This window comes from Salmonella enterica subsp. arizonae, assembly GCF_008692845.1.
Lineage (GTDB): Bacteria > Pseudomonadota > Gammaproteobacteria > Enterobacterales > Enterobacteriaceae > Salmonella > Salmonella arizonae.
This window is the reverse complement of the sequence record NZ_VXJW01000004.1, coordinates 1-115,343: the sequence shown is the minus strand read 5'-3', so window position 1 is coordinate 115,343 and position 115,343 is coordinate 1. Positions and strand designations below refer to the sequence as shown.

Sequence of the window (115,343 nt, the reverse complement as noted above, 5' to 3'; positions counted from 1 at the left end):
AAAACCGGCCGTTAAAGAGATCGTTAAAAAGCGTAATTTCTGGGCGTTGGCAATCACCCGTTTTCTGGCTGACCCGGCATGGGGGACGTTGAGTTTCTGGATGCCACTGTATCTGATTAACGTGATGCATCTGCCGCTGAAAGAGATCGCCATGTTTGCCTGGCTGCCGTTCCTGGCGGCGGACTTTGGCTGCGTTGCAGGCGGTTTCCTGGCGAAGTTCTTCATGGAAAAGATGCACATGACCACGATCAATGCGCGTCGTTGTAGTTTTACCATCGGGGCTATTTTGATGGTTTCTATCGGTTTTGTCAGCATTACGACTAACCCGTACGTTGCCATTGCATTGATGAGTATTGGAGGTTTTGCGCACCAGACGCTTTCAACAGTCGTTATTACCATGAGCGCTGACCTGTTTAAGAAAAATGAGGTCGCGACGGTTGCGGGTCTGGCAGGATCAGCGGCATGGCTGGGACAGTTAAGCTTCAACCTGTTTATGGGGGCGTTGGTAGCTATTATCGGTTACGGTCCATTCTTCATTGCACTGAGTCTGTTCGACATTATCGGCGCCATCATTCTGTGGGTACTGATTAAAGATCCAGAAAAGCACCACCCGAAAATAACGGAGCAGCCGCTGGCGGCTCACCCCTAAAGTTGTATCGGTTTCACAGGCCTGATAAGCGAAGCGCCATCAGGCTCTAACGGCCACCGTAGGGTGGCCGTCTTCATCTGACCTGAGCATAAAATCTTACTGAATACTCATTTTCACATCCCGGTAATTCAGGCGAGCGCCCAGCGCCGCTATCTGTAATTTTTCCTTTACACGTTTATGCAGGCGAAGGGGTAAATTGGCGCCGATGTGGATAAAGAAATGGCGGCAAGACTACTATTGGCCACCATGGATGGTATTTTGTCGGGTAGCAACTCTGCAAGCTGGTTGTCGGCAAAAATACGCGTTCGTTTTATACAAGCGGGTTATCATTTAGTTTGCCTGATTATTTTCAGATGCTGAAAATAATATTGTGGTAAGGACTATTGTTTTCGGCCTTGATTTTTATTGACCGTCTCACGGACGGTGATCATAAATAAATTACTGCTTATGTAAATAAAGGTTCAATACCTGTACTCTTTACTCCATAAATTTTGCGCAGCCTCACAAAAAGATGGCATAACATCTAAATGCCTGCTCCATAATATCTACCATATACTATACGTTAATTTGAGTTTGATTTTTTATGTTGGGGATATAACGATGACACGTAATTTTACTATTTCAGCCTGTCAGTATATTGTTACTGAAATAAACACTTTTGAAGATTTCATAACGAAAGTAAGAACGCTCCTTAATAAAAGTAAGAGCTCTGATATTGTTATCTTCCCTGAGCTATTTACCATTGAATTATTTACATTGTTGAGAAAATGGCAAGAAAGACCCATTTCACATCTTATTTTAATTGATCAGTTCACGGATGCCTATAAGCAGCTTTTTCAACAGGAAGCGAAAGAAAGAGGACAGTTCATCGTTGCCGGTTCTCATCTGGAGCAGACTGGGGCAGAACGATATGAAAATGTTGCGCATATATGGGGCCCAAATGGCGAACATTATTCCCACAGTAAGACGCATATATTTCCGGCTGAACGTGGATGGTATACTCAGGAAGGCGATAAAATGGCCGTGTTTCAATTGCCGTTTGCAAAGGTGGGGTTTAATATTTGCTATGAAGCAGAAATCCCTGAGTGTGCCGCGTCACTGGCGGAGCAGGGTGTAGAGTTAGTTTTAACGCCTTCCGCCACGTTTACTGAACAGGGATTTTGGCGAGTCAGGCATTGTTGCCATTCACGTTGTATTGAAAATCAAATTTATCTTGTCCACTGTTGCCTGGGCGGAAATCCTGGCGGACCATTGCCAGGGTGCTGGGCCCGAAGTTCAATTTTAAGTCCCTGTGATGTCGTGTGGAAAAATCCAGAAGGTATTATCGCAGAGGCGCACGTCAATAAAGAGGATGTCATTTCAGGAGAGATTAACCTCGATGTCTTATATGAAAATAGACTTGAGGGTGCAGCAACAACGTTCAAGGACAGACGTAGAAAAGCAGGCATATATAATATCTGGCCATCACACATTAAATAACAGAATGTGTTCCTTCTATATATTAACTGGAGGTTGTTATGGGATATTTAAAATTACCAGATGGTAAAAGAATTGCGGTTAATCTTGGTGTCGATGTAGATGCTCAGTCTTTATGGCTTGGCGGATTTAATCGACCATCGCCATCCTTTATGTCACGTGGAGAATTTGGTGCGCAAGTTGGCGTGCCGAGGCTTCTGAAATTGTTCAAAGAAAATAATATTAGAACCACCTTTTTTATTCCCGGACACTCTGTAGACACCTTCCCGGAAATCAGTAAAGCGATTTTTGATGCCGGGCATGAAATCGCTCACCATGGTTACTACCATGAAAACCCGACACTGGTAAATCGTGACACAGAACGCCGACTTATGGATCTGGCATTCGCCTGCTATAAAAGACATTTCGGCATACGTCCTGCGGGCTACCGCTCTCCCTATTGGGATTATAGCGAGAATACGCTGGATCTTCTGGAGGAAGCCGGTTTTATATATGACAGTAGCCTGATGGCGAGAGATTTTGTGCCTTACCATCCTCAACGTTGGCAGGTGAATTGGGAGACGGGAAATATCGCAGGACCAGCCAGCGCGATTCTGGAAATTCCAGTCAGCTGGTATCTGGATGATTTTCCCGCACTGGCGTATACCGGCAACCAGGAGGGAATGAGCGATACTGATGGCGTTCTTCGCCGCTGGAAGGATATTTTTACCTATGCTTATAACCACCAGGAAAACGGTTTATATGCGATGGCTCTTCATCCGCAGATAATCGGTCATGGGCATCATATGATGATGTTGTCACGTCTGATTGAACATATCAAAGGACATGATGGTGTATGGTTTGCGACCTGTGAGGAGATTGCTCGTGTATGGGTGGATGACGAAGAGGATCGTCAAAAAATGCTCCGTCCTGATGTTCGTGGCGTAGCGCCGGTTCCGGATGATTATGGTTGGCCTGGTAAATGATACCACACCATGACAGTGCGAATAATATCAGCCGGGTAACGGATTACCCGGTCAAAAGTTGCCTGTTTGCTCGCTCATTAATTAATATTTTCCATAAGAAAAGGCGGCTATCCAGAGTTGTATAAAACCCTTTTTTATTTCTGTCAAAACGATAGTTAACCAGGATTGTTTGTTTTTTTTGATTTAAATCATTTTTTAGTGTTCGCAGTGAAGTAAATAATATTCATAATGTGAATATTTATAAAAATAAAATTTCAATAGTGATTAAGTTTTATATAACGCGTTGATTTTTAATGTTTGTGTGCGTGTTAATTGATATTGGTCAAATTTGATTTTTTATCGAATAAGTAAAAATTAAGTTGATATTTATTTTGTGATGTGTTTTTTATATATGGCTGGTTGTTATTCTGAAATGTCGATTTTTGAATAACGAACCTGTGATACAGGCGCCAAGGATACTTTGCGATAAAAGGGATTGCATATGGCAGAGAGCGTTAAGTATAACCTCAATTGTATTTGGCCTCTGCGGGTCAAAATCATCTATAACGCTGTAACCGGCGGAGTAACGTTCACCAGACGCGAGTAAATGTTAGCAGAATCTCTGCAAATCTGTCGCCTTTCAGTCTGTGTTTTTTGGTAACTGCGCTTTCAATGAGTGTGACAAGCGTTGGCCACGTTTATTCGCTTGACCGTTGAACTGCTGCCTGATCAACAAGGAGATAAATCATGGACGCGGTTTTTTTAAAGCTCGACAATATCAAAGGCAAAAGCCAGGCTGAAGGCTTTAAAGATCAGATAGAGGCCATGTCTTGTAGCCAAAATGTGGCAACGCAGGTAAGTAATGATGTTAGTGGTGGGGCTGGCGGTAAACCGCTGGAAACGATGTCGCTGAACTTCACGAAAAAATCAGAAGGCGCTCAACGGGACTCCGGCTCGTCAGTATGGGATCTGGAGATAAGCCAGAAAGGGAAATGATGATGACGCCGACCATTCCGGTCTCGCCACTCGACAGGCTCTTGGTTGAGGGGATAAGCCCACACGAATTGGTACGCCGGAAGTTGATGTGTTTATTCAACTCTTGCGCTTCGGCAGGTGGCGAGACGTTACCACCGCTGCTTACCCGGGGTATGCCGGAATGGCACGAGTTAAATGTGGGTGACAAACGGGTTCTCAACTGGTTTTGCCGTGAACTTCGCGCTGCTATTTTGCGTTATGAGCCGAGAATCAACGTCCTGCGAGTCAGTGTAAAAGATGCTTATCATCAGCCGCTGGCGTTGTATCTGGAAGCGATATTACAGGATGAGCCTGAACCGTTAAGACTGGATATAACTTACTATAATGGTAGATGGCGCTAGTTATCGTAGGAAAGAACACCGGGTAGGGCGTTTTACACACCTTGCGATTTACCTTAAAAGCAAAAAAACGCAGCGAGCGAACCCGATAATCAGGCAAATCGCCCAACTTTCGGTATGGCCGATCTGCCTGGATCATTTTTCAGCGCATTATTGACGCGAATAGAACGTCGATTCGCTTAATATTGCTACGAGGACATACAACATTTTCATGATTGTTAATAACGGATCATGACAGATTTAAGTTCGGTATAGTCATCAATAAACGCGCTGCCAAATTCGCGGCCAATACCTGACCCTTTCATCCCTCCAAAAGGTACTGCGGGATCGAGAAATGTATGCATATTTACCCATACCATTCCAGCATCAATATCTTCAGCGTAGCGTAATGCCTTACAAATATTTTCCGACCATACACTTGCAGCAAGCCCGAATGGCGAAGCGTTAATACGTGAAAGCGCCTCTTTTTCATTCTGATAACCGATAAAACTGCAGAGTGGACCGAAGGTTTCCTCGTGCATCAGGGGGCTGTTTTCACTACGCACTTTTACCGCCGTCGGCTGTAAAAAGTACCCTTCGCTGGGTAAAATTTCACCGCCGTAAACAATGGTATCCCCTTCTTCCCGTGCGAGTTGAATCAGACGTAACATTTTTTCAAGCTGAGCCTGATTCGCCAGGGGGCCCATCACCGTTTTTTCATCTAAAGGCGAGCCGGGCACGATCTCCGATAACCGTTGTCTGAGGAGCGTCATGACCGTATCCAGTTTTTCCTGGGGCAGATAAAAACGCTCTGCGGCAGCACAAATCTGTCCTTGATTCAGATAGCCAGCTTCAAGGATACCGTTGACCATGGCTTGTGCCGTGAGATCATTGAGAAACAGCGCCGCATTTTTTCCTCCCAGTTCGAGAGTAACGCGTTTTCCTGCAGATATTGCCGAACGCCGGACTTTCTCTCCTGTCGCAACCGAGCCTGTGAAACTGACTTTGGCGCAATCTGGATGCGCGATCAGCTGTTGCGCTATCTCACCGCCAACACCGTTTACCACGTTAATCACACCATCAGGGAGACCCGCCTCTTTAGCCAGTTCAGCGACTCGTAGCAGTGTCAGCGGGGTATATTCACTTGGTTTGATGACGATGGTGCAGCCACATACCAGCGCTGCTGCCAGCTTCCAGATAGCAATCATAATTGAGAAATTCCACGGCACGATACCGACAACCACGCCAATGGGTTGGCGTTTGGTAAAAGCCGTGTATCTCTCTTCCCCCATTGATGGCAGTGAGACATCCAGTGTTTCACCGGTAATTTTTCCTGCCCAACCGGCAAAATAACGCAGGAATGCCACTGACTGATCGAGTTCAAGACCGCGCGACAGCATAATAGTTTTACCTGAACACACGCTTTCGAGTTGAGCCAGCTCTTCGCGATGAGCAACAAGAGTATCAGCCAGTTTTAGCAGTAATGCGCCGCGTTGTAACGTTGACATCTTACGCCAGACATCAAACGCCAGTCTGGCGCTCTGCATGGCCTGTTCTGCCTGCGCGGGGGTAGCCGACACAACCTCGGCGATGGTTTTGCCGGTGGCTGGGTTAGTGACCGTAAATTTCGCGCCGTTTCCGGCCTGACGTTCTCCTGCAATAAATTGCCCGTGTCGTTGACGTAAAAAAGTGGTTACTTCGGCAAGTAATGTCACGTCGCTCATCAAAGGTGCCTGTAGTTCAGGAATATAAGTTCTTCCATCACAACATACTTTACCGGGCCTGAATATCGTTCCAAAGAACGTCATTCTTCCGGACGATATTCTGTAAAACGCTACCGTGCTGTGATAGCGGCCTTAGTCAAGCGTGATGACAAGGTAACGCGATGAATACAAAAATCGATGCGTTGAATTATTACGGCGCGACGAAAAAATACCCGTTGCATTTTCCTGCTCTGCAAGAGGACATTGATGCCGATGTGGTGATTATTGGTGGTGGCTTTTCAGGCATCAATACTGCGCTGGAACTGGCGGAGCAGGGGATCAACAATGTCGTTGTTCTCGAGGCCCGGCATCTTGGGTACGGCGGCACCGGGCGAAACGGCGGCCAGGTGATGGCCGGTATAGGTCACGACATCGAAGCCGTTAAAAAATATGTAGGCGCAGAGGGAATGGAGACACTGTTTAAAATCGCTAACCTCGGCGCAGGCATTATTCGGGAACGAATTCGTAAATACCATATTGATGCTGATTTTGTCCCCGGATATGGTTATCTGGCCTACAACCAGCGGCAGTTAAAAACGCTGCAACAATGGGAAAAAGAATTCAAAGCCGCTACGCCGGAAGACGATATTGAGCTCTATACCGGTAAAGATGTGCAACAGGTTATCGGTTCCGACGTCTACTGCGGTGTTCTCAAACATATGGGCGGAGGGCATGTCCACTCGCTGAATTTATTGTTGGGCTCCGCTCAAGCGGCGAATTCGCTGGGAGTGAAGATATTCGAATATTCACCAGTGGTTGAGGTCAGTTACGGTAAAACTGTGCAGGTACGTACTGCGATGGGCAGCGTAAAAGCGGCCAAATTGCTGTGGGCCTGCGATAGTTTTCTCAATAATCTGGAACCAGAAATTTATAAAAAAACGCTGGTGACTTATTCTTATCAGGTCTCTACAGAACCTCTCTCCAGTGAGCTTGTTGAGCGGATCAGTCCCTTGCGCGGGGCTTTTAGTGATATCCGCCCGGTGATAAATTACTACCGTCTCACAAAAGAAAATCGCCTGCTGTTTGGCAGCGCCACAAGGTTTCTTGAATATACGCCTCACGATTTTGCGGCCTGGAATCGTGCTCTGTTAACAGAGATTTTTCCTTATTTGAAGGACGTTAAAATCGATTTTGCCTGGGGAGGGCCGATGGCCTGTAGCGCGAATCTGTTTCCGCAGATTGGCACGCTTCGTGAGCACAATAATGTTTTTTATGTCCAGGGATATTCCGGTTTTGGGGTCACGCCCTCCCATATCGTATGCAAAATCCTGGCTGAAGGAATAAATGGCGGTTCCGAACGGTATCGTCTGATGAGTGGCATTCCTCACGCGACAATTTATGGTCGCGACAGGCTACGTCTATTGCTGGTCAGTGCTGGAAAATTAATACATCAAACCGCCGGTTTCTGGAAAGGCCGGAATTAACCAGGAGAACATTAATGCATGCTTTTAAGCTCAATCAACCTGTTCCTGAATTACAGCCAGTCGGAAGTGTCAGCCTGCTGGGGGCGTCGCCAACAGAAGGCGACCCTCAGGTCGCCGTTGCGATGATTTACGGTAAACCTGAGGATGTATTTACCTGTGGATTGTTTTCATCGACCCGCGGCGGTTTCACTATGATTTACCCCTTTACCGAACATGCAACCGTGCTGGAAGGGGAAGTAGAGTTAACGGTCGCAGGACAGGAGCCAATACGTTTTTCACCAGGCGACAGTTGGTTTGTTGAGCAGGGGACCGAAGTGGCTTGGAAAGTTCTGACTCCCCGTTTTGTAAAACATTATCTGGCAAAAGTTGAAAGCAATAAATTGGGCTGAATCCTTTAATTGTTCGTCAGTACCGTTGGTATTCCTGGGGAGAATAACCCGCTCCCCATTTGTTATTACCGCGTGCGGGCGATTGCGTCACAAAGTTGTTTACCGTTATCCATCTTCAGAACGATACCCACTGGATGGGATGCCTGCCATAAATAAACATTATTCCAGAGCGGTAATTTATTATTGTAATAATAGTGAAGAGGTTGACCATGTTTAAAAACAGACTTGCCAGCCATCTTGAACGTGGCGTTATCGGTTTCCCCACGACGCTTGCCAGCTCCGTCGGACTGATTATGGCAAGCCCGGTGATTCTGACCGTGACCAGTGGTTTTGGCTCAGGAGGCGATACCTTTGCTCTCGCGGTATTACTGGCATTTATTATGATGCAAGCGCAGATTACCACCTTTGCCGAAGCGGCAACGCTCATTCCAACTACTGGCTCCGTCTACGACTATATTTCCTGCGGGATGGGGCGTTTTTTCGCTATCACCGGCGCGCTTTGCGCCTACCTGATCGTACACATTTTTGCCGGAACGGCAGAAACGATTCTCGCTGGCGTTATGGCGCTGGTAAATTTCGAGTCTGTTAACGAACAGGTAGCCATGCCCCACAATACCTGGATGGTTGGCGTCGGCATGGTTGTGGTTTTCGGCATACTGAATGCCATTGGTGTTGAAATATTTGGCAAGGTGGAAGTCTTTCTTACGTTCGGTATGTGGACGACCCTGACCATCTTCGGCTTGTGCGGCATTATGTTATCCCCGATAACCCACCATACTGGGTGGTTTGGCGCACCGCTTGATGTCAGGAATCTCTCAGGTCTGTTTGGTTATATTGGCATGGCGATGTTTATGTTCGTCGGTTGTGAACTGGTAACGCCAATGGCGCCGGAAATTAAAAAAGCGCATCGTACTATTCCCAGAGCGATGGCGCTTGGTCTTTTAGCGGTGGCTGGTTGTATGTTTCTCTATGGCGCCGCCATTAACCGTCAGGTAAATAATGTGGTCGTCGATGCGGCAAACAATATCTTTTTACTGGATACGCCGATGGCTATTCCCGCCTTCGCCAATCGTATAATGGGACATGTCGGGCAATACTGGTTGGGCGTGGGTTTATTGCTGGCGGGATGTGCGACGATTAATACTTTGATGGCGGCAGTACCGCGTATTATATACGGCATGGCGCTGGACGGCGCTTTGCCGCGGTTTCTGACCTGGCTGCACCCCCGCTTTAAAACACCGGTAATCGCCATCGCTTTCGGTGTTGCGATTCCCTGTTTACACGCCTGGTATCTGAACGGTGATATCGACCACATCGTTCCGCTGATCCTCGCCGCGGTTTGCGCCTGGGGAGTCGCTTATCTGCTGGTAACGTTGTCGGTAGTTATATTGCGTATTCGACGTCCTGATCTGCCACGCGCTTACCGGGCTCCCTGGTTCCCCTTACCGCAGATTATTTCGAGCGTTGGTATTATTATCGCGATTATTAATATCGCACCGCCAGGAATGAACAGTCGGGATGTACTTATACCATTCGGTATTATGCTTGGATTGACTGCCTCCTATGCTTTGTTCTGGACATTATGTGTTCAACGGGTTAATCCTTTCCTCCCGCTTCCCGTAGAAGAGGTCGTGGAACGGGCAATGGGCAATTATGAAAAGCGAAACAATGAAGAGATGATGCCCGATGTCCTCCGTCCCTTGGTTTAAGAGCGCATTAATGAACATGGTGTTACGTGATTTGAGCGGCTGGCGTTGTGAAAAATTGACCGAGCATAGCGCCGTGCTGCATCTGAATGCTTTTACCCAAATTACCTGTCGTGTTCAGCAAAAACGGTTATTTATGGCCAGTATTCACAGCTGTGAATTTAGGGTGAAAGGCGCAATCGATTATCCTTTGCTAGGCAAAATTCGCGTTCATCAGCCCGGATGGTTAAAACGTTATCCTGTCATTTTTACTGGCAGCAAAAGCGCTGCCGTGCTGATTGACTATCTTAATCGTTTCCCCAATTTACAACAGGCTTTGAGTGAACTGGATTATCGTCGGTTTTCTCTGGTGTTAAATCATAAGGAATGGCATTGCAGCATTGAGCTGTGGGCTGCCAGCGAAGTGGTCTGCAAAATGCCGCCGCTACGCCGTTATCTGCGGCTTGAGCGGCACCAGCGTATTCTTCTGCTGAGTGTGATAAATATGATCAATCAGGTCATGAATCAATGGCTACAACAGGATGCCGACGGCAGATAATATGAACATTATATTGTATTGATGCGCCAGTTCAGAAGCGTTGTTAATCCAGGCATATATGAAACGTAGGGAAAAGCCTCGTCATTGACGCGGGATAAAAGAGAAAGCTTTTACATATTCAGTGAGTGTTGTACCGAGGACATTCTGGTTCGGGAAACCAGTTCCGTGCGATTTATCACTTCCGTTTTAGCAAAAATATTGCGTAAATGCGTTTTCACTGTTGAGAGAGAGATATTCAACTGACGGGCAATCAATTTGTTGCTGGCACCTTCGCAGACCATTCCCACAATTTCACGTTCTTTCGCGGTCAATATTGACGCCAGATCGTTGTCCCCCTGAAGAGAATCATGAATAGCCAGTCCCAGTAATGGTTGTACTGCCTGCGCACGCAAACGCTCTTCACTGGAAAAAGGAATATCGCGCATTAATGAAATGCCCGCGATGATACGATGGCCCCGACGAATAAAGATCTCAATCATGTCGCAAACATGATTAGGTAACATAAATTCATGATAATAAAGGCGATGACGAGCGCAGATGCCGGGCGTCATCGTCGCGACGGTAATAACCTGTTGACCGAACCGGGAAGGCGATAGCGGATCTAACGGCTGAAAATGCTCCAGATATTGTTGGTGTGTGCCATTAGAAATATTATGTAGAACATAGCCTTCCGGCTTTAAGTAATCATTAACACGGTAAAAAACCGCTGACGACAGAGGAATGAGTTGCGCAATACTCTGTAAGCAATGGAGAGTGATCCCGTCATGATGGCCAGTATTTGATAAGGCTGACATGTTATCTCCTTCCATCCGGATGAGCGCGCCGAGACGCAGTAAGATAGTGGTTATTGAAACATACAATTTACATTCGTGTAACACAATCATTCATATGTTAATAATGTGACGTGTGTTGCGATATTTTTAATAACTAATTGAAATTTATTGTTTTTATTTAAGGCCCCATCTAATTTTTAAAAATGTCATTAAAACTTATTAATATAATATCTTTATGTCGTGGTTGAACTCATATAATGAAAAGGTCGACGGTTCTCGTTCCTCAGGACGATATCCTTTTGAGACGACTGTTCTATGATTTTCTGAAACAGCGCAAGTTAACAGAGACTTAATTTCTGACTCAGATGTGATTTGCTCAATAACATTTCACTAGCGTCATGCGCTATGCAGAGAACCGGCGTATCAAAAGATACAGCTTGCCCCTGCATTCTGACAGCAGCATCAATAGACGCTATTTCGAAATGCTAGTGATGTCTTTGCATCATAAATGATAATTACAGGACAGAATAATGTTGAATCTCAACATATTACGGCAACAACAAATCCCCGTAATGACGGAAAGCCGGGCGCAGATCCCTTTTCATATTCTGGCGAAACCCATTGGCCCGGCCTGTAATCTGGCCTGCCGCTATTGTTATTACCCACAGGGCGAAACGCCCGTAGAAAAAATGAATGAATCAACCCTGGAGGTTTTTATTTGTCGCTATATTGCGGCGCAACCTGCCAGTGCGCGTGAAATTAATTTTGTTTGGCAAGGCGGTGAACCGCTTTTAGCCGGAATCGGTTTTTATAAAAAAGTAATAGCGCTTCAACAACGATATGCGCCTGAAGGTGTGACGATCAGTAATAGTCTGCAAACGAATGCGACGTTGTTAAACGATGCCTGGTGCCGCCTTTTTCGCGAAAATAATTTTACTATTGGCATCAGCCTTGAGGGCAGTGAAGAGTTGCAAAATCGCCATCGCCCTGGCAAACGCGGTGAGGCCAGTTATCCGGCTGCGCTGCGGGGCATCGTATTGTTACAACAATATCGAGTCGATTTTAACTTACTGATCGTCGTGCATGATGAAATGGCTCGCCATGCGGCAGCCATCTACGATCATGTCGTTAGCCTTGGCGCACGTTATCTGCAATTTCAGCCGCTGATGAACGAAGGCAATGCCCTACAGCGACGTTACCAATTGAGTGCTGATAACTGGGGGCGTTTCATGATTGGTATCTGGCGTCAATGGTGCAAACGCGGCGATATGGGGCGGGTCTTTGTGATCAATATTGAACAGGCATGGGCACAATATTTTACGCATATTAGCGCCACCTGTGTCCACTCCGCGCGCTGCGGCACGAATCTGGTAATGGAACCGGATGGCAAACTCTATGCCTGCGATCATCTGATTAATAGCCAGCATTACCTTGGGCAGCTTGGTAATAATTCGTTAGCTCCAGCAGTAGATTTCGCAACCCGGCTGCCCTTTGGTATTAAGAAAAGCCAGCGCCGGGAGTGTCAACGTTGCTCTGTGAAAATAGTCTGTCAGGGAGGCTGCCCCGCACATATCAACAGTGCTGGCTACAATCGGCTTTGTAGCGGCTATTACTCTTTTTTCACGGAAATTCTGGCTCCACTACGCGCCTGGCCACGGGATCTGGATGGCCTGAAGGCCTGGCGTGCTAACGTTCTGAGCAGGTTTCCGGGCTGATAGCCGTTCTTGCCGCATTTGCCCGCTACTCTGTACAACCCCCGTAGTCTGAAATGGAGAATAAGCCGTGAAGAAACAAGCGACTCTTGCCACACTCAGCATTATCTTCTCCGCTACGGCGTACAGTACGCAAAACGAGCGCCCTGATATTATTGTGATTATCGCTGATGATATGGGATATTCTGATATCAGTCCTTTCGGCGGGGAAATCCCAACGCCTAATTTGCAGGCGATGGCCGAGAACGGCGTGCGGATGAGTCAATATTACACGTCTCCCATGTCTGCTCCCGCCCGTGCTATGTTATTAACCGGGAATACCAGTCAGCAAGCTGGTATGGGCGGTATGTGGTGGTATGAAAACACCCTGGGTAAGGAAGGCTATGAACTGCGCCTGACGGATCGGGTCACTACCATGGCTGAACGCTTTAAAGATGCCGGTTACAATACGCTGATGGCGGGTAAATGGCATCTCGGCTTTACGCCTGGTTCGACGCCAAAGGACCGGGGCTTTCGTCATTCTTTCGCTTTGATGGGGGGAGGCGCCAGTCACTTTGATGATGCCGTGCCGCTGGGGACCGTTGAGATATTTCATACTTATTACACCCGTGACAACCAGCGCGTTTCACTGCCCTCCAATTTTTACTCCAGCGAAGCTTATGCCAGCCAGCTTAATCGCTGGATCAGCAAGACGCCACGGGAACAACCTATCTTCGCGTGGTTGGCCTTTACCGCGCCGCATGATCCCCTGCAGGCGCCGGATGAATGGGTTAGCCGTTTTAAAAGTCAGTATGAACAGGGCTATGCAGCCGTCTATCGTCAGCGTATTGCTCGTCTGAAGAAACTGGGTTTTCTGCGTGATGACATACCTTTGCCGGGACTGGAACTTGATAAAGAATGGCAGGCGATGACCCCGGAACAGCAGAAATACATGGCAAAGGTGATGCAGGTTTACGCTGCTATGATCGCCAATATGGATGCACAGATCGGTACTGTTATCGATACATTAAAAAAGACCGGGCGCGATAAAAACACGATTCTGGTCTTCTTAAGCGATAATGGTGTGAATCCGGCAGAGGGTTTTCACTATGAATCTGAAGCGGATTTTTGGAAGCAATTTGATAACCGTTACGAAAATATTGGTCGTAAAAATTCATTTATCTCTTATGGCCCGCACTGGGCTGATGTCAGTAATGCGCCTTATGGCCGCTATCACAAAACGACCAGCGGCCAGGGGGGAATTAACACCAGTTTTATGATTTCCGGCCCCGGTATCATACATAATGGCGCCATAGATCACGCTACTATGGCGGCATATGACGTCGCGCCCACGTTATATGAATTTGCAGGTATTGATGCCAGTAAACCTTTATCTAAAAGACCGGCACTGCCAATGACCGGCGTGAGTTTTAAACGCTATCTGACTGGTGAAAGTCTGAATGCGCCTCGCACGCAATATGGTGTTGAACTTCATAATCAGGCGGCTTGGATAGATGGAAAATGGAAATTGCGTCGACTTGTCACGCTATTCCCACGGGCAGGTTATGCGCCATGGGAATTATTCAACCTGCAACGTGACCCTCTGGAAACGCATAATCTTGCAGCAGATTATCCGGATAAAGTGAAAATACTGAGCAGTGCCTATGAGGCATTTGCAAAACAAACAATGGTTCTTTATGCCAAAGGCAAGCTTATCGATTATGTGGGTATCGACAGTAAAACCGGACGTTATCTGGCCGTCGATCCACATACATTGCAGCCAGTTCCTGCTCCGTTAGTTATTCCTTTAAATACAAAATCGGGACAGTAGTTATTGATCACATTGCAAATATCACGTAGCCGCATTCAGCCAGTGACTTTCAGGATGAAGTTTCTTAACGTTGGCGATGTATCGCCGCGCCGGTATGCCAGAGCCAGCTTTGCGACGGGCATCTGGTCAGCAACGGGGCGGTATACTACTCCCTTGACCTTAACCTGTCTCATTGAATCTGGAACCATTGATACCCCCATTTCAGCCGAAACAAGGTTAATGACTGAAGAAATTTGTGGCACAAATTGACTAATTTTCGGTTCAAAACCCGCCTTACCGCAGGCCCCGATCACTGAGTCATAAAGCGACAGGCCGATTTCACGTGGGAAGAGTAAAAAAAACTCATCCTTGAGAGTAGAGAGTGCAATCTGGTCACATGCCGCCGCAGGATGCGTTTCTGCCAGCACAATAACCATCGGCTCTTCAGAAAGTAACCTGAGCTGGAAACGTTCGTTGCCTTTGAAATCGGGTCTCAGAAAGGCAACATCCAGCGATCCTTCATTCAATCCATCAGCCAGTCGGGTTGTATTTCCTTCCTCAAGCTGCAAACGAACGTCAGGATAAGCCCGCTTGAAAGTACGGATTGCACCAGGCACCACACTATTAAATGCCGCAGAGGCAGTAAAACCCACCCTTAACACGCCCGATTCCCCCCGGGCAACTCGCTGCGCCGCCAGCGCGGCTCTTGACGCGGTAACAGGCATCTCTTTAACAACATCATAAAATGCTCTTCCTGCCTCGGTTAATTCCGCTCCATGAGGCATTCTTCGGAACAGTTGCGCTCCCAGCTCTCTTTCCAGATCCTTAATTTGTTGGCTCAGCGGCGGTTGACCTATACCTAATTTTGTCGCAGCCCGCGTGAAATGCCGTTCTTCAGCGACGGCAAGAAAATAGCGAATATGGCGCAGCTCCATCTTCATCTCCAAAAGCAATTAAGAACGTCACTATCATATATTGGACGAATGAGACTGGCGAGCGCATAGTGAGATTTTAGGAGGTGCAATATGTCCAATATTCCTAATACTCAGACACGTAGCTGGCTTTTTACTCCAGCAATTCGACCCGAACGTTTCATTAAAGCAGCTGAAAGCGGGGCGGACATTTCTATTATCGATCTTGAAGATTCAGTCGCCCCGAATGACAAGGCGCAGGCCCGGAAAAACGCGATGCAGTTCCTTTTATCCAGACCAAATTCATCGCGAAAAATAGCATTAAGAATTAATGGAATGAATACTCATGCTGGCATTGAAGACCTGCATATGTTACTGGAATGCCGTCTTTTTCCTGATTACATTATTCTTCCGAAAACAGAGTCAGCAGCACACCTGCAGATACTTGATAGTCTTATCATGATGGCTGGTTCTGATACTCGCCTTATCGGCATTATTGAGTCAGTTGCCGGGCTTAATGCCGTAGAATCTATTGCGGGCGCCACCCCCAGACTCTGCGGGTTGATGTTTGGCGCCGCAGATATGGCGGCCGATATTGGTGCCACACTCGCCTGGGAGCCTCTTGCTCTTGTTCGGGCCAGGATAGTGGCCGCCTGTGCTATGAAGGGGCTTCTTGCAATAGATGCTCCCTTCTTTAAGGTAGGCGATTTTTCAGGTCTGAATGATGAAACTCTGCAGGCGCTCAGCTTCGGTTTTTCTGCAAAATCGGCTATTCATCCCGCTCAGATTAGCGCAATCAACACAGCCTTTACCCCTACAGCAGCAGAAATTAATCATGCTCGTGAAGTACTGACAGAGAATAGCAAAGGCGTCGGGATCGTTAACGGCATGATGATAGATGAAGCCGTAGCCCGTCATGCCCGGCAATTACTCGCCCGGGCAGGAATCTTTTCTTGATTTCATTAATAGAGAAACTGATTATGAAAACGTTATTACCTGCTTATAAAGCCATTAGCGAGGGGCGCTACCGAGAAATTTCGGGTCTTTACTGGGAGGATTTTTATCCCGGTGATGTTTTTGAACATCGTCCCGGTCGTACGGTACTAGACGCCGATAATGTGTGGTTCACCCTGCTTACTCTTAATGTACAGCCGGTCCATTTCGATGCAGCTTACGCCAGTAAAACGGAATGGAAAAAGTTACTGGTTGATTCAACGTTCACTCTGGCGCTTCTAACCGGTATGAGCGTGCGTACCGTCAGTGCCAAAGTCGTGGCTAATCTTGGCTGGGATAAGGTACAAGCCGTCCATCCGGTTTTCGCAGGGGATACTCTTTATGCTGAAAGCACAGTACTCGGCAAACGCCTGTCAAATAGCCGTCCGGGACAAGGCATCGTTACTGTTCGGACGTGTGGTATTAACCAGGATGGCGTAGAGGTCATGCACTTCGAACGAACAATGTTAGTTTATTGCCGTGGATGCTCGCCTGAAGAAGACGCTGCTTATTGAGAAATCGCACTGAGGTTTAGAGTTATGATGAATGTTAATGCAGCGTATGCCGAAAAATGCGTGACGCCTGACGAGGCGGTTACTTTAATTACCTCTGGCAGTCACCTCTCTATGGGAATGTTTGCAGCAGAGCCGCCAGCTTTGCTGAATGCGCTGGCAAAGCGAGCGGAAAGGGGAGAAGTCAACGATCTGCGGGTTTACTGTTACGAAACAGCCAAAATTGCTGGGGATACCATTTTCCGTTATGAGTTAAGTGACTATATTCATCTCTACAGTATGTTTATTACTGGTATCGAGCGGGATTTAATACGTCAGGGGATTGAGAGGGCCGGGCGCAAAATAGTTAACTATGTTCCTTCAAATTTTCATCAGGCACCGCGATTACTGGCAGATGATATTGGTATTGATACTTTTATTCACACCGTGTCCCCCATGGATAAATACGGGTATTTTACTTTCGGAACGGGTAACGACTATTCTACTCGGGTTGCGAGGTCAGCTAAAAAGCTTATTGTCGAAGTTAACCAATATATGCCGCGTGTTTATGGCGAAGGTGCTGTAATCCATATTTCAGAAGTTGACGCCATCGTTGAAAACCATGAGCCTTTAATTGAACTACCAGTACGTACCGCCGTAGCTGAGGATATTGCTATCAGTCAGATTATCGCTTCTCTCGTGCCAGATGGCGCTTGTCTCCAGATGGGGGTCGGCGCATTACCGGAGCTCATCTGTAACGCGCTCAAGGAACATAATGATCTGGGGGTACATACAGAGGCACTGAATCCGGGACTGGTAAGTTTGATTCAACAAGGCGTCGTCACCAACCAGCGTAAAAATATTGACAGGGGAATGTCTGTTTTTACTTTTGCTATGGGCCAAAAGGATATGTATGACTATCTCAATGATAACCCCTCTTTTTTTAGTCGGCCTGTCGATTATGTTAACGATCCGAGGATCATTGCGCAAAATGAGAATGTTGTCTCCATCAATGCCACCTTACAAATCGATCTCACCGGTGCCTGCAACTCTGAACATTTGTTTGGGCATCAGTACAGCGCTTCAGGAGGGCAATTGGATTTTGTCAGAGGCGCATATGCGTCTAAAGGTGGCCGCTCCATTATTACGACACGCTCAACGGCTGCGAATGATACTATTTCTCGTATTGTTCCCCGCCTTGAGGGACCTGTAACAACTCCGCGGACTGATACACACTGGGTAGTTACTGAATTTGGCGCCGTAAACTTGAAGGGGCTCTCTTCAACTGAGCGTGCACTCAGGATCATTGAATTGGCGCATCCCAATTTTCGTCAACAACTTAGAGTAGATGCAAAAAAAATGCATCTGATTTAAAAGTAGGTTAATACTATTTTTTAATGTAGTATCCCAAAATATAAATATCAGGAGTCTATGTAAATGATAATTGATTACCTCGTATTAACTGTATCTGGTATATCAACTACAATAATATTTTACGAAGAGGTACTTGGCTTTTCTTCGGTAACGTTTAAACAAAACAGAAAAGCATTAATATTTTGAACACAAAAAATTAGCCTCCATAAAATGAGGATAGAATTCGATCAAAAAGCGAGAAGACTAACCCTGGGATCTGCCAATTTATATTTTATTAGATCAATACCAATAAATGACGTTGTGTCTGAGATCTTATAGGTAGGTATTCCCATTGTTGAAGGTCCTGTTGATAGAACTGGAGCCACAGGCGAGATAGTATCTATCTACATCAGGAGCCCTGATAGAAATTTAATTGATATATTTAATGTCAAAGCTTACTTCTTACGGAGGCCAGACCCGGTTTTCGTTCTGTCGGGATTGGTTCTACCCATGTGACGTGGACACAGCCCTAAGCGGGGTTCTGGTTTTCAAACTGTTCCGGACTAAGATCACCACAGGCACTCTGGCATCGCCAGCGATTGTAATTACATCCGATATAATTGTTGAATACCGTGACCCGCATTATTTCGCGGCTGGCAAAGTGCTCTCCGTGGAGGCCTTCTACCCTCAGCGAGTGAAAGCACCTTTCTGCGCAGGAGATATCATAGCAGTTGCCTCTGGCACACTTATTCCCGCGCAGATTATGCTGCTTCGTCTGCAGACTTCCCCGACGAGGGGGCCAAGTTTCGGCCTGTTTCAGTACAAACGCTATCGGTTCTTTGGTATAGCCGGTCTTTTTCATAGCGGATATACCTCCCGGTAACGTGGAGAAAAGACTGGGTATTCCCGTTTAGCCTGGCACTGTTTCCCGTGAAGAGCTCACGCCATCAAACATTTGAGCTTCCCTCCTGGATAATCTATCTTACACACGCCTCATTTATATTTTTTACACTAATCATCAAAGTCACTAAAGATAATTAGATTATCATATCAAATAGCAAAAAGATAAATAAAAATAATCATTTATCAATGCTACCGCGATGAAAAAAAAATGATTTTTTTTAAACTTTATTTATTTGCTTTAGGTCTTGTTGCGGTGAATAATTTTTCTTGTCGGAACGCAAATAAAGTTCTTCAAACTGAAAAAAGGAATAATTTTATGTCATGGGAAAACGTTGCAGGCCTTTCTAAAATTCAGATTTGGGCTGAATCATGCTCTTCAAGCGATGGTGATGAGGCATTTCTGTTTGTAAACGATAATCATCAGATACTCATTACTGTTGGTGTATCGTTAGCGCTCTATGAAACATCTAAAGCGGGGCCTACGCTGGAAGAAGTTAAAAGCGCAATATCATTGATAGATAATAGTGATGGGGATGCCCTGAAATTTTTAGTTGAAGGGGATGCAGGCGATTATATTTCTGTTTATGATCCCAGTCATGTTAACGCACAAAAAATTAACAACTCAAATTTCCAATATCAGTTTAAATATTACTTATCTAGCAACAAGACTATCAACCCAAATGTTAGTTCAGAAGAGGTTTCAGCGAAAATTAGCTATAAAAATAGTGATGGTTCCTTTATCTATGATATGTCAAGCCAGGGTGATTATTCAATCAAAGATTATGTAAAAGTTACCATGTTTGCTGAAAAAGAATATGGTTTAAAAGGTTCGGGTAAAACTACAGTAACGCTAGAAAAAGACTCTGTTTCTCCCCACCATGTATTTTCAGATTATAAAGGCTATAAACTGGATGATGCCACGCTTTATCTTTATCATTTAACTATAGCTGACAGCTATTTCCACATTGTGGATTTGAACTACGGCCCCCAGCAGGGTGTCTATGGTAGTATCCAGAATCTTGCCTATGGATACGATCAAAGCCAGGCGCCTATGTGGATGTATACTGCCAGCGTCTTTTGTCCGGCATTTATACACGGTTTAGGTGAAAAGACAATTTCCGATGTATATAAATATGATATAGGCAATGTTGATACTATCTGTGTGCGTTATGATTATAATCAGCGTCCTCATGAGATTGCCTTACTTGCCGCTCAAGTTGATATAAATCGCCACGATGCTATTACTGGTCACTCACCTTTAACAGGGGGACTTACTCTTCACGATCAGTTTGGCAATAAAATTATCATTGATCTTCATTATAAATATGTCGATGATCATAAGCTTATTCCAGTGTTAAACGGCGTAAGTTAATCTCTTTTAATTAAAAGTTAGCCTATCCGGAATCTATTAATAGATTCCGGTTTTATTTAAGGAATAATATGAACAAGCATTACTATACCCAAACGCCTAATTTCACGAGCCATGGAACGGCAGATGTTGATACCCGTACACGCGCATTTGGTTTTAACTTTACCCTTGCTACGTTAAATGGTAATCAAGGCATGGGGCCGGAGCTGGAAATAGCCCTAAATTATAATAACTCAGACATAAGCAACGCTTGGGCAATCGGGAACGGTTTTAGCTATGGCTTTACAGTCTATGATAAACCTAATGGTAGTCTTGTACTAAGTAGCGGAGAAAGTTATAAAGTCAGGGATAATGGCTCTCAGCCGATCTTGCTCCAGCAAAAAATCCCCTCTGTCATTTTTAAAAAAAAGACCATGTATGAATATCAAGTAGTTGATAAAAATGGTAATATTACTTATCTTAAGGACCATTTACAAAATGGTATTTTTTTTCCAGTAAAAATTGTTTCTGCGCTAGGGCACTCTCTCACTCTTCACTGGAAAAATTCAAACTCAGGTTTTGTCCTTTCTTCGATTACTGACGATAGCAATACTACTTTGTGTTCGCTTTTTTACCCAACTGGTAATGGCAGTACGGAAATAACACTCTATCCTGATACTGCAGAGACATTTACAGTTATACTGTATACAACGAATAATTATCTTACAAAAATTACCCATACCCTGCTCGGGCGCCAATTCCCATGGGAATTGTATTATCAGGACGTGGGAATGGGGGACGGCGTTCAAACGCTCGTTAAGGTTAAAACCCCTACGGGGTTGATTAAAAGAGCAATCTATAACTATGGTCAGAAGAAAGGATTAATCCACTTTCCTCAGGCTGCAAATTTATCTCCACTCCCGGCAGTGACACAGCTCATTGTGTCCCCGGGTCTGGGACAGCGAGATATGATTACAAATTATTTTGCTACTGATAGCAACAACGACGCTGCCAGCCCTTTTAAAAATTACCTGGGTTATGATTATAATTTAGGTAGCGGTTGGTCACCTGACAGTGACTTCATGTATGATATTTTCGATCCTAAGTATACTTACCAGACTATCGTTACTCAGCCTGCAACTGATGGTAATAGCGAAATCAGAACTGTTTATACTTATAATAATTTTCATTTGCAGAAGTCAGTTAAGACGACTGAAGGTGATACGACTCACCTGATTGAAGTCAAATACTATGTTGATGACTATCCTTATAAGCCATATAACGATCTCCCTGCACAATTCCAATCACCAAGAATACAAACCGAAACTTGGATTAACCGGGCTAAAGAATCCTTTACTCAACGGACTGGGTTTGAATACGACACCTTTGGAAATTTATGTCGACAAATTTCGCTTTGTGATGAACGTGGTGAAGTCACTAACGAAAGTACTGTTATTTCATCCAGTTATTATCCGGCCCAAGGGGAAGAAGATAGTATAGATGGTCAGAGCGGTTGTCCCGCAGATCCCTGGGGATTTACCCACTGGCTGAAAAGTAAAACGACTACGCCACCTATTCTTCACGATTATGAAGATGTTCCGGTTCGAACGCAGCTTTATCGCTACCAATCTTCTGAGGTCCTGGAAGATATGCCGGTCACCTATGCCATTATTCCCGACATGGAGACGCTAAAAAGCAGTGATATCATCGGTGATAGAATTCATATTCTGATGCAGCAAAAATCAGAGTATTTTACGGATAAGAAGTCAATTCATTTCGGCCGTAAGAGAAAAAATGCAATTAGTGTTTTTGATGTCAATGGAAAAAGTTTTACTAAAACGAATACTTTTGCCTGGTCATATACTAATACTAGCACAACATGCTCGGAAACGCTGACGACATATGATAATTTAAAAGCATCAACAACGGTTATTCGCTCTGCTTATACGGGAAGGATGCAATCCTATACGAACAGAGCGGGTAATCAGGAGAAATTTTTCTATGACTCACTAGGGCGTATCACTAGAATTATATGTAATCCTCAATCGAAATATGAAAACATAAAAGAATTTACTTATAATTTACTCAAAAATGATAATGGCGAGATTACGGAAATATCTACTCAGATAAAGAATTTAAACACCGGTATGATTGAGGTTTATTTTTTTGATGGCGCGGGCAGAATTTATTCTGAGTTTAAAAATGCTGCTGACTTCGATCAACCTGATGCATTTTATGAAGTAAAATCTATTAAGTGGGATGATCGTGGGCGTAAGCATAGCGAAATTAATAAAGATTATTCCAGAGATGTACATAAGGAGTTGAACGAATACTCTGTCACTACACAATATAGCTACGATAATTGGGGGGGGAATTATTTAACAACTTTATCTTATGGCCGTCAGGACATTGATAGCCACGATCCTGTACGTCGTTGTGATATTAGTCAGACAAGATCAGAAAATGGTAAATTAGTGCTGGGGTCAACGAAAACTGAATATGATGTCCAGGGAAATGCTATCAGGCAAATTATTCGCGATAAAAACGATACGGATTATGCTATTACTCGGTCTGAGTACGATGGTTTAGGGCGCCTTCGTAAATTCATCGATACATCTGGATATGTTACGGCGTTAACCTACGATGAGTTTGATCGCATGCTGTCTAAGCGACTGCCTAATAAAGCTCTAATTGAGTGGACCTACGCTTCATACACTCCTGAAAATTATCCAGTCACCATTGCGTTAAATGGTGTACAGGTGGGTAGCCAAACTTATGATGGCTTAGGACGTCTGACGGCAATATCCTCTGGTGGGCGTGTCAGTAGCGCGACCTATACTGGGGCAAATGACACGCCAGATACCACCATGGATGCGATGGGCCAAAGGATTACTCATACGTGGATCCCTGAGCTTCATAGCGTACCTGATACCATTGTGGGCCCCGATTTTATGCAATCCTTCTCCTACGATAATATTACAGGTGCTTTATTGGAAAGTTCTGAAACGGGAAGTCGTTCAACGCAATTCAAATATTATCCCTCTGGCCTGGCTAAATCAGAGAAAATAACAGATAGTGATATACCGATGGTTGAAATGGAGCGATCATGGTCATTAATGGGTATGACTATGACTTACAGGGATATCTCCAATAATATCGTTAATATTGCTTACGATAATTATGGTCGCTATTTAACTAAAACTGACCCAGATGTTACTTCTACCGTGCGCTATGATGATGTTGGTAGACTGTATTACCAAAAATCTACAGGCTATTCAGATGAAATTATTATTGAGCTTGGACTGGATGATTTCAGCCGTGAACATACCCGGAAAATAACTTCATCTTCCGGCGAGGTAATGAAAATCACCCAGAATTATTATCCAAACAATCAGTTAAAAACGCGTGTAACTGCTGTTGGCTTAAATGTAATTCGTACTGAAAATTTTGAATATGACGAATGTAATCGCCTGATACATTATTACTGTGAAGGTTCATCTCCTGTAGTCGATGCGTATAATAATGCTATTGCGCAACAAGATTTCACTTTAGATGATTATAATAATATTACCTGCTGTGTTACGACGCTAGTTGGAGGATTGAAAGATACCGCAATATATGAATTTACGAATCCAGACGATCCTTGCCAACTTATCACGGTAACGCATTCGTTACATAGCCATTATCCAGCCAGCTATAAGCTGGAGTATGACCATAACGGACGAATGACAAAAGATGAAGCGGGTCGGACCCTACATTATGATAGTACTGGACGATTAGTCCAGGTATTGAGTGATGATGAGGAAAGTTATTATGGCTATGATTCAGATAATAAAATTATAAAGCAAATCTCTAATCAGGGTAAAAATACTGCGCTGTATTATCTGGACGATGGAATAATCAGCGAAATGGATACGCATTCAAATAAACATACACGCTTGGTTTCTGGCGCCATGGGAATTATTGGCGTTAATGACGACGCTAAATAATATATTAAACAGAACAGTACTGTTTTGTCAGCGGTACTGTTAAGGGAGAAAAAAAATGGCATTTCAATTAGCTGGTACTGATATGCACGGCAGTCCGTTGCTGTCGCTGCAAAGTAATACCGTAACAATGTTCAGTTGGGGTCCTTATGGTGGTTGTACCCCCCGTACCGGCGCGTCCCGCAGTCTACCCGGTTTTAACGGCGAGCGGCAGGATCCGCTGACCAGCGCTTCTCACCTCGGGAACGGTTATCGCGCATACAGCCCCTTTCTGCGCCGTTTTACCTGTCCTGATAATGAAAGCCCGTTCGGCGAGGGCGGGATTAACGCCTACGCTTACTGTAATGGCGACCCCGTCAACCAGACCGATCCGAGTGGGCATGGCCCCCTGACATGGCTTTTGGGAGCTGGTATGCGTATCGGCCTGCGCATTCTTCTGGATGGTACAATGGCCAAAGGTATGCTCAAGGCATTAAGAATAGCAGGGAAAGTGGAAACACACCTTGAACGCCTGGCTTCTGTTTCTACTGGCTTAAGCGCTGCAATTATGGCAAACAAAGATCCCCAGATGGCGGCCAGGCTGGGCTGGGCTTCGTTTGGTCTTGGTCTGCCGGATGCGCTGACAGGAGCAAAAAAACTCTTCCAGCACCAGTATAAACTTCTGTCAGGCTTACATGAGCTGATTGCCGGCAATAAAAATCAATTAGCCTTACATTCCTACGGTTGTAAGCCAATGTATTATGAATTTTCCAAAAAAATGGATTCGGCTGGCCGCTACAGATTGAAAGGCACCTATGGTTACAGTGATAACTTCAGGGATATAGGTGAAGAAGCCTTGTTACTTCATGGTACGTCAAAAGGGAGCCTGCTTGTCAGTTATGGTGAAGTAGAATTATCGGTTCATCGCTTTTTTGGTACGGAAATAAAATATACTCGGTCTAAAGCAAATCTCAAATATATGCTTCTGACACCTGCAGAATTGGTAGAGGCCATGCGAGATGATTTAGGCATTAATCTCGCGGATCCAGATAAAAGAAACAAGCCTATTCACCTGATTAGCTGCTATGCAAAAAGGGGCGCCGCTCAGGCTCTGGCGGACGCCACAGGCAGAGAAGTTTATGCGTATTCTACCCATATTACACGGTCGCAAGGACTTGAAAGGCTGGAATATGCCAATTATAAAATAAAAGCAGGCTATCGTATGTATGATCCCCGCCGACTATTTTTAGGGGGGCATAAGCCTAATCGACGTTCATTTTTCCCTAAAGTCCCCACTCTTTAAGGAAAGCTATAAATTATGTGTCATACCAATGGGATTAAAATAATAAGGAATGACACATATTTCAATTTTCGATTTGATAAATCACTATATTCGAGTCAGACGTTAATTGGAAAGTATGTACTGGAGGTGAAATTAAGTGGCACACTGAATTTGGCCACCTGAACAGAGGTGATATGCTCACCTCAGAACAACACAGGTGCTCCAATGAAAAAAAGAAATTTCAGCGCAGAGTTTAAACGCAAATCCGCTCAACTGGTTGTTGACCAGAACTACACGGTGGCAGATGCCGCCAAAGCTATGGATGCCGGCCTTTCCACAATGACAAGATGGGTCAAACAACTGCGTGATGCGCGGCAGGGCAAAACACCAAAAGCCTCTCCGATGACACCAGAACAAATCGAAATTCGTGAGCTGAGGAAAAAGCTACAACGCATTGAAATGGAGAATGAAATATTAAAAAACTGTCCATGGGGGAAACCCCGTCCTGAGTCTCAGAAACTCCCCGGAAAAGTTGGCAGGCTAATTTAGCGAAGGAAGCAGCCGTCGGCCTTTTGGTGGTATGACCCCGTAAAAAAACATGGTTCAGGGACTGTGGCGGATCCGACAGTGGTGACTTTGTTCCCGTTCAGGAAGGTGATTTCTCCGTCGTCCCCTACTTCGTTCATCGAAAAATGAGCAAGGAGATTTCCATGAAAAAATCCTCCCGAATGTCTGTTATCCATCCTCATGCTGCTGGCGTTGATATTGGCGCTGAATTCCCCCCAGTTTGGGCCAGAATGTACAGAGCTATGTAACTACTGCCTTGCCCTGACGCAGACCCTGGCAGGGCAGGGATTTTCCTCGGAAACGGAGAAATTCCTTAGCTGGCTGTTGTATGACCTGATCAACTACTTCGCGGCAGAAATGAAAGCCCCGCGCTGGCTGCGTACCGCCGATGGGGTGAAGTTTATTGACGGGGTGACAGCATGATGCAACAGGACTGGCATCCCGCCGACATTATCGCGGCGCTGAAAAGCAGGGAACGTCGTTATCTGCCGTTTCCCGCAACTCAAGGCTGGCGTCCTCCACGCTGGCAAACGCCCTTAATCGCCGCTGGCCCAAAGGCGAAAGATTGATTGCTGAAGCCTTAGATGTTGCGCCTGAAAAAATCTGGCCTTCACACTATCTCTGATGTCCCTACGGCGCAGACCATATACGGAAGCTGCGCCGCATTTTGTTTATCCGATCCGTCATAATCCTTTGAACCGCAAAAACAGTTTTCTATTATCGGCCTTCTTACCACGAACTAAGCTCCCGCCGGCACGAAAGGCTTCATGACCTGAAAGAAGCGCCTGATGTAGCAGGATGGTCGCCGTTTTACCGGCAATGCCGCCTTTGAAAACTGCTGGATCTGTCCTTCGATGGATTAAGGCTTTCTTCACGCATTTTTACGCTAAGGAAATCACTATGGATCTGATGAATAATTGTGCATCGTCTGCTGTGGATGTTATATTAAAATATAATATCCGGAGGTACTCTATGTATACCACTCGCCTGAAAAAGGTTGGCGGATCCGTCATGCTGGCGGTTCCTCCTGCTGTGCTGAAAACGCTGGCGCTGTCGACGGACAGCGAAGTGGGCATGACCATTGATAATGGCTGCCTGATTATTGAACCCCGGAAACGGCCCTGTTATTCGCTTGAGGAACTGCTGGCGCAGTGCGATCCAAACGCCGAAATAAGCGAAGAGGATCGGGAATGGATTGATGCGCCAGCGGTGGGCAGGGAGATCCTGTAAATGGACAGAGGGGAAATCTGGCTTGTTTCGCTGGATCCGATTGCCGGTCACGAGCAAAGCGGAAAACGTCCGGTACTTATCGTATCGAAGGCATCGTTTAACAAGCTGACCCGGCTGCCCGTTGTCGTTCCCGTCACCAGCGGCGGAAACTTCGCCCGCACAGCCGGTTTTGCCGTCTCACTGGACGGCGCGGGAACCAGAACAACGGGCGTTATTCGCTGCGACCAGCCCAGAACCATTGATATGGGTGCCCGGAACGGTAAGCGGCTGGAACGTCTACCCGACGCTGTCGTGAATGAAGTGCTGGCCCGACTGGAAGCTATTCTGAGCTGATGTTTTTTATGTAACCTGAACGAGGGCGCTATCACATACAGCGCCCTCATTTTTTATAACGACAGGTGATTAAAAAATCCTTTTGCGGGTAAAAACAGTTTCTCCTTTCCTCGCCAGCAGTACAGGCATAGTCTCCCCTCTGCAACACACCGTCTGCGGACGGTTCCCACGCTTCACAACCTGAAAGAAGCGCCTGTTATCAGGACGGTTGAGTCGTTTACCGGTACAGACCTCTGCAAACACCGGGTCGCAGATTATCGCGACGGAGGCCCAGGTTTTGACACGATATCTCCTTTTACTGCGCCAGCCTGCTGGCTCACTCTGTACCGCGCCGGAATTCTCCCGGCTAACCTGTATCTGCTGACATCTTCAGCGCCCTTTACCTGACGGCCTGCGGCCTGCATTGCCGACAGGCTTTGTTGCCGCGTGACCGTTAAGCAGCACCAGAAGCGCAATGTTTCAGATACTGCACCAGATCCGTGCGTCACTTTAACCGCGCAAAGCAGGAAAGTGACGCACGCAGCCTTTTCGATCTGCACCAGACAATTCAACTTCGCCAGCTCATGTCTGGATTCTGACACCGTCTTTTCAGGCCATTTGACCCATAAGGAGAACATGAACCGATACCGAGGCGGATCCGGACGATCCGGGGGATAACCCGCGCAAGCGGGCGGCTGCTCAGAGAGCACCACCGACGCCCCGCCGCACCTCAACGGCTGCCGCCCCGGCGCTCAGGTATCGTTCGCAGCCCCGACAAAAAAACAGGGGCTATCGGCCTGCGCGCCGGGGAAGCTGTATCAGTGTTGGTTTTTTGGATGAGTTTGCGGCAATCATGAAAAGGGGAATATATGGGAATACTGGAGCGGGAAATGAAGCGGTTGGCGCAGCAGGCGGGCGGCGCACATAAAACGGTCAGTGACCGCATGGCGCAGGGCATGGATAAACGCACCCTGCAAAATGAAATGGCGATGATAAGGGTTGTTCTGCGGTAGGCCGGACGCGTGAAACTGGCTGACAGCGACCGGATCAGCAACCGGGCAGTGGGTATCAGCGGCGCATCGCGCAACGGTACGCGCCGGGCAATTACGGACGGGAAGTATCAGGCGGTACAGGAAAGCGCCCGCCTGAAAGATCCGGGGCTGGCGGCAGCGCTGGAGCTGGCAAGGCTGATGGGCCTGCGCTCGCAGGAGGCGGTACGGTGTCCACAGTCGTTCAGTAAATGGAAACAGGCGCTGGATAACGCGATCGGCATTGCAGGACAGCGCAACGGCAGGCTGATTGACCGGGCCACGCTGAAAGAGGCGATGCAGTTCTGGCGCAGACAGGCGGAACGACTCGGCTTAACGGGACAGAACTCACCGCATTCGCTGCGTTACGCCTGGGCGCAGATGCTATTCGCTATTATCTGGCGCAGGGATTCAGTGAACAGGAGGCGCTGGCGATGACGGCGATGGATCTGGGCCACGGCGACGGACGGTATCGTGGCGCAGGTTTACGGGCGAAGGGATGAGGCTGGTTGATAGCCTTGAGCTTGCTATATGATGGTTATCCATTGTTATCCACCGAAAAAATTTCTACGTAGAAATTTTTTGTACGGTTTCCTCTTAATAACAGCCTCTAAGGATGGTTTAGCCTGTTAACGGGCTTCTGGTGCAGCACTACGACAATTTTACTGATGATTGCGCCAGTAAAAGGAAAAGGCCGGAAAGGGTAAGGGGCGACTAAGGGTAACAGCGCCGGACCGGAAAAGGCCAGAGGGCTTAAAGGGCTGTGACTGGCGCAGTGCAGTAATGACGAGCCAGTGGACCGGTTTCTGGTGCCGGTTGTCTGGCTGCTACCTGAGACGTTATTATTTGCGGGCAATTTTCGATAGTTATCTATTGATAGTGAGGTATTGACAGGTTTTCACCTGAAATTATTCTACTGGAATAATTTGGGGCACTTTCCGATTAATAGCTGAAAAAATAAAGATACAGCCTTTCAATGCAAAAAGCAGATCCGGATCCAGTCAGGAGCTGCTTTTCCACTATCAACAAATTATGTTGACTCAGGCCGCCTTATGTCGCCGCGCATAAATATACGGCGCAACGTACCCTTCACGGGTCACGTCCAGATAATCCGACCACCACTGCATCATCTCCATACGGGCTTCCAGATGTTCGGCCTTATGTACAACGCCGCCCGCACGCCGTTGCGCTCCTTGTGGCTCATCTGGCGCTCGATGGCGTCCTTTGACCACAGCCCGGACTCATTCAGGGCGCTACAGGCCATCGTGCGGAAGCCATGCCCACAGACTTCGGTCTTGGTGTCATAGCCAATCACCCGCAGCGCCTTGTTGATGGTGTTTTCGATCATCGGTTTGTTCATCGAGTGCGCCCCCGCAAAGACAAATACCGACTCTCCGGTGATGTCCTTAATCTGCTCCAGCAGGGTGACCGCCTGCGCTGATAGTGGCACCAGATGCTCATCCTTCATCTTTGCGCCACGCTCGGAAAAGCGCACGTTCTTCACCGCTTCCCGTTTAGCTGGCACCGTCCAGATACGGGCTTTCAGGTTGAACTCATCCCAGCGGGCGAGGCGTAACTCGCTGGAGCGTAAAAAGACATGCAGATTCAGCTCCAGCGCCAGACGGGTCAACAGGCGACCTTTGTAACCGTCCATCTTCTCCAGCAGCTCCGGCAGGCGTTTCAGGGGCAGGGCGGGGTGGTGTTGGGTCACCGTTGGGGTTACGACACCATCCAGATCGTAAGCGGGATTATATTTAGTCACGCCCTGCTGCGCCGCGTGACGCATAATTTTGGTCAGATGCTGACGCTCCCGCCCGGCAACGTCATGCACGCCCTTATCGTCAATAGCCTTAACAAGCTGCGCCAGATGGCGGGTTTCAATCTTCGCAATGTCCATCGCGCCGATATCGGGAAAGACATAGCGCTTCAGGCAGGTGAGGATTTTATCGGCGTGACCTTCCGACCAGAGCTTAAGGCAACTGGTGTGCCACGCGGTGGCGATAAACTTAAACGTGCGGGATTCATCAACGCTGGCGTCGTTCGTTTTGCGAAGCTGAGAGGGGCAGATACCGGATGCCAGTAGTTTACGCGCCGCATCGCGCTTTTCACGGGCTTCCGCCAGCGTCACCAGCGGGTAAGCGCCAAAGGCAAGACGGTTTTCTTTGCCATCGAAGCGATAGCGGAAATACCACAGCTTTGCGCCGCTGGTGGATACCGTCAGGTACAGACCTTGCGAGTCGGTGAGCTTGTAAGATTTATCGAGAGTTTTTGCAGAGCGGATTTTACTGTCATTCAGGGCCATGTGAGGGTCTCCATCATTCATCGAACTGAATGACCCGCAATCTGACCCACAATTTTCCGGATACGTAGGGATAAATCAAAACGTATCCGGAAAGATTTTTACGCTAACTTATTGAATTTCATACACATAGGAATTCATAGGGAAGCATAAAAAAGGAAAGGTGGTGCCCGGACTCGGAATCGAACCAAGGACACGGGGATTTTCAATCCCCTGCTCTACCGACTGAGCTATCCGGGCAACGGGGCGCATTAAACCGTAATAGCCTCGTTTCGTCAACGAAATTTCTTCAAATCAACGCAGGCTGCACAAACTATCACCACTTTGTTACAATTGCACGCAGAATCAGGCAAAAAGCATTCCCCATGCGGCGGAAATCGGTATCGCCAGCAATAGGGCTGGGAGCATATTCACCACTGGAAACATTTTGATCCCGCATACACGCAAGCCAGTTGCCAGCAGCAACAATCCGCCCACTGCGCTAAAGTCGCCCATCATTGCCGGCGTGGTCAGCGGAAGAATGAGGGTGGCGCAGGCGGCAAGCGCTAACTGGATAATCAGCATCGGCGCGCAAATCGCGGAAACGGCAATGCCAAGCGAACAGGCAAAAATAATGGCGGTGAAAAAATCCAGAAAGGATTTAGCGATTAAAATGTTCGGATCGCCGGTCATTCCTTCATGCATCGCGCCGAAAATACCGGTGCCGCTGGCGCAAAACAGTACAATGATGGCAACATAACTTTGAATAAATGAATCATGTGTCGGCTTATTGCCTGATATCATAAATAATTGTTGGATTTTCGCTACTGCGCCATTAATGCCTTTTTCCAGCAAACAGAATTCGCCGATAAGCGCGCCGACCAGCGTCGCCAGCACCATCACCGGAAGATTAGCGCACTTCATAACCAACAGAGTACCAATTCCTAAAGAGCATAAGCCAAAAATAGACGTCATTGAGACGCGAATCCGTTCTGGCAGACGCTGGCTTAACAGCGCGCCAAAAACGCCGCCGAATAAGATTGCGCCAGCGTTAATAAAAGGTCCAATTACCACACGAGCTCCCGTTATTTATTTTTTAAATTGCCTTATTATCGCGCGATTAAGCTGTTGATGGCTTGATTATCTGTGACGTCTGGAGCGCTGATTTTATCTTGCGCCGTCTGGTGAAAGGTGCCATGATCGCGCGAAATTTCTCCTGCCAGCATGGGGGGCGCGGGATGAACATAACGCTTTTATATTGTCTTCACTGTCGCTTGTTTGCGCGAGGCTCGCCCCTCCTCTTCAACTCCCTTGTGGTTCCCGCCATGCGGTGAAGCAGCGCGCGCTCACTGCAGGACAACCGTAAGATCAGAAACAGTCTGCTTTTACTGATGTCTGGCGGTCGGAGCTGGTATCCAGTTTGACCCGGCATCTCGTTGGGCAGGGTATCCGGCCTTGTCCAGGGTTACTCTACTCCCGAAACGGGTATTTGCGCTTATGAAATCAATGAATATTGCCGCCAGCGGTGAACTCATCTCCCGACTCTCCACTCATCGTAATGTAGTAGCGCTGGACCGTACCGACTTTACCGATGTGGCTGCAGTCGTCATTACCGCTGCTGACAGCCGTAGCGGTATTCTGGCGCTGCTTAAACGCACCGGTTTTAACCTGCCGGTGTTTATGCTTACGGATGAACCTGTCAGCGTGCCTGCCGGCGTTACGGCGATAATAAGCGGTAACGCGCAGGAGTGGCTGGAACTGGAAAACGCTGCCTGCCTCTATGAAGAGGGGTTGCTGCCGCCCTTTTATGACACCCTGACCCAGTATGTCGAAATGGGCAACAGCACCTTTGCTTGTCCGGGGCACCAGCATGGCGAATTTTTTAGAAAACATCCCGCCGGCCGTCATTTTTATAACTTTTTTGGTGAAAACTTGTTTCGTGCGGATATGTGTAACGCCGATGTGAAACTTGGCGATCTGCTCATTCACGAAGGTTCCGCCAAACATGCGCAGAAATTTGCGGCAAAAGTGTTTAATGCGGATAAAACCTACTTTGTGTTGAATGGTACTTCGGCGGCGAATAAAGTGGTCACCAACGCTCTGCTGACGCGCGGCGATCTGGTGCTATTCGATCGTAATAACCATAAATCCAATCATCACGGTGCGCTCATCCAGGCCGGAGCGACACCGGTCTATCTTGAAGCGACGCGTAATCCGTTTGGTTTTATTGGTGGTATTGATGCGCGCTGTTTTGATGAGACGTACCTGCGCGACCAGATTCGTGACGTGGTGCCGGAAAGAGCCGATGCGCCACGTCCGTTCCGTTTGGCGATCATTCAGCTTGGCACCTATGACGGTACTATTTATAACGCCCGTCAGGTGGTGGATAACATCGGGCATCTCTGCGATTACATCCTGTTTGATTCCGCCTGGGTAGGCTATGAACAGTTTATCGATATGATGGCGGACACCTCGCCGTTGCTGCTGGATCTCAGCGAAAACGATCCGGGGATCTTTGTGACCCAATCGGTACATAAGCAACAGGCGGGTTTCTCACAAACTTCGCAGATTCACAAAAAAGATAACCATATTCGCGGCCAGGCGCGTTTTTGTCCGCACAAACGCTTGAACAACGCCTTCATGTTGCACGCCTCGACCAGCCCGTTCTATCCGCTGTTTGCGGCGCTGGATATCAATGCCAAAATCCACGAAGGGGAGAGCGGTCGTCGTTTGTGGGCGGAGTGCGTTGCGTTGGGTATTGACGCGCGTAAAGCCATTCTCGCCCGTTGTCAGATGATTCGGCCTTTTATCCCGCCAACCGTTGATGGCAAATCCTGGCAGGCTTATTCCACGGCGGAGCTTGCCCGCGAGCGGCGTTTTTTCAGTTTCACGCCGGGCGAGAAGTGGCATGGCTTTGAGGGCTATGCGGATGACCAGTATTTTGTCGATCCGTGTAAGCTGCTATTGACTACGCCGGGTATAGATGCGGAAACCGGTCGCTATACCGATTTTGGCATCCCGGCGACCATTCTCGCCCACTATCTACGTGAGAACGGTATTGTGCCTGAGAAGTGCGATCTCAACTCAATTCTATTCTTGCTGACGCCCGCCGAGAGCGAAGAGAAGCTGGCGCGGTTGGTCGCGATGCTGGCGCAATTTGAACGGCACATTGAAGATGATATGCCGCTTGCGGACGTGCTGCCGACGGTTTTTCAGAAATACCCGGTTCGCTATCGCGATTACACCCTGCGTGAACTATGTCAAGAGATGCACGACTTGTACGTTAGCTTAGACGTCAAGGATCTGCAAAAGGCGATGTTTCGCAAAGAAAGCCTGCCGCATATGGCGATGAATCCACAGGACGCCAACAGAGCCTTTATTCGCGGCGATGTAGAACTGGTGCGCATCAGCGAGGCGGGCGGGCGTATTGCTGCAGAGGGGGCATTGCCGTATCCGCCGGGCGTACTGTGCGTGGTGCCGGGGGAGATATGGGGCGGCGCGGCGCAGCGTTATTTTCTGGCTCTGGAAGAGGGCATCAATCTGCTGCCGGGCTTTTCGCCGGAATTGCAGGGCGTTTACAGCGAGACCGATGCCGATGGAATTAAACGACTATACGGGTATGTTTTAAAATAGCGTTACCTTCAGGCCGGATAAGGTGTTTACGCCGTATCCTCGTCTTATCCGGCCTACTAAATCGGGCAACTATTAATGTGCGACGGATTGAGAACCCGTCGGAACGCGGACATGTTTATATTTGAACAAGGCCACGAAAGCGACGGCCAGCACCAGCGAGTAGCCCGCGAAGATTAGCCACACAGTCTGCCAGTCGGTAATGCCGTTTTGAGTGTAATACTCCACCACTTTGCCGCTCACAATGCCGCCCAGTATACAGCCGAACCCGTTGGTCATCATCAGGAACATCCCTTGCGCGCTGGCGCGGATTTCCGGGCGTACTTCTTTTTCGACAAACACCGAACCAGAAATATTGAAGAAGTCAAAGGCGCAGCCATACACAATCATCGACAGTACCAGCAGGACGGTACCAAACGGTGTCGGGTCGCCCCAGGCGAACAGACCGAAACGCAGCATCCACGCCACGATACTAATAAGCATAACGTTCTTAATACCATAACGGCTCAGGAAGAACGGAATGGTCAGGATGAATAACGTTTCAGAAATCTGTGAAATCGACATCATCACCGAGGCATGCTGCACGATAAAGCTACTGGCGAACAGCGGATCTTTATCAAAGCTATGCAGGAAGGTATTGCCGAACATGTTGGTAATCTGTAGTTCCGCGCCCAGCATCATGGAGAAGATGAAGAAAATCGCCATCCGCTTATTTTTAAACAGCGCAAAAGCGTCAAGGCCCAGCATTGATGTCCAGCTCTGGTTTTTCTGCTGGTTAGCCACCGGAATGTGCGGCAGGGTAAAGGTAAACAGTACCAGCAGAACGGAAAGCGTCGCGCCGATATAAAGTTGCATATGGCTCAGTTCGAAACCGGAGAAACTCACCCCCCACATTGCCAGAATAAAGCCAATGGTGCCCCAAATACGGATAGGAGGAAAATCAGTGACAATATCCATGCCGGCAGATTGCAGGCGGTAATATGATATCGTATTGATCAAACCCAACGTCGGCATATAGGCCAACGAGTTAAGCAGGATCACAAAGAACATCGCCCCTGGCGTAGTGACTTCCGCAGCCATAAATAGCGTGACGGCGACGACGACATGGCACAGGGCATAGACCCATTTCGCGCTCAGCCATTTGTCAGCCACAATCCCTAACAAGGTCGGCATAAAAACGGCGGCAATCCCCAGTGAACTATAAACTGCGCCAATAGATGCGCCGTCAAATTTTAAGGTGACGAACATATACGAGCCCAGGGTAGTGAGCCAGCTTCCCCACAGACAGAACTGCAGAAAAGAGAGTATTTTAAGCTGCAGCTTAAGATTCATGTTAATTTCCTCACACCTCAGAGCGGATTAATGTTTTCAAAGGCACATTTGCCGTTGTGATTTGATGTGATTCTATCAATGAGAAGCGGTTTTTTTGTTACCTGTGACAAATATTTGCAAACAATTTCTAATTGCAAATCAAAAGGGTGACTGAGTTAACACTTTTTATCTTTCCCGCCTTTGTCATGTGACCAGCCAGAGGCGGGATGCGATAGTTTATCGACGGCGATATGCTCGCTGGGCAGAATTCACCTTATACAGATAGCGGCGCGACTCCGCAGACGGATGTCGGGTGGTTAATATCTGGTACACATCCCCCGGAGACATGCGGTTAATCATATTCGCGGCCTGAATCTTATCGTTCGAGAATACGCGTAATACACTGCCAGCGCCGCCATTGTAGGCGGTAATGACCGCATAGCGCCGAGACGTCGGATTTTCGATACCGCTCAGATACACATTATTCAACATCGCCAGATACGCCGTACCGGTATCAATATTGCTGGCGGGATCGAACAGGAAGTTGCGGCTTGGTATGCCGGATTTACCCTGAGAACGGAAAACATCTTTCCCGGCGCTGTGCTGTACCACCTGCATCAGGCCCAGCGCATCCGCGTGGCTGACCGCATAGGGGTTAAATGAAGACTCTGTTTGCATAATCGCCAGAATCAGCGACTCGTCAACGCCGTATTTACGGGAGGCCTGGCGAACCATGCCAATGTATTTATGCGCGCGTTTATCGAGGTGGTTAGGTACCAGATTAATAGTGACACTGTAAATAATGCGCAGACCGTTGCTGCGGCTTTTAAGTCGCGTTTTCAGCAGGTAATCCGCGAATGTGGTGGCGCGGCCTTCCCAGCGAATTGGCTGACCGGTATTGTCGACGACCTGACCATACAGGAAGGGTTCTTTGGAAATTTTAATGTCATCGACATCGGAGTAGAGGTCGACGGAGGTCGGATCATCGCCCATCAGCAACGTTTTAATAATGGCCCGGCGCAGACGCGCTGCAGGTTCCGTCCCGGCGATGGTTTCAACGGTAATGGTCCCATCATCAAAGTTGATGTGGCTACGGGTCTGGAACTGATCGGTATATTTGACGTAGTCTTTTGGCCCCGCGATCAGGACTTCTTTATATCCCCACAGATTTTCAATGTTGTTGGCAAATTGCCCCATCAAAATATCAAAGCCGTTGGTATCCTTGACCCAGGCTTCATTATACGTCTCGCCTTTTTTGGTCGAACTGGAGCAGGAGATGAGCAACGGCGCAATAACAGCAAGCGCGAGTAATTTTTTCATCATTCCGGGGGTGCATGTTGTGTTGTCGTTATGCCATTTTGCCGGACAGCGGCGCCAGGGGCTTATCCGGCATAGTTCTCAAGCCGAATAAGCGCAGCGTCATTCGGCAACGGGCCTATTTTTTCTCTTCCGGCGTATAACCTTCAATATGAATGTCTTTGCCTTCGAACAGGAAGCTCACCATCTCCTGTTCCAGCAGTTTACGATGATCGGCGTTCATCATGTTGAGCTTTTTCTCGTTAATTAACATGGTCTGCTTATGCTGCCACTGCGCCCACGCGTCTTTAGATATCTCGTTATAGATACGTTTTCCCAGCTCGCCAGGGTAGAGTTGAAAATCCTGCCCTTCAGCGTCGCGTTGCAGGTAAGTACAAAAAATCGTTCTGCTCATAAGTCATCCTCTTTATCGACCGGGGCGTTAAACCGGCGCTCCGGTACGTAACTGCTGTAACAAGCGCTCCACGGGAGCCGCCAGCCCGACTGACGGCGGTTGCGCTAAGTTATACCAGAGCGCGCTACCTTCATCCATGCAGGCGTCCAGTGACGACACGGGAAGCCACATAGGCACAATATCCAGATGGAAATGGCTAAATGTATGGCGAAACGCGTTAAGCTGGGCCAAATTATCAGCGTTAACATGCCGTTGCGCCAGCCATTCGCGCAATCCATCTTCACTGGCGAACTGCGGGAAGCAGTATAATCCACCCCATAAACCGCTGGGAGGGCGCTGCACCAGGAAAATTTCCTCATTATGCTGTAGTAGTAAAAAGTAGCCGGTACGTTCCGGTAACGTCTGTTTCGGTTTCTTGCCCGGATAGCGTGACCAGCTTTCATTCGTGGCGGCGATACAACCGCTTTGCAATGGACACAGGGAGCACTTTGGTTTTGAACGCGTGCAAACCATGGCGCCCAGATCCATCATCGCCTGATTAAATCGCTCCACGCCGTGTGCGGGCGTCACCTGTTCACTCAACGTCCACAGCGTATTCTCCACCTCTTTTTTTCCAGGCCAGCCGCTAACAGCATAACAGCGAGCCAGCACACGCTTAACGTTTCCATCAAGAATCGGATAATGTTTACCTAACGCGAGGGAAAGAATCGCGCCAGCGGTTGAACGCCCGACGCCGGGTAGCGCGGCGACTTCGTCAAAAGTTTGCGGGAATACGCCATCGTGAAGCGTCGCCACCTGTTGCGCCGCTTTATGCAAATTACGTGCGCGGGCGTAATAGCCGAGCCCGGTCCACAAATGGAGCACGTCATCCAGAGGTGCATTCGCTAAATCCGTCACCGTGGGAAAGCGCGCCATAAACCGCTCAAAGTAAGGAATAACCGTCGTCACTTGCGTTTGTTGCAACATGACTTCCGAGAGCCATACTTTGTAAGGCGTCTTGTTAATTTGCCAGGGCAGCGTTTTCCGCCCGTATTTGTCGTACCAGTCCAGAACCTGAGCTGAAAATTGAGACGCTTGCATGGAAACTCATTCATTATTGCCGGGGGCAAGATTGCAGCACAGAGGCCGCAGGGTGTAAACCGGAACTTTCCGCAGTGCGCTTCATGCTTGCATCCGGCAACTAACTTTGGATAATGCCCGTTTTCAGAACTCAAACACAGCAGACTACACTTTTATGAAAAACGACGTCATTTCACCGGAATTTGATGAAAACGGCCGCCCACTGCGCCGTATTCGTAGTTTTGTTCGTCGCCAGGGGCGACTGACAAAGGGGCAAGAACACGCGCTGGAAAACTACTGGCCGGTGATGGGCGTCGAGTTCAGCGAAGCGACGGTAGATTTCGCCACGTTGTTTGGTCGCGAAGCGCCGGTGACGCTGGAGATTGGTTTTGGCATGGGGGCGTCTCTCGTGGCGATGGCGAAAGTGCGCCCGGAGCAGAATTTCCTCGGCATTGAAGTGCATTCGCCCGGCGTCGGCGCTTGTCTGGCGTCCGCTCATGAAGAAGGCGTTGAAAACCTGCGCGTCATGTGCCACGACGCGGTAGAAGTGTTGCATAAAATGATTCCTGACAATTCTTTATCGATGGTTCAGCTCTTTTTCCCTGACCCGTGGCATAAAGCGCGTCATAATAAACGCCGTATCGTTCAGGCGCCGTTTGCTGAACTGGTAAAAAGCAAGCTGAAACTGGGCGGCGTTTTCCATATGGCGACCGACTGGGAAGCGTATGCGGAACACATGCTTGAAGTGATGTCATCTATTGACGGGTACAAAAATCTGTCAGCGAGCAACGATTATGTACCGCGCCCACAATCGCGCCCGGTAACGAAATTTGAACAACGTGGCCATCGTCTTGGCCATGGCGTATGGGATTTAATGTTCGAGAGGGTGAAATAATGGCAAAAAACCGTAGTCGTCGTCTGCGTAAAAAAATGCACATTGATGAATTCCAGGAATTAGGATTTTCGGTGGCATGGCGTTTTCCGGAAGGTACTGCTGAAGAGCAGATCGATAAGATCGTTGATGATTTTATTAATGACGTTATTGAGCCTAATAAACTGGCGTTTGACGGCAGCGGCTACCTGGCCTGGGAAGGACTGATTTGTATGCAGGAAATCGGTAAATGTACCGAAGAACATCAGACGATTGTGCGTAAGTGGCTGCAAGCGCGCAACCTTGAAGAAATCCGTACCAGCGAACTTTTCGACGTTTGGTGGGACTAATGAGTACAGGGCCGGCATATGCCGGCCCGCTTTGTCTTGAGGAAAATTATGATGCGCAAAACGCTGCTGGCTGCAGTGCTAACGTTTACGGCGATGGCCGCTCACGCAGATTACAAATGCAGCGTCACGCCACGTGACGATGTGATCCTGAGTCCACAAACGGTGCAGGTGAAAGGTGAAAACGGCAACCTGGTGATCACGCCGGACGGCAATGTGATGTACAACGGTAAGCAGTACACCCTTAGCGCAGCGCAGCGCGAGCAGGCGAAAGATTACCAGGCGGAACTGCGAAGCGCGCTGCCGTGGATTGATGAAGGTGCCCGGTCGCGTGTCGAAAAAGGCCGCGTGGCGCTGGATAAAATCATTGCTAAAGAGGTGGGGGAGAGCAGTAACATGCGCAGCCGTCTGACGAAGCTTGATGCACAATTGAAAGCGCAGATGAACCGCATTATCGAACATCGTACGGATGGCCTGACTTTCCACTATAAGGCTATTGACCAGGTGCGTGCTGACGGTCAGCAACTGGTAAACCAGGCGATGGGGGGGATTTTGCAGGACAGTATTAACGAAATGGGCGCCAAAGCAGTGCTTAAAGGCGGCGGCAATCCTTTGCAGGGCGTGATGGGCAGCCTCGGTGGTTTACAAACCGCCATCCAGAGCGAATGGAAAAATCAGGAGAAGGATTTCCAGCAGTTTGGCAAAGATGTCTGTAGCCGCGTAGTCACTTTAGAAGACAACCGCAAAGCGCTGGTCGGCAGCCTGAAATAATCTTCCCTTTTTAAACAATGGCGTAGATCGCATCTGCGCCTTTTATTCTGTTTTTTCCTGCATTTTGTTATCCATCTCTAAAAAATACTCTCTGTTATATATATATCGCTAGTTAATCGTATGTCATCACATTATTCGTCTGCAATATTTGGATAATGCGTCCAATTAACATAACTGGAGATATAACATGGAGTTTTTTAGGAAAACGGCATTAGCGGCTCTGGTAATGGGTTTCAGCGGCGCGGCGTTCGCTTTACCGAATATCACCATCTTAGCGACCGGCGGAACTATTGCTGGTGGCGGTGATTCTGCAACAAAATCAAATTATACGGCAGGTAAAGTCGGAGTTGAAAATCTGGTGAATGCCGTTCCTCAACTAAAGGACATTGCGATGGTGAAAGGCGAGCAGGTCGTTAACATCGGCTCGCAGGATATGAACGATGAGGTTTGGCTCACTCTGGCAAAAAAAATCAATATCGAGTGCGACAGTACAGACGGTTTCGTGATCACCCATGGCACTGATACGATGGAAGAGACTGCTTATTTCCTCGATTTGACCGTTAAATGCAATAAACCTGTAGTACTGGTCGGTGCGATGCGTCCCTCCACGTCAATGAGCGCAGATGGTCCGTTCAACCTCTATAATGCGGTCGTAACGGCGGCTGATAAACAGTCCGCTAACCGCGGTGTGTTGGTGGTAATGAACGATACCGTGATGGACGGGCGCGATGTTACTAAGACCAATACCACCGACGTGGCGACATTTAAATCCGTTAACTACGGGCCGCTGGGTTACATCCATAACGGGAAAATCGATTATCAGCGCACGCCGCAGCGTAAACACACCTCCTCCACGCCGTTTGATGTCGCTAAACTGACTGCGCTACCGAAAGTCGGTATTATTTATAACTATGCGAATGCGTCCGATCTGCCAGCAAAAGTGCTGGTAGACGCGGGATATGACGGGATCGTGAGCGCAGGCGTGGGTAACGGCAACCTGTATAAAACGATCTTTGATACCCTGGCGACCGCTGCGCATAACGGTACGGTCGTAGTGCGTTCTTCCCGCGTGCCGACCGGCGCAACTACGCAGGATGCGGAAGTGGATGATGCAAAATACGGTTTTGTCGCTTCCGGCACGCTGAACCCGCAGAAAGCGCGCGTGTTGCTGCAACTGGCTTTAACGCAAACCAAAGATCCAAAACAGATCCAGACGATATTTAATCAGTATTAATCGGTGAAGACGGCTACGCTTATCTCACTACGTTTTTGTAGATCTGATAAGCGTAGCGTCACGAGGTATTATCTTGCCGGTGACGGTTTCGACTTATCACTCCGCTAAAAACAGCTCCAGCAGCGAATTTAAAAATAGCTTACCGTGCTGGGTGATTTGCCAGCTATCTTTATTCTCGGTCAGATAACCTTGTGCGATAGCCTCATCCATTTGTTGACGAATCGTATCTTCGCTAAGCCCGGTATACTCGACAAATTCGGCGCGAGGCGCGCGCTCCAGCAACCGAAAACGATTCATAAAGAACTCAAAGGGTTTATCGTCATCACTCACGTCACGCTGGCTTTCCAGGTAACGTCCCTGCATATAACCGCGTGGGTGACGGGTTTTGGTGGTGCGCAGGATCCTGCCGCCCGGGAAGGTGACTTTACCGTGGGCACCGCAGCCAATACCCAGATAGTCGCCAAAGCGCCAGTAGTTCAGATTATGCTGGCACTGATAACCGGGTTTGGCATAGGCCGACGTTTCGTATTGCTGATAGCCCGCGGCGGTTAATAACTGGTGGCCCTGCTCAAAGATATCCCACAGAGCGTCATCGTCCGGTAAAACCGGCGGACGCGAACCGAACAGAGTGTTGGGTTCAATCGTCAATTGATACCATGAGAGATGCGGCGGATTAAGCGCAATTGCCTGTCGCAAATCATTCAGCGCCTCTTCCTGCGTTTGGTCCGGCAATCCATGCATCAAGTCGAGGTTAAAGCTGCGTAGCCCAAGCCCATTTGCCAGTCTTGCTGCCCGCATCGCCTCTTGTGGACCGTGAATACGGCCAAGACGTTTCAGCTTAGGCTCACTAAAGCTCTGCACGCCAATGGAGATCCGGTTTACGCCGGCGCGCTGATAGTCGATGAAGCGGTCGGCTTCGACCGTGCCGGGGTTCGCTTCCATGGTAATTTCCGCATCCGCCGCCAGATTCAGGCGCGCACGCACGCCGTCCAGCAGCGTTTGCATCGCCGGCCCGGAAAGCAGGCTTGGCGTACCGCCGCCAATAAAAATGGTCTTTACTTCACGCCCTTGCGCCCAGGCGACGTCGGCATCCAGATCGCTTAACAGATGCTGGACGTAGTCGTCATGCGGCACCTCGCCCTTCAACGCATGGGAATTGAAGTCGCAATATGGACATTTTTGTACACACCAGGGAATATGAATATAAAGACTGAGCGGCGGTAGTTTAGCCATTGCGTAACGCATCCAGCAGCAGCTTGAGCGCTTGTCCTCGGTGGGAAATCGCGCTTTTTTCTTCACGGGTCAGTTCTGCGGCGGTTTTGCCTTCAGACGGTACGAAGAAAATAGGATCATAGCCAAATCCGCCATTTCCGGCCGCCTGGCGAGTAATGACGCCGGGCCAGCTACCGTGACAGACTATCGGTGTGGGATCTTCGGCATGACGCAAATAAACCAGTACACAATGGAATCGCGCCTGGCGTTTGTCGTCCGGAACATCTCGTAGAGTATGCAGCAGTTTTTCCAGATTTTGCTGATCTGTCGCGTTTTCGCCAGAATAGCGCGCGGAATAGATACCCGGCGCGCCGCCTAAAACGTCAACGGCCAGACCGGAGTCATCGGCAATGGCGGGCAGACCGGTCATTTTAGCGGCATGACGCGCTTTGAGAATCGCGTTTTCAATAAACGTCAGGCCGGTTTCTTCCGCGGAGTCAACGCCCAGTTCCGTTTGCGCTACCACATCAAGCCCAAAATCGCTTAACAGCGACGCGAGCTCGCGCACTTTACCGGCGTTGCCGGTTGCGAGAACAACTTTTTGCATGGAATACCTACTCAGTTAACGCCGCAATTTCCGGCGGGATCTGTTGCGGGTGAATAATTTTTACCTGTTTGTGACGGCCCAGCTCGCCTTTTTCGATGACGATCTGACTTTTCGCCACGCGAAACTGTTTACCGAGAAACTTGGTCAGATGGCTGTTTGCCTGACCGTCAACCGGCGGGGCGGTAATGGCGACTTTCACCTCGTCGCCATGTAAACCCACAATACTGTCGCGGCTGGCTTTCGGCTGAATATAAAGCCGTAACACCAGACCGTCTTCGCAGCGAGTCACAGCACTCATAACGCCATCCACAGCCCCGGCAGCAACATGTTGCCTGTCGCTTGTAAGACTTCAGCGATCCCCATATTAACGACATACAGTAGCAGCACCAGAACCATCGGCGAGAAGTCGATGCCGCCCATCGCAGGCAGTATACGGCGAATCGGGCTGAGCAGCGGCTCGGCAAGCTGAATCAATACATATTCAATCGGGCTACGACCCTGGCTCACCCAGCTCATGATAGCCATGACCAGCAGCACCCAGAAGATCAGCAGGCCGATTGTTTTAAGCAAGATAAGCACCGCGGCAATCCAGATAATCGCCTGAAACGTAATTACCTTAAACAGCACTATCGCCTTAATAACGCTAAGAATAAACGCCACCAGCAGGGAAGCGCTGTCAATCGGCCCCATTGGCGGGATAATACGACGCAGCGGTCCGATGATGGGCTGCGTAATTTTCACCACGAACTGGGAAAAAGGGTTGTAAAAGTCACAGCGGGCCCACTGCATCCACACGCGCAATAATAGCACCATGGTATACAGCTCAATTACCGTTGAGAGCAGGAAGGTCAACGTATTCATGGCGTTCCTCAGTTTTCCTTAATTTTTTGTGTAATCACGAGCACCAAAGATAGCGGTGCCGATGCGCACCATTGTGCTACCTGCCGCAATCGCGGCTTCCATATCGTCGCTCATACCCAGAGATAGGGTATCAACGTCAGGGTAGCGCGCTTTCAGCCCGGCAAATGCTACCGCCATTTGACGTGCGACTTCAAACTGCCTTACATAATCTGACTCTGGCGCCGGGATCGCCATCAGTCCGCGAAGCCGCAGACGCGGCAGTGTTGCCACCGCCGCGGCCAGCTCATCCAGTTCCGCCAGCGGAATGCCTGATTTGCTGTTTTCATCACTGATATTAATTTGGATCAGAACATTTAGCGCTGGCAGATTATCCGGACGCTGTTCGCTCAGGCGCGAGGCGATACGCAGGCGATCGATGGTATGACACCAGTCAAAATGCTCGGCCACCAGCCGACTTTTGTTGGACTGTAAAGGGCCAATAAAGTGCCAGTGCAGGCCTTCCACTTTCGCTTCCTGAAAGTGGCGGATTTTTTCCACCCCCTCTTGTACATAATTTTCACCAAATGCCCGTTGTCCGGCGGCAATGGCTTCTGCGATGTCGCTCGCAGGTTTGGTTTTACTCACTGCAAGCAACGTAACTTCTTCTGAAGAGCGGCCGCAACGCGTCGCCGCGGCGGAGATTTTGTCCCGGATGTGTGCCAGGTTATGCGCGATATCGTTCATTTTCCGAGGATGTTTATATGAATATGGAAGAAATTGTGACGCTTAGTGTAAAGCATAACGTCTCGGATCTACACCTGTGTAACGCCTGGCCTGCGCGATGGCGCAAACAAGGACGCATGGAGAACGCGCCTTTTACCGCGCCTGATGTCGACAGGCTTCTGCTTGATTGGCTTAATGACGCGCAACAATATCAGTGGCGAACGCACGGTCAGCTTGATTTCGCCGTCTCGCTGTCTGGCACGCGGCGCCTGCGCGCCAGTGCGTTCACACATCAACAGGGAACGTCGCTGGCGCTACGGCTATTGCCCGAGCGTTGTCCTGATCTGGCGGAAATCCAGACGCCGCCGATAGTACCCGCACTACTTGCCAGCGAGAACGGACTGATTCTGGTCACTGGCGCTACTGGCTGCGGGAAGTCCACCACGCTGGCGGCGATGGTGGGACATCTTAATCAACATGCCGATAAACACATCCTGACGCTGGAAGATCCTATTGAGTACCGTTACGCCAGCCAGCGCTGCCTGATACAGCAGCGGGAAATCGGTCAGCATTGCGCCACTTTCGCCGCTGGGCTGCGCGCGGCGTTGCGTGAAGATCCCGATATCATTTTGCTGGGAGAGCTGCGTGACAGCGAAACCATTCGCCTGGCGCTGACGGCGGCGGAAACGGGACATCTGGTACTGGCAACCCTGCATACTCGCGGCGCGGCGCAGGCGGTGGAAAGGTTGGTGGATAGCTTTCCGGCGCAGGAGAAAGAACCGGTACGCAGCCAACTGGCGGGCAATCTGCGCGCCGTATTATCGCAAAAACTGGAGGCCGACAGGCAGGATGGGCGTGTGGCGTTGTTTGAATTACTGATTAATACGCCAGCTACCGGGAATTTGATCAGGGAGGGTAAACTTCATCAGTTGGCCCATGTAATGCAAACCGGGCAGCAACAGGGGATGATGACGTTCGCTCAGAGCGCGCAATGGCGTCAGGCGCAGGGGCGGCTGTCGCGAGCATGATGGCGTACTGGTTTTGTAAAGCGTTGACTGGCGCGGTGGATAGAACGGCGTGCAGGCTTGTATCCTGGCGAGCCGGCGTTAAAATCGCAGCTTTTTTAAGACCACAGCGAAGCCATTTAACGATGTCATCACAACCTAATCAAAGCTTAATAGATGGCATTCGCTGTCTGCAATATCTGGTCTCCAGCGACCGTGCTATTGGATGTCGCGAACTTGCCCGGCTGATGGATATCAATACCACGCGCATTAATCGCCTGTTAATGACAATGGCCTCCATTGGGCTCACGATGCAGGATGAACAGCGGCGTTATTTACCCGGACCCGGCATTCACGCATTAGCGGCGCAGGCGATTCGAGGATCGGCGCTGTTTTCCCATGCGCTACCCATCCTTGAGCGACATGCGCCTAAAGACATTGTGGTGGCGTTGGGCGTGCTATGGGAAGACCAGGTTATCTATATTTATCACTCTGCGCCGGCTTCGGAGGTAAGTCAGGCGCTGGCAGGGTTTCGCATGTCCCCGGCCTGGCAGTCGGTACCAGGGATGGCGTTACTGGCGGCGGAAAGCGATGAGACGCTAATGCAGCGTTTTACTCCGGAGCAGTGGCGTTATCTGGCGCCGCATGTGGCGCAGCAGCGCCAGCGGGGATACGTGCTGTGGCATCATGCTGATGGTGAAGTTTCTATGGCGCAGCCGCTGGGCAAACACGCCGCAGCGCTGGCCTTTGCAGGAATGTGGCGAATTGATGAGGCGGAGGCCGCTACGCGCTTACAGACGCTAAAGGCATTAAACCAGCTCATTACCCAGTAAGCCCGACAACTGTTGCCGCGTTATCCGGCCCGCTGACAAAAAGGCTTTAATACCCCTGTTCGAAATAGCTTTCGAGGATAATCACGGCGGAAGCCGAGTCCACTTTGCCTTTGTTCAGCGCGCGATAGCCGCCTTGTTCAAACAGGCCGGAGCGCGCTTCAACGGTGCTGAGCCGTTCATCGTGCAACGTGACAGTGACCCCGAAACGCCCATGAATACGGTTGGCGAATTTACGTGCACGAGCCGTCAGCGGTTGTTCAGTGCCATCCATATTGAGCGGTAGCCCGACAATAATTTCATCCGGCTGCCACTCTTTCAGCAAACGTTCAATGAGCGTCCAGTCGGGCGTGCCGTCCTGTGCTTTGATTGCCGGAAGCGGACGGGCGGTGCCGGTAATGCGTTGTCCTATTGCAACGCCGATGCTCTTTGTGCCGAAGTCAAAGGCCAGTAAGGTGCCGCTCATCAGGCGTGCCCCGCAACGCCAGGCATGGTCAGAATATCAATGCCAATAAGTTTCGCCGCTTCGCGCCAGCGCTCGGCAATGGGGGTTTTGAATAAAATATTGAGATCGGCGGGCGCGGTAAGCCAGGCGTTATTGAGCAGTTCTTGCTCAAGTTGACCTTTATCCCAGGAGGCGTAGCCCAGCGCGACCAGCACATCGGAAGGCTGCTGTTCAGTGCCTAACGTCTCCAGCACATCGCGGGAGGTGGTGATCACGGTATTGTCCGAGATACGAATACTGGAGGCGAAGCGTGACGGCGGCGTATGCAGAATAAACCCACGATCTTCCGCCAACGGGCCGCCGAGCATCACGGCTTTATCAAGGCGAATCGCCGGATCACGCGGTTCCGGCGTAATTTTCAGTTTTTCCAGAATCCCTTCAATTTGCAGGTTTTCCAAAGGCTTATTAACAATAATCCCCATGGCGCCGTCCTGGTTGTGCTCGCAAATATACACTACGGAACGGCGGAAAATCGGATCCTGGAGCGCAGGCATGGCAATAAGAAAGTGATGCTGTAAATTCATTGTCAGAGGTTCTGTTTCCTGGTTCAAAAAAGCGACAGCGTTCAGTATGTGGGGAAAGCGGACGGTTGTCACTCATATAAGCCGTCTTTTGCCAAAGGACGGCTGCCTTATCGGATAATAGATTGCCGGATGGCGACGCTGACGCGTTTTATCTGGCCTACGCTGCGTGATTGCACAGGCCCGGTAAGCGCACGCCACTGGGCAATAAATGTTTACTTCGCCAGGCGCGCTTCTATGGCGTCCATCAACATCCCGGTGATAGAGATCGGGTATTCCGCTTCAATTTCACGCACGCAGGTTGGGCTGGTTACGTTAATTTCCGTTAAGCGGTCGCCGATAATATCCAGACCGACGAAAATAAGCCCTTTGGCTTTAAGCGTCGGCCCAACGCGGCGGGCGATTTCCCAGTCGCTTTCGCTCAGCGGACGGGGTTCGCCGCGGCCGCCAGCCGCCAGGTTGCCGCGGGTTTCGCCGCCCTGCGGAATACGCGCCAGGCAGTAAGGCACCGGCTCGCCGTCGACGACCAGTACGCGCTTATCGCCATCTTTGATCGCGGGCAGGTAGTTCTGCGCCATGCAGTAGCGATTGCCCAGCTCGGTCAGCGTTTCGGCAATAACGCCCATGTTAGGATCGCCTTCCTTAACGCGGAAAATGGACGCGCCGCCCATACCGTCCAGCGGTTTCATAATGATATCGCCGTGCTTTTCCCAAAACGCTTTGAGCTGCGCTTTATTGCGCGTTACCAGCGTTTCCGGCGTCAGATCGGAAAACCAGGCGGTATACAGTTTTTCATTACAGTCGCGCAGGCTTTGCGGTTTGTTGACGATCAGCGTGCCTTTCTCTTCAGCGCGTTCCAGAATATAGGTCGCGTAAATAAACTCGGTATCAAACGGCGGATCTTTGCGCATCAAAATGACGTCCAGATCGGCCAGCGGCAGGTCCTGCTCGTCATTCAATTCATACCATTTATCGTAGTTTTGCTCCACGCTCAACATTCGCGTGCGGGCGCGCGCTTCGCCGTTAATCAGATAAAGGTCGGCCATTTCCATATAATGAAGTTCATAACCACGACGTTGGGCTTCCAGCAGCATAGCGAAACTGGTGTCTTTCTTGATGTTGATGTTTGCGATGGGGTCCATCACGATGCCGAGCTTAATCATTATTTTCTCCGTTAACGCTTCATCCTAAGTCGCCAAAACGCACCTGTAGCGCGGTAATGGCGGTGAGCGCAGTTGTCTCAGTACGCAGAACGCGAGGTCCTAACAGAATATCAGTAAACTGATAGCGCGCGGTCATCGCGATTTCGTCCGCCGACAGCCCGCCTTCCGGGCCGATCAGCAGCCGGACGCGTTCAACCGGCAGCGGCAGGGTGTTGATGCTGGCATGAGCGCGCGGATGAAGATTGAGCTTCAGCCCAGAATCTTGCTCGGCGCACCAGGCTTCCAGCGCCATCGGCGGGCGAATTTCCGGCACCCGATTACGCCCGCATTGTTCGCAGGCGGCGATGGCGATCTTTTGCCACTGCTGGCGCTTTTTGTTCAGACGTTCACTATCCAGTTTAACGCCGCAGCGCTCAGAGAACAGTGGCGTAATGAGGCTTACACCCAGTTCGATCGATTTCTGGATAGTAAATTCCATTTTTTCACCGCGCGACATCACCTGACCCAGATGGATATGCAGCGGCGATTCACGATCGTCGATTTCGCCTTTCATCACTTGCACTTCAACGCTTTTCTTACTGGCGCTAATGATTTCAGCATCGAATACCTGATTACTGCCGTCAAACAGCTGTAAAGCTTGTCCCGGTCCCATGCGCAGTACACGACCAATATGGTTGGCCGCATCTTCGCATAACGAAATCTGCGTACCGGACGTCAACAATTCAGGGTGATAAATGCGGGGAATACGCATAATAAAAAATCCGCGTCATGGCCCCGGCGTTTGGATATCCAGGGCATGGGTTAACAAGAATCCCGCTAGTGTAGGTTAGCTCTTTTGCGCCTGGCAAGCGCGTTGCACATAGGGATTATGATTACCCTGGACCTTCGCGATACGCGCATCGCGCTCGCACTCCCAGGCGGTAACGGGGTACTGCTTATCCCAGACGTTAAAAAGCTGCGTTTGTTGGCGGGAAAGTTTCAGCTGGTATTGGTCGCGCATATAAAAATAAGTGCGGGCGATTGCGCCGCGGGCGCGGGCGGGCGGCTCGGCGATTTTCGCTTTGAAATCCACTTTCATGGCGCACTGCCCGTACTGGCCTTCGCCGCCGTTCCACTGGCTATACATAAAGTTGCCGCGATCGCCATTCACTTCGCCAATCGCGGGTTGCAGGTTATGCATATCGCTTTCCATTTTGCGGTAGACCGGGTCTTTAGCGCAGTTTTTTCGCCCGCCGTCCTGCCAGCACTGGCGCTGATGACCGAATTGCCAGGCGGGGACAACGTGCTCCCACTCAATGCGTCTGGCGCGATTCTCGTTTTTACGCACCTTATAGCCGCAGGATTCCAGGTCTACGACGCCTTTTTTACCCTGCCAGCGGATTTGGCACCCGCAGTAAAAGCTGCCGGGCGCGTCGGCATTGACTTTGACGCTCGCCGCTTTGGCCTGAGAAAAACTGTTAATGCCATCGGCCAATGCCTGGCCTGAAAACGCTGCTGCCAGCAACGCAGCGGCAAAAGAAAAATTACGGTACATCGCATACTCCATAGCAAAACGAGCCCGCAACGTAACGAAAGTTGTACCTGTATGCAATCAGTTCGCTCAGGAAAGTTCCCAAACGTTTCGGAGACTACCCGGCGACCAGCGGTTCGCCGCAGTGGACACACCGATAAACCGCTTCGCCGCGTACCACGCGATTATGGCGGCGGACGGTAAGTTGATGTTGTTGGCATTGGCAATGATAGGGAAAGGTATTACGCCGCACGGATTGCAGTTCAAATTGATGAGTACGTCTGGCCGGAACGCCCAGTACGCTTTCCATCATCCATTTCCACTCTTTACCGTGAGGCGCTTTGCGCCCGAAGTGCTTCCACACCAGCAGATGTGCCAGTTCATGCGGCACGACCGCGGCAATAAAGGCGTCAACGTTTTCCATTAGCAACACCGGGTTGAGGCGAATTTCGTAGCTCTCCAGCCAGGCGGTACCCGCCGAGGTGCCGCGTTGCGTATACACCAGTTTCGGCTCCGGATAATGCCTATTGAGTTTGAGGTTAGCCTGGGCAAGATTTTCCCGCAGACGACGCATCACGGCCTGTTGAATAGCGATAGGGAGACGAGGGGTTTTCATAGCGGCAGAGAATAGTGCGACGGAAGAGGGACTGCAAGAAAAACGCTTCCTCCCGTGGCGGGAGGAAGCGTGGGAGGGTTTAGTCGTGGGCGCCGATTTCGCGCAGTTTACGACCCTTCATCAGGTTACGTTCAATGTGTTCCAGCGAGACGTGTTTGGTTTCCGGCACCAGCCACAGAGTCAGCAGGATAAACAGCACGTTCAGGCCGGCGTAGACCCAGAAGGTGTTGGCGTTACCCAGATTGTTCAGCATGGTCAGGAACGTTGCGCCGACGATCATATTGGCGATCCAGTTGGTCGCGGTGGAGCAGGTGATGCCGAAATCGCGGCCTTTCAGCGGCTGGATTTCGGAGCACAGAACCCAAATCAACGGACCGGCGCTCATCGCGAACCCAATGATGAACATCAGCAGCATAGCGATCGCGAAGTATTGCGCAGACGGGGAATGAATGCCAATGTGCATCATCGTACCCAGAATCCCCATGCCAATCGCCATGACCAGGAAGCCCAGCGTCAGGGTAGGTTTGCGGCCCCAGCGGTCAACCAGACCGATAGCGATAAAGGTTGCCAGGACGTTAGTCAGGCCAACGATAACGGTGCCCCACATCTGCTCCGTGGTGTTGGTGTACCCCGCCAGTTCGAAGATTTTCGGCGCGTAATACATGATGACGTTCATCCCGGTAAACTGTTGCATTACCTGCAACAGAACGCCAAGGAACACGGCGCGGCGGAAGTTGCTGTTCTCTTTGAACAGCGCCCAACCGCTCTGCTTAACCTGCAAACTTTCGCGAATTTCATCGAGCTCACGTTTTGCTTCCGCGCTGGTATCACGCAGGTGTAACAGGACGCGTTCAGCATCATGGAAGCGACGTTTCGCCGCAAACCAGCGCGGGCTGTCTGGCAGGAAGAAGACGCCAATTAACAGCAGAATGGCCGGGATGATGATCACGCCGAGCATCCAGCGCCATGCGCCGCTGTAGCTGAACGCGGTATCAGACAGATAAGCGCCCAGGATCCCGATGGTGATCATGAGTTGGTACATTGAGATCATGCTGCCACGAATTTTCTCCGGCGCGATCTCGGACAGGTACAACGGCGCAGTGTAGGACGCGACGCCAACGGCCAGCCCCAACAGCACGCGGGAAATAATCAGGACTTCAACGTTAGGCGCCGCAGCGGAGAACAATGAACCGGCGACGAACAGGATAGCGCCGATCATCAGGCTTTTTTTACGACCCAGTTTAAAGGAGAGCCAGCCGCTGCCGACAGCGCCGACGGCCGCGCCAAACATCATGGAGCTGACCACCCATTCCTGAGTGTGTGCGTTAATCTGAAACTCATCGGTAATAAAGGGTAAAGCACCGGCGATAACGCCGATATCCAGGCCAAAAAGTAATCCTGCCAGGGCTGCAAGAAAGCAGACAAAAAATGTCATGGCCTTGTTGGAACGCCCTTGTTTTTTATTGTCAGGCATTATGCCCTCCGGTTGGGTTAGCAATTTTATCGATGTTAAGAGTAGGTGAGTACGCCGTAAAAATATGTGAGGGCAATCACAATGGTGTAATCGTTTACACTGCTATTTATCGCAGTGATTATTTAATTATCTGAAAAATAAAAATTTTAATAATCTTATAACCATATCAATCGGCTGGTATTCAGACAAAGCTGAAAACAATGTAACATTTTCATCGTAGGATAAGCACAACGCTAGTGGCATTGTCAGTTATTAATGAAAATAAATGTAATCGCTTTCATTGTTACTGAAACTGAATGATGAAAAGTGTAGTCGAAGAAACGAAAGGGGAGGGCGGATTGTGCTGCGCATCACAAAAAGATGTTTGCGAAACGATGAGGGGCTGTCGGCAATGATAAAGGCCAGCATGGCGCTGGCCTTTATGAGTACGGCATGGCTTACCTGACTGAAATATATAGCCAGGCACGGGAGATTATTTCAGACCGGCGGCATCGCGCAGCAGTTGCGCTTTGTCGGTCTTCTCCCACGGGAAGTTTTCGCGACCAAAGTGGCCGTAAGCCGCCGTTTCTTTGTAGATCGGGTGCAGCAGATCCAGCATCTGAATCAAACCGTACGGGCGTAGGTCGAAGAATTCGCGCACCAGCAGAGTCAACTGTTCAGAAGATACTTTTTCGGTCCCGAACGTTTCCACCATAATGGAGGTTGGTTCCGCTACGCCGATAGCGTAGGAGACCTGGATTTCACAGCGGTCCGCCAGGCCTGCCGCCACGATGTTTTTCGCGACATAACGCGCCGCGTAAGCCGCAGAACGGTCAACTTTCGACGGATCTTTACCGGAGAAGGCGCCGCCGCCGTGACGCGCCATACCGCCGTAAGTATCAACGATGATCTTACGACCGGTCAGACCACAATCGCCCATCGGGCCGCCGATAACAAAACGACCGGTTGGGTTGATAAAAAACTTAGTGGACGTATTTAACCATTCAGACGGCAGAATGGGTTTGATGATCTCTTCCATCACCGCTTCTTGCAGCGATTTTTGGTCGATATCTTCTGCGTGCTGCGTAGAGAGAACCACAGCGTCGATACCGACGATTTTGCCGTCGTCATACTGGAAAGTGACCTGGCTTTTTGCATCCGGACGCAGCCATGGCAGGGTGCCATTTTTACGCACTTCAGCCTGACGCTGTACCAGACGGTGCGCGTAGGTGATTGGCGCAGGCATCAGTACGTCGGTTTCATTTGTCGCGTAGCCAAACATCAGGCCCTGGTCGCCCGCGCCTTGTTCCAGCGGGTCTGCGCGGTCAACGCCCTGGTTGATATCCGGAGACTGTTTGCCAATTGCGCTTAGTACCGCGCAAGAGTTGGCGTCAAAGCCCATGTCGGAATGCACATAGCCAATTTCGCGCACCGTATTACGGGTAATCTCTTCGATATCGACCCAGGCGCTGGTGGTGATCTCACCGCCAACTAAAACCATGCCGGTTTTGACGTAGGTTTCACAGGCGACGCGTGCTTTCGGATCCTGTTGCAGGATGGCGTCCAACACGGCATCAGAGATTTGGTCAGCGATTTTGTCAGGATGCCCTTCTGATACGGACTCAGACGTAAAAAGGTGTTTTGCCATATTTAATTTCACCTAAGGAGAATTTAGTTAGCTCAAACTGTTGTGCGGAATAGCCAGGGTAGAAGATTCTACCATGAGTCTGAAGATCACTGACACTGGCAGTCTGAGTGTTAATCGGTATGGATGGATTAACATCTGGACGGCTATTTTAGGTCACTTCTTCGCCCAATTTCCAGTTTTTTTTGAAGGCCGTCGCATTGCCGGGCAAAATCCCGCGGAAAACGTTTCAGACAATGCTGACATTATGCGCATTTATACTTTGCTTTTTTTCTGCGTTCTGGGTATAAAACGCGACGCGCGGCTTATACAAAAGCACACGACGTTTTCTTCGTGTCGCCACTTCCAGCCGGGTTAAAACGTTGCTTTGGCTTGTGGGTTCGTCTTACGAGGCGGCCGTGGAGGTGATACGAGATAATGAACCGTTGTATTCTGCTGAATCTGTCGCATCGTTCTGGTGCGCGCATGTCCCCCGCAATCTGTATCTCTGCTTTGCATACCTGCCGATGTTATACCCATCTCGGCGCTTCTCAGGATTCCAGAGCCGGCAATGGCGCTGAAGACTGAACAAGGGCGCTCTTGTTAACACAAGAGTTTTCTCGTGGTTTCGCCGAACCGTTATCTGTAAGTTCGGTTACGTGTTTTACAATGATATGAAAAAGAAACCGGTCGCGCAGGCGGAGCGTCAGCACTATCTGCTGGAAAATCCGTTTGTTTATGGGTTGTTATCGCGTCTTCGGATTGCGATAGTAGTCAACTGTTTTACACTTGCTAATAAAAATTGAGGTTCGCTATGTCTGACGACATTTCTATGGGTTCGCCTTCGTCAGCAGGCGAACAGGGTGTACTACGCTCCATGCAGGAGGTTGCAATGAGCTCCCAGGAAGCCAGCAAGATGCTGCGCACTTACAATATTGCCTGGTGGGGCAATAACTACTACGACGTCAACGAGCTGGGCCACATCAGCGTGTGCCCCGATCCCGACGTACCGGAAGCGCGCGTCGATCTCGCCAAACTGGTGAAAGCGCGCGAAGCGCAAGGCCAGCGTCTGCCGGCACTGTTCTGCTTCCCGCAGATCCTGCAACACCGTTTGCGTTCAATTAACGCGGCGTTTAAGCGTGCGCGTGAATCTTACGGTTATAACGGCGACTACTTCCTCGTTTACCCGATTAAGGTCAATCAGCATCGCCGCGTGATCGAGTCCCTTATCCATTCCGGTGAACCGTTGGGGCTGGAAGCGGGGTCGAAAGCGGAATTGATGGCGGTGCTGGCGCATGCCGGCATGACCCGTAGCGTGATCGTCTGTAATGGTTATAAAGACCGTGAATACATTCGGCTGGCGCTGATTGGCGAGAAGATGGGCCATAAGGTTTATCTGGTCATCGAAAAGATGTCTGAAATCGCGATAGTGCTGGAAGAAGCCGAGCGTCTGAACGTGGTTCCCCGCCTGGGCGTGCGTGCGCGTCTGGCCTCCCAGGGGTCTGGTAAGTGGCAATCCTCCGGCGGCGAAAAATCAAAATTCGGCCTGGCGGCGACACAGGTGCTGCAACTGGTGGAGACCCTGCGCGACGCCGGGCGTCTGGACAGTCTGCAACTGTTACACTTCCATCTGGGATCGCAGATGGCGAATATTCGCGATATCGCGACCGGCGTGCGCGAGTCCGCGCGTTTCTATGTTGAACTGCATAAGCTGGGCGTTAATATCCAGTGCTTCGACGTGGGGGGCGGTCTGGGCGTAGATTATGAAGGTACCCGCTCGCAGTCCGATTGTTCGGTGAACTATGGCCTGAACGAATACGCCAATAACATCATTTGGGCGATTGGCGATGCCTGCGAAGAGCATGGTTTGCCGCATCCGACGGTGATTACCGAGTCTGGCCGCGCCGTCACCGCGCACCATACCGTACTGGTATCTAACATCATCGGCGTAGAGCGTAACGAATACACGGACCCAACTGCCCCTGCTGAAGATGCGCCGCGCGCGCTGCAAAATCTGTGGGAAACCTGGCAGGAGATGCATAAGCCGGGCACCCGCCGCTCGCTGCGTGAGTGGTTACATGACAGCCAAATGGATCTGCACGATATTCATATCGGCTACTCTTCCGGCGCGTTTAGTTTGCAGGAGCGCGCCTGGGCGGAGCAACTTTACCTCAGTATGTGCCATGAAGTGCAGAAGCAACTGGACCCGCAAAACCGTGCGCATCGCCCGATTATCGACGAACTGCAAGAGCGAATGGCGGACAAAATGTACGTCAACTTCTCGCTGTTCCAGTCGATGCCGGATGCGTGGGGGATCGATCAGTTGTTCCCTGTGCTGCCGCTGGAAGGCTTAGATCAGGTACCGGAGCGTCGTGCCGTGCTGCTGGATATTACCTGTGATTCCGATGGCGCTATCGATCACTATATCGATGGCGACGGTATCGCCACGACGATGCCGATGCCGGAATACGATCCAGAGAATCCGCCGATGCTCGGCTTCTTTATGGTCGGCGCCTATCAGGAGATCCTCGGTAACATGCACAACCTGTTTGGCGATACTGAAGCGGTTGACGTGTTTGTCTTCCCGGACGGTAACGTCGAGGTTGAGCTGTCTGACGAAGGCGATACCGTTGCGGATATGCTGCAATATGTGCAACTGGATCCGAAAACGTTGTTAACGCATTTCCGCGACCAGGTAAAACAGACGGATCTGGACGATGCGTTGCAGCAGCAGTTCCTTGAAGAATTTGAAGCGGGTCTGTACGGCTATACTTATCTGGAAGACGAGTAACGGAAAGCGCCCGGTGACGTTGCATTTGCCAGGCCGGATAAGGCGAAGCCGCCATCCGGCGGTTGCAACGTTCACTTGAATCTGTACAACTTAACGGCGATAATTCGCCACAATAGCGATTTACAAATCAATCCCTTCCTCGTCGGGTTTAACGACGCGGAGGGGATTTTTTTCATCTTATTAATGCAACGACTTTAAAAGAGGTCAGGACATGAGCACCTTAGGTCATCAGTACGATAACTCACTGGTTTCTAATGCGTTTGGTTTTTTACGTCTGCCAATGAACTTCCAGCCGTATGAAAGCGATGCCGACTGGGTGATCACTGGCGTACCGTTTGATATGGCAACGTCCGGTCGCGCTGGCGGTCGTCATGGCCCGGCGGCGATCCGTCAGGTGTCGACCAACCTCGCCTGGGAACATCACCGTTTCCCGTGGAATTTTGACATGCGCGAGCGCCTGAACGTCGTGGACTGCGGCGATCTGGTGTATGCGTTTGGCGATGCCCGCGAAATGAGTGAAAAATTACAGGCGCACGCCGAAAAACTGCTGTCTGCGGGTAAGCGTATGCTCTCTTTCGGCGGCGACCACTTTGTCACGCTGCCGCTGCTGCGCGCCCATGCGAAACATTTTGGCAAAATGGCGCTGGTACATTTTGACGCTCATACCGATACCTACGCTAACGGCTGCGAATTCGATCACGGCACGATGTTCTACACCGCGCCGAAAGAAGGCTTGATCGATCCGCATCATTCGGTGCAGATCGGTATCCGCACCGAGTTTGACAAAGACAATGGCTTTACCGTACTGGATGCCTGTCAGGTCAACGATCGCGGCGTGGATGATATCCTCGCTCAGGTGAAACAGATCGTCGGCGATATGCCGGTCTATCTGACCTTTGATATCGACTGTCTGGACCCGGCGTTTGCGCCTGGTACCGGTACGCCAGTGATCGGCGGTTTGACCTCCGATCGCGCCATTAAACTGGTGCGCGGTCTGAAAGATCTGAACATTGTCGGTATGGATGTGGTAGAAGTCGCGCCGGCTTACGATCAGTCGGAGATCACCGCTCTGGCGGCCGCGACGCTGGCATTAGAAATGCTCTATATCCAGGCGGCGAAGAAGGGCGAGTAATCGGGCATACCTATGCTGTTAATGCCGGATGGTGCTTATCCGACCTACAACTACAATGCTCGCCACGTTTAACGTTCCGCTTTCAGCTTCGCCTGTCTGTAGGTCGGATAAGGCGAAGCCGCCATCCGGCACTGTTCGGGGATTATTTGATTCCGTCCGCGCTCATACGATCGCGCACATGCTGCGCGCGCGCGGCGGACGCCGGGTGATCGTCAAACATCGAGCTTTGACGGCCCGCTTCCAGTTTCGCCAGTTTCTCAAAGCTGGTGGCGAGTCCCGCCGGACTGATGCCGCGTTTGCGCAACAAATCGTAAGAATAATCATCCGCTTCGGACTCCTGACGTTGGGAGAACTGCGAGTTCACCAGTTTTTCGCCAAGATCGCCAAGCTGTGATTGCGACAGGCTACCGACAACGCCTCCTGCCGATGCCGCCGCGACGCGCACGGCGTTAGTGCCCAGCGCGACCTGCATCCCTTTCTTTACATGACCCAGCGCGACATGGCCCATTTCATGGCCGATCACTGCTTCAACTTCGTTGTCGGTCATCATATCCATTAGCCCGCTGTAGACGCGGATACAACCGTTCGCCATGGCAAACGCGTTGACGTCTTTCGTCTCGTAAACCTTATAGTTCACCGGTTGGCCGTTAATGTTATCCCCCAGCGCGGCGGCGATTTTTGCCAGTCGTTTAGCGTATTCGCTGCTCGCCGGCGCGATTTTCGCTTTGCTGTCGAGCTCCTGACAGGATTGATCGCTCAGCGCTTTTACCTGCGCATCGCTTAACGTATAGGCCTGAAAAGCTTCAGCGCCTGAAGAAAGCAGTCCATTGGAGTCCATATTCTGGCAGCCAGTCAGTGCCGTCGCCATGCCCATAGCAAGCAGTAAAGCGCGAATTTTCATTTTTCTCTTCCATACGAATCAATATTGTTTTGAAATGCGCCGGTTGCAGATGAATTGGCGCTTGGGTTAAGTATAAAGAAAAGCGCGGCAGGCAAGTTAGCTAATTGGGCAACATGCGAGCACGATCCGGAGATTTCTGAAGCGGTAAAAGGATGTTCCATGTACATGACGCGTGGCTTGGGGTAAATTGTTGGCAAATTTTCCGGCGTAGCCCAAAACGCGCTGTCGTCAAGTCGTTACGGGCATGGCCTTCAACATCCGATCTGGAGTCAAAATGTCCTCACGTAAAGAGCTTGCCAATGCTATTCGTGCGCTGAGCATGGACGCAGTACAGAAAGCCAAATCCGGTCACCCGGGTGCCCCGATGGGTATGGCTGACATTGCCGAAGTCCTGTGGCGTGATTTCCTGAACCACAACCCGACCAACCCGTCCTGGGTCGACCGCGACCGTTTCGTGTTGTCTAATGGCCACGGCTCCATGCTGATTTACAGCCTGCTGCACCTCACAGGCTATGATCTGCCGATGTCCGAGCTGCAAAACTTCCGTCAACTGCACTCCAAAACCCCGGGCCACCCGGAAGTAGGGTACACCGCTGGCGTTGAAACCACCACCGGCCCGCTGGGGCAGGGCATTGCCAACGCCGTCGGTATGGCGATTGCCGAGAAAACGCTGGCGGCGCAGTTTAACCGTCCGGGTCACGACATCGTTGACCATTTTACTTACGTCTTTATGGGCGACGGCTGCATGATGGAAGGTATCTCTCATGAGGTATGTTCTCTGGCCGGTACTCTGAAACTGGGTAAACTGATCGCGTTCTATGACGACAACGGTATCTCCATCGATGGTCACGTTGAAGGCTGGTTCACCGATGACACCGCGAAGCGTTTTGAAGCCTACGGCTGGCACGTTATCCGTGGCATTGACGGTCACGATGCCGACGCCATTAAACGCGCCACGGAAGAAGCTCGCGCCGTGACTGACAAACCGTCCCTGCTGATGTGCAAAACCATCATCGGTTTCGGTTCGCCGAACAAACAGGGTACCCACGATTCCCACGGCGCGCCGCTGGGCGACGCGGAAATCGCGCTGACCCGCGAACAACTGGGCTGGAAATACGCGCCGTTCGAAATCCCGTCTGAAATCTACGCTCAGTGGGATGCGAAAGAAGCCGGCCAGGCGAAAGAGTCTGCATGGAATGAGAAATTCGCTGCTTATGAGAAAGCCTTCCCGCAGGAAGCGGCTGAATTCACCCGTCGTATGAAAGGCGATATGCCGGCTGACTTCGATGCGAAAGCGAACGAGTTCATCGCTAAACTGCAGGCTAACCCGGCGAAAATCGCCAGCCGTAAAGCGTCCCAGAATGCCATCGAAGCCTTCGGCCCGCTGTTGCCGGAATTCCTCGGCGGCTCCGCAGACCTCGCGCCCTCTAACCTGACACTGTGGTCCGGCTCTAAGGCAATTAACGAAGACGCGGCGGGTAACTACATTCACTACGGCGTGCGCGAATTCGGTATGACCGCCATTGCCAACGGCATCGCCCTGCACGGCGGCTTCCTGCCGTACACCTCCACCTTCCTGATGTTCGTGGAATATGCGCGTAACGCGGTGCGTATGGCGGCGCTGATGAAACAACGTCAGGTGATGGTCTACACCCACGACTCCATCGGTCTGGGCGAAGATGGCCCGACGCACCAGCCGGTTGAGCAGGTGGCTTCTCTGCGTGTGACGCCGAATATGTCCACATGGCGTCCTTGCGACCAGGTAGAATCCGCAGTGGCGTGGAAATATGGCGTAGAGCGTCAGGACGGCCCGACCGCGCTGATCCTCTCCCGCCAGAACCTGGCGCAGCAGGAACGTACTGAAGCGCAACTGGCGAACATCGCGCGCGGCGGCTACGTACTGAAAGATTGTGTCGGTCAACCGGAGCTGATCTTCATTGCCACTGGTTCTGAAGTGGAGCTGGCGGTAGCCGCTTACGAAAAACTGACTGCCGAAGGCGTGAAGGCGCGAGTGGTGTCCATGCCGTCCACCGACGCATTCGACAAACAGGATGCGGCATACCGTGAATCTGTGCTGCCGAAAGCGGTGTCTGCACGTGTGGCGATTGAAGCGGGTATTGCTGACTACTGGTACAAATACGTCGGCCTGAACGGCGCGATTGTCGGTATGACCACCTTCGGTGAATCCGCCCCGGCAGAGCTGTTGTTTGAAGAGTTTGGCTTCACTGTGGACAACGTGATCGCCAAAGCGAAAGCGCTGCTGTAATCCTTAATACGGCATAAAACGGGTCGCTTCGGCGACCCGTTTTTATTTTTAGATACATTTATTTGTCGCTAACAAGGTTTTATTTGTGATTTTTATCACAATTTTGATATTATATTATTTATTGAATTTGCAATGAACATCACAAAATGAAACTTGCTTTTTGTTTTTTTAATTATAACGGTTTGTTTTATAGATAAATTATAATCATGTCATTTTAAACGCTCGCTTTTTCGCCTGGATTGATTTCATTTTGCCGCCCGCGTATTTTATTTTTAACGACAGGTTGTACCCTAAAAATAAAATAAGGATAGTTTATGCGGTTAATAGATTATTTTCCTGAAGCATCTATTACAATAAGACCATCGGCACAAAATTGGCAGGAAGCTGTTGATTTTTCCATGTCATCCCTTTTGACTAATCGTTATATAAATGAAAATTATATTCAGGCTATCAAAGATTCAACAGTCAGTAATGGTCCTTACTATATTCTGGCGCCCGGTGTCGCGATGCCTCATGCTCGCCCCGAATGCGGCGCGTTAAAAACCGGGATGTCATTAACATTGCTCAGGCAGGATGTGCAGTTTACCGACGAGGATGACGGCATAAAATTATTAATCGGCCTGTCAGCAGCAGATTCAGATTCACATATTGGCGCTATTCAGGCGTTAAGCGAACTATTATGTGAAGAGGATATTTTAGCGGCGTTATTAGCTGCGGAATCAGAAAAAGAGCTGGCGGATATTATAGCTCGCGCATAATTATTCTCTCCTTTACAGGATATTATTATGGAACACAAGTCTGCTCGTGCAAAGGTCCAGGCTTTTGGGGGCTTTTTGACCGCGATGGTCATTCCCAATATCGGCGCTTTTATTGCCTGGGGGTTTATCACTGCATTATTTATTCCAACAGGGTGGATGCCAAATGAGCATTTCGCCAAAATTGTCGGCCCGATGATTACCTATTTACTGCCGGTAATGATTGGTTCTACCGGTGGACATCTGATAGGTGGAAAGCGTGGCGCCGTGATGGGGGGCATTGGCACCATTGGCGTTATCATCGGCGCTGATATCCCCATGTTTCTTGGCTCAATGATTATGGGGCCTCTCGGCGGTCTGGTCATTAAATATATTGATCGGGTGCTGGAGAAGCGGATTCCCGCCGGTTTTGAGATGGTGATTAATAACTTCTCGCTGGGTATCGCCGGGATGATTTTGTGTCTGCTGGGTTTTGAAGTGATTGGTCCGGCGGTACTCATTGCCAATAACTTTGTGAAGGAGTGTATTGAATCATTGGTACATGCGGGTTATCTGCCGCTGTTGTCTTTAATCAATGAACCGGCAAAAATCCTCTTTTTGAACAATGCCATCGATCAGGGCGTTTATTATCCGTTGGGAATGCAACAAGCGTCGGAAACCGGAAAGTCCATTTTCTTTATGGTGGCTTCTAACCCGGGGCCTGGCTTAGGTTTGCTGCTTGCCTTTACGCTATTCGGCAAAGGAATGGCAAAGAAATCTGCGCCTGGCGCCATGATTATCCATTTCCTCGGCGGGATTCATGAGCTCTATTTTCCCTACGTGCTGATGAAGCCATTAACACTCATCGCCATGATTGTCGGCGGGATGAGCGGAACATGGGTGTTTAACCTGCTGGATGGCGGCCTGGTTGCAGGGCCAAGTCCGGGTTCAATTTTCGCTTACCTGGCGCTGACGCCGAAAGGTTCTTTCCTTGCTACGATTGCTGGCGTAACGGCGGGAACGGCAGTGACCTTTATTATCACCGCTTTCATTTTGAAAATGGAAAAAAGTAGCGAAGCCGACAGCGAAGATACTTTTAGCGATTCCGCTAAAGCGGTGAAAGCCATGAAGCAGGAAGGTAAATTTTCATATCGCGACGTGAAACGCATCGCCTTTGTCTGCGATGCGGGGATGGGCTCCAGCGCAATGGGCGCGACAACGTTCCGCCGACGTCTGGAAAAGGCGGGCCTGACTATCGACGTTAAACATTACGCTATCGAAAATGTACCGGATGATGCCGATATTATTGTTACCCATGCCAGCCTTGAAGGACGCGTTAAGCGAGTCAGCAATAAGCCCTTAATACTTATTAAGAACTATATTGGCGATCCGCGCCTTGATGATTTATTTAACCATTTGACATCGAATTAATATTTCAGGTTTCTGGAGTAAATATGAAAACGAAAGTAGCTGCTATATATGGCAAGCGGGATGTCCGTATCCGTGAGTTTGAATTACCCGATATTACTGAGAATGAACTGCTCGTAAGCGTAATTTCCGACAGCGTATGTCTCTCTACCTGGAAAGCCGCTTTATTAGGCAGTGAACATAAGCGAGTGCCAGATGACCTGGAAAATCATCCTGTCATTACGGGTCATGAATGTGCCGGAATTATCGTCGAAGTAGGAAAAAACCTGACTGATAAATATAAAAAAGGACAGCGTTTTGTTTTACAACCGGCGATGGGCCTGCCGAGCGGTTATTCTGCTGGCTACAGCTACGAATATTTTGGCGGTAACGCCACGTACATGATAATCCCGGAAGTAGCGATTAATCTGGGCTGTGTTTTACCGTATCACGGTTCTTATTTTGCCGCAGCATCGCTGGCGGAACCCATGTGCTGCATTATTGGCGCCTATAATGCGAATTATCATACAACGCCTTATGTTTATGAACATCGGATGGGAGTCAAACCCGGCGGTAATATCGCGCTCCTGGCCTGTGCCGGACCGATGGGCATTGGCGCGATTGATTATGCCATTAACGGCGGGATCCAGCCGTCGCGAGTTGTGGTGGTAGATATCGATGAAGCCCGCCTGACGCAGGCGAAAAAACTGCTGCCGGTCAAACAGGCCGCCGAGAAGGGCATTGAGCTTATCTATGTGAATACCGCGGGCATGGCTGATCCTGCTGCGCAACTTCGGGCATTAACCGATGGCGCAGGATTTGATGATGTCTTTGTTTATGCCGCCGTTCCGTCCGTTGTTGAAATGGCTGACGATCTTCTCGCAGAAGACGGTTGCCTGAATTTCTTTGCCGGGCCGACAGATAGCCAGTTCAAGGTACCGTTTAATTTTTACAATGTGCATTACAACAGCACCCATGTCGTAGGGACATCAGGCGGTTCCACGGGTGATATGAAAGAGGCTATTGCGTTAAGCGCAACAGGACAGCTTCAGCCTTCATTCATGGTGACGCATATTGGCGGACTGGATGCCGTGCCGGACACCGTACTCAACTTGCCGGATATTCCTGGCGGTAAAAAGCTTATCTATAACGGCGTCACCATGCCGCTGACGGCGATTACTGATTTCGCCGAAAAAGGAAAAACGGATCCGTTGTTCAGGGAGCTGGCGCGTCTGGTTGAAGAGACGCACGGCATCTGGAACGAAAAAGCGGAAAGATACCTGCTGGCGCAATTTGGCGTGGATATCGGGGAGGCGGCATGATGTCTCTGGCATGGCCGCTATTTCGCATTACGGAGCAGGCAGCGCTGGCTGCCTGGCCGCAAACCGGCTGCGGCGATAAGAACAGAATTGATGGGCTGGCTGTTACCGCGATGCGTCAGGCGTTGAATGATATCGCCATCCGTGGGCGGATCGTCATCGGCGAGGGAGAAATCGATCATGCGCCCATGTTATGGATTGGCGAAGAGGTTGGTAACGGCGAGGGGCCGGAGGTGGATATCGCCGTCGATCCTATAGAAGGCACCCGAATGGTCGCTATGGGACAAAGCAATGCGCTGGCCGTCATGGCGTTTGCGCCCCGGGGTAGCTTGTTACATGCGCCCGATATGTATATGAAAAAGCTGGTCGTAAGTCGGCAGGCGAAAGGCGTGATTAACCTGGCGTTATCGTTAACCGATAATCTGCGAAATGTCGCCAGGGCGCTAAATAAGCCGCTGGAGGAGCTGCGTATGGTCACGTTAGATAAACCGCGGCTGCAGCCGGCCATTACACAGGCGACACAACTTGGGGTTAAGGTTTTCGCCCTCTCTGATGGTGATGTGGCGGCCAGCGTCCTGACCTGTTTGCAGGATAACCCTTATGATCTGATGTATACCATTGGCGGCGCGCCTGAAGGCGTAATTTCCGCCTGTGCGGTAAAAGCGCTGGGCGGTGATATGCAGGCGGAGCTGCTCGACTTTTGTGAAGCGAAAGGGGACAACGCTGACAACCGCCTGGTGGCGCAACAGGAGCGTCAACGCTGCGAAGAAATGGGCGTTGCGGTTAACCGCGTCTACTCCCTTGACGAACTGGCTGCCGGTAATGACATTCTCTTTAGCGCGACGGGCGTTACGGGCGGCGATCTGGTTAACGGGATCCAACGGGTTGCGAACGGCGTGCGCACGCAAACTTTACTGATCGGCAGCGCAGATCGAACGTGTAATATAATAGACTCTCTGCATTCATGGTGACCTATCGAGAAACGAATGACGACGCTGACAGAAGACGATGTGCTTGAGCAACTGGACGCTCAAAATAATTTACTTTCGTTTATGACGACGGCACATAACATTTTGCTCCAGGGCATTAAGCGCTTTCTGCCGTCGCTGTTTGTCGATAATGATGAAGAAATTGTGGAATATGCAGTGAAGCCGTTACTCGCCCAAAGCGGGCCGCTTGATGATATCGACGTTGCGTTGCGTCTGATTTATGCGCTGGGGAAAATGGATAAATGGCTCTACGCTGACATCACCCATTTTTCTCAGTTTTATCAGTACCTGCATGAACAAGACGCGATTCCCGGTTTTGCCGACGACATTACCTGGGACTTTATCAGTAACGTTAACTGTATTACCCGTAATGCGCCCTTATATGGCGCGCTGGAGTCGATGAAGTTTGCCGACTTCGCCGCGTGGTCTGAGGTGCGTTTTACCGGTATGGTCAAAACGGCGATGGCGCTGGCGGTAACGACAATTTTAAAGGAATTAACGCCGTGAAAATCGCATTAACGGTTAATGGGCTGCACGTTGAAGCACATTATCATGATGATGAAATAGAGCAGGTTCACAAGCCCTTACTGCAACACCTGGCTAAAATACATGCCGCTAAATTTGAGCGCCGTACCATCGTTTTTCTTAGCGCGCCGCCTGGAACAGGCAAGTCCACGCTGACCACCTTCTGGGAATACCTCTCTCGCCTGGATGATGAGTTGCCGGAAATTCAAACGCTCCCAATGGATGGTTTTCATTATTATAATAGTTGGCTGGAGGCGCATAATCTCCGTGACTGTAAAGGCGCGCCGGAGACCTTTAACGTTGATAAGCTGGCGGAAAACCTGCGTCAGGTGCGGGCTGGCGAGGCGACCTGGCCGCAGTATGACCGGCAGCGGCACGACCCGGTGGAACACGCCGTTGTGGTCACGGCGCCGATCGTGATCATTGAAGGTAACTGGTTATTGCGGCATGACGAAAGATGGCGCGTACTGGCGGAATATTGTGATTACTCGCTGTTTATTCGCGCCCCGGCGGAAGTATTGCGCGCCCGGCTGGTAGGCCGTAAGCTGGCGGGCGGTTTGTCGCAGGCTGAAGCCGATGCGTTTTATGAGCATACCGATGGCCCTAATGTGCGTCGGGTGCTGGAAAATAGCCGATCTGCCGATCTGATGCTGGAGATGACGGCTAACGGCGAATACCGGTTGGCTCACTCTTAACAACGTTAAGCGGGGAAAGCGTGCCGTTATGGAGCCTGACCACCCGTGAAAAATGACGCCGGGTAAACGCAGCGTCATGGCTAATCGCCGCGACGCTGGTTCCCCGCGCCCGGCATGTCGCCAGCCAGTGTTCAAATACGCTGAGCCAGTGGGCGTCAAAATCCCGGCTGGGTTCATCCAGCAATAACACAGGCGGCGCCATCGCCTCCAGACTGGCGACCGCCACCATCCGGCGCTGCGCGGCGTGCAGATCAAGCGGGTGTGCCTCGGCGACGTCCGTTATCTGGCATAACCGCAGCGCGGCTTGGGTGCGCCGTGAAATTTCCTCTGCCGATAAGCGCTGTAGTTTCAGCCCAAAAGCCACCTCTTGCGCGACATTGCTGTGGAAAATCTGGTTTTCCGCTTCCTGAAAGAGTACGCCGATAGCGGCGGCGCGTTGACGATTTTTAAGCTGCGCAATCGGCTCTCCATTAAGCGTTACCGAGCCGGAAGTGGGGGAAAGCAGGCCGGCCATAATCCGTAACAGCGTTGATTTTCCCGCGCCGTTATCGCCGGTCAACGCCAGCCATTCGCCGTCCTGAAGCTCAAGCGAGATGGCGTGCAGACAGTCGGCTGCAGCATCCGGCCAGCGATAAGCGACCTGATTTAACGTCAACATAATGGGGTTAGCGCTCCGTCGCGCAATTGCCATACCCGCTGGCATCGCGTCAGAAAAGGAAAATGATTACGTTCAAAAAGCACAATGAGAGAATGACGTTCCTGCGCCCACTGTTGTAGCCGTTCCAGCAGCGTCCCGGTGGCCGCTGAGGTCAGCCGACTGAAAGCTTCATCAAGAACTAATAGTCTGGGCTGCATGGCAAGCGCGCTGGCAATCACTACCCGCTGCGTTTCGCCGCCGGAGAGCGTGCCGGGATGGCGATGGCGTAACGACTGGCAGTTTGTCAGGGTTAGCGCCTCGTCAATGCGCCGTAGAATTTCCGCTTCCTGGAGGCCGAGATTCTCCGGGCCAAACGCCACCTCTTCCTCTACGCTAAAGGTACAGCCGGATAGCTGTAAATAAGGCGATTGCTGCACTAACTGGATGGCGGGCGACTGTTCTACCAGCGGGAGCTGCCCGATAGGGACGCCAAGCAGTAAGCCTGTGCCGTCAATATCGCCGGGAAGATAATCCGGATACCAGCCTGCCATCAGTTGCGCCAGCGTACTTTTTCCGCTGCCGTTATCGCCGACTATCGCCACCATTCCGGGCGTTGAATAGTGGAGATCAAAACATGCCGGCGGGCGTGTCGCATCGGACGGAAGATAACGAAACTGCTCTAACGTAACCATATCCACACTCCCGCTTCCGCCAGCATCAGCAGTACCATGCCATACCGCGCAACCCGTTGTAACACGCTATCTTTCGGCGCCCACAGCGTGGTTCGGGTACGATGCAGCCGAAATCCTCGCATATCCAACGCCGCGCCGCGTATCGCCAGATCGTTAAGCGCATTTTGCGTAAGCGGTACGATCAGCGCAGGCATCGCCCGTAGCCGCTGATACCAGCCTTCATCCAGCGGCACGCCGCGCGCACGCTGCGCTTCGTGGACAATCGCCAGTTGCCGTTTGAGCTGTTCGACGACCAGCAGAGGGCCAGCGAACAGGTAAGCGATGCCGGGTGGCAGACGTGAAGCGAACAGGGCGCGAATAAACCGCTGAACCGGCACATATTGCATCCATAGCTGCGACGTTGACACGATCGCCAGCAGGCGTAGCCATAGCGTAACGGCATATATCCAGCGCTGCGGATCGCGAGGCTGCCCGCTTATCCATTCCGTTAGCCAACCGCCATGTACCAGCCATAGCCCAACCCCTAAAGACAGCATCAGCCAGGCGACACACTTCGCCCGCCGCCGCGTTGATTTCAGCGCCAGCAGACAGAGGAAAGTCGCCGCGCTATAAACCGGGAGCACGGTCTGCGCAGGGAGTAGCAGCGTGGTGCAGGCCGCCAGTGCCCATAAGGTTAACGAGGTAAACGGATGCATTTAGCGTACGGCTGACATCGCAGGAAAATGCCGTGTCGTACGTAACGGTAGCTGACGCAGCAGTACCCAAACGATGATCGCCGTCAGAATTTTATCGACCAGATTAGCGCCTATGACGGTAATCGCGACAGACTCCACCAGGTTTTGGCCCATTGAATGCATCCAGGCGACGAACAAATCAGCTCCGCTGCCGGTAACGCCGCCAAAAAGCGCGGTACGAAGCGGTACGGCGACCAGCGTCACCGCTAACGTAATGACGACCCCGCTGACGATCACTTTGGGCAGGGTACGAAACCAGCCTGCGCGCGCCAGCCACCCGGCGACCAGGCCGATAACCATCGCTACCGGGGCAAACGCGGCAGCGATAGGGTCGGTAAGCAGCCCCCACAGCAAGTTGGTCAGAAGCCCCGTCAACATGCCGATTACCGGCCCTAACAGTACCGCGCTAATTAAGGTACCGATCGAGTCGAGAAAAATAGGCAGCTTCAACATGCTAATAAGCTGTCCGCCAATCATATTGATGGCAATTGCGATGACAATCAGAACCAGAGACTGGCTGGAAAACGGGCGACGCGCCATAAAGCACCTCTTAAAGAGTCGTCAATTAACGGGAAGAAATATGCAGTTCGTCATAACCGGAAATGGCGCACGGTTGACGGCTGAACGTCAGCGCTGGCAGCTCGCCGATAATCAGTTCCAGCGTGGTACGCACGGTACATCCCGGCATCATATGGCCGCCGAGCATGGCGCCGTAGGGATCTGATACCGCGAGATGCAGATGCTCGCCGGTCAATTCAAGCGTGCCGTTTAGCGAGATAACTTCAAACGTGCCGGTGAGCGATGTGGTCGCCTCTTGCCCGGCATAACGCAGCGCAACGTCGGTCAGACTACCGGTGCACCCTGCTATCCAGGCGGCGTGTAATTGGTGCTGTTGCACAAAAGCGTGTAATTGGGAAAACACTTCCTGGCCGGGAAGCAGACGAAGCGCGTAAAAGCGCGCTGTAGAGGCGTTGTGGTGAGATACAGTCATCGTTACAGGACTCCGAGACTCGGACGTGGCGCTGATAATATAGACGCTGGCGTCAGCGCTTTCTGATATAAATCAGTATTTGTGACGCGGCGCTGAAAAGATTTAATCGGGCGTACCGGAGATTCTTGAATATGGAATAAATTGCGCCGCAAACGATCATGAAATGTGATACAGGTCAGATAACTGTCTTCTTCGACTGGACAAATATTCCTTTTATTCTCCGTTTCGCTTATTCTAGCTGAAGCGTTTCAGTTAATTAAATGTTCGACAATTAACCAATCAGTCGCAGTTTGCGACAGGTGAGGTTTTACTCGACGATGCGCTGCATTACTCTGTCAGCCTCATCTGAATCGGGATAGCCTTGCAGGAGACCTATGACCGTACGCGTAGCGATTAATGGCTTTGGTCGCATCGGGCGTAACGTGGTTCGTGCTTTGTATGAATCCGGACGTCGGGCGGAAATTACCGTGGTGGCCATCAACGAGCTGGCGGATGCCGCAGGCATGGCGCATTTGTTGAAATACGATACCAGCCACGGGCGTTTTGCATGGGAGGTTCGCCACGAGCGCGAGCAGCTCTTCGTCGGCGACGATGTCATTCGTATTCTGCATGAACAAACGCTGGCGGATCTGCCGTGGCGCGAACTGGGCGTGGATGTCGTGTTGGATTGTACGGGCGTATATGGCAACCGGGAGCATGGCGAAGCGCATATTGCCGCTGGCGCGAAGAAAGTGCTTTTTTCTCATCCGGGCAGCAACGATCTTGATGCCACCGTCGTCTTTGGCGTGAACCAGAATCAATTGCGTGCGGAACATCGTATTGTCTCAAACGCGTCCTGTACCACGAATTGCATAATTCCCGTCATTAAATTGTTAGATGATGCTTACGGCATTGAGTCCGGTACCGTAACGACGATCCACTCCGCGATGAACGATCAACAGGTGATTGACGCGTATCACCCCGATCTGCGGCGTACACGCGCGGCCAGCCAGTCGATTATCCCGGTGGATACGAAACTGGCGGCAGGCATTACGCGTATATTCCCGCAGTTTAACGATCGTTTCGAGGCGATTGCCGTACGCGTTCCAACCATTAATGTGACGGCAATCGATTTAAGCGTGACGGTGAAAAAACCAATAAAAGCCAGTGAAGTCAACCAGTTGCTGCAAAAAGCAGCACAGGGTGCATTTCATGGTATAGTTGACTATACGGAGTCACCGTTGGTCTCGATAGATTTTAACCACGACCCGCACAGCGCCATTGTTGATGGCACGCAAACCCGGGTCAGTGGCGCTCACCTGATCAAGACGCTGGTCTGGTGCGATAATGAATGGGGCTTTGCTAACCGGATGCTCGACACCACGTTAGCGATGGCCGCAGTAGGTTTCAGGCTCGACACGTAAGCGTCGACAAAACTTTAAGAATCATTGAGAGGATTCACCATGTCTGTAATTAAGATGACCGATCTGGATCTGGCCGGGAAACGCGTTTTTATCCGTGCGGATCTGAACGTACCTGTTAAAGAAGGGAAAGTGACCAGCGACGCGCGTATCCGCGCCTCCCTGCCGACCATCGAACTGGCTCTGAAACAGGGCGCGAAAGTGATGGTAACTTCCCACTTGGGTCGTCCTACCGAAGGCGAGTACAACGAAGAATTCTCTCTGCTGCCGGTTGTTAACTACCTGAAAGATAAACTGTCTAACCCGGTTCGCTTGGTCAAAGATTACCTCGACGGCGTTGACGTGGCTGAAGGTGAGCTGGTGGTTCTGGAAAACGTTCGCTTTAACAAAGGCGAGAAGAAAGACGACGAAGCGCTGTCCAAAAAATATGCTGCGCTGTGCGACGTATTCGTAATGGACGCCTTCGGTACCGCACACCGTGCGCAGGCTTCTACTCACGGTATCGGCAAATTCGCTGACGTCGCGTGCGCAGGTCCGCTGCTAGCCGCTGAACTGGATGCGCTGGGTAAGGCGCTGAAAGAACCGGCTCGCCCGATGGTGGCTATCGTCGGCGGTTCTAAAGTGTCTACCAAACTGACCGTTCTGGATTCCCTGTCTAAAATTGCTGACCAATTAATCGTTGGCGGCGGTATCGCTAACACCTTCGTTGCCGCTCAAGGTCACAGCGTCGGTAAATCCCTGTACGAAGCAGACCTGGTTGATGAAGCAAAACGTCTGCTGACCACTTGCGATATCCCGGTCCCGACCGATGTTCGTGTTGCTACCGAGTTCTCTGAAACCGCACCAGCGACCCTGAAATCCGTTAACGACGTGAAAGAAGACGAGCAGATCCTGGATATCGGCGATGCTTCCGCTCAGCAGTTGGCTGAAATTCTCAAAAATGCCAAAACCATTCTGTGGAACGGCCCGGTTGGCGTGTTCGAATTCCCGAACTTCCGTAAAGGGACTGAAATCGTGGCGAATGCGATTGCAGACAGCGAAGCCTTCTCTATCGCTGGCGGCGGCGATACCCTGGCGGCAATCGACCTGTTCGGTATTGCTGACAAAATCTCCTATATTTCTACTGGCGGCGGCGCATTCCTCGAATTCGTGGAAGGTAAGGTTCTGCCAGCAGTCGCGATGCTCGAAGAGCGCGCTAAGAAGTAATCGTTACGGGCAGGGATTCCTGCCCGTTGATTTATCGCCGATCTGACATTCAGGGCGGCCTGTGTTTTTTCCCAAAGCCCGACGATACAGGACAACGAAACATGTCTAAAATTTTTGATTTCGTAAAACCAGGCGTAATCACTGGTGATGACGTACAGAAAGTGTTCCAGGTAGCAAAAGAAAACAATTTTGCTCTGCCAGCAGTTAACTGCGTAGGCACCGACTCCATCAATGCTGTTCTGGAAACCGCCGCCAAAGTTAAAGCGCCGGTAATCGTACAGTTCTCCAACGGCGGCGCTTCTTTCATCGCGGGTAAAGGCGTGAAAACTGATGTTCCTCAGGGTGCGGCAATCCTGGGCGCAATCTCTGGCGCGCATCACGTTCACCAGATGGCTGAACACTATGGTGTTCCGGTTATCCTGCACACTGACCACTGCGCGAAAAAACTGCTGCCGTGGATTGACGGTCTGCTGGATGCGGGTGAAAAACATTTCGCGGCCACCGGTAAGCCGTTGTTCTCTTCTCACATGATCGATCTGTCTGAAGAGTCTCTGCAGGAAAACATCGAAATCTGCTCCAAATACCTGGCGCGCATGTCCAAAATCGGCATGACCCTGGAAATCGAACTGGGTTGCACCGGTGGTGAAGAAGACGGCGTGGACAATAGCCACATGGACGCTTCTGCCCTGTACACCCAGCCGGAAGACGTTGATTACGCGTACACTGAACTGAGCAAAATCAGCCCGCGTTTCACCATTGCCGCTTCCTTCGGTAACGTACACGGCGTTTATAAGCCGGGTAACGTGGTTCTGACCCCGACCATTCTGCGTGATTCTCAGGAATATGTTTCTAAGAAACACAACCTGCCGCACAACAGCCTGAACTTCGTCTTCCACGGTGGTTCCGGTTCTACCGCTCAGGAAATCAAAGACTCCGTAAGCTACGGCGTAGTGAAAATGAACATTGATACCGATACCCAATGGGCAACCTGGGAAGGTGTTCTGAACTACTACAAAGAAAATGAAGCGTATCTGCAAGGTCAACTGGGCAATCCGAAAGGCGAAGATCAGCCGAACAAGAAATACTATGACCCGCGCGTATGGCTGCGTGCAGGCCAGACTTCGATGATCGCTCGTCTGGAAAAAGCATTTAAAGAACTGAACGCGATTGACGTTCTGTAATTTAGTCTGCTGATTGAAATGGCTTCCCTTGGGAAGCCATTTTTTTATCCCCATTACCGGAGAGCGACGTTAGTGTTTTTATCCGGCCTACTCACTGTACGCTTGTCTTTTTTTAGATGATGCCGAAAAATGGCATATTCCTCTGTTTTTGTTTACCTTTAAAAAGTTATTTTCGTGAGAATGATCTCATTTGCTTGTTTTGCTATGACCAAGGAATATTGAATGGAAGATTTAAATGTTGTCGACAGCATAAATGGTGCGGGTACCTGGCTGGTACGCAACCAGGCGTTACTGCTCAGCTATGCCGTAAATATTGTTGCGGCCCTTGCCATTATCATCATCGGGTTGATTGTGGCGCGCATGATCTCCAATACGGTAAATCGTCTGATGCGTGCGCGTCATATTGATGCGACAGTGGCCGATTTTCTTTCTGCGCTGGTGCGCTATGGGGTTATCGCTTTTACGCTGATTGCGGCCCTGGGGCGCGTGGGGGTTCAAACCGCTTCGGTTATTGCCGTCCTGGGCGCCGCTGGTTTAGCCGTTGGTCTGGCATTACAGGGATCGCTCTCTAACCTCGCCGCAGGGGTATTGCTGGTCATGTTCCGTCCGTTCCGCGCCGGTGAGTATGTCGATTTGGGCGGCGTTGCCGGTACGGTACTGAATGTGCAAATCTTTTCCACGACAATGCGCGCTGTAGACGGCAAAATCATTGTGATTCCGAACGGCAAAATTATCGCGGGAAATATCATCAATTATTCTCGTGAGCCGGTTCGCCGTAACGAATTTATTATTGGCGTGGCCTACGATTCGGATATTGATCAGGTAAAACAGTTGCTCACGACGATTATCGAGTCAGACGATCGCATTTTAAAAGATCGCGAAATGACGGTGCGTTTGAATGAGCTGGGTGCGTCATCCATTAATTTTGTGGTGCGTGTCTGGAGTAAAAGCGGTGACCTGCAAAATGTCTATTGGGACGTGCTGGAACGTATTAAGCGTGAATTTGACGCCGCCGATATTAGTTTCCCGTACCCGCAGATGGACGTCAATTTTAAACGCGTGAAAGATAACGCCGCGGAATAATTTTCATCCCGTGATGCGTGTTGGCGCTGCGTTTATCCGACTACAATATTCCCTGTTTGTAGGCCGGATAAGCGTAGCCGCCATTCGGCATTCAGATCTTTTATTAGATTTTCTTATTAGTGATTAAAACTATCAATTTCCGCTAATGCTATTCCCGCGCTATAGTCTGACTTTAAGAAAATCAGTTCAGGGTAGTTAACGTGATATCTTATTATTTTCAAGGGCTTGCTCTTGGATCTGCGATGATCCTTCCGCTTGGCCCGCAGAATGCGTTTGTAATGAATCAGGGAATTCGTCGCCAGTACCACCTCATGATAGCGCTGCTTTGCGCGTTAAGTGATTTAGCCCTGATTAGCGCCGGCATTTTTGGCGGCAGCGCATTGCTGATGCAGTCGCCGTGGCTGCTGGCGCTGGTCACATGGGGCGGGGTGGCGTTCTTGTTATGGTACGGTTTTGGCGCGCTGAAAACGGCGATGAGCAGTAATCTGGAGCTGGCCAGCGCCGAGGTCATGAATCAGGGGCGCTGGAAAATTATTGCCACCATGCTGGCGGTAACGTGGTTGAATCCGCACGTTTATCTGGATACGTTTGTCGTGCTGGGCAGTCTCGGCGGGCAACTGGATGCGGAGCCAAAGCGCTGGTTCGCCCTCGGTACGATTAGCGCGTCGTTCCTGTGGTTTTTTGGACTGGCGCTACTGGCGGCCTGGCTTGCGCCGCGACTGCGCACGGCTAAAGCTCAACGTATTATCAACATTCTGGTCGGGGTGGTAATGTGGTTTATCGCCTTCCAACTGGCGAGGGATGGCGTTGCGCATATTTACGCACTTTTCAACTAAGCGTTGTCTGATGGACAACAGGCCGATATCCGCTAAGCTTGCCTGCATGAGCCCTGTATGTCAGGGCAATGGCTGCAATATGGAGGAAAGACTGTGAAGTTCAAAGTGATGGCCCTGGCGGCATTAGTAGGTTTAAGCGCAATGTCTGCGAAGGCAGGCGAATTGCCGGAAGGCCCGCACATCGTGACTTCCGGTACGGCAAGCGTCGATGCTGTGCCTGATATCGCTACTTTAGCGATTGAAGTGAATGTCGCCGCGAAGGATGCGGCGACGGCGAAGAAGCAGGCCGATGAGCGTGTGGCGCAATATCTTTCCTTCCTTGAGCGAAATCAGATTGCGAAAAAAGACATTAGCGCGGCGAATCTACGCACGCAGCCGGATTATGATTACCAAAATGGTAAAAGCATTCTGAAAGGTTATCGCGCGGTGCGAACCGTTGAAGTGACGCTGCGTCAGTTAGATAAACTCAATTCTTTGCTGGACGGCGCGTTGAAGGCGGGTCTGAACGAGATTCGTTCGGTATCGCTGGGCGTGGCGCAACCGGACGCCTATAAAGACAAGGCCCGCAAAGCGGCCATTGATAACGCTATTCATCAGGCGCAGGCGCTGGCAGCCGGTTTTAACAGCAAATTGGGGCCGGTTTACAGCGTTCGTTACCATGTTTCTAATTATCAGCCGAGTCCGGTGGTGCGAATGATGAAAGCCGCAGAGGCTGCGTCGGTATCCGCGCAAGAAACTTACGAGCAGCCGACCATTCAGTTCGACGATCAGGTCGATGTGGTATTCCAGCTTGAACCCGGAACAGGGCAGACGCCGACAACGGCCTCCAGCGCGCAGTAATCTCGCACGGCCTGGGCGCTTCCAGGCCGTGTTTCCCCCAATGTTCTTGCCGTTTTTCTGTGAGCAACTGTAAAACTGCGACCTGGCATCCAGTCTTTTTTTTTCGCTAAAAGAGGATAGACCATAGTGATTTTCTGAGGTGACTATGGATATCTTTATTTCTAAAAAAATGCGCAATTTCATTCTGTTGGCGCAAACCAATAATATTGCCAGGGCGGCGGAGAAAATCCACATGACGGCCTCGCCTTTCGGTAAAAGCATCGCAGCACTGGAGGATCAAATTGGCTATACGCTGTTTACCCGTAAAGATAACAGTATCAGCCTGAATAAAGCGGGGCAGGAACTTTATCAAAAACTCTTTCCCATCTATCAACGTTTATCGGCCATCGATAATGAGATTCATAACGCGGGGGGCCGTTCGCGCAACATCGTGATAGGCATCGATAATACGTATCCAACCATTATTTTCGATCAGTTGATTAGTCTGGGCGACAAATATGACGGCGTGACGGCGCAGGCCTTCGAATTCAGCGAAAATGGCGTAATTGATAATCTGTTCGACAGGCAGCTCGACTTTATTATTTCGCCTCAGCATGTATCGGCACGCGTGCAGGATCTGGAAAATTTGACGATTAGCGAACTGCCGTCGTTGCGTCTTGGCTTCCTGGTTTCCCGGCGGTATGAAGACAGGCAGCCGCAGGCGCTGTTGCGTGAACTGCCTTGGTTGCAAATGCGTTTCCAGAACCGGGCCAATTTCGAGGCGATGCTGGATGCCTACATGCGACCCTGTGGCATCAACCCTACCGTGATTTACCGTCCTTACAGCTTTATGGCCAAGATAAGCGCGGTGGAGCGCGGTCAGTTCCTGACGGTCGTGCCGCATTTCGCCTGGCGACTGGTGAATCCGGCAAAACTGAAATATTTCGATGCGCCGCACAGCCCAATGTACATGCAGGAATATCTTTATTCATTGAAAAATCATCGCTATACCGCCACGATGCTCCGGCATATCGCCGAAGATCGCGACGGGGACGAACTAACCGAGCATTGATCCGGTTTCCAGCAGGTTACGATGAAGATCAAAAGCGTGACTGAGGTCGTGGTGAATATGACCACCGGGCGCATGTTCCAGATAACGGCGTAAATAGTCGCGATAAAGCGGGTGCGCGCAGCGATCAATAATGGTATGCGCACGTTGCAGAGGAGAGAGTCCGCGTAGGTCGGCAATGCCCTGTTCGGTGATGATCACTTTAACGCTGTGCTCGCTGTGATCGACATGGCTACACATCGGCACAATGGTGGAAATTTTGCCGCCTTTGGCGACGGACGGCGCCATAAAGAGCGAAAGATAAGCGTTACGCTCAAAATCGCCGCTGCCGCCGATACCGTTCATCAGATTCACGCCGGCTACGTGCGTGGAGTTGGCATGACCATAGATATCAAACTCCAGGCCGACATTCAGCGCAATAACCCCAAGCCGCCGGATAATTTCCGGATTATTGGAGATCTCCTGCGGGCGCAGTACGATACGACTGGCGAAGAAATCCATATTGTCGTAAATCTTTTGCAGCGAGTCGGCGGAAAGCGTCAGGCTGGAGGCGCTGGCGCCGATGATTTTGCCTGTCTCCAGCAGATGAACTACAGACTCCTGCAACACTTCGGAATACATCATAAAGGACGGAATATCCGGGTTTTCGCCAAGCCGCGCCATCACCGCATTGTTGATGTTTCCCACGCCGCTTTGCAGCGGTAAAAATTCTGCCGGGATGCGCCCCTGCGCCATCTCATCCAGCAGAAATGTGACCACATTATCGGCAATCTGCTGGCAGATGGGGTTGGCGTTATCCAGCACGTTGCCGGCATCGGGGAGATTTGTTTCCACCACTGCGATAATTTTGCGCGGATTGATCTGCACGTACTGATTACCTACCCGATCAAGAGCATGAAATATAGCGACGCTGTTGCGCCGTGGCGGCGCGCCGGGAATGACGATATCGGCCAGCTCGGCGACGCGCGGGTTATGGTAGTGGTTCAGTTCGATAATGACTTTTTTGGCCCGTAACAACCAGGTCGGCGCATTACCGATACCGCTGGACAGCCAGACGCGCCCATCGCTGGTAATGGCTGTGGCTTCGATAACAGCCACGTCGATGTCGCCAAAAAAGCCGTAGTTAACCATCTGCGCGACTTCGCTCAGGTGCAGATCGACAAACTTTACCTGCCCCTGATTAATTTTTTGGCGCAGGCCGGTTGAGGTCTGATAGGGCGCGCGCCAGGAGACTGCATCAGCGTCCGACAGCGCATCGTCGGCGGCGGCGCTGATAGACGCGCCCGTTAATAACCGAATCTGAAAAGGCTGCCGCATCTGGTGCAGCACATTAGCGCGTCTGGCGATCGCGGCAGGCAGCGCTTTGGGCGAACCGGCGGGTGTAAAGCCGCTGAACGCAACCATATCGTTATGTTGAATGATTTCCGCCGCGTCATCGGCGCTCATTGTTGGCCAGGAGACTTTCATCGCGTGATCCTCACCCTCAGTACCCCACGAAATGGGGCTTACGTTTTTCCAGAAAAGCGTTCATTCCTTCCTGATAATCCTCGCTGTCATAAACAGCGCGCCGCATTCCCTGAATGCGCTCAAACTCATCAGAATTCATGGTGTGCGCTTCGCCCAATACCCGCAGCTCCTCTTTTATTACCGCAATGGCCAACGGCGCTTTTTCTGAAATATGGTGCGCCATCTGTAACGTGAAATCTTCCAGTTCGTCGGCTTCAACGACATGGTTAAGAATGCCGACCGCCAGCGCGCGCTGGGCGGTAATCGGCGAAGCGGTAAAAATCAGCTCCTTAACGATATGGAATCCCGCATCGCGGGTGAGGTTATGAATGCCGACCAGGTTATACGGTACGCCAAGATTCACTGGCGTCATGGAGAAGGTAGAAGTACTGGCGGCGATGATCAGATCAGAACTCATGATCATCTCAAACGCGCCGCCCCAGACGCTGCCTTCCACCATCGAAATCACCGGCTTAGGATACTTCTGAATCAGGCGCGTGATCTGACGTAGCGGATCGTCATAAGACAGTGGATCGCGCCGTCCGCTGGGCAATTCATGAATATCATGGCCTGCGGAAAAGACTTTCGCGCCGCTGGGCGCACGCAGAATAATACAGCGAATTTCTGGACGATTGAGATCGCTTAGCGCCTGCATCAGGTCATCAATAAAGACTTTGCTCAGAGCGTTAAGTTTACGGGCATAATTGAATTCAATGACCGCGACTTTTTGGATGGTAACGACGTTAACATATTGATAAGACATAATAATCTCTTTATTGAAAGTAATGATTCTGTAGAAATTCGCTAATGCGCCGCAGACCGGTGCGCGGCGAAAGATCGTTGCTTTTCACGGCTTGTAACGTGTTCTGGAAATAGCGTGTAAAATCGGGGCGGGCAAACAGCATATGCAACGTTTGTTCTTTCGTTTGTTGTTGCAACCAGTGAAGGGCCTGCTGACGGCGTACCTGCTCCATACGACCGCTGGCGGCAAGGGTTGCGCGGAAATCGCAGAGGGTTTGCCATACCTGGTCGATTCCGCATTTTTGCAGGGCGCTACAGGTCAGAACCTGCGGCTGCCATTCGGCATATTTGCGACGCAGGATGTGCAATGCGCTTTCGTACATGTGACGGGTGATAGCCACATTGCCGCGATTATCGCCATCATCCTTATTAATAACGATCAGATCCGCCATCTCCATAATGCCTTTTTTAATCCCTTGCAGATCGTCGCCGCCGCCTGCGATCTGTAGCGCAATAAAACAATCCACCATGTTGGCGACTTCCGTTTCCGACTGGCCAACGCCTACGGTTTCGACGATCACGATGTCATAGCCTGCCGCTTCGCACAGCAGTATCAGCTCCCGCGCGCGCAGACAGGCACCGCCCAGATGTCCGCCGGAAGGGACGGGGCGAATAAACGCCGCATCCGATCGCGAAAGCGCCGTCATCCGGGTTTTATCGCCGAGAATACTGCCGCCGCTTACCGGGCTGCTGGGATCGACGGCAATGACCGCTACATGTAAGTTCTCGCTAATCAACAACATGCCGAAGGCTTCCAGAAACGTACTTTTTCCGGCGCCCGGCGTTCCGGTGATCCCCAGCCGCAGAGCATTGCCAGTAAAAGGCATAATGGCATCCAGCAGGCGCGCGCTAAGTTCCTGATGACGAGGATGGCTGCTTTCTATCAGCGTCATCGCCTGCGCGAGCGTGGCGCGATCGCCCTGACGCAGACGTGTGACGGCGTCCATCAGCGTGGTATCGTTAATCATGATGCTGGCTAATCCGGGCCAGGACATCGCGCACACTCTCCAGCATTGGCGTGCCGGGGCCATAAATTGCCGCCACGCCATGGGCTTTTAGGAAAGCGTAGTCCTGCGGCGGGATCACGCCGCCCGCCACCACGCAGATGTCCTCGCGGCCCCATTTTTTGAGCGCCGCCACAAGCTCTGGAATTAACGTTTTATGACCGGCGGCCAGCGATGAGGCGCCTATGACATGAACGTCATTTTCCACCGCCAGGCGGGCGATCTCGTCCGGGGTAGAGAACATTAGGCTGAGATCGACATCGAAACCGAGATCGGAATAGACGCTGGCGATCACTTTTGCTCCGCGATCGTGGCCGTCCTGACCCATTTTGGCGATCAGGATGCGCGGACGGCGGCCTGTGTCAGCGAGAAATTGCTGAGTTTGCGCAACAATGGCATCAAACTCACCGGCAGACTTATCGGACTGATGATAGCTTTGCGCAATCACGCCGGTAACGCACTGGCTGGGCACCAGATAGCGATCAAACGCCGCTTCCAGCGCATCGGAGATTTCCCCCAGCGTGGCGCGAACGCGGGCGGCCTCGACGGCGGCGGCCAGCAGATTTTCATGGTGTTGCGCCGCGTGAGTCAGCGCTTGCAGGGCAGCGTTCACCGCACGGTTATCGCGAGTCGCGCGGATGCGTTTCAGCGCGGCGATCTGTTCGTTGCGCACCTTCACATTATCAATTTCCAGTACTGCGGTTTCGTCTTCTTTTTCCAGCTTGTATTTGTTGACGCCGACGATAACGCGCTCGCCCTGGTCGATGAGCGACTGTTCGCGGGCGGAGGCTTCTTCGATCATCCGCTTCGGTAATCCGGCCTCGATCGCCTTCGCCATGCCGCCCGCTGCGTCGATCTGTTTGATAATCGCTCTGGCCTGCTTGACGATCTGATCGGTGAGCGACTCGACATAATATGAGCCTGCCAGCGGATCGACGGTGCGGCAGATCGACGACTCTTCCTGAATAATGATCTGCGTATTACGGGCGATACGCGCCGAAAAGTCGGTCGGCAGGCCGAGCGCCTCGTCAAAGGCGTTAGTATGCAGCGACTGGGTGCCGCCAGGCGTGGCGCCGAGCGCTTCAATGGTAGTGCGAATAATGTTGTTATAAGGGTCTTGCTCAGTCAGACTCCAGCCGGAGGTCTGGCAATGAGTCCGTAGCGCCAGCGATTTGGGATTGGTCGCGCCGAAACCACTCACTGCTTCGCTCCATAGATAGCGTGCGGCGCGCAGCATGGCGACATTCATAAACAGGTCCATGCCGATACCGAAAAAGAACGACAGTCGGGGAGCGAAATCGTCAATTTTCAGCCCGGCGGAAAGGGCGGCTTTAATGTACTCGATACCGTCCGCCAGGGTAAACGCCACTTGTTGCACGCAGTTCGCGCCGGCTTCGCCCATGTGATAGCCGCTGATGCTGATAGTGTTAAAGCGCGGCATGTTTCCGGAACACCAGGCGATGATGTCCGCAATAATGCGCATAGAGGGTTTTGGCGGATAAATATAGGTATTACGGCACAGATACTCTTTGAGAATATCATTCTGGATCGTCCCGGTAAGCTGTTCTGGCGAAACGCCTTGCTCTTCTGCCGCCACAATATAAAACGCCATCACCGGCAATACCGCGCCGTTCATCGTCATCGATACTGACATCTTATCCAGCGGGATCTGGTCGAACAGCACTTTCATATCTTCGACGGTATCAATCGCCACGCCGGCTTTACCAACATCGCCCGCCACCCGCGGGTTATCGGAGTCATAACCGCGGTGGGTCGCCAGATCAAAGGCGACGGAAAGGCCTTTTTGCCCGGCGGCGAGGTTGCGACGATAAAAGGCGTTGGACTCTTTGGCGGTGGAGAATCCGGCATACTGGCGAATGGTCCACGGCTGGGCGGTATACATGGTGGCGCGTGGACCGCGCACGTAAGGAGGCAGACCGGGCAGTGTACCGGTGACTTCCAGATTATTCAGGTCGGCTTCGGTATACAGCGGTTTAACGGCAATGCCCTCCGCCGTTTGCCGTATCAACGATTCGACGGTTTTTTCCCGCCGGCTTAGCTCGTTATTGGCGAGTGTTTGCCACGCCTGCAAATTAGCCATTTTTTACTCCGTATTACGCAATGAAATAAAGATTTGCTAATACGGTGAGCGTTTTGAATCTCCTTGTCGCCAGCAAAAAATAGCCAACGGCGCGTCGTTTTTTGCCGCCTGAACGAAATGATTTTGTGATGAATTTCAAAGACGTGATGATAGAATGGTGGGCCATGCAGGCCGGATAAGGCGTTCACGCCGCCATCCGGCATTAATCAGAGAGGCTAATCCTGACGCAGCACCTTGTGCCCGTACTCCAGCAGCGCGTCGGTCACTTTGCGCATCATCCGGCTTTCAGGGGCAAAGCGGTGCCAGTAAAGCATCCGGCGTTGTAGCAAACCGGGTGTTAAGTTGATCAACTCGCCGCTTTCCAGCTCTTGCTCAATCTGCAGGTGAGGGATCATGCAGCAGGTCGTGCCCTGACGCGCGAGCTGTACAAAAGCTTCGGATGAATTAACGATATGGCACGGCACGCTGCCGGGCGGCAGATCGAAATTCTGTTGCAAAAAGGCCTGATGCATATCATCCAGATGGTCGAACGCGACGGCAGGCGCTTTCAGCAGAGACGAACGGGTAACGCCGTTGGGGAAATAGCGCTCGGCAAACGGTTTTGACGCGACAAACAGATAATCGAGCGCGCCCAGTTTGTCCACCAGGCAACTGGGCAGCGCCTGATGCTGGATACTCACCGCGCCAACCACCTCGCCGCGACGCAGGCGTTCTTGCGTGCGCGTTTCGTCCTCCACCTGCAAATTGAGACGGATAGGGGAGTCCGCCAGCACCGGCGCCAGCGCCGGAAGCAGCCATGTCGCCAGACTGTCGGCGTTAACCGCCAGCGACAGCAGCAGCGGCGTAGAGCCGGTTTGTTCATCGCCCAGCCACTCTTCTTCCAGCAGTTCAACCTGACGCAGCAGAGCCAGTAATTTTTGCCCCTGTTCCGTGGGGCGAGGAGGAACGGTACGCACCAACAAAGGTTGTCCGAACATATTCTCAAGCTGTTTTATGCGCTGTGAGACAGCGGATTGCGTAATGCACAGCTTCTGGGCGGCACGCTCGAATCCTCGTTCACGTATAACGGCATCCAGCGCCTGTAGTGTTCTGTAGTCCGGACGTTTCATTGTTGTGTCATGCTCCTGATATTTTTTTTCCGCACTATGACATAAATTTGCAGTCGGTACAGATGAAATCCGTGGCCTGTGTACGGACACGGAGATTTTTCCCGACAATGTTCTATAATGCGGCTGAATTTTCACACCACAGGCGAAACGATTTATGACGCAGGATGAACTGAAAAAAGCGGTAGGATGGGCGGCACTTCAGTATGTACAGCCCGGCACCATTGTGGGCGTTGGTACCGGCTCAACGGCCGCACACTTTATTGATGCGCTGGGCACAATGAAAGGCCAGATTGAAGGCGCGGTCTCCAGCTCGGACGCCTCGACTGAAAAACTCAAAGGCCTCGGTATTCATGTGTTTGATCTCAATGAAGTGGATAGCCTGGGCATCTATGTCGACGGCGCGGATGAAATCAACGGTCATATGCAGATGATCAAAGGTGGCGGCGCGGCATTAACCCGTGAGAAAATTATTGCTTCCGTGGCGGAGAAATTTATCTGCATTGCGGATGCCTCTAAACAGGTGGATATTCTTGGCAAATTCCCGCTGCCGGTCGAAGTGATTCCGATGGCGCGCAGCGCGGTCGCTCGTCAACTGGTGAAGCTGGGCGGGCGCCCGGAGTACCGTCAGGGCGTGGTCACGGATAACGGCAACGTGATTCTGGATGTTTATGGTATGGAAATCCTTGATCCCATCGCGCTGGAAAACGCCATTAACGCGATTCCGGGTGTCGTGACCGTGGGGCTGTTCGCCAACCGTGGCGCGGACGTTGCACTGATTGGCACGCCGGACGGGGTTAAAACCATTGTAAAATGATCCCGCCAGGCGCATTTCCTGCCGCGTAAAAAATTCGAACAGGGCAAATTTGGTGACATGTATCACGTTTAATCGTTTGCCCTGCCGATCACTCTAAAGAAAAAGTTATCCCTGGTATTTTCATCTGCTATTTCCCTCTGTATGCGATTTCTTCAGGACGCTGACGCAAACGTTCGTATTGCCGCGATAATTTTTTTTGATATGTTGAAGGACGGATGCAAATCCACACACAACATCAGATGGCAAAAAAAGACAGGATCGGGGAAATGGCAAAGGTATCGCTGGAGAAAGATAAAATTAAATTTCTGCTGGTTGAAGGGGTGCATCAAAAGGCGCTGGAAAGCCTTCGTGCGGCAGGTTACACCAACATTGAATATCACAAGGGCGCGCTGGATACTGAACAGTTGAAAGCGTCCATCCGCGATGCCCACTTCATCGGTCTGCGATCCCGTACTCATCTGACAGAGGAAGTGATTAACGCCGCAGAGAAGCTGGTGGCGATTGGCTGCTTTTGCATCGGCACCAACCAGGTGAATTTAAATGCGGCGGCAAAACGCGGTATTCCGGTCTTTAACGCGCCATTCTCTAATACCCGCTCCGTGGCGGAGCTGGTGATTGGCGAGTTATTGTTGTTGCTACGCGGCGTACCGGAAGCGAACGCCAAAGCGCACCGCGGCGTATGGAATAAACTGGCGGCAGGGTCATTCGAAGCGCGCGGCAAAAAGCTTGGCATTATCGGTTACGGCCATATTGGAACGCAGTTGGGTATTCTGGCGGAATCGCTGGGGATGCATGTCTATTTCTATGATATTGAAAATAAACTGCCGCTCGGCAATGCGACCCAAGTGCAGCACCTTTCTGAATTGCTGAATATGAGCGATGTGGTCAGTCTGCACGTCCCTGAAAATGCCTCCACCAAAAATATGATGGGCGCGAAAGAGATAGCCCTGATGAAACCCGGTTCGCTGCTGATTAACGCCGCGCGCGGAACGGTGGTAGATATCCCGGCTTTGTGCGATGCTCTGGCGACGAAACATCTGGCGGGGGCCGCTATCGACGTCTTCCCGACGGAACCGGCGACTAACAGCGATCCGTTTACCTCTCCGCTGTGCGAATTCGATAACGTGATCCTGACGCCGCATATCGGCGGCTCAACGCAGGAAGCGCAAGAAAACATCGGTCTGGAAGTCGCAGGAAAACTGATTAAGTATTCGGATAACGGTTCGACGCTTTCCGCCGTGAACTTCCCGGAAGTGTCGCTGCCGTTGCATGGCGGTCGTCGCCTGATGCACATCCATGAAAACCGTCCGGGCGTATTAACCGCCCTTAACCAGATCTTTGCCGATCAGGGCGTTAACATCGCCGCGCAGTATCTGCAAACCTCCGCCCGAATGGGATATGTGGTGATTGATATAGAAGCCGATAGCGATGTTGCGGAGAAAGCGCTGCTGGCGATGAAGGCGATACCAGGCACCATTCGTGCCCGTCTGCTGTACTGATATATTTGTCCGATGGCGCTACGCTTATCGGGCCTGAATGAGCGTGTAGGCCGGGTAAGGCGTAGCCGCCACCCGGCAATGAATTCCTACTACCATTCCCATACTTTTGACGGCGTCACTACCGCTGGCAGCGGGATATCCCACTCCTCAACCGGTAGTTTTTCGACGCGCTGGCAATCGTGCGCATAGCCAACCGGTGTCAGGCCATGTGACGGCCAGTTTTGTAGCGTGCGGTCATAAAAACCGCCGCCCATGCCTAAACGCTGTCCGTCTTCGTCAAACGCCACTAATGGCGTTACCAGCACATCCAGTTGGGAAAGCGGTAAAACGTCGCGCACATCCAACTTAGGCTCCTGAATTTTCAGCCGATTAGTCACCAGTTCGCTGTGCGGATGGTAGTGCAAAAATAGTAAGTTTCCAGGGCTGAACGGATGCAGTACCGGTAAGTAAACACGCTTACCTGATAACCAAAGCTGTTCTATCAGCGGCTGAGTGTCGAGTTCGCCGTCAAAGGAGAGAAACACGGCGACAGTCTGCGCCAGCACGACGGGAGGAAAGCTGAGTATTCTGCCTGCGGCCTGTTGACCAAAGCAGCGTTGCTGCTCCGGCGTCAGCGCACGGCGGCGCTCCCGAATCATTCGGCGGATTTCTTGTCGTGATAAAGAGAGTTCGGGAAGTTGCGTCATGGCTGTCGCCAGTCAGAAGGGGAATCTCCGAGATGCCGCCGCAGGCTGTAACCCTTGAACCCTTGGTTCAAGGTGAATGTGTCGTCACAGTTTTAAGGCTTCTCGGACGAACCGAGCATGCTCACCAACCGCGGAGCGCCACATTCTTGTGGTATGAAATATCGGCTCAGGGGACTGGCCCGCTTGCAAACATCTCAGAGAAATTCTGTTTTCACAATCACTCTACCATAGTAAAGCGAAAAGTGTTATTCAAAGTTTTGGCCCGTTTTTTCGGTTGTGCGCCCCTGATCAAGCAACGCCTGCTCAATGGTCTGTTGTAGCATCCGAATACGTTGTTCCATGCTCGCCGCGTAGTCGCGGGTCTTCGCTTTTTCCTGAGTTAACTCATAGCTGATATTCAATGCGGCAATGAAAACCAACTGCTCAGTATTTGTGACTCTAGTGCGAACTTTCAGATCTTGCAACCGCTGATTCAGATCGTCCGCAGCCTGATTCAACGCATCCCTTTGGTCAGGCGGGCAATTCACTCGCAGTGAACGGCCAAAAATTTGGATATCGACGGGTTGTGCAGACATGCCACCTTCCTGCTGATTGACTGCGCTGCCTTCGTCTCCAGACCCAGGGTCCGCGAAGGGGCGACACTATAGCTACCCTGGTGCGAAGATACAAGCCCTTTTCTGGTTCACCAGGGTCCAAAGTGGTAGCATATCATGAATATCCTCCCTTTGATGACGAATGCTTATGTCTATACAGAACGAAATGCCTGGTTACAACGAAATGAACCAGTTTTTGAACCAACAAGGGGCCGGTCTGACCCCGGCTGAAATGCATGGTTTAATCAGCGGGATGGTTTGCGGCGGCAACGACGACAGCTCATGGCAGCCGCTGCTTCACGACCTGACGAACGAAGGTCTGGCTTTTGGGCATGAGCTAACTCAGGCGCTGCGCAAAATGCATGCGGCGACCAGCGACGCGCTGGAAGACGACGGTTTTCTTTTTCAGCTTTATCTGCCTGAAGGCGACGATGTCAGTGTGTTCGATCGCGCGGATGCGTTGGCCGGGTGGGTTAACCACTTTTTGCTTGGCCTCGGCGTAACGCAGCCTAAACTTGATAAAGTCACCGGCGAAACGGGTGAAGCGATCGATGACCTGCGTAATATTGCGCAGCTTGGTTATGATGAGAGCGAAGATCGGGAAGAGCTGGAGATGTCGCTCGAAGAGATTATCGAATATGTCCGTGTTGCGGCGTTGTTATGTCATGACACTTTCACGCGCCAACAGCCGACTGCGCCGGAAGTGCGTAAACCGACGCTACACTAAGCACAAAACGAAATGGAGGCAGGTCATGACTCAGCAGGAATACCAACGCCGTCGCCAGGCATTACTGGCGCAAATGCAGCCCGGCAGCGCCGCGCTGATCTTTGCCGCACCGGAGGCGATGCGCAGCGCAGACAGTGAATATCCGTATCGCCAGAGTAGCGACTTCTGGTATTTCACCGGTTTTAACGAACCGGAAGCCGTGCTGGTACTGATTAAGAGTGATGACACCCACAACCACAGCGTTTTGTTCAACCGCGTTCGCGACCTGACGGCGGAAATCTGGTTTGGTCGCCGTTTAGGGCAGGATGCCGCGCCGGAAAAGCTGGGCGTTGACCGGGCGCTGGCGTTTAGCGAAATCAACCAGCAACTCTTTCAGTTGCTCAACGGTCTGGATGTGGTGTACCACGCCCAGGGCGGATATGCATATGCCGACGAGATTGTTCTGGCGGCGCTGCAGAAGCTGCGTAAAGGTTCTCGTCAGAATCTGACCGCGCCGGCCACCATGACTGACTGGCGACCGATCGTCCATGAGATGCGCCTGTTCAAATCGCCGGAAGAGATTGCTGTCATGCGCCGCGCCGGGGAAATTAGCGCGCTGGCGCATATCCGCGCGATGGAAAAATGTCGTCCGGGGATGTTTGAGTATCAACTGGAGGGGGAAATTCACCACGAATTTAATCGCCACGGCGCGCGCTATCCCTCCTATAACACCATTGTCGGCAGCGGCGAAAATGGCTGTATCCTGCATTACACTGAAAACGAAAGTGAAATGCGCGACGGCGATTTAGTGCTTATCGACGCGGGCTGTGAATATAAAGGTTACGCGGGCGACATCACGCGTACTTTCCCGGTGAACGGGAAATTCACGCCAGCTCAGCGTGAAATTTATGACATCGTTCTGGAATCGCTGGAGACCAGCCTGCGACTGTTCCGTCCTGGTACCTCTATTCAGGAGGTGACCGGCGAAGTAGTGCGTATCATGATAACCGGGCTGGTGAAGCTGGGGATTTTGCGAGGAGAGGTTGATCAACTGATTGCCGAAAATGCGCATCGTCCTTTCTTTATGCATGGCTTGAGCCACTGGCTGGGGCTGGATGTTCACGATGTCGGCGTTTATGGGCCGGATCGCTCCCGCATCCTGGAGCCGGGCATGGTGCTGACCGTAGAGCCAGGCCTCTATATCGCGCCGGATGCCGACGTGCCGGAAGCGTATCGCGGCATTGGCGTTCGAATTGAAGATGACATTGTCATTACCGAAACCGGTAATGAAAACCTGACCGCTGGCGTTGTGAAGAAGGCGGATGACATTGAAGCGTTAATGGCGGCGGCGCGACAGCAATGAGCGTCATTATCGTTGGCGGCGGCATGGCAGGCGCGACGCTGGCGCTGGCCATCTCTCAGTTCAGTCATGGGACGTTGCCGGTACATCTGATTGAAGCGAAAGCGCCTGAAGCCGACGGTCATCCCGGCTTTGACGCCAGAGCGATTGCGCTGGCGGCGGGTACTTGCCAGCAACTGGCGCGAATTGGCGTCTGGCAGGCAATTTCCGATTGCGCAACGGCAATCAATACCGTACACGTCAGCGATCGCGGACATGCCGGATTTGTGACTCTCGCCGCGCAGGATTACAGCCTGGCGGCGTTGGGTCACGTTGCGGAGCTGCATGATATCGGGCTGCGTCTGTTTGCGCTCTTGCGTAAAGCGCCGGGCGTTACGCTGCACTGCCCGGAGCGCGTAGCCAGCGTGTCGCGTACTCAGCAGCAGGTTAACGTCACTCTGGAAAACGGCAATGTGATAGCTGGCAGCGTTCTGGTGGCGGCTGACGGTACCCACTCCGCGCTGGCGTCAGCCTGCGGCGTTGACTGGCGTCAGGAGCCTTACGAACAGTTAGCGGTGATAGCTAATGTCGCAACCGCCGTCCCGCATCAGGGACGCGCCTTTGAACGTTTTACCCCATATGGCCCGCTGGCGATGTTGCCGATGTCACAAGGCCGATGTTCGCTGGTTTGGTGCCATCCGCTCGACCAGCACGATGAGGTGCTGGGGTGGTCTGACGTGCAATTCTGTCATGCGTTGCAGGCCGCGTTCGGCTGGCGGTTGGGGCGCATTACTCTGGCGGGTAAGCGTAGCGCGTATCCGCTTGCTCTTACCACAGCGACGAAAGCGTTTACTCACCGGACGGTACTGGTCGGCAATGCGGCTCAGACGCTGCATCCTATCGCCGGGCAAGGGTTTAATCTTGGTCTGCGCGATGTCATGAGCCTGGCGGAAACGCTGGTCGCGGCACAGGACGCGAGCGAGGATATTGGCGCCTGGCATGTGCTATCGCGCTATCAACAGCGTCGTCAGGTCGACCGGGATACGACAATTGGCGTGACGAACAGTCTGGTCCATCTGTTTGCAAATCGCTGGGCGCCGTTGGTTATTGGGCGCAATGTCGGTTTAATGGCGATGGAATTATTACCGCCTGCGCGCGATGCGCTGGCGCAGCGTACGCTTGGCTGGGTAGCGCGATAAGTTAATCGTAAGCCGCCATCCGGCAGGAGCTGCGCAAAGGCCTGCTGGCGCTTCGCTTATCAGGCCTACGAAAGGCGTCATTTGACCAGGAGTAAATAGTGCAAAGTGTTGATGTAGCAGTAGTTGGCGGAGGTATGGTGGGACTGGCTGTCGCCTGTGGCTTGCAGGGCAGCGGTTTGCGCGTTGCGGTATTGGATCACATTGTCCCCCAGCCGCTGGCGAACGATGCGCCGCCTCAGCTTCGGGTGTCGGCGATTAATGCCGCCAGTGAAAAACTGCTTGCTCGCCTTGGCGTGTGGTCAAACATTGTGGCGCGTCGGGCAAGTTGCTACCACAGTATGGAAGTCTGGGATAAAGACAGCTTTGGCCGTATTACGTTTGATGACGCGAGCATGGGATATAGCCATCTGGGGCATATTGTTGAAAACAGCGTTATTCACTACGCACTGTGGCAAAAAGCGCAGCAAGCGGCGGACATCACTTTAATGGCGCCAGCGGAATTACAGCAGGTCGCCTGGGGGGAGAACGACGCTTTCCTGACCTTAAAAGACGGCGCGATGTTAACTGCGCGTCTGGTGATTGGCGCAGATGGCGCAAATTCCTGGCTGCGTAACAAAGCGGATATTCCCTTAACCTTTTGGGACTACCGCCACCATGCGCTGGTGGCGACTATCCGTACCGAAGAGCCGCACGGCGCGGTTGCCCGCCAGGTGTTTCACGGTGAAGGTATTCTGGCGTTTTTGCCGTTAAACGATCCACATCTGTGTTCTATAGTCTGGTCGCTTTCTCCGCAAGATGCGGAGCGTATGCAACAAACTAGCGATGAGGCGTTTAACCAGGCATTGACTATCGCCTTCGATAATCGGTTGGGCTTATGCCGCGTGGAAAGCGAACGCCAGGTCTTCCCGCTGACGGGCCGCTATGCTCGCCAGTTTGCCGCGCACCGTCTGGCGTTAGTCGGCGATGCCGCGCATACCATCCATCCGCTGGCAGGGCAAGGCGTCAACCTCGGCTTTATGGATGCGGCCGAACTGGTGGACGATCTGCGCCGGCTTCAGCGTCAGGGTAAAGATATCGGTCAACATCTTTATCTTCGTCGTTATGAGCGTAGCCGTAAACATAGCGCGGCGATGATGCTTGCCGGGATGCAGGGTTTTCGTGACCTGTTTGCCGGAGAAAACCCGGCAAAAAAATTGCTGCGCGACATCGGGCTGAAACTGGCCGATACGCTCCCCGGCGTCAAACCCCAACTGCTTCGCCAGGCGATGGGGTTAAACGACCTTCCGCAATGGCTTCGTTAAGCGTTTGACTGCACGCCGGCAAGAGTTTGAAACCCGTCACACTTTGCTTTCCCGGCCATCGCGCCGGGGGGCTTTCCTCATTTGAAATAATCTAATTCCACCTCTCATTTCGCATTATATTTTCTAATGTAACAATTTTTAGCTAACGCGATTTCCGACATTTTTTCCGCATTTAATATTAATTAATGTCGGTGTAAATCGTATTAGCTTCCTGTTTGTGGAGGTCATTTGCCAGGATGTTAGTTTTTTGTGCTGATGGGCTTTTGGCATTTTTTAATCATAAGCTAATGTGATGATAAATTCAGCCTTATGGTTTAGTGTCTGGTTCGGTGGTAAGTTCAGGGACAAGAGAACGTTTGCGTCGACGCAGGATAAAGGGCGTCGATGCCAGGTTTCGTGGCGAAGATTTCCCATGAAAATGGTTGTTAGCCCCCGCTAATTCAACGAGGAAAAGATGGCTCAACAGACGCCTTTGTACGAACAACACACGCTATGCGGCGCCCGCATGGTCGATTTTCATGGCTGGATGATGCCCCTGCATTACGGTTCCCAGCTTGATGAACACCACGCTGTGCGCACCGATGCCGGGATGTTTGATGTATCGCATATGACCATTGTCGATCTTCATGGTAGCCGCACACGGGAGTTTCTGCGTTATCTGCTGGCAAACGACGTGGCGAAGCTGACCATAGCCGGCAAAGCGCTTTATTCCGGTATGCTCAATGCCTCGGGCGGGGTGATTGATGATCTTATCGTCTACTACTTCACTGAAGATTTCTTCCGTCTTGTTGTTAACTCCGCCACCCGTGAAAAAGATCTCGCCTGGATTACCCAACATGCCGAACCTTATGCCATTGATATCACCGTTCGTGACGACCTGTCGCTGATTGCGGTACAGGGACCGAATGCGCAGGAAAAAGCGGCCACGCTGTTTACCGAGGAGCAGCGTAACGCGGTGGAAGGGATGAAACCGTTCTTTGGCGTACAGGCGGGCGATCTGTTTATCGCTACGACCGGTTATACCGGCGAAGCGGGCTATGAAATCGCCATGCCGAATGAAAAAGCGGCGGATTTCTGGCGTGCGCTGGTGGAAGCGGGTGTGAAGCCGTGCGGTCTTGGCGCGCGCGATACGCTGCGTCTGGAAGCCGGTATGAACCTGTACGGCCAGGAGATGGATGAAGGTATCTCTCCGCTGGCGGCTAATATGGGGTGGACTATCGCCTGGGAACCGACTGACCGCGACTTTATTGGCCGTGAGGCGCTGGAGATGCAGCGTGAAAAAGGCCACGAGCAGCTTGTCGGTTTGGTGATGACCGAGAAAGGCGTATTGCGTAATGAACTGCCGGTGCGCTTTACCGATGCGCAGGGCAATCAGCAAGAAGGCATTATCACCAGCGGGACGTTTTCCCCTACGCTTGGCTACAGCATTGCGCTGGCGCGTGTTCCTGCAGGCATCGGCGAGACGGCGATTGTACAAATTCGCAACCGTGAAATGCCGGTAAAAGTGACTAAACCTGTTTTTGTGCGTAACGGCAAAGCCGTCGCGTGATTCATCCTTTTTTGGAGATTAATTGATGAGCAACGTACCCGCAGAACTGAAATACAGTAAAGAGCACGAATGGCTGCGTAAAGAAGCGGACGGCACTTACACCGTAGGTATTACTGAACACGCTCAGGAGCTATTGGGCGATATGGTTTTCGTTGATCTGCCGGAAGTCGGCGCAACCGTGAGCGCGGGCGACGACTGCGCCGTGGCGGAGTCCGTAAAAGCGGCGTCCGACATTTATGCGCCGGTAAGCGGCGAGATCGTGGCGGTAAATGATGCGCTGAGCGACTCCCCGGAGTTGGTGAACAGCGAACCGTATGCCGACGGCTGGATCTTCAAAATCAAAGCCAGCAATGAAAGCGAGCTGGAATCCCTGCTGGATGCCACCGCCTACGAAGCCCTGCTCGAAGACGAGTAATTACGCTTCATCCTTCACGTTGCAGGCGCGTTGGCTTTACTCGGCCTGAGGCCTCGCCCCTTCGGGGCCAGCGCAAGCGCTGTTCAAACCGGCGTAGCCGGTTTGTCTTCGCTCACCCCAGTCCCTTACTTATTTAAGCGACTGGGGGTTTTCTGCGTCGTCGCCTTCCTGCAACGCGAATGATTTTGCGTATTCGTTTTATATGCTCAGGCCCGGTAAGCACCAGCGCCACCGGGCAACGTAGTCTGACAAATACGATTCACTGCACGTTTCAGGAACCATCGCCCATGACACAGACGTTAAGCCAGCTTGAAAACAGCGGCGCTTTCATTGAACGCCACATTGGACCAGACGCAGGGCAGCAGCAAGAGATGCTGAATGCCGTAAGCGCCGAGTCATTAAACGCGCTGATAGGCCAAATCGTGCCGAAAGACATTCAGCTCGCGACCCCGCCGCAGGTTGGCGAGGCGGCAACCGAATATGCCGCGCTGGCGGAATTAAAAGCCATCGTGGGCCGTAACAAGCGCTTCACGTCGTACATTGGCATGGGCTATACCGCCGTGCAGTTACCGCCAGTTATCCTGCGTAACATGCTGGAAAATCCAGGCTGGTATACCGCCTACACCCCTTATCAGCCGGAAGTCTCTCAGGGGCGTCTGGAAGCGCTGCTCAACTTCCAACAGGTGACGTTGGATCTGACTGGACTGGACATGGCCTCCGCCTCGCTGTTGGATGAAGCGACTGCCGCCGCTGAAGCGATGGCGATGGCTAAACGCGTCAGTAAACTGAAAAATGCCAACCGTTTTTTTGTCGCTTCTGATGTACATCCGCAAACTTTGGATGTCGTCCGCACCCGCGCCAAAACCTTTGGCTTTGACGTGATTGTCGATGATGCGGCAAAAGCGCTGGATCATCAGAACGTATTCGGCGTGTTGTTGCAACAGGTGGGCTCCACGGGCGAAATTCATGACTACAGCGCGCTGATTAGCAAACTCAAAGCCCGTAAAGTGATCGTCAGCGTCGCCGCCGATTTTATGGCGTTGGTGCTACTTACCGCGCCGGGTAAACAGGGTGCGGATATTGTTTTTGGCTCTGCGCAACGTTTTGGCGTGCCGATGGGTTACGGCGGCCCGCACGCGGCGTTCTTTGCCGCGATCGATGAATTTAAACGCTCCATGCCGGGCCGTATTATTGGCGTCTCAAAAGACGCGGCGGGCAACGCCGCGTTGCGTATGGCGATGCAGACGCGCGAGCAGCATATCCGTCGCGAGAAAGCGAACTCTAATATCTGCACTTCACAGGTCTTGCTTGCCAACATCGCCAGCCTGTATGCCGTTTATCATGGCCCGGTTGGATTGAAGCGCATCGCTCAGCGCATCCATCGGCTGACTGATATTCTGGCGGCGGGCCTGCAACAAAAAGGGCTGAAGTTGCGCCACGCGCATTATTTCGACACCCTGTGCGTGGAGGTGGCGGACAAAGCCGCCGTGCTGGCGCGTGCGGAAGCGGCTGAAATTAACCTGCGCAGCGACATCCATAACGCGGTGGGCATCACCCTGGACGAAACCACTACCCGTGACAATGTTCTGCAACTGTTTACGATATTGCTGGGCGATGATCACGGCCTGAATATTGAAACGCTGGATAAAGACGTGGCGCTTGACAGTCGCTCTATTCAGCAAAGTATGCTGCGCGACGATGCGGTTCTGACGCATCCGGTATTTAACCGTTACCACAGCGAAACCGAGATGATGCGCTATATGCATTCGCTGGAACGTAAAGATCTGGCGCTGAATCAGGCGATGATCCCGCTGGGTTCCTGCACCATGAAGCTGAACGCCGCCGCTGAAATGATCCCTATTACCTGGCCGGAATTCGCCGAGTTGCATCCGTTCTGCCCACCGGAACAGGCGGAAGGATATCAGCAAATGATTAGCCAGCTTTCTGACTGGCTGGTGAAGCTGACCGGATACGACGCCGTCTGTATGCAGCCGAATTCCGGCGCGCAGGGGGAATATGCGGGACTACTGGCGATTCGTCACTATCACGAGAGCCGTAACGAAGGACATCGCGATATTTGTCTGATCCCGGCTTCCGCCCACGGCACCAACCCAGCGTCCGCGCATATGGCGGGAATGCAGGTGGTCGTGGTAGCGTGCGATAAGAACGGCAACATCGATCTGGCGGATCTGCGCGCGAAAGCGGAACTGCACGCCAACAATCTCTCCTGCATCATGGTGACGTATCCGTCTACGCACGGCGTGTACGAAGAAACGATCCGTGACGTGTGTGACATTGTTCATCAGTTTGGTGGTCAGGTGTATCTTGACGGCGCGAACATGAACGCCCAGGTCGGCATTACCTCACCGGGCTTTATTGGCGCAGACGTTTCGCACCTCAATTTGCATAAAACCTTCTGTATTCCGCACGGCGGCGGCGGTCCGGGGATGGGACCGATCGGCGTTAAAGCGCATCTGGCGCCGTTTGTGCCGGGTCACAGCGTGGTGCAAATTGAAGGGATGCTGACTCGGCAGGGCGCAGTGTCTGCGGCGCCGTTCGGCAGCGCCTCCATTCTGCCGATTAGCTGGATGTACATCCGCATGATGGGCGCGGAGGGGTTAAAACAGGCGAGCCAGGTGGCGATTCTGAACGCCAACTATATCGCCAGTCGCCTGAAAGATGCGTACCCGATACTGTATACCGGTCGCGATGGACGCGTGGCGCACGAATGTATTCTCGATATTCGTCCGCTGAAAGAGGAAACTGGCATTAGCGAGCTGGATATTGCCAAGCGCTTAATCGATTACGGTTTCCATGCGCCAACCATGTCCTTCCCGGTCGCGGGTACGCTGATGGTAGAGCCGACGGAATCTGAAGGTAAGGCGGAGTTGGATCGCTTTATCAATGCGATGCTGGCGATTCGCGCGGAAATCGAACGCGTGAAAGCCGGTGAGTGGCCGCTGGAAGATAACCCGCTGGTGAATGCGCCGCACACGCAAAATGAGCTGGCGGCGGAGTGGAATCACAGTTACAGCCGTGAGGTTGCCGTCTTCCCTGCGGGCGTGGCGAACAAGTACTGGCCGACCGTGAAACGCCTTGATGATGTGTACGGTGACCGTAATCTGTTCTGCTCCTGCGTGCCGATGAGCGAATACCAGTAATTACGACCGCTGTAGCAAAGTTCTGTAGACCGGGTAAGGCGTAGTCGCCACCCGGCCTTTCGGCCTGATAGTGCGATTTTGTAGGCCGGATAAGGCGTTTTCGCTGCCATCCGGCTATTTTTTACAGTTTTTCGCCGTTACTGGCGATCACCGCTTTGTACCAGTTAAAACTTTTCTTACGCGAACGTGACATATCGCCGGTGCCATCGTCATGCTTGTTCACATAGATAAAGCCGTAACGCTTGCTGTACTGACCGGTAGTGAACGAAACGCAGTCAATACAGCCCCATGGGGTGTAGCCCATCAGATCCACACCATCCCAGGTTACAGCCTTCATCATCTCTTCAATATGCGCGCGCAAATAGTCAATTCGATAGTCATCATTGATGCTGCCGTCCTCTTCAACCTTATCGTATGCGCCAAAGCCGTTTTCGACGATAAATAGCGGCTTTTGATAGCGTTCGTACAGCTCACACAATGAGTAGCGCAGGCCCACCGGGTCAATCTGCCAGCCCCAGTCAGAGGCTTTGACGTAGGGGTTAGGCACGCTGCCTTCAAACCCGGAAATCGCATCGCCGCTACCGCCTTCGGCTTTGACCGCGTTGGTCATATAGTAGCTGAAGCCTAAATAGTCGCAGGTGCCTTCGCGCAGAGTTTCTATATCGCCCTCTTCCATTTTGATGGTAAAACCGCGGCGTTCCCACTCGTTGAGTATGTAACGTGGGTAGTAGCCGCGCAGTTGGACGTCGGTAAAGACATAGCGTTCGCGCATCGACTCCTGAGCAAACATCACATCTTCCGGTTTACAGGAGAAGGGGTACAGCGCGACCATCGCCAGCATACAGCCGACTTTCATCTGCGGGTTAATGCGACGGGCCGCTTTTACCGCCAGCGCGCTGGCGACAAACTGATGATGTAATACCTGGTACATGGTCTCTTCTGGATTCTCATGCCCGGTATACACCACGCCGGAACAGCAGTAGCCAAACAGCGGCGCGCGCCAGTTACGCTGATTGTTGATTTCATTGAAGGTCATCCAGTATTTGACCTTATGTTTGTAGCGTTCAAACACCACTTCAGCAAAACGGACAAAGAAATCGACGACTTTACGATTGGTCCAGCCGCCGTAGTGCTGTACCAGATGTAGCGGCATTTCAAAGTGGGAGAGGGTGATGACCGGTTCGATGTTGTATTTGAGCAACTCATCAAACATGTCGTCGTAGAATTTCAGACCTGCTTCATTTGGCTGGGATTCGTCGCCATTCGGGAAGATACGCGTCCAGGCAATAGAGGTACGGAAGCATTTGAACCCCATTTCGGCGAAAAGCCTGATGTCTTCTTTGTAATGCCCGTAAAAATCGACCGCCTCGTGGTTCGGGTAGTATTTGCCAGGAACGACGTGCTGGGTGATTTCCCGTGGTACGCCGTGTGCGCCACCGGTTAACACGTCGCAGATGCTGGGACCTTTACCGTCTTTATTCCAGCCGCCTTCGACCTGGTGTGCGGCAACCGCGCCGCCCCATAAAAAATCTTTTGGCAAGGTGAGTTTTTTCAAGGTTGCATAATCTCAATTTATCTGGTCTGTTATCATTCATTCTGCACCAAATAGCATTTAAAGCGTACGCAAAATTCTGGAGTCCTCACGTGTCGGGGCGAGAACAAACTCACGGTCGCAACTTTCACTTCAGAGTTCATATTCAGGGAATAACTACATGCAGCCAAATGATATCACTTTCTTTCAACGTTTCCAGAATGACATTCTGACAGGGCGTAAAACCATCACGATTCGCGATGCCTCTGAGTCCCACTTTAAAGCCGGTGATGTGTTACGTGTGGGACGATTCGAAGATGATGGCTATTTTTGCACAATAGAAGTGACAGGGACGTCAACCGTGACGCTGGACACGCTGAACGAAAAACATGCGCAGCAGGAAAATATGTCGCTTGATGAACTGAAACGTGTAATTGCTGAAATTTATCCCAATCAGATGCAGTTTTATGTGATTGATTTTAAATGTCTCTGATAAGAATGAACATTTTTTAGCTGAATTTTTTGTTTAACGTTTTGAATAATAAGTGTAATTTAATTTTATGAGTTTATTTTAGCTAACAGGTGTTCACTGGAACCATTCTCAGTTACGCTAGAGGCGCAGTTCATCACTATGAACGTTTCTCCGGAGTAAGTTATGGTGCAAAAACCATTAATGGCGCAGGGGTATTCGCTGGCTGAAGAAATCGCCAACAGTATTAGCCACGGCATTGGATTGGTATTTGGTATTGTCGGTCTGGTGCTGCTGTTGGTTCAGGCGGTAGATGCGAATGCCGGTATGACGGCCATCGCCAGCTACAGTTTATATGGCGGGAGCATGATCCTGCTTTTTCTCGCCTCAACGCTGTATCATGCCATTCCCCATCAACGGGCAAAACTCTGGTTAAAGAAATTTGATCACTGCGCTATCTATCTGCTCATTGCCGGAACCTATACGCCATTTTTGCTGGTAGGTCTGGATTCGCCGCTGGCGCGCGGGCTAATGATTGTTATCTGGAGTCTGGCGCTACTCGGTATCCTCTTCAAATTGACGATTGCGCACCGGTTTAAAGTGCTCTCATTGGTCACGTATCTGGCAATGGGCTGGCTGTCGCTGATTGTGGTTTATCAACTGGCGATTAAGCTGGCGATAGGGGGCGTAACGCTGCTGGCGGTAGGCGGCGTGGTCTATTCGCTGGGCGTGATTTTCTATGTTTGCAAACGCATACCATATAACCACGCCATCTGGCATGGTTTTGTGTTGGGTGGCAGCGTGTGCCACTTCCTGGCAATTTATTTGTACGTGGGTCAGGCGTAATTGCCTAGTGCCGGTACAAGCGCTTTATCCGGCCTACAAGAACAGATTCTTGCAGGCCGGATAAATGCTGCGCCATCAGGGGATCCGGTTTTAACGCGCTATCACTCCTCCAGCGAGTAGGGCAGTGGGATGATATGCAGAGTATTGACATCGTCTCGAACGCGGAAAACGCTTTCGGCCTCTAAATCGTTATTCATTACGGCCTGAACCAGTAACTGACCATCGTCTAACTGCGTCGCAGCCAGAATAGCACCGGTACGACGCCAGTTCTCGCCCATCTGTAGCTCCAGATCTTCTCCTGCCTCCGGCACTCGGCTGGCTTTGCCTGCCAATAACCAAAGCGCGCGTTTATTGGCGCCGCGGAATTTTGCCCGCGCGACCATCTCCTGGCCGGTGTAACAGCCTTTTTTGAAGCTGATGCCGCCCAACGCCTGTAAATTAGTCGCCTGGGGGATAAACTGACCGCTGTTTGCTGCATCAATCACAGGAATGCCTGCTTCAATATCCAACGCCAGCCACTGTTGGCTGTTATTCAGTTCGGCTTCGCCGTGCAACTTCTCCGTTAACATATTTACTGTAGCGACATCGGTGACAAGCAGGAATCGTTCCGCAGGATGTTCAAACCACAGCAGCGTGGACGCGCCGTCTCTGACCACCTGGTTTTCGCTGTTGGGCAGATCGCTAAAAACATTCGCCAGCGCCGCGCGAGCCTGAAACCCTGCTACGCCAAGCAGTACGCGGTCATCATCCGGCGCGATAACCACTTTGGAAAATACGGCGTACTTTTTCAACTCCGTTAATTGCGCCTCACGCACGCTACGGCGCTCAATCCAGACAAACCCTTCACGCTCACGGAACAGGCGCAGATTGCTCCACATTTTACCTTTAGCATCGCAGTGGGCGGTGAGAAGGTGTTGTTGTTCTGTCATCTGGCTCACGTCAGCAGTGACCTGGCCCTGAATATACTTTTCACTGTCTACGCCGGTAATGGTCGCCAGCGCCCAGTCGTCAAGCGCGATCAGCGTCAGCGGCAGGCGGGCAGACGCTGAAGGGTGACGTGGCGGAAAGGAGATAAAAGCCATAAATAATGTCCTGGTTAGCTGCAACAATAATGATTAATGTTAAAAGAGCCATAGCCCATTGCAAGCGCTTTAAATAGCCTATTGCGGGCGGATTGATCGTTTTGCGAGGCGGTATCCAAAATAGGTGAACATATTGATTCCCTACTTTTTATTTCGCGATCACGGTCCAGATTACTGAGATTCCCGTAAAACAACGCCAAAAACACGTTACAATAGCCCGGTACTTCATTTTCGCGAGGCAGGAAGAACATGGATATTAACAATAAAGCACGTATTCACTGGGCATGTCGTCGCGGTATGCGCGAACTTGATATTTCCATCATGCCGTTCTTTGAACATGAGTACGATAGTTTGAGCGACGGAGAAAAGCGTATTTTTATCCGTTTGTTGCAGAATGATGACCCAGATTTATTTAACTGGTTGATGAATCACGGTAAGCCGGCTGACGCTGAGCTGGAACAGATGGTACGACTCATTCAGACACGGAATCGGGAACGTGGTCCAGTGGCAATCTGATTTACGCGTCTCATGGCGCGCTCAGTGGATCTCATTACTCATTCACGGGTTGGTTGCCGCGGTGATTTTATTGATGCCCTGGCCGCTGAGTTATACCCCGTTGTGGATGATGCTACTGTCGCTGGTCGTGTTTGACTGCGTACGTAGCCAGCGCCGGATTAATACCTGTCAGGGAGAGATCAAGCTGCTGATGGACGGGCGCTTACGCTGGCAGGGGCAGGACTGGACGCTCCTGCGTCCGCCCTGGTTACTGAAGAGCGGGATGGTGTTGCGTTTACGCGCTGAGTCTGGACGCCATCAGCATTTATGGCTGGCGGCTGATAGCATGGAAGAAGCGGAATGGCGTGAGTTGCGTCGGATAATGTTACAGCAACCGATATCGCGCTAACACTGACGGAACGGCGCAAAACCGGTTCCGTCGAGAGGCAAGCGTAGTGGATAAGGTTTCAGGCGTAGTATTCAGCTATTTCGTTGAGAATCTGTTCGCACCAGGCCTGTATACGCTCATCGCTGAGATCGTACTGGTTCGTTTCATCCAGCGCCAGGCCGACAAACAGTTGTCCATCCGCAATGACAGGTTTATTGCTGGTAAATTCGTAGCCTTCGGTGGGCCAGTAGCCGACAAATTTAACGCCTTTTAGGGCAAGTTTGTCATGCAACATGCCCAGCGCATCCAGGAACCACTCGCCGTAGCCGAGCTGGTCGCCCATACCATACAGCGCAACGATTTTGCCTTCCAGATTGAGATCGTCTAATTGATCCCAGACGGCTTCCCAGTCCTCCTGAATTTCGCCAAAATCCCAGGTCGGGATGCCTAAAATGAGCATATCGTACTGCTCCATTAGAGCGGGGGCGTCATCCTTGAGGTTATGTAATGTCACCAGCTCCGGGCCGAGAATATCGCGAATTTTCTCTGCGGCCATCTCGGTGTAGCACGTGCTGGAACCGTAAAAAAGACCCATGTTCATTACGTTACATCTCGATTCTGCTATAGCGTTGCGGGTAGTGTAACAGAATCGCTGCATTCACGGCACAATGAGGCATAATGCACCAAAAGTAAGCATGAAGTAGGGGGCGCGAGTGGAACAGGATTTAGCGCGTATTGAGCAGTTTCTGGATGCCCTGTGGCTGGAACGAAATCTGGCGGAAAATACATTAAGCGCGTATCGTCGCGATTTATCGATGGTCGTCGCGTGGTTGCGCCATCGTGGAAAAACGCTTGCGACGGCGCAGGCTGATGATTTACAAACGCTGCTGGCTGAACGGGTCGAGGGCGGATACAAAGCGACCAGCTCCGCGCGCCTGTTAAGCGCTATGCGGCGTTTTTTCCAGCATCTGTATCGTGAAAAGTATCGTGAGGATGATCCGAGCGCGCAGTTGGCCTCGCCTAAGCTTCCGCAGCGTTTACCGAAAGATCTTAGCGAAGCGCAGGTTGAACGGCTTTTGCAGGCACCGCTTATTGAGCAACCTTTGGAGTTGCGTGATAAAGCCATGCTGGAAGTGTTGTACGCCACCGGACTGCGCGTGTCGGAGCTGGTGGGGCTGACAATGAGCGATATCAGTCTGCGGCAGGGCGTTGTGCGGGTTATCGGTAAAGGCAATAAAGAGCGGCTGGTGCCGTTAGGCGAAGAGGCGGTGTATTGGCTGGAGACGTATCTGGAGCATGGGCGTCCCTGGTTACTTAATGGCGTATCGATTGACGTATTGTTCCCCAGCCAGCGTGCGCAGCAGATGACACGGCAGACCTTCTGGCACCGTATTAAACATTATGCGGTGCTGGCTGGAATTGATAGCGAAAAACTATCGCCCCACGTTTTACGTCACGCTTTCGCCACGCATTTGCTGAATCACGGCGCCGACTTACGTGTCGTACAGATGCTACTCGGGCATAGCGATCTTTCGACGACACAAATTTATACCCATGTCGCAACGGAGCGTTTGCGTCAACTTCATCAACAGCACCACCCGCGGGCATGAGTGCTGACAGGAAAGGATAGTTTATGAAAAAGCGTTTTATGATGTTCACCTTATTGGCGGCGGCGTTTTCAGGAATGGCCCATGCGGATGATGCGGCTATCCGTCAGTCGCTGGCTAAGCTGGGCGTTCAAAGCACGGAAATTCAAGCATCGCCAGTGGCTGGCATGAAAACCGTCCTCACTAACAGCGGCGTCCTGTATGTCACTGACGATGGCAAACATATTATTCAGGGGCCGATGTATGACGTGAGCGGCACACATCCGGTAAACGTGACGAATAAATTGTTGATGAGCCAACTGAATGCGCAGGAAAAAGAGATGATCGTCTATAAAGCGCCGGATGAGAAACATGTCATTACTGTTTTTACCGATATCACCTGCGGCTATTGTCATAAGCTACATGAAGAGATGAAAGATTATAACGCGCTGGGGATCACGGTACGTTATCTGGCCTTCCCGCGCCAGGGGCTGGAAAGCCAGGCAGAGCAGGATATGAAATCTATCTGGTGCGCCAAAGACAAAAACAAAGCGTTTGATGATGCGATGGCAGGTAAGGGCGTGAAACCGGCAAGCTGTGATGTGAACATTGCTGATCATTATGCGTTGGGCGTGCAGTTGGGCGTTAGCGGTACGCCAGCCATTATATTGAGTAACGGCTATGTGGTGCCTGGTTATCAGGGACCGAAAGAGATGAAAGCGTTTCTTGATGAGCATCAAAAACAGACCAGTGGTAAATAATACGCGTGAAACAACAGAGACAACTTCGTCGGCGCGAGGCTGATGAGACGGCGGATCTACCCGTCGATCTTCCTCCATTACTGCGACGTTTATATGCCAGCCGGGGCGTTCGCAGCGCCCGCGAACTGGAGCGCAGCGTGAAAGGGATGCTGCCCTGGCAGCAGCTTAGCGGTATTGATAACGCGGTGGAGATCCTCTACAACGCCTTCCGCGAAGGTATTCGCATTATTGTTGTCGGCGATTTTGACGCCGACGGCGCGACCAGTACCGCACTAAGCGTGTTGGGAATGCGTGCGTTGGGATGTGACAACATCAGTTATCTGGTGCCTAATCGCTTTGAAGATGGCTACGGTTTAAGCCCGGAAGTGGTCGATCAGGCGAAGGCGCGCGGCGCGCAGCTTATTATCACAGTAGACAACGGCATCTCATCCCATGCAGGCGTAGCGCATGCAAAGACGCTGGGGATTCCGGTGATCGTGACCGATCACCACTTACCTGGCGACACGTTGCCGGATGCCGAAGCGATTATTAATCCAAATCTGCGCGACTGCGAATTTCCTTCTAAGGCGCTAGCGGGCGTCGGTGTGGCGTTTTACCTGATGCTGGCGTTGCGGACATTTTTGCGCGACAAAGGATGGTTCGACGAGCGCGGCATCGCGCCGCCAAATCTGGCGGAACTGCTGGATTTAGTGGCGTTGGGAACGGTAGCGGACGTTGTGCCGCTGGATGCCAACAATCGCATCCTGACCTGGCAAGGGCTAAGTCGTATTCGTGCCGGGAAGTGCCGACCGGGAATCAAAGCGTTGCTGGAGATAGCGAATCGCGATCCGCAACGGCTTGCCGCCAGTGATTTAGGCTTTGCGTTGGGGCCGCGTTTGAATGCCGCCGGCAGACTGGATGATATGTCCGTCGGCGTGGCGTTACTGCTGTGCGACAACCTCGGCGAAGCGCGTGTTCTGGCCAGCGAGCTGGATGCGCTTAACCAAACGCGCAAAGAAATAGAGCAGGGGATGCAGGCGGAAGCGCTTATCCTGTGCGAAAAGCTTGAGCGCAGTAGTGAAACGCTTCCGGGCGGTCTGGCGATGTATCATCCTGAATGGCATCAGGGCGTGGTCGGAATTCTGGCGTCGCGCATTAAAGAGCGTTTTCACCGCCCGGTAATCGCCTTTGCGCCTGCGGGCGACGGCACGCTGAAAGGCTCAGGCCGATCGATTCAGGGGGTGCATATGCGCGATGCGCTGGAACGGCTGGATACGCTTTACCCTGATCTGATGATCAAGTTCGGCGGCCATGCGATGGCGGCGGGATTGTCGCTGGAAGAGCATAAATTCGAGCAGTTCCAGCAACGTTTTGGCGAGCTGGTGACGGAATGGCTCGATCCTGCCCTGTTGCAAGGCGAGGTGATCTCCGATGGTCCATTAAGCGCGGCGGAGATGTCTATGGAAGTGGCGCAACTGTTACGGGATGCCGGACCATGGGGGCAAATGTTCCCGGAGCCGCTATTCGATGGCCGTTTCCGTCTGCTACAACAGCGCCTGGTGGGCGAGCGTCACCTCAAGGTGATGGTGGAGCCCGTCGGCGGCGGCCCGCTGTTGGATGGCATCGCATTTAATATTGATACTACCTGCTGGCCGGATAACGGCGTGCGGGAGGTAGAACTGGCTTATAAACTGGACATTAACGAGTTTCGCGGCAACCGTAGTTTACAGATTATTATCGATGATATTTGGCCGCTATGAACGGGGCGATTTAACAACACTTTCGCTGTAATTAAGGGGCGAAATCCGCTAATATTTCGCCCTTATAACCGCATTTTGACAAGTCAAATAAAAGAAATCAGCCATGTTTGAAATTAACCCGGTGAATAACCGCATTCAGGACCTCACGGAACGCACCAACGTTCTTAGGGGGTATCTTTGACTATGATGCTAAGAAAGAGCGTCTGGAAGAAGTAAACGCCGAGCTGGAACAGCCGGATGTCTGGAACGAACCCGAGCGCGCGCAGGCGCTGGGAAAAGAGCGCTCATCGCTTGAAGCGATCGTCGATACGCTTGATCAAATGACTCAGGGGCTGGACGACGTTTCCGGGCTGCTGGAGCTGGCGGTAGAAGCTGACGACGAAGAGACGTTTAACGAAGCCGTCGCGGAACTGAATACGCTGGAAGAGAAACTGGCGCAGCTGGAATTCCGTCGGATGTTCTCCGGCGAGTACGATAGCGCCGATTGCTATCTCGATATTCAGGCCGGTTCCGGTGGTACTGAAGCGCAGGACTGGGCCAGCATGTTGCTGCGTATGTATCTGCGTTGGGCGGAAGCGCGCGGCTTCAAGACGGAAGTTATTGAAGAGTCGGAAGGTGAAGTCGCCGGCATTAAGTCCGCGACGATTAAAATCTCCGGCGAATATGCCTACGGTTGGCTGCGTACTGAAACCGGCGTACATCGTCTGGTGCGTAAAAGTCCGTTCGACTCCGGCGGTCGCCGCCATACCTCGTTCAGCTCCGCATTTGTTTACCCGGAAGTGGACGACGATATCGATATCGAAATTAACCCGGCGGATCTGCGTATCGACGTCTATCGCGCGTCCGGCGCAGGCGGTCAGCACGTTAACCGTACAGAATCCGCGGTGCGTATCACTCATATTCCAACCGGGATCGTGACGCAGTGCCAGAACGACCGTTCGCAGCACAAAAACAAAGACCAGGCCATGAAGCAGATGAAAGCGAAGCTTTATGAACTGGAGATGCAGAAAAAGAACGCTGAAAAACAGGCGATGGAAGACACCAAGTCCGATATCGGCTGGGGAAGCCAGATTCGTTCCTATGTCCTGGACGATTCCCGCATTAAAGACCTGCGTACTGGGGTGGAAACCCGCAATACACAGGCGGTACTGGACGGTAGTCTGGATCAATTTATCGAAGCAAGTTTGAAAGCAGGGCTATGAGGAATCAACATGTCTGAACAAAACGCACAGGGCGCTGACGAGGTAGTCGATCTTAACAATGAAATGAAGGCACGTCGCGAGAAGCTGGCTGCGCTGCGTGAGCAGGGTATCCCGTTCCCGAACGATTTCCGTCGTGACCGTACCTCAGACCAACTGCACGCAGAGTTTGACGCGAAAGAAGCTGAAGAACTGGAAGCGCTGAACATTGAAGTGTCTGTCGCGGGCCGTATGATGACTCGCCGTATTATGGGTAAAGCCTCTTTTGTTACCCTGCAAGACGTAGGCGGCCGCATCCAACTGTATGTGGCGCGCGATGATCTGCCGGAAGGCGTTTACAACGAGCAGTTCAAGAAGTGGGATCTTGGCGATATCCTCGGCGCAAAAGGTAAGCTGTTCAAAACCAAAACCGGCGAGCTGTCTATCCACTGCTCGGAACTGCGCCTGCTGACTAAAGCGCTGCGTCCGTTGCCGGATAAATTCCACGGCCTGCAGGACCAGGAAGCGCGCTATCGCCAGCGTTATCTGGATCTCATCTCTAACGATGAATCCCGTAACACGTTCAAAACCCGTTCGAAGATCCTGGCCGGCATTCGCCAGTTCATGGTTGCTCGCGGCTTTATGGAAGTCGAAACCCCGATGATGCAAGTGATCCCTGGCGGTGCGTCAGCGCGCCCGTTTATCACCCATCACAACGCGTTGGATCTGGACATGTACCTGCGTATCGCGCCGGAACTGTATCTCAAGCGTCTGGTGGTTGGCGGTTTCGAACGCGTGTTCGAAATCAACCGTAACTTCCGTAACGAAGGCATCTCCGTGCGCCACAACCCTGAGTTCACCATGATGGAACTCTACATGGCGTATGCGGACTACAAAGACCTGATCGAGCTGACCGAGTCTCTGTTCCGCACGCTGGCGCAGGATGTTCTGGGTAATACCCAGGTTCCATACGGCGATGAAGTGTTTGACTTCGGCAAGCCGTTCGAAAAACTGACCATGCGTGAAGCGATCAAGAAATACCGTCCGGAAACGGATATGGCTGATCTGGACAACTTCGATTCCGCGAAGGCGATTGCGGAAAGCATCGGCATTCACGTCGAGAAGAGCTGGGGTCTGGGCCGTATCGTCACCGAGATCTTTGATGAAGTCGCTGAAGCGCATCTGATTCAGCCGACCTTCATCACCGAATATCCGGCTGAAGTGTCTCCGCTGGCGCGTCGTAATGATGTGAACCCGGAAATCACTGACCGCTTCGAGTTCTTTATCGGCGGTCGTGAAATCGGTAATGGCTTTAGCGAGTTGAACGACGCGGAAGATCAGGCGCAGCGTTTCCAGGATCAGGTTAATGCGAAAGCCGCAGGCGATGACGAAGCTATGTTCTACGACGAAGACTACGTGACGGCGCTGGAACACGGTCTGCCGCCGACAGCAGGTCTGGGTATTGGTATCGACCGTATGGTGATGCTGTTTACTAACAGCCACACGATTCGCGATGTTATTCTGTTCCCGGCGATGCGTCCGGTGAAATAAGTGTGAATTGCCGGATTGGGCATTAGCTGCCATCCGGCATCTCTTCGTTCAGGCGTAGCGCCATCCGGCAATCAATTGCCGTTGGCAAACTCGCTCAATAATTCACGTGCGTTATCATCAGAAGCCTGCATGACCATCCACGGGCTGAAGGCCCACGGTGTGGCGCTGATCCCACGTAAGACATCCTCAAGAACGCTCCACTGGCAGTCCATCACCTCTTCGTTGTTAACCTGCAACACGCTGGTCGCCCGCGCGGCAAATACCGGACAGACTTCATTTTCCACAATACCGTTTGGGTCAATCGCCCGATAGCTGAAGTGCGGATAGATGGGGGTGAGATCGGTAATTTCTACGCCGAGTTCGAACCGACAACGGCGGATGATCGCCTCTTCGATGGCTTCGCCTTGTTGTGGATGACCGCAAACCGAATTCGTCCATACCCCCGGCCAGGCTTTCTTGCTCAGCGACCGTCGAGTCACCAGCAACTGACCATCCTCGTTAAATAGCCAGCAGGAGAAAGCCAGATGCAAAGGCGTATTAAGAGTATGAGCCGCATACTTTTCCAGTGTGCCGGAAGGCTTATCCTGCTCATCCAATAAAACGACATGTTCCTCAGTCATGAAAGCTCCTGAAAATTAAAATGACCCGGCAATCTGGCTGGGCCATATAGTCAGACGATCAGCGTAGCCCATATGAGACAGAAAGGCATTACCAAAACAAGTCCTGACAGAACGCAGACGAGTATCATTGTGCAGTTAGTCGATATTATGCTGGAATATCGGATATCAACGGCATCATCATCCACGCTGGCCCTTTCCGGCGTCAATGGATTGGGCATACGGCGTTTGGCTGCTATCATAAGGCGTCTGTAAATAGAGCGAGGAAAAGTTTTGAGCGCAGGACGCCTGAACAAAAATAGCCTGGGTATTGCGGTGCTGTTATGCACAGGGCTGCTGCTGGCGGGGTGTTCCAGTAATTCCGGCTCAGGAACGTATTCCGGCTCCGTCTATACCGTTAAGCGCGGCGATACGTTGTATCGTATATCGCGCGCTACGGGAACTAGCGTGAAAGAACTTGCCCGACTGAATGACATTTCACCGCCTTACACTATTGAGGTGGGGCAGCGTATTAAAGTTCGCGGTAACGCAAAGAGCAGCAGCTCAACACGTAAAACCAGCAATAAAACAGCGACAAAAACTGCCGCAGTCAGACCGTCATCTTCGGTGCCAAAATCCTCATGGCCGCCGGTGGGGCAGCGTTGTTGGGTATGGCCTGCCAACGGTAAAGTGATTTTACCTTATTCCACAGCGGAAGGCGGGAATAAGGGAATCGATATTGCGGGCGCGCGCGGGACGCCTGTGTATGCGGCGGGGGCCGGTAAAGTTGTCTATGTCGGGAACCAACTGCGCGGTTACGGTAATCTCATTATGATTAAGCACAACGAAGATTACATTACGGCTTACGCTCATAATGACACCATGCTGGTTAATAATGGACAAAGCGTCAAAGCGGGGCAAAAAATCGCTACGATGGGCAGCACGGATGCCGCATCCGTAAGGCTGCACTTCCAGATTCGCTACCGGGCGACGGCTATTGATCCGCTGCGTTATCTGCCCCCGCAGGGGAGTAAACCGAAATGCTGACGGCGAATTAATCGCCAGTTGGTCAGCCAGTCTCTTGCCAACCAGAGCGTAAAGTTTATAATGCCTTACGCATCTCAAAGCGGGCGTAGTTCAATGGTAGAACGAGAGCTTCCCAAGCTCTATACGAGGGTTCGATTCCCTTCGCCCGCTCCAGATCTCTCCCCTTGTTGCAAAACACCGCCAGTAACTGGCTTAATGTGTTTAGCTATCAACAACTTACTTAACATAAGTTGTCTGTGATCGTTCTACCATTGAACGATGATTTACCAACAAGAGGTACACTGTTAGTTGTCACGGATAGTTACTATGGAAATGAGAGTATAACTATTCGTCGTCGGCAGTTCCAACCTCACACCGCGATAATCCAACGTGAAGGAAAAGCCTGATCCGGGCATTGATTCTCATAACCTTTCAGTGAAGCGCATTTTTGCCGATGCTCCCACATGCCACACGTCGTGATGACGTTGCAGGGAATAAACAGGTTTATGGTGGTGTTCGTACCTGCACACGACATGCAGGCTCTGCCAGCGGTTCGGCCTCGCTCCTTCGGGTACATGGTCATCCTGATAAACTTCACTGTCTGACATACCCTGATGTTGTCGCCTAACGGCTCCGCGCGTTGTCTTACCACCAACGGGCATTAGGCTTGTACTGTCTAAAATCAGGGAGGAGGGGAAAGGCTGGATCTCTCCAGCCTTTGATGGTCATCTCACTTTCTTGAAGATAAGCAAGGCCAAAACAAGGCAAATAGCGCTACCGACAAATGCAGTAATTAAGAGGTTATCCACTGACCGCGATAAGTCATTTATGATCGCTTCACATAAACGGGCTTCCATCTGACCTGTTGAAGGGGGGCCGTTGTATTTCCGGGTAAGTCCAAAATCAAGCACTGGTATCATCAAGGCAATAGAGTAGATGGCGAATACTAAAGCAATGCCTCCCCATCTAAGGATAGCCTTTGCTCTATTCGTCAATGTCATACGAACCACCTAAAACGCCGCCAATCGTGCCACCAGAATAGCCCGAAGATGATCCAACAGTTGACGCACTGTTCGCAAGCCCTTCCTCCACTCGTCCTGTGAGGCTTTCAGAGTTCGGCTTGAAGTGTTCGATGTTCGCATGCTGTTCTCTGAATGAGCTGGTAACTTCCATAACGTTCATTGAAGACAGATCGCCGCTCTTCTCCGTCAAGTAACGCTGTAAAGAAACAGGGATAGTGAAATCTTCTTCATTGTCGATACGAAGTTGCGTTGTTGTTGATATGTAGCTGGTATCGAAGATTTTAGTCCCTGCCTCTCTGATTACCTGCACTGTGTGAGTTGTGCAGTTGCTGTCGGTGAGATCGTAAACGTCAATTACCTTTCCGCGCCGCTTAGTACGATCTCCCATCGCCTCCGTGAAAACTGGTGTTTTACCGGAGTTCCATAGAGATTCAAAAATTCTGCGGGTTTCTTCCGTAGTAACATCGTCGATCTGAAAAACTCTCGCTTGGTATTTGTACAGTTCTTCACGATAGTAAAGGCGTGCATCATCGCCAGTTAGGAAGTTAAGAATCCCATCACCTGTTAATGTGGCGGGGCCTTTTCGACCAAAGCGCCCGTAGGTGTAAACGTAAATCAAATTGTCTTGATGTACGGAAACGAAAGCATGTCCTGCGTCTGTGGTTTCAGTCCAGATGTAAACACCGTTCAATAGCTGGTTATCTTCTGGCTTGCAGGTGTCAGCAAAGCTGTTTTGCTTCTTCGCTACCTGGGCGTGTTGTTCCGGCTCTTGCATTGGGTCAGATACGGCTTTTGTTTCCACTGGTGCAGAGGTAGCTCTCACTGGTTCCTGGTAAGGGCCGTGTTTCATAAAAGTATGGGTGGCAATGAAAAAAGCCTTGCACGGGCAGGTCGAACGGCTGTAAATCGTACTGGCGGCTAACTGCCCATGAATATATTCTCCAGGGTATCCACCAACCACGCTGAAAATGCCTGGGTGTTTACCGCAGGATACCTGGCAGCCTACTGTTGCTTGTCTGTTTAGATTCGGGCCAATCTGCTTCCCTTTCGGGTGTCCGGTTAGTACCGATCCACCGCATGTTGTTTTATCGCCCTGTACTACCCAAAAGCCTATAGCCATTTTCTGAACTCCTTATTTTAGAGTGCGACTGAAGCGAGAAAATCGGCTGGCATTGCGGGGCTGTTGTCTAACTGGCACAGGAGGGCATAATCTTGTGGGGTACTGATGATCACATCACCGTTATCAAGCTGACTTCCTACGAGAGCATAAGAAACGCCGTTGCCGTTGGTATTGACCGATCACGATCCGTTGATGATTTTCGCGCGTGTTCCGTCAGGGTAAACAACGTAATCACCAACCATTGCCCGATTAACTTCACTCCCGTCCTCAAGCGTAAACGAGTCATTGGCGCTGGCTTTCTCAATCTTCCCGCCGTTCTGGGTGAGTGCTCCAGTAGTAGCAAAACGCCAAATCGCCAGTAAAGAACGGTCTTTCATTTCTTCAACATGAGATTTGAAAATCTGGCGTTGTTCGTCGTCTGCGTTTGCCAGTTGCTCTGCACTGAATGGATTCTTAAATGATGCAAGCACGGGCGGGGTGAGTTCATTGGTGTATTGCTTCATAAGTCCCTATACTTGCTATGGAAATAATTTCAGTAGCTATTTTACAAGCAATAACCACATGAGCAACAAGTATTAGACTTAAGCGAAATTATGTTTCGTAACAACCAGTAAAGGGGTTAGTCCTCCTCGAATGTCCAGGTGTATTTGCACTGCTCGAACGGTCTGATCGTCTCTGTCTCCGTGTAATTGGCGTTGCTGTAGATGCAAATCTTCGCGTTGTCTGTCTCCTGTTCATTTGTCAGCGTTAACGTGATCCGCCCAGCGTGGGCGAGGGCTGGTAATAGCGACAGCGTCAGCACAATTAAGCGTTTCAGGTTGATCACCATTCTAAAGAAAACTCCTCTGTTAAATCGTCCTGCACATCCTGACCATACCCGATGTAATACATGGTAGAGCGCGGATCTGTCTGTCCCAGGAAATGGGCGATAGTTTCAATAGCCATCCCTGCATCGAACATCACGCGCCCACGGCTTTTACGTGGTGTATGGCATCCCACGTTAGAGAATCCTGCTCTCCTTCCCATCTTCCCAAATTCAGTGAATACCGTGTTACGAGTTACGGCTTTGCCTCTGCTACGAAGATCGCCCTTGCTAAAGATGAAATCCGTTTTCACTGGCATATCTGCTTGCTCTCCCTTGCGTTGCGCCACCACTGACAGCATCGCGGCTGTCACCTTTGGCCTTACTACGTTTCCCGTTTTCTCCTGCTTCACCTTGAGGTGAGATTGCCCCTCTACATCTTCATACTTAAGTTTGAGGACGTCAGAGATACGTAGACCGCTTTCATACATAAACACCCACAAGCAATAAAACAGGTTGGTGGTGGTATTGCGCTGTAGCTCTGCCGCCACTGCCTTAACTTCGTCTGCACTCTTTAGCGCCTGGCTAATGCCTTTCATCTTCATATCCTCCCTTGTTCGTTTCGTTGAAAGCATCATTGATAATAATTTGATAATTTTCAACATGTTGTACGATACGTTTATTTAAGAAGAGCACAAAAAGATCAAAATGTGTACGCGGTTGCTTGACCTATCGAACACCGCCCGAGGCGCTTCCCCAATTCCAGGCGCAGATATTGGTAAATATCATTAAGTGATTGAAAAATAAATGAAATTACATTTATGCGCATGGTTCATGAAACTGTGATTCTGTCAAGAAATTTATTTTCTATGACGGGGAGTTACTCCTGTTTGCACGGTGAAGTGATGGAAAAGTGCTCTGATTGAATAGAATCAATGAGTTGCAGAATACACTTTACCGATGTGTATCGAAGTAGGGCGTAATTGCACGGCAAATGAGAGTAATTCCCATTTTCTTTATTGTATGACGAAATGATTAGAATGCTAACTAACTGGCTGGTTTCGGCATGGAAAAATCAAGTTGTTACATTATAACAATAAAACGAGAAAACTCGTTCAACGAATTTTAGTGCCAGATAAGGACCAAACCCATGTATCTGTGTCAGGTCTGCTCCGGTAATTTTCCAGAGTAATGGTCTGACATCAAAGGAAAGCTGATTGGGCTGTTTTGTACGATGTCTGGC

The 115,343-nt window shown here is 51.2% G+C and carries 105 protein-coding genes, 2 tRNA genes, 1 other RNA gene and 7 pseudogenes (1 of these 115 running past the window's edge); 69 read left to right on the top strand and 46 right to left on the bottom strand.

Annotation, left to right across the window (positions count from 1 at the left end):
• The 5 genes from F4V61_RS09615 to iraD all read left to right on the top strand — a co-directional run.
• Positions 1 to 649, top strand: the 3' end of a protein-coding gene (locus F4V61_RS09615) for an MFS transporter (protein WP_000784364.1). The gene continues 656 nt to the left of window position 1, outside the view; 649 of the gene's 1,305 nt are visible here — the last part of the coding sequence; its start codon lies off the left edge, out of view; the stop codon is at positions 647 to 649.
• 600 nt (positions 650 to 1,249) lie between these two features.
• A complete protein-coding gene (locus tag F4V61_RS09605; RefSeq protein WP_000197724.1) occupies positions 1,250 to 2,128 on the top strand; it encodes a carbon-nitrogen hydrolase family protein in 879 nt (292 codons plus the stop codon).
• Between the two features lie 38 nt (positions 2,129 to 2,166).
• The gene (locus tag F4V61_RS09600) at positions 2,167 to 3,090 is read left to right on the top strand and encodes a polysaccharide deacetylase family protein (protein ID WP_000540886.1); all 924 of its coding nucleotides are present in this window, start codon (positions 2,167 to 2,169) and stop codon (positions 3,088 to 3,090) included.
• Positions 3,091 to 3,816: 726 nt separating this feature from the next.
• Complete coding sequence (locus tag F4V61_RS09595; protein ID WP_038397632.1) at positions 3,817 to 4,065, top strand: type VI secretion system tube protein Hcp; 249 nt, start codon at positions 3,817 to 3,819, stop codon at positions 4,063 to 4,065.
• Positions 4,065 to 4,445, top strand: coding sequence for an anti-adapter protein IraD (gene iraD / locus F4V61_RS09590; RefSeq protein WP_038397904.1), 381 nt, complete (start codon positions 4,065 to 4,067; stop codon positions 4,443 to 4,445). The genes F4V61_RS09595 and iraD overlap by 1 nt, the downstream gene beginning before the upstream one ends.
• 215 nt (positions 4,446 to 4,660) lie before the next feature.
• Here iraD and F4V61_RS09585 read toward each other — a convergent pair whose 3' ends face one another.
• The gene (locus F4V61_RS09585) at positions 4,661 to 6,145 is read right to left on the bottom strand and encodes an aldehyde dehydrogenase family protein (RefSeq protein WP_058819735.1); all 1,485 of its coding nucleotides are present in this window, start codon (positions 6,143 to 6,145) and stop codon (positions 4,661 to 4,663) included.
• A gap of 161 nt (positions 6,146 to 6,306) precedes the next feature.
• Here F4V61_RS09585 and F4V61_RS09580 point away from each other — a divergent pair, with 161 nt between their 5' ends.
• From F4V61_RS09580 to F4V61_RS09565, 4 genes are all read left to right on the top strand, one after another.
• Positions 6,307 to 7,608: an NAD(P)/FAD-dependent oxidoreductase gene (locus F4V61_RS09580; RefSeq protein ID WP_058345418.1), complete on the top strand. Its 1,302-nt coding sequence runs from the start codon at positions 6,307 to 6,309 to the stop codon at positions 7,606 to 7,608.
• 14 nt (positions 7,609 to 7,622) lie between these two features.
• Positions 7,623 to 7,997, top strand: coding sequence for a cupin domain-containing protein (locus tag F4V61_RS09575; protein WP_000542986.1), 375 nt, complete (start codon positions 7,623 to 7,625; stop codon positions 7,995 to 7,997).
• A 209-nt stretch (positions 7,998 to 8,206) separates the two neighbouring features.
• Complete coding sequence (locus F4V61_RS09570; RefSeq protein WP_079828599.1) at positions 8,207 to 9,706, top strand: APC family permease; 1,500 nt, start codon at positions 8,207 to 8,209, stop codon at positions 9,704 to 9,706.
• The gene (locus F4V61_RS09565; protein WP_079781472.1) at positions 9,684 to 10,241 is read left to right on the top strand and encodes a DUF3156 family protein; all 558 of its coding nucleotides are present in this window, start codon (positions 9,684 to 9,686) and stop codon (positions 10,239 to 10,241) included. Before F4V61_RS09570 ends, F4V61_RS09565 begins: the two co-directional genes overlap by 23 nt.
• 110 nt (positions 10,242 to 10,351) lie before the next feature.
• On the opposite strand, the gene F4V61_RS09560 is transcribed toward F4V61_RS09565, so the two are convergent.
• A complete protein-coding gene (locus F4V61_RS09560) occupies positions 10,352 to 11,035 on the bottom strand; it encodes a helix-turn-helix transcriptional regulator (RefSeq protein WP_001275316.1) in 684 nt (227 codons plus the stop codon).
• A 509-nt stretch (positions 11,036 to 11,544) separates the two neighbouring features.
• Between F4V61_RS09560 and F4V61_RS09555 the strand changes: the two genes are divergently transcribed.
• On the top strand, positions 11,545 to 12,729 hold the full coding sequence (locus F4V61_RS09555; protein WP_000933423.1) for an anaerobic sulfatase maturase: 1,185 nt from the start codon (positions 11,545 to 11,547) through the stop codon (positions 12,727 to 12,729).
• A 67-nt stretch (positions 12,730 to 12,796) separates the two neighbouring features.
• On the top strand, positions 12,797 to 14,536 hold the full coding sequence (locus tag F4V61_RS09550; RefSeq protein WP_038397635.1) for an arylsulfatase: 1,740 nt from the start codon (positions 12,797 to 12,799) through the stop codon (positions 14,534 to 14,536).
• A gap of 35 nt (positions 14,537 to 14,571) precedes the next feature.
• On the opposite strand, the gene ripR is transcribed toward F4V61_RS09550, so the two are convergent.
• The gene (gene ripR, locus F4V61_RS09545) at positions 14,572 to 15,450 is read right to left on the bottom strand and encodes an itaconate degradation transcriptional regulator RipR (protein ID WP_079798886.1); all 879 of its coding nucleotides are present in this window, start codon (positions 15,448 to 15,450) and stop codon (positions 14,572 to 14,574) included.
• Between the two features lie 90 nt (positions 15,451 to 15,540).
• On the opposite strand from ripR, the gene ripC reads away from it, so the two are divergent.
• The 4 genes and pseudogenes from ripC (at position 15,541) to F4V61_RS22655 (ending at position 18,779) form a co-directional block, all read left to right on the top strand.
• Positions 15,541 to 16,383, top strand: a complete 843-nt coding sequence (gene ripC / locus F4V61_RS09540) for an itaconate degradation C-C-lyase RipC (RefSeq protein ID WP_000065514.1) — start codon at positions 15,541 to 15,543, stop codon at positions 16,381 to 16,383.
• Positions 16,384 to 16,406: 23 nt separating this feature from the next.
• Positions 16,407 to 16,934, top strand: a complete 528-nt coding sequence (gene ripB / locus F4V61_RS09535) for a (R)-specific enoyl-CoA hydratase RipB/Ich (protein WP_024132124.1) — start codon at positions 16,407 to 16,409, stop codon at positions 16,932 to 16,934.
• A gap of 24 nt (positions 16,935 to 16,958) precedes the next feature.
• A complete protein-coding gene (ripA, locus tag F4V61_RS09530) occupies positions 16,959 to 18,284 on the top strand; it encodes an itaconate CoA-transferase RipA/Ict (RefSeq protein WP_000982328.1) in 1,326 nt (441 codons plus the stop codon).
• A gap of 63 nt (positions 18,285 to 18,347) precedes the next feature.
• A pseudogene (locus F4V61_RS22655) lies at positions 18,348 to 18,779 on the top strand (VOC family protein).
• A gap of 13 nt (positions 18,780 to 18,792) precedes the next feature.
• Here the strand turns inward: F4V61_RS22655 and F4V61_RS09520 are convergent.
• Positions 18,793 to 19,035 (bottom strand): annotated as a pseudogene (locus F4V61_RS09520) (IS3 family transposase); the annotation flags it as partial.
• A 339-nt stretch (positions 19,036 to 19,374) separates the two neighbouring features.
• Here F4V61_RS09520 and F4V61_RS09515 point away from each other — a divergent pair.
• From F4V61_RS09515 to F4V61_RS09460, 9 genes and pseudogenes are all read left to right on the top strand, one after another.
• A complete protein-coding gene (locus F4V61_RS09515) occupies positions 19,375 to 20,538 on the top strand; it encodes a hypothetical protein (protein ID WP_058820769.1) in 1,164 nt (387 codons plus the stop codon).
• Between the two features lie 68 nt (positions 20,539 to 20,606).
• Positions 20,607 to 24,503, top strand: a complete 3,897-nt coding sequence (locus tag F4V61_RS09510) for an RHS repeat protein (protein ID WP_080160935.1) — start codon at positions 20,607 to 20,609, stop codon at positions 24,501 to 24,503.
• Positions 24,504 to 24,558: 55 nt separating this feature from the next.
• Complete coding sequence (locus tag F4V61_RS09505; RefSeq protein WP_058346002.1) at positions 24,559 to 25,782, top strand: RHS repeat-associated core domain-containing protein; 1,224 nt, start codon at positions 24,559 to 24,561, stop codon at positions 25,780 to 25,782.
• A gap of 204 nt (positions 25,783 to 25,986) precedes the next feature.
• A pseudogene (locus F4V61_RS09500) lies at positions 25,987 to 26,241 on the top strand (transposase); the annotation flags it as partial.
• A 285-nt stretch (positions 26,242 to 26,526) separates the two neighbouring features.
• Positions 26,527 to 26,751: pseudogene (locus F4V61_RS09495) on the top strand (hypothetical protein); the annotation flags it as partial.
• Positions 26,748 to 26,953 (top strand): annotated as a pseudogene (locus F4V61_RS09490) (helix-turn-helix domain-containing protein). The pseudogenes F4V61_RS09495 and F4V61_RS09490, both read left to right, overlap by 4 nt.
• A 347-nt stretch (positions 26,954 to 27,300) precedes the next feature.
• Positions 27,301 to 27,558, top strand: coding sequence for an AbrB/MazE/SpoVT family DNA-binding domain-containing protein (locus F4V61_RS09480; protein ID WP_000288813.1), 258 nt, complete (start codon positions 27,301 to 27,303; stop codon positions 27,556 to 27,558).
• Positions 27,559 to 27,891 carry a type II toxin-antitoxin system PemK/MazF family toxin gene (locus F4V61_RS09475; RefSeq protein WP_000373725.1) on the top strand — a complete coding sequence of 111 codons (333 nt, stop codon included), beginning with the start codon at positions 27,559 to 27,561 and terminating at the stop codon, positions 27,889 to 27,891. It abuts the gene before it with no gap.
• 848 nt (positions 27,892 to 28,739) lie between these two features.
• A pseudogene (locus F4V61_RS09460) lies at positions 28,740 to 29,411 on the top strand (integrase domain-containing protein).
• Positions 29,412 to 29,938: 527 nt separating this feature from the next.
• Here F4V61_RS09460 and F4V61_RS09455 read toward each other — a convergent pair.
• From F4V61_RS09455 to F4V61_RS09445, 3 genes and pseudogenes are all read right to left on the bottom strand, one after another.
• A pseudogene (locus F4V61_RS09455) lies at positions 29,939 to 31,200 on the bottom strand (tyrosine-type recombinase/integrase).
• A 161-nt stretch (positions 31,201 to 31,361) separates the two neighbouring features.
• Positions 31,362 to 31,437, bottom strand: a tRNA-Phe gene (locus F4V61_RS09450).
• A 105-nt stretch (positions 31,438 to 31,542) separates the two neighbouring features.
• Positions 31,543 to 32,250 carry a DUF554 domain-containing protein gene (locus F4V61_RS09445; protein ID WP_079782247.1) on the bottom strand — a complete coding sequence of 236 codons (708 nt, stop codon included), beginning with the start codon at positions 32,248 to 32,250 and terminating at the stop codon, positions 31,543 to 31,545.
• A 423-nt stretch (positions 32,251 to 32,673) separates the two neighbouring features.
• On the opposite strand from F4V61_RS09445, the gene F4V61_RS09440 reads away from it, so the two are divergent.
• Positions 32,674 to 34,809 (top strand): ornithine decarboxylase, encoded by a 2,136-nt coding sequence (locus F4V61_RS09440; RefSeq protein WP_079828670.1) that lies wholly within the window; start codon positions 32,674 to 32,676, stop codon positions 34,807 to 34,809.
• Positions 34,810 to 34,881: 72 nt separating this feature from the next.
• Here the strand turns inward: F4V61_RS09440 and F4V61_RS09435 are convergent, their stop codons facing one another.
• From F4V61_RS09435 to mutY, 4 genes are all read right to left on the bottom strand, one after another.
• Entirely contained in the window at positions 34,882 to 36,138 is a 1,257-nt protein-coding gene (locus F4V61_RS09435; RefSeq protein ID WP_058819797.1) for a nucleoside permease, read from the bottom strand.
• A gap of 216 nt (positions 36,139 to 36,354) precedes the next feature.
• The gene (gene mltC, locus F4V61_RS09430) at positions 36,355 to 37,440 is read right to left on the bottom strand and encodes a membrane-bound lytic murein transglycosylase MltC (protein WP_079798914.1); all 1,086 of its coding nucleotides are present in this window, start codon (positions 37,438 to 37,440) and stop codon (positions 36,355 to 36,357) included.
• 112 nt (positions 37,441 to 37,552) lie between these two features.
• Positions 37,553 to 37,828 (bottom strand): oxidative damage protection protein, encoded by a 276-nt coding sequence (locus F4V61_RS09425; protein WP_038397655.1) that lies wholly within the window; start codon positions 37,826 to 37,828, stop codon positions 37,553 to 37,555.
• 27 nt (positions 37,829 to 37,855) lie between these two features.
• On the bottom strand, positions 37,856 to 38,908 hold the full coding sequence (gene mutY, locus F4V61_RS09420; RefSeq protein WP_038397656.1) for an A/G-specific adenine glycosylase: 1,053 nt from the start codon (positions 38,906 to 38,908) through the stop codon (positions 37,856 to 37,858).
• Positions 38,909 to 39,062: 154 nt separating this feature from the next.
• Here mutY and trmB point away from each other — a divergent pair, with 154 nt between their 5' ends.
• From trmB to ansB, 4 genes are all read left to right on the top strand, one after another.
• The gene (gene trmB / locus F4V61_RS09415) at positions 39,063 to 39,782 is read left to right on the top strand and encodes a tRNA (guanosine(46)-N7)-methyltransferase TrmB (protein ID WP_058819796.1); all 720 of its coding nucleotides are present in this window, start codon (positions 39,063 to 39,065) and stop codon (positions 39,780 to 39,782) included.
• The gene (locus F4V61_RS09410; protein ID WP_058819795.1) at positions 39,782 to 40,108 is read left to right on the top strand and encodes a YggL family protein; all 327 of its coding nucleotides are present in this window, start codon (positions 39,782 to 39,784) and stop codon (positions 40,106 to 40,108) included. Before trmB ends, F4V61_RS09410 begins: the two co-directional genes overlap by 1 nt.
• 48 nt (positions 40,109 to 40,156) lie before the next feature.
• Positions 40,157 to 40,876 (top strand): DUF2884 domain-containing protein, encoded by a 720-nt coding sequence (locus F4V61_RS09405; RefSeq protein WP_000984828.1) that lies wholly within the window; start codon positions 40,157 to 40,159, stop codon positions 40,874 to 40,876.
• 187 nt (positions 40,877 to 41,063) lie between these two features.
• Entirely contained in the window at positions 41,064 to 42,110 is a 1,047-nt protein-coding gene (ansB, locus tag F4V61_RS09400) for an L-asparaginase 2 (RefSeq protein ID WP_000394191.1), read from the top strand.
• 96 nt (positions 42,111 to 42,206) lie between these two features.
• On the opposite strand, the gene hemW is transcribed toward ansB, so the two are convergent.
• From hemW to F4V61_RS09375, 5 genes are read right to left on the bottom strand one after another with little or no spacing between them, the layout of a single operon-like run.
• Entirely contained in the window at positions 42,207 to 43,343 is a 1,137-nt protein-coding gene (gene hemW / locus F4V61_RS09395) for a radical SAM family heme chaperone HemW (RefSeq protein ID WP_079828668.1), read from the bottom strand.
• The gene (locus F4V61_RS09390) at positions 43,336 to 43,929 is read right to left on the bottom strand and encodes an XTP/dITP diphosphatase (protein ID WP_001174769.1); all 594 of its coding nucleotides are present in this window, start codon (positions 43,927 to 43,929) and stop codon (positions 43,336 to 43,338) included. The genes hemW and F4V61_RS09390 overlap by 8 nt, the downstream gene beginning before the upstream one ends.
• Positions 43,930 to 43,936: 7 nt before the next feature.
• Entirely contained in the window at positions 43,937 to 44,227 is a 291-nt protein-coding gene (yggU, locus tag F4V61_RS09385; protein ID WP_001277205.1) for a DUF167 family protein YggU, read from the bottom strand.
• Complete coding sequence (locus F4V61_RS09380; RefSeq protein ID WP_001094848.1) at positions 44,224 to 44,790, bottom strand: YggT family protein; 567 nt, start codon at positions 44,788 to 44,790, stop codon at positions 44,224 to 44,226. The genes yggU and F4V61_RS09380 overlap by 4 nt, the downstream gene beginning before the upstream one ends.
• Before the next feature lie 18 nt (positions 44,791 to 44,808).
• Positions 44,809 to 45,513, bottom strand: a complete 705-nt coding sequence (locus tag F4V61_RS09375; protein WP_000997790.1) for a YggS family pyridoxal phosphate-dependent enzyme — start codon at positions 45,511 to 45,513, stop codon at positions 44,809 to 44,811.
• Positions 45,514 to 45,530: 17 nt separating this feature from the next.
• On the opposite strand from F4V61_RS09375, the gene F4V61_RS09370 reads away from it, so the two are divergent.
• Both F4V61_RS09370 and F4V61_RS09365 read left to right on the top strand, forming a co-directional pair.
• A complete protein-coding gene (locus F4V61_RS09370) occupies positions 45,531 to 46,520 on the top strand; it encodes a type IV pilus twitching motility protein PilT (protein WP_001055641.1) in 990 nt (329 codons plus the stop codon).
• Positions 46,521 to 46,642: 122 nt separating this feature from the next.
• On the top strand, positions 46,643 to 47,329 hold the full coding sequence (locus tag F4V61_RS09365; protein WP_024132127.1) for an IclR family transcriptional regulator domain-containing protein: 687 nt from the start codon (positions 46,643 to 46,645) through the stop codon (positions 47,327 to 47,329).
• 46 nt (positions 47,330 to 47,375) lie between these two features.
• Here F4V61_RS09365 and ruvX read toward each other — a convergent pair whose 3' ends face one another.
• The 8 genes from ruvX to metK form a co-directional block, all read right to left on the bottom strand.
• Positions 47,376 to 47,792 (bottom strand): Holliday junction resolvase RuvX, encoded by a 417-nt coding sequence (gene ruvX / locus F4V61_RS09360; RefSeq protein WP_000017095.1) that lies wholly within the window; start codon positions 47,790 to 47,792, stop codon positions 47,376 to 47,378.
• Entirely contained in the window at positions 47,792 to 48,355 is a 564-nt protein-coding gene (locus F4V61_RS09355) for a YqgE/AlgH family protein (protein ID WP_001053169.1), read from the bottom strand. The genes ruvX and F4V61_RS09355 overlap by 1 nt, the downstream gene beginning before the upstream one ends.
• Before the next feature lie 212 nt (positions 48,356 to 48,567).
• The gene (gshB, locus tag F4V61_RS09350; RefSeq protein ID WP_000593294.1) at positions 48,568 to 49,515 is read right to left on the bottom strand and encodes a glutathione synthase; all 948 of its coding nucleotides are present in this window, start codon (positions 49,513 to 49,515) and stop codon (positions 48,568 to 48,570) included.
• 19 nt (positions 49,516 to 49,534) lie between these two features.
• Complete coding sequence (gene rsmE / locus F4V61_RS09345) at positions 49,535 to 50,266, bottom strand: 16S rRNA (uracil(1498)-N(3))-methyltransferase (protein ID WP_001222489.1); 732 nt, start codon at positions 50,264 to 50,266, stop codon at positions 49,535 to 49,537.
• A 75-nt stretch (positions 50,267 to 50,341) separates the two neighbouring features.
• Positions 50,342 to 51,049, bottom strand: coding sequence for a deoxyribonuclease I (gene endA / locus F4V61_RS09340; protein ID WP_000286129.1), 708 nt, complete (start codon positions 51,047 to 51,049; stop codon positions 50,342 to 50,344).
• Between the two features lie 94 nt (positions 51,050 to 51,143).
• Positions 51,144 to 51,641 carry a SprT family zinc-dependent metalloprotease gene (locus F4V61_RS09335; RefSeq protein WP_058819792.1) on the bottom strand — a complete coding sequence of 166 codons (498 nt, stop codon included), beginning with the start codon at positions 51,639 to 51,641 and terminating at the stop codon, positions 51,144 to 51,146.
• Between the two features lie 79 nt (positions 51,642 to 51,720).
• Positions 51,721 to 53,115 carry a galactose/proton symporter gene (gene galP / locus F4V61_RS09330; RefSeq protein ID WP_080161275.1) on the bottom strand — a complete coding sequence of 465 codons (1,395 nt, stop codon included), beginning with the start codon at positions 53,113 to 53,115 and terminating at the stop codon, positions 51,721 to 51,723.
• Between the two features lie 472 nt (positions 53,116 to 53,587).
• The gene (metK, locus tag F4V61_RS09325; RefSeq protein ID WP_001062142.1) at positions 53,588 to 54,742 is read right to left on the bottom strand and encodes a methionine adenosyltransferase; all 1,155 of its coding nucleotides are present in this window, start codon (positions 54,740 to 54,742) and stop codon (positions 53,588 to 53,590) included.
• A gap of 414 nt (positions 54,743 to 55,156) precedes the next feature.
• On the opposite strand from metK, the gene F4V61_RS22605 reads away from it, so the two are divergent.
• The 4 genes from F4V61_RS22605 (at position 55,157) to speB (ending at position 58,641) form a co-directional block, all read left to right on the top strand.
• On the top strand, positions 55,157 to 55,306 hold the full coding sequence (locus F4V61_RS22605; protein ID WP_001751809.1) for a hypothetical protein: 150 nt from the start codon (positions 55,157 to 55,159) through the stop codon (positions 55,304 to 55,306).
• A gap of 86 nt (positions 55,307 to 55,392) precedes the next feature.
• On the top strand, positions 55,393 to 55,524 hold the full coding sequence (gene yqgB, locus F4V61_RS09320; protein WP_079835480.1) for an acid stress response protein YqgB: 132 nt from the start codon (positions 55,393 to 55,395) through the stop codon (positions 55,522 to 55,524).
• Positions 55,525 to 55,532: 8 nt separating this feature from the next.
• The gene (gene speA / locus F4V61_RS09315; protein ID WP_079782236.1) at positions 55,533 to 57,509 is read left to right on the top strand and encodes a biosynthetic arginine decarboxylase; all 1,977 of its coding nucleotides are present in this window, start codon (positions 55,533 to 55,535) and stop codon (positions 57,507 to 57,509) included.
• 211 nt (positions 57,510 to 57,720) lie between these two features.
• Positions 57,721 to 58,641: an agmatinase gene (gene speB / locus F4V61_RS09310; protein ID WP_000105580.1), complete on the top strand. Its 921-nt coding sequence runs from the start codon at positions 57,721 to 57,723 to the stop codon at positions 58,639 to 58,641.
• Between the two features lie 142 nt (positions 58,642 to 58,783).
• On the opposite strand, the gene F4V61_RS09305 is transcribed toward speB, so the two are convergent.
• Positions 58,784 to 59,542: a M48 family metallopeptidase gene (locus F4V61_RS09305; RefSeq protein ID WP_000701836.1), complete on the bottom strand. Its 759-nt coding sequence runs from the start codon at positions 59,540 to 59,542 to the stop codon at positions 58,784 to 58,786.
• Between the two features lie 274 nt (positions 59,543 to 59,816).
• Between F4V61_RS09305 and tkt the strand changes: the two genes are divergently transcribed.
• The 7 genes from tkt (at position 59,817) to F4V61_RS09265 (ending at position 67,477) form a co-directional block, all read left to right on the top strand.
• Positions 59,817 to 61,808 (top strand): transketolase, encoded by a 1,992-nt coding sequence (gene tkt / locus F4V61_RS09300; RefSeq protein WP_038397669.1) that lies wholly within the window; start codon positions 59,817 to 59,819, stop codon positions 61,806 to 61,808.
• 314 nt (positions 61,809 to 62,122) lie between these two features.
• Positions 62,123 to 62,566 (top strand): PTS mannitol transporter subunit IIA, encoded by a 444-nt coding sequence (gene cmtB / locus F4V61_RS09290; protein ID WP_079782234.1) that lies wholly within the window; start codon positions 62,123 to 62,125, stop codon positions 62,564 to 62,566.
• A gap of 27 nt (positions 62,567 to 62,593) precedes the next feature.
• A complete protein-coding gene (locus F4V61_RS09285) occupies positions 62,594 to 63,973 on the top strand; it encodes a PTS mannitol transporter subunit IICB (protein WP_058345985.1) in 1,380 nt (459 codons plus the stop codon).
• A 23-nt stretch (positions 63,974 to 63,996) separates the two neighbouring features.
• On the top strand, positions 63,997 to 65,271 hold the full coding sequence (locus F4V61_RS09280) for a zinc-binding dehydrogenase (RefSeq protein WP_000853175.1): 1,275 nt from the start codon (positions 63,997 to 63,999) through the stop codon (positions 65,269 to 65,271).
• Complete coding sequence (glpX, locus tag F4V61_RS09275; protein WP_058819789.1) at positions 65,268 to 66,239, top strand: class II fructose-bisphosphatase; 972 nt, start codon at positions 65,268 to 65,270, stop codon at positions 66,237 to 66,239. Before F4V61_RS09280 ends, glpX begins: the two co-directional genes overlap by 4 nt.
• A gap of 15 nt (positions 66,240 to 66,254) precedes the next feature.
• On the top strand, positions 66,255 to 66,764 hold the full coding sequence (locus F4V61_RS09270) for an MltR family transcriptional regulator (protein ID WP_000209974.1): 510 nt from the start codon (positions 66,255 to 66,257) through the stop codon (positions 66,762 to 66,764).
• Entirely contained in the window at positions 66,761 to 67,477 is a 717-nt protein-coding gene (locus F4V61_RS09265; protein WP_058345982.1) for a nucleoside/nucleotide kinase family protein, read from the top strand. The genes F4V61_RS09270 and F4V61_RS09265 overlap by 4 nt, the downstream gene beginning before the upstream one ends.
• Here F4V61_RS09265 and F4V61_RS09260 read toward each other — a convergent pair.
• Genes F4V61_RS09260 through F4V61_RS09240 form a run of 5 tightly spaced genes read right to left on the bottom strand, consistent with a single transcriptional unit; the run spans position 67,446 to position 70,531 of the window.
• Positions 67,446 to 68,135, bottom strand: a complete 690-nt coding sequence (locus tag F4V61_RS09260; RefSeq protein ID WP_080161276.1) for an ABC transporter ATP-binding protein — start codon at positions 68,133 to 68,135, stop codon at positions 67,446 to 67,448. The genes F4V61_RS09265 and F4V61_RS09260 overlap by 32 nt on opposite strands.
• Positions 68,129 to 68,806, bottom strand: a complete 678-nt coding sequence (locus F4V61_RS09255; protein WP_058345980.1) for an ABC transporter ATP-binding protein — start codon at positions 68,804 to 68,806, stop codon at positions 68,129 to 68,131. Before F4V61_RS09255 ends, F4V61_RS09260 begins: the two co-directional genes overlap by 7 nt.
• Positions 68,794 to 69,501 (bottom strand): energy-coupling factor transporter transmembrane component T, encoded by a 708-nt coding sequence (locus tag F4V61_RS09250; RefSeq protein ID WP_080161277.1) that lies wholly within the window; start codon positions 69,499 to 69,501, stop codon positions 68,794 to 68,796. The genes F4V61_RS09255 and F4V61_RS09250 overlap by 13 nt, the downstream gene beginning before the upstream one ends.
• On the bottom strand, positions 69,502 to 70,080 hold the full coding sequence (locus tag F4V61_RS09245) for an ECF transporter S component (protein ID WP_038397677.1): 579 nt from the start codon (positions 70,078 to 70,080) through the stop codon (positions 69,502 to 69,504).
• A gap of 25 nt (positions 70,081 to 70,105) precedes the next feature.
• A complete protein-coding gene (locus tag F4V61_RS09240; RefSeq protein WP_079832638.1) occupies positions 70,106 to 70,531 on the bottom strand; it encodes a PPC domain-containing DNA-binding protein in 426 nt (141 codons plus the stop codon).
• 374 nt (positions 70,532 to 70,905) lie between these two features.
• On the opposite strand from F4V61_RS09240, the gene epd reads away from it, so the two are divergent.
• The 7 genes from epd to srsR all read left to right on the top strand — a co-directional run bounded on the left by epd (position 70,906) and on the right by srsR (position 78,128).
• A complete protein-coding gene (epd, locus tag F4V61_RS09235) occupies positions 70,906 to 71,934 on the top strand; it encodes an erythrose-4-phosphate dehydrogenase (protein ID WP_000218467.1) in 1,029 nt (342 codons plus the stop codon).
• A gap of 39 nt (positions 71,935 to 71,973) precedes the next feature.
• Entirely contained in the window at positions 71,974 to 73,137 is a 1,164-nt protein-coding gene (pgk, locus tag F4V61_RS09230; protein WP_000111274.1) for a phosphoglycerate kinase, read from the top strand.
• Between the two features lie 101 nt (positions 73,138 to 73,238).
• Entirely contained in the window at positions 73,239 to 74,318 is a 1,080-nt protein-coding gene (gene fbaA / locus F4V61_RS09225) for a class II fructose-bisphosphate aldolase (protein ID WP_000034388.1), read from the top strand.
• 222 nt (positions 74,319 to 74,540) lie between these two features.
• Entirely contained in the window at positions 74,541 to 75,401 is an 861-nt protein-coding gene (locus F4V61_RS09220) for a small-conductance mechanosensitive channel MscS (RefSeq protein WP_000389835.1), read from the top strand.
• Positions 75,402 to 75,601: 200 nt separating this feature from the next.
• On the top strand, positions 75,602 to 76,237 hold the full coding sequence (gene argO / locus F4V61_RS09215; protein ID WP_080161278.1) for an arginine exporter ArgO: 636 nt from the start codon (positions 75,602 to 75,604) through the stop codon (positions 76,235 to 76,237).
• 93 nt (positions 76,238 to 76,330) lie between these two features.
• Positions 76,331 to 77,077 carry an oxidative stress defense protein gene (locus tag F4V61_RS09210; RefSeq protein WP_038397678.1) on the top strand — a complete coding sequence of 249 codons (747 nt, stop codon included), beginning with the start codon at positions 76,331 to 76,333 and terminating at the stop codon, positions 77,075 to 77,077.
• Between the two features lie 145 nt (positions 77,078 to 77,222).
• A complete protein-coding gene (gene srsR, locus F4V61_RS09205; RefSeq protein ID WP_000350782.1) occupies positions 77,223 to 78,128 on the top strand; it encodes a LysR family transcriptional regulator SrsR in 906 nt (301 codons plus the stop codon).
• Here the strand turns inward: srsR and F4V61_RS09200 are convergent.
• The 5 genes from F4V61_RS09200 to argP all read right to left on the bottom strand — a co-directional run bounded on the left by F4V61_RS09200 (position 78,114) and on the right by argP (position 84,646).
• The gene (locus F4V61_RS09200; RefSeq protein WP_058819785.1) at positions 78,114 to 79,592 is read right to left on the bottom strand and encodes a succinate CoA transferase; all 1,479 of its coding nucleotides are present in this window, start codon (positions 79,590 to 79,592) and stop codon (positions 78,114 to 78,116) included. The two genes, srsR and F4V61_RS09200, sit on opposite strands and share 15 nt — an antisense overlap.
• A 16-nt stretch (positions 79,593 to 79,608) precedes the next feature.
• Positions 79,609 to 80,394, bottom strand: a complete 786-nt coding sequence (gene scpB / locus F4V61_RS09195; RefSeq protein WP_080161279.1) for a methylmalonyl-CoA decarboxylase — start codon at positions 80,392 to 80,394, stop codon at positions 79,609 to 79,611.
• Between the two features lie 10 nt (positions 80,395 to 80,404).
• On the bottom strand, positions 80,405 to 81,400 hold the full coding sequence (gene meaB, locus F4V61_RS09190; RefSeq protein WP_080161282.1) for a methylmalonyl Co-A mutase-associated GTPase MeaB: 996 nt from the start codon (positions 81,398 to 81,400) through the stop codon (positions 80,405 to 80,407).
• Entirely contained in the window at positions 81,393 to 83,537 is a 2,145-nt protein-coding gene (gene scpA, locus F4V61_RS09185; protein ID WP_080161280.1) for a methylmalonyl-CoA mutase, read from the bottom strand. Before scpA ends, meaB begins: the two co-directional genes overlap by 8 nt.
• Positions 83,538 to 83,752: 215 nt before the next feature.
• Positions 83,753 to 84,646 (bottom strand): DNA-binding transcriptional regulator ArgP, encoded by an 894-nt coding sequence (gene argP, locus F4V61_RS09180; protein ID WP_000828346.1) that lies wholly within the window; start codon positions 84,644 to 84,646, stop codon positions 83,753 to 83,755.
• A gap of 154 nt (positions 84,647 to 84,800) precedes the next feature.
• Here argP and rpiA point away from each other — a divergent pair, with 154 nt between their 5' ends.
• Together rpiA and serA are read left to right on the top strand one after the other, a co-directional pair.
• Positions 84,801 to 85,460 carry a ribose-5-phosphate isomerase RpiA gene (gene rpiA, locus F4V61_RS09175; protein ID WP_000189739.1) on the top strand — a complete coding sequence of 220 codons (660 nt, stop codon included), beginning with the start codon at positions 84,801 to 84,803 and terminating at the stop codon, positions 85,458 to 85,460.
• A 266-nt stretch (positions 85,461 to 85,726) separates the two neighbouring features.
• Entirely contained in the window at positions 85,727 to 86,959 is a 1,233-nt protein-coding gene (gene serA, locus F4V61_RS09170; RefSeq protein WP_001151633.1) for a phosphoglycerate dehydrogenase, read from the top strand.
• Positions 86,960 to 87,048: 89 nt separating this feature from the next.
• Here the strand turns inward: serA and F4V61_RS09165 are convergent, their stop codons facing one another.
• The 3 genes from F4V61_RS09165 to zapA all read right to left on the bottom strand — a co-directional run bounded on the left by F4V61_RS09165 (position 87,049) and on the right by zapA (position 88,220).
• A complete protein-coding gene (locus F4V61_RS09165; protein ID WP_038397684.1) occupies positions 87,049 to 87,645 on the bottom strand; it encodes a 5-formyltetrahydrofolate cyclo-ligase in 597 nt (198 codons plus the stop codon).
• Positions 87,646 to 87,665: 20 nt separating this feature from the next.
• Positions 87,666 to 87,849, bottom strand: a non-coding RNA gene (gene ssrS, locus F4V61_RS09160) — 6S RNA.
• Between the two features lie 41 nt (positions 87,850 to 87,890).
• Positions 87,891 to 88,220 carry a cell division protein ZapA gene (gene zapA / locus F4V61_RS09155; RefSeq protein ID WP_001276012.1) on the bottom strand — a complete coding sequence of 110 codons (330 nt, stop codon included), beginning with the start codon at positions 88,218 to 88,220 and terminating at the stop codon, positions 87,891 to 87,893.
• Positions 88,221 to 88,386: 166 nt separating this feature from the next.
• Between zapA and F4V61_RS09150 the strand changes: the two genes are divergently transcribed.
• The 7 genes from F4V61_RS09150 (at position 88,387) to gcvP (ending at position 97,908) form a co-directional block, all read left to right on the top strand.
• Positions 88,387 to 88,965: a YecA family protein gene (locus F4V61_RS09150; protein WP_024132131.1), complete on the top strand. Its 579-nt coding sequence runs from the start codon at positions 88,387 to 88,389 to the stop codon at positions 88,963 to 88,965.
• A gap of 25 nt (positions 88,966 to 88,990) precedes the next feature.
• Positions 88,991 to 90,307, top strand: coding sequence for a Xaa-Pro aminopeptidase (gene pepP, locus F4V61_RS09145; RefSeq protein WP_000193674.1), 1,317 nt, complete (start codon positions 88,991 to 88,993; stop codon positions 90,305 to 90,307).
• Complete coding sequence (ubiH, locus tag F4V61_RS09140) at positions 90,304 to 91,482, top strand: 2-octaprenyl-6-methoxyphenyl hydroxylase (RefSeq protein ID WP_058819783.1); 1,179 nt, start codon at positions 90,304 to 90,306, stop codon at positions 91,480 to 91,482. The genes pepP and ubiH overlap by 4 nt, the downstream gene beginning before the upstream one ends.
• Before the next feature lie 98 nt (positions 91,483 to 91,580).
• Positions 91,581 to 92,783, top strand: a complete 1,203-nt coding sequence (gene ubiI / locus F4V61_RS09135; RefSeq protein ID WP_079798897.1) for an FAD-dependent 2-octaprenylphenol hydroxylase — start codon at positions 91,581 to 91,583, stop codon at positions 92,781 to 92,783.
• 454 nt (positions 92,784 to 93,237) lie between these two features.
• Positions 93,238 to 94,332, top strand: coding sequence for a glycine cleavage system aminomethyltransferase GcvT (gcvT, locus tag F4V61_RS09130; protein WP_058345972.1), 1,095 nt, complete (start codon positions 93,238 to 93,240; stop codon positions 94,330 to 94,332).
• Positions 94,333 to 94,357: 25 nt separating this feature from the next.
• The gene (gene gcvH, locus F4V61_RS09125) at positions 94,358 to 94,747 is read left to right on the top strand and encodes a glycine cleavage system protein GcvH (RefSeq protein WP_000073209.1); all 390 of its coding nucleotides are present in this window, start codon (positions 94,358 to 94,360) and stop codon (positions 94,745 to 94,747) included.
• 287 nt (positions 94,748 to 95,034) lie between these two features.
• A complete protein-coding gene (gene gcvP / locus F4V61_RS09120) occupies positions 95,035 to 97,908 on the top strand; it encodes an aminomethyl-transferring glycine dehydrogenase (RefSeq protein ID WP_038397687.1) in 2,874 nt (957 codons plus the stop codon).
• Between the two features lie 121 nt (positions 97,909 to 98,029).
• On the opposite strand, the gene F4V61_RS09115 is transcribed toward gcvP, so the two are convergent.
• A complete protein-coding gene (locus F4V61_RS09115; protein ID WP_000737104.1) occupies positions 98,030 to 99,463 on the bottom strand; it encodes a 6-phospho-beta-glucosidase in 1,434 nt (477 codons plus the stop codon).
• Between the two features lie 157 nt (positions 99,464 to 99,620).
• Here F4V61_RS09115 and yqfB point away from each other — a divergent pair, with 157 nt between their 5' ends.
• Both yqfB and trhA read left to right on the top strand, forming a co-directional pair.
• Complete coding sequence (gene yqfB / locus F4V61_RS09110; RefSeq protein ID WP_001182982.1) at positions 99,621 to 99,932, top strand: N(4)-acetylcytidine aminohydrolase; 312 nt, start codon at positions 99,621 to 99,623, stop codon at positions 99,930 to 99,932.
• A gap of 162 nt (positions 99,933 to 100,094) precedes the next feature.
• Positions 100,095 to 100,754 (top strand): PAQR family membrane homeostasis protein TrhA, encoded by a 660-nt coding sequence (gene trhA / locus F4V61_RS09105; RefSeq protein WP_000250284.1) that lies wholly within the window; start codon positions 100,095 to 100,097, stop codon positions 100,752 to 100,754.
• Between the two features lie 101 nt (positions 100,755 to 100,855).
• Here the strand turns inward: trhA and ygfZ are convergent, their stop codons facing one another.
• Positions 100,856 to 101,836 carry a tRNA-modifying protein YgfZ gene (gene ygfZ, locus F4V61_RS09100; protein ID WP_038397688.1) on the bottom strand — a complete coding sequence of 327 codons (981 nt, stop codon included), beginning with the start codon at positions 101,834 to 101,836 and terminating at the stop codon, positions 100,856 to 100,858.
• Positions 101,837 to 102,085: 249 nt separating this feature from the next.
• On the opposite strand from ygfZ, the gene sdhE reads away from it, so the two are divergent.
• Entirely contained in the window at positions 102,086 to 102,352 is a 267-nt protein-coding gene (gene sdhE / locus F4V61_RS09090; protein WP_000354051.1) for an FAD assembly factor SdhE, read from the top strand.
• Entirely contained in the window at positions 102,333 to 102,740 is a 408-nt protein-coding gene (locus F4V61_RS09085) for a protein YgfX (RefSeq protein WP_000250983.1), read from the top strand. Before sdhE ends, F4V61_RS09085 begins: the two co-directional genes overlap by 20 nt.
• A 58-nt stretch (positions 102,741 to 102,798) precedes the next feature.
• On the opposite strand, the gene fldB is transcribed toward F4V61_RS09085, so the two are convergent.
• Positions 102,799 to 103,320: a flavodoxin FldB gene (gene fldB, locus F4V61_RS09080; protein ID WP_001055880.1), complete on the bottom strand. Its 522-nt coding sequence runs from the start codon at positions 103,318 to 103,320 to the stop codon at positions 102,799 to 102,801.
• A 112-nt stretch (positions 103,321 to 103,432) separates the two neighbouring features.
• On the opposite strand from fldB, the gene xerD reads away from it, so the two are divergent.
• From xerD to lysS, 5 genes are all read left to right on the top strand, one after another.
• Positions 103,433 to 104,329, top strand: coding sequence for a site-specific tyrosine recombinase XerD (xerD, locus tag F4V61_RS09075; RefSeq protein ID WP_000434304.1), 897 nt, complete (start codon positions 103,433 to 103,435; stop codon positions 104,327 to 104,329).
• Positions 104,330 to 104,352: 23 nt separating this feature from the next.
• A complete protein-coding gene (dsbC, locus tag F4V61_RS09070) occupies positions 104,353 to 105,066 on the top strand; it encodes a bifunctional protein-disulfide isomerase/oxidoreductase DsbC (protein WP_080161281.1) in 714 nt (237 codons plus the stop codon).
• A 5-nt stretch (positions 105,067 to 105,071) separates the two neighbouring features.
• Positions 105,072 to 106,805: a single-stranded-DNA-specific exonuclease RecJ gene (gene recJ / locus F4V61_RS09065; RefSeq protein WP_079828655.1), complete on the top strand. Its 1,734-nt coding sequence runs from the start codon at positions 105,072 to 105,074 to the stop codon at positions 106,803 to 106,805.
• Between the two features lie 103 nt (positions 106,806 to 106,908).
• Positions 106,909 to 108,007, top strand: a protein-coding gene (prfB, locus tag F4V61_RS09060; RefSeq protein WP_103143145.1) for a peptide chain release factor 2 whose coding sequence is annotated in 2 segments (ribosomal slippage) — positions 106,909 to 106,983 and positions 106,985 to 108,007 — 1,098 coding nt in all. Because the reading frame shifts where the segments join, the coding sequence is not laid out codon by codon here.
• Positions 108,008 to 108,016: 9 nt separating this feature from the next.
• Positions 108,017 to 109,534 carry a lysine--tRNA ligase gene (gene lysS, locus F4V61_RS09055; RefSeq protein WP_000003336.1) on the top strand — a complete coding sequence of 506 codons (1,518 nt, stop codon included), beginning with the start codon at positions 108,017 to 108,019 and terminating at the stop codon, positions 109,532 to 109,534.
• Between the two features lie 71 nt (positions 109,535 to 109,605).
• Here the strand turns inward: lysS and idi are convergent, their stop codons facing one another.
• Positions 109,606 to 110,154: an isopentenyl-diphosphate Delta-isomerase gene (idi, locus tag F4V61_RS09050; RefSeq protein ID WP_000133987.1), complete on the bottom strand. Its 549-nt coding sequence runs from the start codon at positions 110,152 to 110,154 to the stop codon at positions 109,606 to 109,608.
• 270 nt (positions 110,155 to 110,424) lie between these two features.
• Between idi and actS the strand changes: the two genes are divergently transcribed.
• On the top strand, positions 110,425 to 111,177 hold the full coding sequence (actS, locus tag F4V61_RS09040; RefSeq protein WP_038397690.1) for an amidase activator ActS: 753 nt from the start codon (positions 110,425 to 110,427) through the stop codon (positions 111,175 to 111,177).
• A gap of 79 nt (positions 111,178 to 111,256) precedes the next feature.
• Positions 111,257 to 111,330, top strand: a tRNA-Gly gene (locus tag F4V61_RS09035).
• A gap of 810 nt (positions 111,331 to 112,140) precedes the next feature.
• Here the strand turns inward: F4V61_RS09035 and F4V61_RS09025 are convergent.
• The 4 genes from F4V61_RS09025 to F4V61_RS09010 form a co-directional block, all read right to left on the bottom strand.
• Positions 112,141 to 113,298: a PAAR domain-containing protein gene (locus F4V61_RS09025; protein WP_079798890.1), complete on the bottom strand. Its 1,158-nt coding sequence runs from the start codon at positions 113,296 to 113,298 to the stop codon at positions 112,141 to 112,143.
• 179 nt (positions 113,299 to 113,477) lie between these two features.
• Complete coding sequence (locus F4V61_RS09020) at positions 113,478 to 113,801, bottom strand: hypothetical protein (RefSeq protein ID WP_000816357.1); 324 nt, start codon at positions 113,799 to 113,801, stop codon at positions 113,478 to 113,480.
• A gap of 116 nt (positions 113,802 to 113,917) precedes the next feature.
• Entirely contained in the window at positions 113,918 to 114,127 is a 210-nt protein-coding gene (locus F4V61_RS09015; protein ID WP_000236392.1) for a hypothetical protein, read from the bottom strand.
• Positions 114,121 to 114,699, bottom strand: coding sequence for a tyrosine-type recombinase/integrase (locus F4V61_RS09010; RefSeq protein ID WP_024132134.1), 579 nt, complete (start codon positions 114,697 to 114,699; stop codon positions 114,121 to 114,123). The genes F4V61_RS09015 and F4V61_RS09010 overlap by 7 nt, the downstream gene beginning before the upstream one ends.
• Positions 114,700 to 115,343: the final 644 nt, after the last annotated feature.

Excerpts from the sequence above, each read along its gene's own strand:
- F4V61_RS09025 (WP_079798890.1), bottom strand. The coding sequence starts at position 113,298 with ATGGCTATAGGCTTTTGGGTAGTACAGGGCGATAAAACAACATGCGGT.
- F4V61_RS09245 (WP_038397677.1), bottom strand. The coding sequence starts at position 70,080 with ATGGCGCGTCGCCCGTTTTCCAGCCAGTCTCTGGTTCTGATTGTCATC.
- trhA (WP_000250284.1), top strand. The coding sequence starts at position 100,095 with ATGGTGCAAAAACCATTAATGGCGCAGGGGTATTCGCTGGCTGAAGAA.
- sdhE (WP_000354051.1), top strand. The coding sequence starts at position 102,086 with ATGGATATTAACAATAAAGCACGTATTCACTGGGCATGTCGTCGCGGT.
- F4V61_RS09440 (WP_079828670.1), top strand. The coding sequence starts at position 32,674 with ATGAAATCAATGAATATTGCCGCCAGCGGTGAACTCATCTCCCGACTC.
- srsR (WP_000350782.1), top strand. The coding sequence starts at position 77,223 with ATGGATATCTTTATTTCTAAAAAAATGCGCAATTTCATTCTGTTGGCG.
- ripB (WP_024132124.1), top strand. The coding sequence starts at position 16,407 with ATGAAAACGTTATTACCTGCTTATAAAGCCATTAGCGAGGGGCGCTAC.
- F4V61_RS09560 (WP_001275316.1), bottom strand. The coding sequence starts at position 11,035 with ATGTCAGCCTTATCAAATACTGGCCATCATGACGGGATCACTCTCCAT.
- dsbC (WP_080161281.1), top strand. The coding sequence starts at position 104,353 with ATGAAAAAGCGTTTTATGATGTTCACCTTATTGGCGGCGGCGTTTTCA.
- hemW (WP_079828668.1), bottom strand. The coding sequence starts at position 43,343 with ATGGCTAAACTACCGCCGCTCAGTCTTTATATTCATATTCCCTGGTGT.
- ygfZ (WP_038397688.1), bottom strand. The coding sequence starts at position 101,836 with ATGGCTTTTATCTCCTTTCCGCCACGTCACCCTTCAGCGTCTGCCCGC.
- F4V61_RS09585 (WP_058819735.1), bottom strand. The coding sequence starts at position 6,145 with ATGAGCGACGTGACATTACTTGCCGAAGTAACCACTTTTTTACGTCAA.
- yqfB (WP_001182982.1), top strand. The coding sequence starts at position 99,621 with ATGCAGCCAAATGATATCACTTTCTTTCAACGTTTCCAGAATGACATT.
- F4V61_RS09200 (WP_058819785.1), bottom strand. The coding sequence starts at position 79,592 with ATGAAAGTCTCCTGGCCAACAATGAGCGCCGATGACGCGGCGGAAATC.
- F4V61_RS09575 (WP_000542986.1), top strand. The coding sequence starts at position 7,623 with ATGCATGCTTTTAAGCTCAATCAACCTGTTCCTGAATTACAGCCAGTC.
- zapA (WP_001276012.1), bottom strand. The coding sequence starts at position 88,220 with ATGTCTGCACAACCCGTCGATATCCAAATTTTTGGCCGTTCACTGCGA.
- F4V61_RS09425 (WP_038397655.1), bottom strand. The coding sequence starts at position 37,828 with ATGAGCAGAACGATTTTTTGTACTTACCTGCAACGCGACGCTGAAGGG.
- F4V61_RS09240 (WP_079832638.1), bottom strand. The coding sequence starts at position 70,531 with ATGACTGTATCTCACCACAACGCCTCTACAGCGCGCTTTTACGCGCTT.
- fbaA (WP_000034388.1), top strand. The coding sequence starts at position 73,239 with ATGTCTAAAATTTTTGATTTCGTAAAACCAGGCGTAATCACTGGTGAT.
- endA (WP_000286129.1), bottom strand. The coding sequence starts at position 51,049 with ATGTACCGTAATTTTTCTTTTGCCGCTGCGTTGCTGGCAGCAGCGTTT.
- F4V61_RS09270 (WP_000209974.1), top strand. The coding sequence starts at position 66,255 with ATGACGACGCTGACAGAAGACGATGTGCTTGAGCAACTGGACGCTCAA.
- F4V61_RS09280 (WP_000853175.1), top strand. The coding sequence starts at position 63,997 with ATGAAAACGAAAGTAGCTGCTATATATGGCAAGCGGGATGTCCGTATC.
- F4V61_RS09570 (WP_079828599.1), top strand. The coding sequence starts at position 8,207 with ATGTTTAAAAACAGACTTGCCAGCCATCTTGAACGTGGCGTTATCGGT.
- metK (WP_001062142.1), bottom strand. The coding sequence starts at position 54,742 with ATGGCAAAACACCTTTTTACGTCTGAGTCCGTATCAGAAGGGCATCCT.
- F4V61_RS09255 (WP_058345980.1), bottom strand. The coding sequence starts at position 68,806 with ATGGTTACGTTAGAGCAGTTTCGTTATCTTCCGTCCGATGCGACACGC.
- F4V61_RS09410 (WP_058819795.1), top strand. The coding sequence starts at position 39,782 with ATGGCAAAAAACCGTAGTCGTCGTCTGCGTAAAAAAATGCACATTGAT.
- idi (WP_000133987.1), bottom strand. The coding sequence starts at position 110,154 with ATGACTGAGGAACATGTCGTTTTATTGGATGAGCAGGATAAGCCTTCC.
- ripA (WP_000982328.1), top strand. The coding sequence starts at position 16,959 with ATGATGAATGTTAATGCAGCGTATGCCGAAAAATGCGTGACGCCTGAC.
- F4V61_RS09250 (WP_080161277.1), bottom strand. The coding sequence starts at position 69,501 with ATGCATCCGTTTACCTCGTTAACCTTATGGGCACTGGCGGCCTGCACC.
- F4V61_RS09150 (WP_024132131.1), top strand. The coding sequence starts at position 88,387 with ATGTCTATACAGAACGAAATGCCTGGTTACAACGAAATGAACCAGTTT.
- F4V61_RS09600 (WP_000540886.1), top strand. The coding sequence starts at position 2,167 with ATGGGATATTTAAAATTACCAGATGGTAAAAGAATTGCGGTTAATCTT.
- epd (WP_000218467.1), top strand. The coding sequence starts at position 70,906 with ATGACCGTACGCGTAGCGATTAATGGCTTTGGTCGCATCGGGCGTAAC.
- F4V61_RS09405 (WP_000984828.1), top strand. The coding sequence starts at position 40,157 with ATGATGCGCAAAACGCTGCTGGCTGCAGTGCTAACGTTTACGGCGATG.
- F4V61_RS09165 (WP_038397684.1), bottom strand. The coding sequence starts at position 87,645 with ATGACGCAACTTCCCGAACTCTCTTTATCACGACAAGAAATCCGCCGA.
- F4V61_RS09010 (WP_024132134.1), bottom strand. The coding sequence starts at position 114,699 with ATGAAAGGCATTAGCCAGGCGCTAAAGAGTGCAGACGAAGTTAAGGCA.
- F4V61_RS09515 (WP_058820769.1), top strand. The coding sequence starts at position 19,375 with ATGATTTTTTTTAAACTTTATTTATTTGCTTTAGGTCTTGTTGCGGTG.
- F4V61_RS09285 (WP_058345985.1), top strand. The coding sequence starts at position 62,594 with ATGGAACACAAGTCTGCTCGTGCAAAGGTCCAGGCTTTTGGGGGCTTT.
- F4V61_RS09580 (WP_058345418.1), top strand. The coding sequence starts at position 6,307 with ATGAATACAAAAATCGATGCGTTGAATTATTACGGCGCGACGAAAAAA.
- gcvH (WP_000073209.1), top strand. The coding sequence starts at position 94,358 with ATGAGCAACGTACCCGCAGAACTGAAATACAGTAAAGAGCACGAATGG.
- cmtB (WP_079782234.1), top strand. The coding sequence starts at position 62,123 with ATGCGGTTAATAGATTATTTTCCTGAAGCATCTATTACAATAAGACCA.
- ripC (WP_000065514.1), top strand. The coding sequence starts at position 15,541 with ATGTCCAATATTCCTAATACTCAGACACGTAGCTGGCTTTTTACTCCA.
- iraD (WP_038397904.1), top strand. The coding sequence starts at position 4,065 with ATGATGACGCCGACCATTCCGGTCTCGCCACTCGACAGGCTCTTGGTT.
- F4V61_RS09480 (WP_000288813.1), top strand. The coding sequence starts at position 27,301 with ATGTATACCACTCGCCTGAAAAAGGTTGGCGGATCCGTCATGCTGGCG.
- F4V61_RS09370 (WP_001055641.1), top strand. The coding sequence starts at position 45,531 with ATGAATATGGAAGAAATTGTGACGCTTAGTGTAAAGCATAACGTCTCG.
- meaB (WP_080161282.1), bottom strand. The coding sequence starts at position 81,400 with ATGATTAACGATACCACGCTGATGGACGCCGTCACACGTCTGCGTCAG.
- F4V61_RS09390 (WP_001174769.1), bottom strand. The coding sequence starts at position 43,929 with ATGCAAAAAGTTGTTCTCGCAACCGGCAACGCCGGTAAAGTGCGCGAG.
- F4V61_RS09260 (WP_080161276.1), bottom strand. The coding sequence starts at position 68,135 with ATGTTGACGTTAAATCAGGTCGCTTATCGCTGGCCGGATGCTGCAGCC.
- F4V61_RS09505 (WP_058346002.1), top strand. The coding sequence starts at position 24,559 with ATGGCATTTCAATTAGCTGGTACTGATATGCACGGCAGTCCGTTGCTG.
- ansB (WP_000394191.1), top strand. The coding sequence starts at position 41,064 with ATGGAGTTTTTTAGGAAAACGGCATTAGCGGCTCTGGTAATGGGTTTC.
- galP (WP_080161275.1), bottom strand. The coding sequence starts at position 53,115 with ATGCCTGACAATAAAAAACAAGGGCGTTCCAACAAGGCCATGACATTT.
- trmB (WP_058819796.1), top strand. The coding sequence starts at position 39,063 with ATGAAAAACGACGTCATTTCACCGGAATTTGATGAAAACGGCCGCCCA.
- F4V61_RS09335 (WP_058819792.1), bottom strand. The coding sequence starts at position 51,641 with ATGAAAACCCCTCGTCTCCCTATCGCTATTCAACAGGCCGTGATGCGT.
- scpA (WP_080161280.1), bottom strand. The coding sequence starts at position 83,537 with ATGGCTAATTTGCAGGCGTGGCAAACACTCGCCAATAACGAGCTAAGC.
- gshB (WP_000593294.1), bottom strand. The coding sequence starts at position 49,515 with ATGATTAAGCTCGGCATCGTGATGGACCCCATCGCAAACATCAACATC.
- serA (WP_001151633.1), top strand. The coding sequence starts at position 85,727 with ATGGCAAAGGTATCGCTGGAGAAAGATAAAATTAAATTTCTGCTGGTT.
- F4V61_RS09510 (WP_080160935.1), top strand. The coding sequence starts at position 20,607 with ATGAACAAGCATTACTATACCCAAACGCCTAATTTCACGAGCCATGGA.
- tkt (WP_038397669.1), top strand. The coding sequence starts at position 59,817 with ATGTCCTCACGTAAAGAGCTTGCCAATGCTATTCGTGCGCTGAGCATG.
- F4V61_RS09565 (WP_079781472.1), top strand. The coding sequence starts at position 9,684 with ATGTCCTCCGTCCCTTGGTTTAAGAGCGCATTAATGAACATGGTGTTA.
- lysS (WP_000003336.1), top strand. The coding sequence starts at position 108,017 with ATGTCTGAACAAAACGCACAGGGCGCTGACGAGGTAGTCGATCTTAAC.
- glpX (WP_058819789.1), top strand. The coding sequence starts at position 65,268 with ATGATGTCTCTGGCATGGCCGCTATTTCGCATTACGGAGCAGGCAGCG.
- F4V61_RS09020 (WP_000816357.1), bottom strand. The coding sequence starts at position 113,801 with ATGAAGCAATACACCAATGAACTCACCCCGCCCGTGCTTGCATCATTT.
- scpB (WP_080161279.1), bottom strand. The coding sequence starts at position 80,394 with ATGTCTTATCAATATGTTAACGTCGTTACCATCCAAAAAGTCGCGGTC.
- ubiH (WP_058819783.1), top strand. The coding sequence starts at position 90,304 with ATGAGCGTCATTATCGTTGGCGGCGGCATGGCAGGCGCGACGCTGGCG.
- ruvX (WP_000017095.1), bottom strand. The coding sequence starts at position 47,792 with ATGAGCGGCACCTTACTGGCCTTTGACTTCGGCACAAAGAGCATCGGC.
- F4V61_RS09435 (WP_058819797.1), bottom strand. The coding sequence starts at position 36,138 with ATGAATCTTAAGCTGCAGCTTAAAATACTCTCTTTTCTGCAGTTCTGT.
- F4V61_RS09305 (WP_000701836.1), bottom strand. The coding sequence starts at position 59,542 with ATGAAAATTCGCGCTTTACTGCTTGCTATGGGCATGGCGACGGCACTG.
- fldB (WP_001055880.1), bottom strand. The coding sequence starts at position 103,320 with ATGAACATGGGTCTTTTTTACGGTTCCAGCACGTGCTACACCGAGATG.
- argP (WP_000828346.1), bottom strand. The coding sequence starts at position 84,646 with ATGAAACGTCCGGACTACAGAACACTACAGGCGCTGGATGCCGTTATA.
- yqgB (WP_079835480.1), top strand. The coding sequence starts at position 55,393 with ATGAAAAAGAAACCGGTCGCGCAGGCGGAGCGTCAGCACTATCTGCTG.
- F4V61_RS09015 (WP_000236392.1), bottom strand. The coding sequence starts at position 114,127 with ATGGTGATCAACCTGAAACGCTTAATTGTGCTGACGCTGTCGCTATTA.
- F4V61_RS09605 (WP_000197724.1), top strand. The coding sequence starts at position 1,250 with ATGACACGTAATTTTACTATTTCAGCCTGTCAGTATATTGTTACTGAA.
- F4V61_RS09355 (WP_001053169.1), bottom strand. The coding sequence starts at position 48,355 with ATGAATTTACAGCATCACTTTCTTATTGCCATGCCTGCGCTCCAGGAT.
- yggU (WP_001277205.1), bottom strand. The coding sequence starts at position 44,227 with ATGAGTGCTGTGACTCGCTGCGAAGACGGTCTGGTGTTACGGCTTTAT.
- F4V61_RS09380 (WP_001094848.1), bottom strand. The coding sequence starts at position 44,790 with ATGAATACGTTGACCTTCCTGCTCTCAACGGTAATTGAGCTGTATACC.
- pgk (WP_000111274.1), top strand. The coding sequence starts at position 71,974 with ATGTCTGTAATTAAGATGACCGATCTGGATCTGGCCGGGAAACGCGTT.
- mutY (WP_038397656.1), bottom strand. The coding sequence starts at position 38,908 with ATGCAAGCGTCTCAATTTTCAGCTCAGGTTCTGGACTGGTACGACAAA.
- F4V61_RS09375 (WP_000997790.1), bottom strand. The coding sequence starts at position 45,513 with ATGAACGATATCGCGCATAACCTGGCACACATCCGGGACAAAATCTCC.
- gcvT (WP_058345972.1), top strand. The coding sequence starts at position 93,238 with ATGGCTCAACAGACGCCTTTGTACGAACAACACACGCTATGCGGCGCC.
- rsmE (WP_001222489.1), bottom strand. The coding sequence starts at position 50,266 with ATGCGTATTCCCCGCATTTATCACCCTGAATTGTTGACGTCCGGTACG.
- F4V61_RS09595 (WP_038397632.1), top strand. The coding sequence starts at position 3,817 with ATGGACGCGGTTTTTTTAAAGCTCGACAATATCAAAGGCAAAAGCCAG.
- F4V61_RS09555 (WP_000933423.1), top strand. The coding sequence starts at position 11,545 with ATGTTGAATCTCAACATATTACGGCAACAACAAATCCCCGTAATGACG.
- F4V61_RS09365 (WP_024132127.1), top strand. The coding sequence starts at position 46,643 with ATGTCATCACAACCTAATCAAAGCTTAATAGATGGCATTCGCTGTCTG.
- gcvP (WP_038397687.1), top strand. The coding sequence starts at position 95,035 with ATGACACAGACGTTAAGCCAGCTTGAAAACAGCGGCGCTTTCATTGAA.
- F4V61_RS09475 (WP_000373725.1), top strand. The coding sequence starts at position 27,559 with ATGGACAGAGGGGAAATCTGGCTTGTTTCGCTGGATCCGATTGCCGGT.
- rpiA (WP_000189739.1), top strand. The coding sequence starts at position 84,801 with ATGACGCAGGATGAACTGAAAAAAGCGGTAGGATGGGCGGCACTTCAG.
- ripR (WP_079798886.1), bottom strand. The coding sequence starts at position 15,450 with ATGGAGCTGCGCCATATTCGCTATTTTCTTGCCGTCGCTGAAGAACGG.
- F4V61_RS09220 (WP_000389835.1), top strand. The coding sequence starts at position 74,541 with ATGGAAGATTTAAATGTTGTCGACAGCATAAATGGTGCGGGTACCTGG.
- mltC (WP_079798914.1), bottom strand. The coding sequence starts at position 37,440 with ATGATGAAAAAATTACTCGCGCTTGCTGTTATTGCGCCGTTGCTCATC.
- F4V61_RS22605 (WP_001751809.1), top strand. The coding sequence starts at position 55,157 with ATGAACCGTTGTATTCTGCTGAATCTGTCGCATCGTTCTGGTGCGCGC.
- speA (WP_079782236.1), top strand. The coding sequence starts at position 55,533 with ATGTCTGACGACATTTCTATGGGTTCGCCTTCGTCAGCAGGCGAACAG.
- pepP (WP_000193674.1), top strand. The coding sequence starts at position 88,991 with ATGACTCAGCAGGAATACCAACGCCGTCGCCAGGCATTACTGGCGCAA.
- speB (WP_000105580.1), top strand. The coding sequence starts at position 57,721 with ATGAGCACCTTAGGTCATCAGTACGATAACTCACTGGTTTCTAATGCG.